Source organism: uncultured Roseivirga sp., from assembly GCF_963973945.1.
In the GTDB taxonomy this organism is placed as follows: Bacteria; Bacteroidota; Bacteroidia; order Cytophagales; family Cyclobacteriaceae; genus Roseivirga.
In genome coordinates this window covers 1-115,343 of record NZ_CAXBBV010000002.1, presented here as the reverse complement: position 1 = coordinate 115,343, position 115,343 = coordinate 1, and the positions used below count along the sequence as shown (strand labels likewise).

99 protein-coding genes and 1 pseudogene (1 of these 100 running past the window's edge) are annotated in these 115,343 nt (G+C 39.5%); 53 read left to right on the top strand and 47 right to left on the bottom strand.

The window, feature by feature from the left end; genetic code table 11:
• Positions 1 to 414, top strand: partial view of a hypothetical protein gene (locus AAC026_RS04830; protein WP_339695463.1) — the 3' portion only. It extends 90 nt beyond the left edge of the window; 414 of the gene's 504 nt are visible here — the last part of the coding sequence; the start codon falls outside the window, past its left edge; its stop codon occupies positions 412 to 414.
• 81 nt (positions 415 to 495) lie between these two features.
• Here AAC026_RS04830 and AAC026_RS04825 read toward each other — a convergent pair whose 3' ends face one another.
• Positions 496 to 1,947 (bottom strand): NADP-dependent isocitrate dehydrogenase, encoded by a 1,452-nt coding sequence (locus AAC026_RS04825; RefSeq protein WP_339609603.1) that lies wholly within the window; start codon positions 1,945 to 1,947, stop codon positions 496 to 498.
• A 184-nt stretch (positions 1,948 to 2,131) separates the two neighbouring features.
• Between AAC026_RS04825 and AAC026_RS04820 the strand changes: the two genes are divergently transcribed.
• The 17 genes from AAC026_RS04820 (at position 2,132) to AAC026_RS04740 (ending at position 24,323) form a co-directional block, all read left to right on the top strand.
• Positions 2,132 to 2,917, top strand: a complete 786-nt coding sequence (locus tag AAC026_RS04820) for an enoyl-CoA hydratase-related protein (protein ID WP_339609605.1) — start codon at positions 2,132 to 2,134, stop codon at positions 2,915 to 2,917.
• 113 nt (positions 2,918 to 3,030) lie between these two features.
• Complete coding sequence (locus tag AAC026_RS04815; RefSeq protein ID WP_339695461.1) at positions 3,031 to 4,524, top strand: polysaccharide biosynthesis C-terminal domain-containing protein; 1,494 nt, start codon at positions 3,031 to 3,033, stop codon at positions 4,522 to 4,524.
• 78 nt (positions 4,525 to 4,602) lie between these two features.
• The gene (locus AAC026_RS04810; protein ID WP_339695459.1) at positions 4,603 to 6,378 is read left to right on the top strand and encodes a tetratricopeptide repeat protein; all 1,776 of its coding nucleotides are present in this window, start codon (positions 4,603 to 4,605) and stop codon (positions 6,376 to 6,378) included.
• A gap of 7 nt (positions 6,379 to 6,385) precedes the next feature.
• A complete protein-coding gene (locus tag AAC026_RS04805) occupies positions 6,386 to 7,126 on the top strand; it encodes a DUF4292 domain-containing protein (RefSeq protein WP_339695456.1) in 741 nt (246 codons plus the stop codon).
• The gene (locus AAC026_RS04800) at positions 7,113 to 8,300 is read left to right on the top strand and encodes a peptidoglycan DD-metalloendopeptidase family protein (protein ID WP_339695454.1); all 1,188 of its coding nucleotides are present in this window, start codon (positions 7,113 to 7,115) and stop codon (positions 8,298 to 8,300) included. Before AAC026_RS04805 ends, AAC026_RS04800 begins: the two co-directional genes overlap by 14 nt.
• A 147-nt stretch (positions 8,301 to 8,447) precedes the next feature.
• The gene (locus AAC026_RS04795) at positions 8,448 to 8,645 is read left to right on the top strand and encodes a twin-arginine translocase TatA/TatE family subunit (RefSeq protein ID WP_062587448.1); all 198 of its coding nucleotides are present in this window, start codon (positions 8,448 to 8,450) and stop codon (positions 8,643 to 8,645) included.
• A gap of 12 nt (positions 8,646 to 8,657) precedes the next feature.
• Positions 8,658 to 10,082, top strand: a complete 1,425-nt coding sequence (gene gatA, locus AAC026_RS04790; RefSeq protein ID WP_339695452.1) for an Asp-tRNA(Asn)/Glu-tRNA(Gln) amidotransferase subunit GatA — start codon at positions 8,658 to 8,660, stop codon at positions 10,080 to 10,082.
• 14 nt (positions 10,083 to 10,096) lie between these two features.
• The gene (locus AAC026_RS04785; RefSeq protein ID WP_339695450.1) at positions 10,097 to 11,455 is read left to right on the top strand and encodes a LysM peptidoglycan-binding domain-containing protein; all 1,359 of its coding nucleotides are present in this window, start codon (positions 10,097 to 10,099) and stop codon (positions 11,453 to 11,455) included.
• Positions 11,456 to 11,544: 89 nt separating this feature from the next.
• Positions 11,545 to 12,648 (top strand): DUF4837 family protein, encoded by a 1,104-nt coding sequence (locus AAC026_RS04780; protein WP_339607511.1) that lies wholly within the window; start codon positions 11,545 to 11,547, stop codon positions 12,646 to 12,648.
• Positions 12,649 to 12,755: 107 nt separating this feature from the next.
• Positions 12,756 to 13,349: a Holliday junction branch migration protein RuvA gene (gene ruvA / locus AAC026_RS04775; RefSeq protein WP_339607512.1), complete on the top strand. Its 594-nt coding sequence runs from the start codon at positions 12,756 to 12,758 to the stop codon at positions 13,347 to 13,349.
• Positions 13,350 to 13,362: 13 nt separating this feature from the next.
• Positions 13,363 to 20,484, top strand: coding sequence for a cell surface protein SprA (sprA, locus tag AAC026_RS04770; RefSeq protein ID WP_339695447.1), 7,122 nt, complete (start codon positions 13,363 to 13,365; stop codon positions 20,482 to 20,484).
• A gap of 54 nt (positions 20,485 to 20,538) precedes the next feature.
• Positions 20,539 to 20,919, top strand: a complete 381-nt coding sequence (gcvH, locus tag AAC026_RS04765) for a glycine cleavage system protein GcvH (RefSeq protein ID WP_339607514.1) — start codon at positions 20,539 to 20,541, stop codon at positions 20,917 to 20,919.
• A gap of 14 nt (positions 20,920 to 20,933) precedes the next feature.
• Entirely contained in the window at positions 20,934 to 21,302 is a 369-nt protein-coding gene (locus AAC026_RS04760; protein ID WP_339695444.1) for a VanZ family protein, read from the top strand.
• A 53-nt stretch (positions 21,303 to 21,355) separates the two neighbouring features.
• Positions 21,356 to 22,030 carry an energy transducer TonB gene (locus tag AAC026_RS04755; protein ID WP_339607516.1) on the top strand — a complete coding sequence of 225 codons (675 nt, stop codon included), beginning with the start codon at positions 21,356 to 21,358 and terminating at the stop codon, positions 22,028 to 22,030.
• Positions 22,031 to 22,175: 145 nt separating this feature from the next.
• Positions 22,176 to 22,844 (top strand): TonB family protein, encoded by a 669-nt coding sequence (locus tag AAC026_RS04750; RefSeq protein WP_339607517.1) that lies wholly within the window; start codon positions 22,176 to 22,178, stop codon positions 22,842 to 22,844.
• Positions 22,845 to 22,922: 78 nt separating this feature from the next.
• Positions 22,923 to 23,597: a TonB family protein gene (locus AAC026_RS04745; RefSeq protein ID WP_339695441.1), complete on the top strand. Its 675-nt coding sequence runs from the start codon at positions 22,923 to 22,925 to the stop codon at positions 23,595 to 23,597.
• Between the two features lie 60 nt (positions 23,598 to 23,657).
• Positions 23,658 to 24,323 (top strand): TonB family protein, encoded by a 666-nt coding sequence (locus AAC026_RS04740; RefSeq protein ID WP_339695438.1) that lies wholly within the window; start codon positions 23,658 to 23,660, stop codon positions 24,321 to 24,323.
• A gap of 67 nt (positions 24,324 to 24,390) precedes the next feature.
• On the opposite strand, the gene AAC026_RS04735 is transcribed toward AAC026_RS04740, so the two are convergent.
• Genes AAC026_RS04735 through AAC026_RS04725 form a run of 3 tightly spaced genes read right to left on the bottom strand, consistent with a single transcriptional unit; the run spans position 24,391 to position 29,670 of the window.
• The gene (locus AAC026_RS04735) at positions 24,391 to 25,272 is read right to left on the bottom strand and encodes a YicC/YloC family endoribonuclease (RefSeq protein WP_339695435.1); all 882 of its coding nucleotides are present in this window, start codon (positions 25,270 to 25,272) and stop codon (positions 24,391 to 24,393) included.
• A 60-nt stretch (positions 25,273 to 25,332) separates the two neighbouring features.
• Positions 25,333 to 28,599 carry a hypothetical protein gene (locus AAC026_RS04730; RefSeq protein ID WP_339695432.1) on the bottom strand — a complete coding sequence of 1,089 codons (3,267 nt, stop codon included), beginning with the start codon at positions 28,597 to 28,599 and terminating at the stop codon, positions 25,333 to 25,335.
• Positions 28,600 to 28,623: 24 nt separating this feature from the next.
• On the bottom strand, positions 28,624 to 29,670 hold the full coding sequence (locus AAC026_RS04725) for an FAD-binding oxidoreductase (protein ID WP_339695429.1): 1,047 nt from the start codon (positions 29,668 to 29,670) through the stop codon (positions 28,624 to 28,626).
• A 77-nt stretch (positions 29,671 to 29,747) separates the two neighbouring features.
• Here AAC026_RS04725 and AAC026_RS04720 point away from each other — a divergent pair, with 77 nt between their 5' ends.
• From AAC026_RS04720 to AAC026_RS04700, 5 genes are read left to right on the top strand one after another with little or no spacing between them, the layout of a single operon-like run.
• Positions 29,748 to 30,395, top strand: coding sequence for an MBL fold metallo-hydrolase (locus AAC026_RS04720; RefSeq protein WP_339695427.1), 648 nt, complete (start codon positions 29,748 to 29,750; stop codon positions 30,393 to 30,395).
• 3 nt (positions 30,396 to 30,398) lie between these two features.
• The gene (gene pssA, locus AAC026_RS04715) at positions 30,399 to 31,097 is read left to right on the top strand and encodes a CDP-diacylglycerol--serine O-phosphatidyltransferase (RefSeq protein ID WP_339695424.1); all 699 of its coding nucleotides are present in this window, start codon (positions 30,399 to 30,401) and stop codon (positions 31,095 to 31,097) included.
• Positions 31,098 to 31,117: 20 nt separating this feature from the next.
• Entirely contained in the window at positions 31,118 to 34,519 is a 3,402-nt protein-coding gene (porU, locus tag AAC026_RS04710) for a type IX secretion system sortase PorU (RefSeq protein ID WP_339695421.1), read from the top strand.
• 31 nt (positions 34,520 to 34,550) lie between these two features.
• Positions 34,551 to 35,702: a type IX secretion system outer membrane channel protein PorV gene (gene porV / locus AAC026_RS04705; RefSeq protein WP_339609200.1), complete on the top strand. Its 1,152-nt coding sequence runs from the start codon at positions 34,551 to 34,553 to the stop codon at positions 35,700 to 35,702.
• 5 nt (positions 35,703 to 35,707) lie between these two features.
• Positions 35,708 to 36,979, top strand: coding sequence for a pitrilysin family protein (locus AAC026_RS04700; RefSeq protein WP_339695419.1), 1,272 nt, complete (start codon positions 35,708 to 35,710; stop codon positions 36,977 to 36,979).
• 37 nt (positions 36,980 to 37,016) lie between these two features.
• On the opposite strand, the gene AAC026_RS04695 is transcribed toward AAC026_RS04700, so the two are convergent.
• Entirely contained in the window at positions 37,017 to 37,481 is a 465-nt protein-coding gene (locus tag AAC026_RS04695; protein WP_339609204.1) for a nuclear transport factor 2 family protein, read from the bottom strand.
• A gap of 451 nt (positions 37,482 to 37,932) precedes the next feature.
• Positions 37,933 to 40,314, bottom strand: a complete 2,382-nt coding sequence (locus tag AAC026_RS04690) for an ABC transporter permease (RefSeq protein ID WP_339695416.1) — start codon at positions 40,312 to 40,314, stop codon at positions 37,933 to 37,935.
• 166 nt (positions 40,315 to 40,480) lie between these two features.
• On the opposite strand from AAC026_RS04690, the gene gcvT reads away from it, so the two are divergent.
• Together gcvT and AAC026_RS04680 are read left to right on the top strand one after the other, a co-directional pair.
• The gene (gene gcvT, locus AAC026_RS04685; RefSeq protein ID WP_339695414.1) at positions 40,481 to 41,575 is read left to right on the top strand and encodes a glycine cleavage system aminomethyltransferase GcvT; all 1,095 of its coding nucleotides are present in this window, start codon (positions 40,481 to 40,483) and stop codon (positions 41,573 to 41,575) included.
• A gap of 26 nt (positions 41,576 to 41,601) precedes the next feature.
• Positions 41,602 to 42,300, top strand: coding sequence for a 2-phosphosulfolactate phosphatase (locus AAC026_RS04680; protein WP_339695411.1), 699 nt, complete (start codon positions 41,602 to 41,604; stop codon positions 42,298 to 42,300).
• A 6-nt stretch (positions 42,301 to 42,306) separates the two neighbouring features.
• On the opposite strand, the gene AAC026_RS04675 is transcribed toward AAC026_RS04680, so the two are convergent.
• From AAC026_RS04675 to dtd, 3 genes are all read right to left on the bottom strand, one after another.
• Positions 42,307 to 43,107, bottom strand: coding sequence for an aspartyl/asparaginyl beta-hydroxylase domain-containing protein (locus AAC026_RS04675; protein ID WP_339609413.1), 801 nt, complete (start codon positions 43,105 to 43,107; stop codon positions 42,307 to 42,309).
• A gap of 116 nt (positions 43,108 to 43,223) precedes the next feature.
• A complete protein-coding gene (locus AAC026_RS04670) occupies positions 43,224 to 43,568 on the bottom strand; it encodes a nucleotide pyrophosphohydrolase (protein WP_339609415.1) in 345 nt (114 codons plus the stop codon).
• Positions 43,568 to 44,020, bottom strand: coding sequence for a D-aminoacyl-tRNA deacylase (gene dtd, locus AAC026_RS04665; RefSeq protein WP_339695408.1), 453 nt, complete (start codon positions 44,018 to 44,020; stop codon positions 43,568 to 43,570). The genes AAC026_RS04670 and dtd overlap by 1 nt, the downstream gene beginning before the upstream one ends.
• A 61-nt stretch (positions 44,021 to 44,081) precedes the next feature.
• On the opposite strand from dtd, the gene AAC026_RS04660 reads away from it, so the two are divergent.
• Together AAC026_RS04660 and AAC026_RS04655 are read left to right on the top strand one after the other, a co-directional pair.
• Positions 44,082 to 45,245 carry a hypothetical protein gene (locus AAC026_RS04660; RefSeq protein ID WP_339695406.1) on the top strand — a complete coding sequence of 388 codons (1,164 nt, stop codon included), beginning with the start codon at positions 44,082 to 44,084 and terminating at the stop codon, positions 45,243 to 45,245.
• A 1-nt stretch (position 45,246) separates the two neighbouring features.
• Positions 45,247 to 45,531: a hypothetical protein gene (locus tag AAC026_RS04655; RefSeq protein ID WP_339695403.1), complete on the top strand. Its 285-nt coding sequence runs from the start codon at positions 45,247 to 45,249 to the stop codon at positions 45,529 to 45,531.
• A gap of 64 nt (positions 45,532 to 45,595) precedes the next feature.
• Here the strand turns inward: AAC026_RS04655 and AAC026_RS04650 are convergent, their stop codons facing one another.
• The 6 genes and pseudogenes from AAC026_RS04650 to AAC026_RS04625 form a co-directional block, all read right to left on the bottom strand.
• A complete protein-coding gene (locus AAC026_RS04650) occupies positions 45,596 to 46,117 on the bottom strand; it encodes a hypothetical protein (RefSeq protein WP_339695400.1) in 522 nt (173 codons plus the stop codon).
• Position 46,118: 1 nt separating this feature from the next.
• On the bottom strand, positions 46,119 to 46,769 hold the full coding sequence (locus AAC026_RS04645; protein ID WP_339695397.1) for an oxidoreductase: 651 nt from the start codon (positions 46,767 to 46,769) through the stop codon (positions 46,119 to 46,121).
• Positions 46,727 to 47,365, bottom strand: coding sequence for a thioredoxin family protein (locus tag AAC026_RS04640; RefSeq protein WP_339695394.1), 639 nt, complete (start codon positions 47,363 to 47,365; stop codon positions 46,727 to 46,729). Before AAC026_RS04640 ends, AAC026_RS04645 begins: the two co-directional genes overlap by 43 nt.
• A gap of 101 nt (positions 47,366 to 47,466) precedes the next feature.
• A pseudogene (locus AAC026_RS04635) lies at positions 47,467 to 47,631 on the bottom strand (DUF1232 domain-containing protein); the annotation flags it as partial.
• A 198-nt stretch (positions 47,632 to 47,829) separates the two neighbouring features.
• A complete protein-coding gene (locus AAC026_RS04630) occupies positions 47,830 to 48,354 on the bottom strand; it encodes a hypothetical protein (RefSeq protein ID WP_339695392.1) in 525 nt (174 codons plus the stop codon).
• 127 nt (positions 48,355 to 48,481) lie between these two features.
• Positions 48,482 to 49,519 carry a glycosyltransferase family 2 protein gene (locus AAC026_RS04625; RefSeq protein ID WP_339695390.1) on the bottom strand — a complete coding sequence of 346 codons (1,038 nt, stop codon included), beginning with the start codon at positions 49,517 to 49,519 and terminating at the stop codon, positions 48,482 to 48,484.
• Positions 49,520 to 49,732: 213 nt separating this feature from the next.
• On the opposite strand from AAC026_RS04625, the gene AAC026_RS04620 reads away from it, so the two are divergent.
• Complete coding sequence (locus AAC026_RS04620; RefSeq protein ID WP_339696015.1) at positions 49,733 to 50,038, top strand: iron-sulfur cluster assembly accessory protein; 306 nt, start codon at positions 49,733 to 49,735, stop codon at positions 50,036 to 50,038.
• An 11-nt stretch (positions 50,039 to 50,049) separates the two neighbouring features.
• Here AAC026_RS04620 and AAC026_RS04615 read toward each other — a convergent pair whose 3' ends face one another.
• Positions 50,050 to 50,619 carry an aspartyl/asparaginyl beta-hydroxylase domain-containing protein gene (locus tag AAC026_RS04615; RefSeq protein WP_339695388.1) on the bottom strand — a complete coding sequence of 190 codons (570 nt, stop codon included), beginning with the start codon at positions 50,617 to 50,619 and terminating at the stop codon, positions 50,050 to 50,052.
• 71 nt (positions 50,620 to 50,690) lie between these two features.
• Between AAC026_RS04615 and AAC026_RS04610 the strand changes: the two genes are divergently transcribed.
• The 4 genes from AAC026_RS04610 to AAC026_RS04595 all read left to right on the top strand — a co-directional run bounded on the left by AAC026_RS04610 (position 50,691) and on the right by AAC026_RS04595 (position 53,878).
• The gene (locus AAC026_RS04610; protein ID WP_339695387.1) at positions 50,691 to 51,572 is read left to right on the top strand and encodes a hypothetical protein; all 882 of its coding nucleotides are present in this window, start codon (positions 50,691 to 50,693) and stop codon (positions 51,570 to 51,572) included.
• A gap of 82 nt (positions 51,573 to 51,654) precedes the next feature.
• Positions 51,655 to 52,536: an alpha/beta hydrolase-fold protein gene (locus AAC026_RS04605; protein WP_339695384.1), complete on the top strand. Its 882-nt coding sequence runs from the start codon at positions 51,655 to 51,657 to the stop codon at positions 52,534 to 52,536.
• Between the two features lie 122 nt (positions 52,537 to 52,658).
• On the top strand, positions 52,659 to 53,237 hold the full coding sequence (locus AAC026_RS04600) for a peptidylprolyl isomerase (RefSeq protein ID WP_339695382.1): 579 nt from the start codon (positions 52,659 to 52,661) through the stop codon (positions 53,235 to 53,237).
• A gap of 41 nt (positions 53,238 to 53,278) precedes the next feature.
• Positions 53,279 to 53,878 (top strand): hypothetical protein, encoded by a 600-nt coding sequence (locus AAC026_RS04595; RefSeq protein ID WP_339695379.1) that lies wholly within the window; start codon positions 53,279 to 53,281, stop codon positions 53,876 to 53,878.
• Positions 53,879 to 53,965: 87 nt separating this feature from the next.
• Here AAC026_RS04595 and AAC026_RS04590 read toward each other — a convergent pair whose 3' ends face one another.
• Genes AAC026_RS04590 through AAC026_RS04575 form a run of 4 tightly spaced genes read right to left on the bottom strand, consistent with a single transcriptional unit; the run spans position 53,966 to position 60,257 of the window.
• Positions 53,966 to 57,124, bottom strand: a complete 3,159-nt coding sequence (locus tag AAC026_RS04590; protein WP_339695377.1) for a multidrug efflux RND transporter permease subunit — start codon at positions 57,122 to 57,124, stop codon at positions 53,966 to 53,968.
• Between the two features lie 30 nt (positions 57,125 to 57,154).
• Entirely contained in the window at positions 57,155 to 58,276 is a 1,122-nt protein-coding gene (locus tag AAC026_RS04585; protein WP_339695375.1) for an efflux RND transporter periplasmic adaptor subunit, read from the bottom strand.
• Between the two features lie 25 nt (positions 58,277 to 58,301).
• The gene (locus tag AAC026_RS04580) at positions 58,302 to 59,627 is read right to left on the bottom strand and encodes a TolC family protein (protein WP_339606374.1); all 1,326 of its coding nucleotides are present in this window, start codon (positions 59,625 to 59,627) and stop codon (positions 58,302 to 58,304) included.
• Positions 59,628 to 59,678: 51 nt separating this feature from the next.
• On the bottom strand, positions 59,679 to 60,257 hold the full coding sequence (locus AAC026_RS04575) for a TetR/AcrR family transcriptional regulator (protein ID WP_339606375.1): 579 nt from the start codon (positions 60,255 to 60,257) through the stop codon (positions 59,679 to 59,681).
• A 173-nt stretch (positions 60,258 to 60,430) separates the two neighbouring features.
• Here AAC026_RS04575 and AAC026_RS04570 point away from each other — a divergent pair, with 173 nt between their 5' ends.
• From AAC026_RS04570 to AAC026_RS04560, 3 genes are read left to right on the top strand one after another with little or no spacing between them, the layout of a single operon-like run.
• The gene (locus AAC026_RS04570) at positions 60,431 to 62,692 is read left to right on the top strand and encodes an aminotransferase class III-fold pyridoxal phosphate-dependent enzyme (protein WP_339695372.1); all 2,262 of its coding nucleotides are present in this window, start codon (positions 60,431 to 60,433) and stop codon (positions 62,690 to 62,692) included.
• Between the two features lie 39 nt (positions 62,693 to 62,731).
• On the top strand, positions 62,732 to 63,310 hold the full coding sequence (locus AAC026_RS04565; RefSeq protein WP_339695369.1) for a Crp/Fnr family transcriptional regulator: 579 nt from the start codon (positions 62,732 to 62,734) through the stop codon (positions 63,308 to 63,310).
• Positions 63,311 to 63,361: 51 nt separating this feature from the next.
• Positions 63,362 to 64,108 (top strand): SDR family NAD(P)-dependent oxidoreductase, encoded by a 747-nt coding sequence (locus AAC026_RS04560; RefSeq protein ID WP_339695366.1) that lies wholly within the window; start codon positions 63,362 to 63,364, stop codon positions 64,106 to 64,108.
• Between the two features lie 76 nt (positions 64,109 to 64,184).
• Here the strand turns inward: AAC026_RS04560 and AAC026_RS04555 are convergent, their stop codons facing one another.
• From AAC026_RS04555 to AAC026_RS04545, 3 genes are all read right to left on the bottom strand, one after another.
• Positions 64,185 to 65,105, bottom strand: coding sequence for a proline iminopeptidase-family hydrolase (locus AAC026_RS04555; RefSeq protein WP_339695364.1), 921 nt, complete (start codon positions 65,103 to 65,105; stop codon positions 64,185 to 64,187).
• Positions 65,106 to 65,227: 122 nt separating this feature from the next.
• Complete coding sequence (locus tag AAC026_RS04550; RefSeq protein WP_339695363.1) at positions 65,228 to 65,581, bottom strand: translation initiation factor; 354 nt, start codon at positions 65,579 to 65,581, stop codon at positions 65,228 to 65,230.
• A gap of 67 nt (positions 65,582 to 65,648) precedes the next feature.
• Positions 65,649 to 66,497 carry a universal stress protein gene (locus tag AAC026_RS04545; RefSeq protein ID WP_339695361.1) on the bottom strand — a complete coding sequence of 283 codons (849 nt, stop codon included), beginning with the start codon at positions 66,495 to 66,497 and terminating at the stop codon, positions 65,649 to 65,651.
• Positions 66,498 to 66,774: 277 nt separating this feature from the next.
• Here AAC026_RS04545 and AAC026_RS04540 point away from each other — a divergent pair, with 277 nt between their 5' ends.
• On the top strand, positions 66,775 to 67,998 hold the full coding sequence (locus AAC026_RS04540) for an NADP-dependent malic enzyme (protein ID WP_339606383.1): 1,224 nt from the start codon (positions 66,775 to 66,777) through the stop codon (positions 67,996 to 67,998).
• A 141-nt stretch (positions 67,999 to 68,139) separates the two neighbouring features.
• Positions 68,140 to 68,421: a DUF427 domain-containing protein gene (locus AAC026_RS04535; RefSeq protein ID WP_339695360.1), complete on the top strand. Its 282-nt coding sequence runs from the start codon at positions 68,140 to 68,142 to the stop codon at positions 68,419 to 68,421.
• A 69-nt stretch (positions 68,422 to 68,490) separates the two neighbouring features.
• Here AAC026_RS04535 and AAC026_RS04530 read toward each other — a convergent pair whose 3' ends face one another.
• The gene (locus AAC026_RS04530) at positions 68,491 to 69,261 is read right to left on the bottom strand and encodes a LytTR family DNA-binding domain-containing protein (RefSeq protein ID WP_339695358.1); all 771 of its coding nucleotides are present in this window, start codon (positions 69,259 to 69,261) and stop codon (positions 68,491 to 68,493) included.
• A 159-nt stretch (positions 69,262 to 69,420) separates the two neighbouring features.
• On the opposite strand from AAC026_RS04530, the gene AAC026_RS04525 reads away from it, so the two are divergent.
• Both AAC026_RS04525 and AAC026_RS04520 read left to right on the top strand, forming a co-directional pair.
• Positions 69,421 to 69,795, top strand: a complete 375-nt coding sequence (locus AAC026_RS04525; protein ID WP_339695356.1) for a MotA/TolQ/ExbB proton channel family protein — start codon at positions 69,421 to 69,423, stop codon at positions 69,793 to 69,795.
• 102 nt (positions 69,796 to 69,897) lie between these two features.
• On the top strand, positions 69,898 to 71,043 hold the full coding sequence (locus tag AAC026_RS04520) for a 6-bladed beta-propeller (protein WP_339695354.1): 1,146 nt from the start codon (positions 69,898 to 69,900) through the stop codon (positions 71,041 to 71,043).
• A gap of 99 nt (positions 71,044 to 71,142) precedes the next feature.
• On the opposite strand, the gene AAC026_RS04515 is transcribed toward AAC026_RS04520, so the two are convergent.
• The 3 genes from AAC026_RS04515 to AAC026_RS04505 are packed head-to-tail and all read right to left on the bottom strand — an operon-like array spanning position 71,143 to position 74,639.
• Entirely contained in the window at positions 71,143 to 71,895 is a 753-nt protein-coding gene (locus AAC026_RS04515) for a succinate dehydrogenase/fumarate reductase iron-sulfur subunit (RefSeq protein ID WP_339606408.1), read from the bottom strand.
• A gap of 46 nt (positions 71,896 to 71,941) precedes the next feature.
• Positions 71,942 to 73,951 carry a fumarate reductase/succinate dehydrogenase flavoprotein subunit gene (locus AAC026_RS04510; RefSeq protein WP_339695353.1) on the bottom strand — a complete coding sequence of 670 codons (2,010 nt, stop codon included), beginning with the start codon at positions 73,949 to 73,951 and terminating at the stop codon, positions 71,942 to 71,944.
• 13 nt (positions 73,952 to 73,964) lie between these two features.
• A complete protein-coding gene (locus tag AAC026_RS04505; protein WP_339606388.1) occupies positions 73,965 to 74,639 on the bottom strand; it encodes a succinate dehydrogenase cytochrome b subunit in 675 nt (224 codons plus the stop codon).
• A gap of 191 nt (positions 74,640 to 74,830) precedes the next feature.
• Here AAC026_RS04505 and AAC026_RS04500 point away from each other — a divergent pair, with 191 nt between their 5' ends.
• The 4 genes from AAC026_RS04500 to AAC026_RS04485 all read left to right on the top strand — a co-directional run bounded on the left by AAC026_RS04500 (position 74,831) and on the right by AAC026_RS04485 (position 79,957).
• A complete protein-coding gene (locus AAC026_RS04500) occupies positions 74,831 to 77,674 on the top strand; it encodes a gliding motility-associated C-terminal domain-containing protein (protein ID WP_339606389.1) in 2,844 nt (947 codons plus the stop codon).
• Between the two features lie 39 nt (positions 77,675 to 77,713).
• On the top strand, positions 77,714 to 78,130 hold the full coding sequence (locus AAC026_RS04495; protein ID WP_339606390.1) for a thiol-disulfide oxidoreductase DCC family protein: 417 nt from the start codon (positions 77,714 to 77,716) through the stop codon (positions 78,128 to 78,130).
• An 83-nt stretch (positions 78,131 to 78,213) separates the two neighbouring features.
• Positions 78,214 to 79,086, top strand: a complete 873-nt coding sequence (gene fabD, locus AAC026_RS04490) for an ACP S-malonyltransferase (protein ID WP_339606391.1) — start codon at positions 78,214 to 78,216, stop codon at positions 79,084 to 79,086.
• A 145-nt stretch (positions 79,087 to 79,231) separates the two neighbouring features.
• A complete protein-coding gene (locus AAC026_RS04485) occupies positions 79,232 to 79,957 on the top strand; it encodes a hypothetical protein (RefSeq protein ID WP_339606392.1) in 726 nt (241 codons plus the stop codon).
• A gap of 35 nt (positions 79,958 to 79,992) precedes the next feature.
• Here AAC026_RS04485 and folK read toward each other — a convergent pair whose 3' ends face one another.
• The gene (gene folK, locus AAC026_RS04480; RefSeq protein WP_339606393.1) at positions 79,993 to 80,484 is read right to left on the bottom strand and encodes a 2-amino-4-hydroxy-6-hydroxymethyldihydropteridine diphosphokinase; all 492 of its coding nucleotides are present in this window, start codon (positions 80,482 to 80,484) and stop codon (positions 79,993 to 79,995) included.
• A gap of 75 nt (positions 80,485 to 80,559) precedes the next feature.
• On the opposite strand from folK, the gene bioB reads away from it, so the two are divergent.
• Entirely contained in the window at positions 80,560 to 81,663 is a 1,104-nt protein-coding gene (bioB, locus tag AAC026_RS04475; protein ID WP_339606394.1) for a biotin synthase BioB, read from the top strand.
• Positions 81,664 to 81,729: 66 nt separating this feature from the next.
• Here bioB and AAC026_RS04470 read toward each other — a convergent pair whose 3' ends face one another.
• From AAC026_RS04470 to AAC026_RS04440, 7 genes are all read right to left on the bottom strand, one after another.
• Positions 81,730 to 82,314, bottom strand: coding sequence for an outer membrane beta-barrel protein (locus AAC026_RS04470; RefSeq protein ID WP_339606395.1), 585 nt, complete (start codon positions 82,312 to 82,314; stop codon positions 81,730 to 81,732).
• A gap of 31 nt (positions 82,315 to 82,345) precedes the next feature.
• On the bottom strand, positions 82,346 to 83,236 hold the full coding sequence (locus AAC026_RS04465) for a flavin reductase family protein (protein WP_339695351.1): 891 nt from the start codon (positions 83,234 to 83,236) through the stop codon (positions 82,346 to 82,348).
• Between the two features lie 59 nt (positions 83,237 to 83,295).
• Positions 83,296 to 83,694, bottom strand: a complete 399-nt coding sequence (locus tag AAC026_RS04460; RefSeq protein WP_339695350.1) for a DoxX family protein — start codon at positions 83,692 to 83,694, stop codon at positions 83,296 to 83,298.
• Positions 83,695 to 83,757: 63 nt separating this feature from the next.
• A complete protein-coding gene (gene fahA, locus AAC026_RS04455) occupies positions 83,758 to 85,029 on the bottom strand; it encodes a fumarylacetoacetase (protein WP_339695348.1) in 1,272 nt (423 codons plus the stop codon).
• Positions 85,030 to 85,042: 13 nt separating this feature from the next.
• Positions 85,043 to 86,182 (bottom strand): 4-hydroxyphenylpyruvate dioxygenase, encoded by a 1,140-nt coding sequence (gene hppD / locus AAC026_RS04450; protein ID WP_339695347.1) that lies wholly within the window; start codon positions 86,180 to 86,182, stop codon positions 85,043 to 85,045.
• Positions 86,183 to 86,189: 7 nt separating this feature from the next.
• Complete coding sequence (locus AAC026_RS04445) at positions 86,190 to 87,350, bottom strand: homogentisate 1,2-dioxygenase (RefSeq protein WP_339695346.1); 1,161 nt, start codon at positions 87,348 to 87,350, stop codon at positions 86,190 to 86,192.
• An 82-nt stretch (positions 87,351 to 87,432) separates the two neighbouring features.
• Positions 87,433 to 88,659: a Glu/Leu/Phe/Val dehydrogenase dimerization domain-containing protein gene (locus tag AAC026_RS04440; protein ID WP_339695344.1), complete on the bottom strand. Its 1,227-nt coding sequence runs from the start codon at positions 88,657 to 88,659 to the stop codon at positions 87,433 to 87,435.
• Positions 88,660 to 88,834: 175 nt separating this feature from the next.
• Between AAC026_RS04440 and AAC026_RS04435 the strand changes: the two genes are divergently transcribed.
• The 8 genes from AAC026_RS04435 (at position 88,835) to AAC026_RS04400 (ending at position 101,467) form a co-directional block, all read left to right on the top strand.
• Positions 88,835 to 89,293, top strand: coding sequence for an Lrp/AsnC family transcriptional regulator (locus AAC026_RS04435; RefSeq protein WP_053223766.1), 459 nt, complete (start codon positions 88,835 to 88,837; stop codon positions 89,291 to 89,293).
• A gap of 135 nt (positions 89,294 to 89,428) precedes the next feature.
• Positions 89,429 to 92,113 carry a valine--tRNA ligase gene (locus AAC026_RS04430; protein ID WP_339695342.1) on the top strand — a complete coding sequence of 895 codons (2,685 nt, stop codon included), beginning with the start codon at positions 89,429 to 89,431 and terminating at the stop codon, positions 92,111 to 92,113.
• 390 nt (positions 92,114 to 92,503) lie between these two features.
• Entirely contained in the window at positions 92,504 to 94,096 is a 1,593-nt protein-coding gene (locus tag AAC026_RS04425) for a T9SS type A sorting domain-containing protein (RefSeq protein ID WP_339695341.1), read from the top strand.
• Between the two features lie 168 nt (positions 94,097 to 94,264).
• A protein-coding gene (prfB, locus tag AAC026_RS04420; RefSeq protein ID WP_339695339.1) for a peptide chain release factor 2 occupies positions 94,265 to 95,342 on the top strand; the annotation gives its coding sequence in 2 pieces (ribosomal slippage) (positions 94,265 to 94,324 and positions 94,326 to 95,342; 1,077 coding nt in all).
• A 38-nt stretch (positions 95,343 to 95,380) separates the two neighbouring features.
• Positions 95,381 to 96,583 (top strand): MFS transporter, encoded by a 1,203-nt coding sequence (locus AAC026_RS04415; protein ID WP_339695337.1) that lies wholly within the window; start codon positions 95,381 to 95,383, stop codon positions 96,581 to 96,583.
• A 108-nt stretch (positions 96,584 to 96,691) separates the two neighbouring features.
• A complete protein-coding gene (locus AAC026_RS04410) occupies positions 96,692 to 97,369 on the top strand; it encodes a lysoplasmalogenase (RefSeq protein ID WP_339607613.1) in 678 nt (225 codons plus the stop codon).
• A gap of 268 nt (positions 97,370 to 97,637) precedes the next feature.
• On the top strand, positions 97,638 to 100,391 hold the full coding sequence (locus AAC026_RS04405; RefSeq protein ID WP_339695335.1) for a hypothetical protein: 2,754 nt from the start codon (positions 97,638 to 97,640) through the stop codon (positions 100,389 to 100,391).
• Between the two features lie 83 nt (positions 100,392 to 100,474).
• The gene (locus tag AAC026_RS04400; protein ID WP_339607615.1) at positions 100,475 to 101,467 is read left to right on the top strand and encodes a hypothetical protein; all 993 of its coding nucleotides are present in this window, start codon (positions 100,475 to 100,477) and stop codon (positions 101,465 to 101,467) included.
• Positions 101,468 to 101,613: 146 nt separating this feature from the next.
• Here AAC026_RS04400 and AAC026_RS04395 read toward each other — a convergent pair whose 3' ends face one another.
• The 3 genes from AAC026_RS04395 to AAC026_RS04385 all read right to left on the bottom strand — a co-directional run bounded on the left by AAC026_RS04395 (position 101,614) and on the right by AAC026_RS04385 (position 104,696).
• Positions 101,614 to 102,672, bottom strand: a complete 1,059-nt coding sequence (locus AAC026_RS04395) for a BF3164 family lipoprotein (protein ID WP_339695334.1) — start codon at positions 102,670 to 102,672, stop codon at positions 101,614 to 101,616.
• 111 nt (positions 102,673 to 102,783) lie between these two features.
• Positions 102,784 to 104,148, bottom strand: coding sequence for an MATE family efflux transporter (locus AAC026_RS04390; protein WP_339695333.1), 1,365 nt, complete (start codon positions 104,146 to 104,148; stop codon positions 102,784 to 102,786).
• Entirely contained in the window at positions 104,148 to 104,696 is a 549-nt protein-coding gene (locus AAC026_RS04385; protein ID WP_339695332.1) for an NUDIX hydrolase, read from the bottom strand. The genes AAC026_RS04390 and AAC026_RS04385 overlap by 1 nt, the downstream gene beginning before the upstream one ends.
• Positions 104,697 to 104,750: 54 nt before the next feature.
• On the opposite strand from AAC026_RS04385, the gene AAC026_RS04380 reads away from it, so the two are divergent.
• Positions 104,751 to 105,347 (top strand): ribonuclease HII, encoded by a 597-nt coding sequence (locus AAC026_RS04380; protein WP_339695330.1) that lies wholly within the window; start codon positions 104,751 to 104,753, stop codon positions 105,345 to 105,347.
• Positions 105,348 to 105,662: 315 nt separating this feature from the next.
• Here the strand turns inward: AAC026_RS04380 and ftsZ are convergent, their stop codons facing one another.
• From ftsZ to murD, 9 genes are all read right to left on the bottom strand, one after another.
• Positions 105,663 to 107,231, bottom strand: a complete 1,569-nt coding sequence (ftsZ, locus tag AAC026_RS04375; RefSeq protein ID WP_339695328.1) for a cell division protein FtsZ — start codon at positions 107,229 to 107,231, stop codon at positions 105,663 to 105,665.
• A 61-nt stretch (positions 107,232 to 107,292) separates the two neighbouring features.
• Positions 107,293 to 107,646, bottom strand: coding sequence for a four helix bundle protein (locus AAC026_RS04370; RefSeq protein ID WP_339695327.1), 354 nt, complete (start codon positions 107,644 to 107,646; stop codon positions 107,293 to 107,295).
• 57 nt (positions 107,647 to 107,703) lie between these two features.
• Positions 107,704 to 109,008, bottom strand: a complete 1,305-nt coding sequence (gene ftsA, locus AAC026_RS04365) for a cell division protein FtsA (protein WP_339607622.1) — start codon at positions 109,006 to 109,008, stop codon at positions 107,704 to 107,706.
• A gap of 90 nt (positions 109,009 to 109,098) precedes the next feature.
• Positions 109,099 to 109,866 (bottom strand): cell division protein FtsQ, encoded by a 768-nt coding sequence (locus AAC026_RS04360; protein WP_339695325.1) that lies wholly within the window; start codon positions 109,864 to 109,866, stop codon positions 109,099 to 109,101.
• Positions 109,863 to 111,239: a UDP-N-acetylmuramate--L-alanine ligase gene (gene murC / locus AAC026_RS04355; RefSeq protein WP_339695324.1), complete on the bottom strand. Its 1,377-nt coding sequence runs from the start codon at positions 111,237 to 111,239 to the stop codon at positions 109,863 to 109,865. The genes AAC026_RS04360 and murC overlap by 4 nt, the downstream gene beginning before the upstream one ends.
• Complete coding sequence (gene murG / locus AAC026_RS04350; RefSeq protein WP_339696012.1) at positions 111,236 to 112,348, bottom strand: undecaprenyldiphospho-muramoylpentapeptide beta-N-acetylglucosaminyltransferase; 1,113 nt, start codon at positions 112,346 to 112,348, stop codon at positions 111,236 to 111,238. The genes murC and murG overlap by 4 nt, the downstream gene beginning before the upstream one ends.
• The gene (locus AAC026_RS04345) at positions 112,348 to 113,505 is read right to left on the bottom strand and encodes an FtsW/RodA/SpoVE family cell cycle protein (RefSeq protein ID WP_339695322.1); all 1,158 of its coding nucleotides are present in this window, start codon (positions 113,503 to 113,505) and stop codon (positions 112,348 to 112,350) included. Before AAC026_RS04345 ends, murG begins: the two co-directional genes overlap by 1 nt.
• A gap of 51 nt (positions 113,506 to 113,556) precedes the next feature.
• On the bottom strand, positions 113,557 to 113,925 hold the full coding sequence (locus AAC026_RS04340) for a four helix bundle protein (protein ID WP_339695320.1): 369 nt from the start codon (positions 113,923 to 113,925) through the stop codon (positions 113,557 to 113,559).
• A gap of 25 nt (positions 113,926 to 113,950) precedes the next feature.
• Positions 113,951 to 115,285, bottom strand: a complete 1,335-nt coding sequence (gene murD, locus AAC026_RS04335) for a UDP-N-acetylmuramoyl-L-alanine--D-glutamate ligase (RefSeq protein ID WP_339695318.1) — start codon at positions 115,283 to 115,285, stop codon at positions 113,951 to 113,953.
• Positions 115,286 to 115,343: the final 58 nt, after the last annotated feature.

Here is a 115,343-nt window from a genome sequence, read left to right as displayed (position 1 = left end):
ACTGAGCGTGAACTGGAGTTTATAGCACATCAACCCGGTGACCCTCAGATACCCGTAGTTTCGGAAGGTGAAAACTTGGTGTTTAAATACACTTACGCTCACGAAGAAGACAAAGACATTGCGGATGATGAACTGTCGGAAATTTTCTACTTAGAAATACCAAAGGGCAGTACTTCATTTATCTATGACAGTACCAAGGCAGAAGAAAACGGGACAGTCAATGTGGCTTATCATAGATCTTGCTTTTGCGGGTTTAGCGAATATGGTGTGCAAAAGGCTATTATATCTGCTTCAAAAATCAATGATAATCAGTGGCAAATTTCTTTTGATGTCGCCTTCAAAAATCAACATGATCAAGTATATCCGTTAAAAGATAGTGGTAAGTACAACCTCAATACAGATGAGTATTTTTAATAGAGTAAGAGTTCAAAAAAAATGTCCTGAGCCAAAAGTAGGCCCAAGACATTCGTGAAAATTAATCAAGATAAAATCTTCCTATTCTCCTTGACTTAAAGAGTAACCTCTTTCGCCATCGAAATGATATAAATGTTCTGTTTTAATAAAGTCAAAACCTTCTTTTTGAACACGTTTAAGGATTTCGATAATATCTGCATTATCTAACGTTGCTCCTTCTGGGTGTGTAAATCTACATCTCCAATGGTCAGACTTAAAAATCTCGTCCATGCCATTCGGGTAAACTACCACACCTCTGTTCGACACTTGGTCTAGTTTCAACTTATCGGTAGAAACGTTTTTCAGCAATCGATCTCCAATTTCATTGGCATCTCGGCTTTCGCCCCTCCAATCAATGAATACATCAACACCAACCAATTCTTTCTTTTTAGCAGGTTTTTCAGGTACAACCACTTCAATTTTCACATTTGGGTTATACTTTACCGCTTTCAACTTTTCAGGCACTTGACCTAATCTTTCAATTACCGCATCGGCAAATTCTTTGGTACCTACTTTCTTCACACTTCTGTTCAGTCTATAAACATCGCCTGTGTGGATTCCGTCTTCCAAAGTTTTCAACCAAGCATTTTGGATCAACTCAGCCTTATCTGCTTTGCCTAATTGCACGAGCATCATAAATGCACCATTCAACAAGCCCGATGGATTGGCCATATCTTGACCAGCGATATCTGGTGCTGAACCATGAATGGCTTCGAACATGGCATAATTTGTTCCAATATTGGCCGAACCTGCCATTCCTACTGAACCAGCTACTTCCGCAGCAATATCAGAAATAATATCTCCGTACAAGTTCAAGGTTACTACAACATCCAAAGATTCTGGACGAGCTGCTACCACAGCCGACCCAATATCGATAATCCAGTGATCGGACTGAATTTCTGGGTATTCAAGCCTTACTTCATTAAATATTCTGTGGAACATACCATCGGTATGCTTCATAATATTGTCTTTGGTCATACAGGTCACTTTCTTTCTACCGTATGCCTTAGCGTACTCAAAAGCGTATCTGATAATTTTTTCAGAACCAGGCTCAGAAATCAATTTCAATGTTTGAACCACTTCGCTTGTTTGCTGGTGTTCAATTCCAGCATAAAGATCTTCTTCATTCTCACGAACAATTACAACATCCATATGCGGAAAATGTGATGGCACAAATGGAGGATAGGCTCTGAATGGTCTTACGTTTGCAAATAAACCCAGTGATTTCCTGATGGTTACGTTCAAACTTTTGTAACCTCCACCTTGAGGTGTAGTAATTGGCGCCTTAAGTAAAACTTTATTTTGGCGTAAAGTTTCCCAAGATTCAGGGCTAATGCCAGATTTATGGCCAGATTTATAAACTTTCTCACCGATTTCAATCACATCGTATTCTAACCCCACATTGGCTGCATCCATAATACGGATAGTAGCATCCATGATTTCTGGACCAATTCCATCTCCGTAAGCGACTGTAATTCTATTTTGTGTTCCCATAAGTGCTTGAATGAATTTTTCTTGAATGGCTGCAAAGGTATCAAAGGCAGGCTTTAAAAGGAATTAAAAGCTAAATTTCTCGAACTCATTTCTTTAAATACCCAAAATCAAACGCTTAACCTTGGTGTAGTCTTTTTAGTTTTCTCACATTGCTGCTATCTTTGCACCTTACTCAACTTAAGCAATGGACTCATACCAGAATATAAAATTCGAAAATAAAGACGGAGTCGTTCACCTCACCATCAATAGGCCCGACAAATTAAACGCACTCAACACCCAGACTGTTGAAGAGATTGGAGAGGCCTTTCAAGAAATTTACGATTCGGCCGAAGTAAAGGCGGTAATCATTACTGGGGAAGGCGAAAAGGCATTTGTGGCTGGCGCAGATATTTCTGAAATAGCGCAACTTTCTGAATTAAATTCAAGAAAATTCTCTGAACAAGGACAGGAAGTTTTTGCCAGTATAGAAAACTGTCATAAACCCGTAATCGCTCTAGTTAACGGTTTCGCTTTGGGCGGTGGCTGCGAATTAGCAATGGCTTGTCATATCCGTATCGCCACAGAAAATGCAAAATTCGGGCTTCCAGAAGTAAATCTCGGCATCATCCCTGGTTTTGGAGGAACGCAAAGACTCACTCAGTTAGTTGGCAAAGGAAAAGCATTCGAGCTAGCCATGTCTGGCGATATGGTAAAAGCTGACGAAGCAAAAGCTTTAGGTCTTGTAAACCATGTAGCTGAAAACAAAGCTGCTGGCCTTCAAAAAGCAGAAGAGCTTCTTGGCAGAATCACAAGCAAAGCACCTTTAGCTGTAGGTATGGTAATAGAATGCATTAACGCAGTATATACCAATGACATTGATGGCTATCAGACTGAAGCCAATAGTTTTGCCAACTGTGTTAAAACTGAAGATTTTAATGAAGGCACTAAGGCATTTTTAGATAAAAGAAAGCCAGATTTTAAGGGAGAATAAAAAGGCAGTTCTACATGCAAGATTTAACTAAAAGCCATAACATTGTTCTTGCTTTGGCGTTAAATCGTAAATTCATTTATGGCTCAAAGCATAAATCCATGTAGTCTCGCTTTATGAGTCAAATCAGAAAATTGGCAAGCCAAACGGCTTATTACGGCATCAGCAGCATTTTGGGCAGAGTGCTCAATTTTGCTTTGGTGCCGTTCTATACCCGAATACTTCCAGAAGAAGAGTATGGCGTGGTTATCCATCTGTATGGCATTGCTGCTTTTCTGAATATTATTTACACCTATGGTTTAGAGACTTCGTTTTTCAGGTTTACCACAAAAAACAAGTCCATTGATGCCTACCATTATACCGCAACTGCAATTCTCTTTACCAGTATACTTTTCTCTGGCTTTATCTATTTCGATGCTGCTTCATTGGCCAATTTCACTGCCGCAACTGAGCATCCTGAGTATTTACAATATTTGGCTGTCATTGTGTTTATTGATGCCATCGTTTCTATTCCTTTTGCAAAACTAAGGCTAGACGATCGCCCGATAAAATTTGCACTGATTCGGCTTACCGTAATCGCTGTCACTATAGGCTTAAACTTGTTGTTCTTACTTGCCTTCCCTGCCATTGCCAATGGAGAATACTTAAGCATACTTCAACCTTGGGTTCAAAAAGTTTATAATCCAGAACTGGGCGTTGGTTATATTTTTATCGCCAACCTAATAGCCAATAGTCTATATATACCAATGCTGTTCAAGGAGTTGGCGCAAATCAGAATCCGATTCAAATGGTCGGCATTCAAACCTATTTTGGCTTACTCCTTCCCTATTTTCTTAATGGGTTTAGCAGCCATGTTCAACGATCAAGGCTATACCATTTTATTTAACTTCCTTTTCGATGATCCTGAAAAAGAGCTTGGTGTATATGGCAGTGCATTTAAATTAAGTGTGCTGATGATGCTCGGAATTCAGGCCTTCCGCTATGCGGGCGAACCTTTCTTTTTCTCTCATGCTGAAAACAAAGAAGCACCGTCTCTATTCGCCAAAGTAATGCACTACTTCGTGGTATTCAATATTGCCATTATGGTCGCCATTGCGGTAAATATTGAATTGATAGCCGATGTATTCTTAGGTCGCCCGGGCTATAAGGCCGCGCTCTATGTATTGCCAGTATTGCTAATAGGAAAGCTGTTTTTTGGTGTATATGTAAACCTCAGTGTATGGTTTAAAATAAAAGACAAAACCATTTATGGTACCTATTTCACTGCCATTGGAGCACTAATTACACTTGTAGGTCATTTGTGGCTCGTGCGAATCCCGTCCATTGGCTATTTTGGTTCTGCCATTTCAGCCTTAGTTTGTTATGCTGTAATGTGTGCCCTGTGTTACTATAAAGGAAGAAAAGTGTTTCCCGTTCCTTATAATTTCAAGAAGTTGTTTCTGTATTTAATTATTGCAGTTGGGGTAATTTACGGATCAAACCTAATTTCAATTTCCAACGCTTGGGGTCAATATGGTATCGATATATTTGTTACTGTAGTCTTTTTTGTTGCTATTTATCTTTTGGAAGGACGTGGTTTTAAGTATAAAACAGTTGAAAAACGCCAATAACATCACTGTTCTTACATTCATCAGAAAGCTTAAACATAGCCCACTTAAAATGCGTTTCTTGAATAATTGAAGAATCCCGTGAAGAAATATCTACAGTTTTCTGCTTTCATTTTCACCATTATGCTGTTTTGCAGCAGCACAGTAGCCTTTGCCCAAAAGAAAACAGAAAAGAAAGAAGAGGAAAGCAAAGGGATTTCTAAATACGACAGGGCAAATGCTGAATATTTAATGATCGATGCTCAGAAATTCTACCTGTTAGAAGATTATGAAAGGGCCATTGCCTTTTTAGAGCAGTCATTAGAAATCGACAAAGATAACCATGCTGCCTATTTTAAATTGGGCGAAATCTATTTGATTGAAAGAAAGTATGACAAGGGTTTAAAATCGATCAAGAAGGCGCAGGAAATTAAGCCCAACAATAAATTCTACTATATTCTTGCTGCTCAACTTCACAAATCGCAAAACAACTTACAGGCAGCTGCTTCGGAGTATGAGTTGATGCTAAAAAACTCTACTGACTATCGTGAGTATTTATTAGATATTGCTGACGTATATGTAGGCCTAGGCAATTACGATGGGGCAATCAAAATGCTTGAGTTAACGGAAGAAAAATACAACACTCCAAATAAATTCACCACTCAGAAAAAGGAATTGCTCCTTCAGGCTGGAAAGAAAAAGGAAGCCTTAGACATGCTAAAAAAGCTTACGGAGGATTTCCCTACAAATGAAAACTACAAACTAGAGTACGCTGATTTATTGGCCTCAACAGGTAATAAGTCAGAAGCTGCAGATATTCTAAAATCAACTAGCACTTCCACATCCTCTAACTTCCTATTGATTAACTTAAAATTAGAAGAGGGTGACTTTGAAGCTGCCAAGCCTATGATTTCCGAAATCATGACGAACAAAGAAGCAGACCTTAGTTCAAAGCTTTTGTTAATGTCAAATTTATCTGCAACAGGGTCGGATAAAATCTCACTCTCCTTTTTAGATCAGCAGCAAAAAACGCTGTATTCGATTTACCCCAATGATGTTGAAGTGATTAAAACCGGAGAAAAAGTATATAGTGCTTTGGCCGAAAAGGCAAGTCCTCAAGAAAAGGCAGCTTACGAAACCCAAGCACTCACCGCTTTAAACCAGCTCAAAAACCTCAATCCATCTGACTACCAAGTTTGGAATCAACTGCTCACCAAAGCTTACAATCAAAAATCTTGGGAAACACTGCTCACTAACAGTGAAGATGCTTTGAGCTACTTCCCAAACCAAGGCCTATTCTATTACTATTATGGAAATGCCCAGCTTTACAGTACCAAAGGCGATAAAGAAGAGGCGAATACGGCTTTTGATCAGGCTTTAAAATTGGCCAGAAATGATGAGGCTTTGACGAGCAAGATTCGAACGAAGAAATTGGAATTTGCTTTAGAGGAAGGAAATACGGAGGAAGTTGAGACATACGTCTCTTCTGTTATAACATTCGGCAAAGCAGATGGCGATGCCGCTCAAGTATTTTTACACTACCTAAGTGCTAATAGCGACCAAGAAATGATAGAAAAGCTAGATGTAGCATTAAATCGTTTGATCAATGAAAACCCATCCGATGGTTATTTATTCCATGTAAAAGCAAAGGTTTTGTTTCAATTAGGTAGATTTGCAGACGCAAAGCAGCTGATAGAGAATTTCTTAAAGCAAAACCCATCCAATATTACAGGAGGGCTTTTAGAAGTTTATGGTGATAACCTTTTTAAGTTAAACCAAATTGATGCGGCTGTTGAGCAATGGAAAAAAGCGAAACAAACTGGAAATACTTCCGATAAAATCGATCAAAAAATTGCAGACAAAAAGTACTACCAATAGAGCGCTCTTGCTCCTACTCATTGTTTTTTCGGCTTTCTTTCTGGAGTCTTGTAAAAGCACTTTTTTAGGCACCAACACTCGAGTTAAAGAAGAGTTTCAAGTTGCCGATATCCCTTTTGAATATTTCTCTACCAAAACTAAGTTTAAGTTTAAAGACGGTGAATCTAAAACCAAAGCGACTGCCGACATTAGAGTAAAAAAAGATAGTTTAATCTGGTTCAGGCTTACTCCAGGCTTGGGCATTGAAGGTGCTAGAGGAATAATTACCCAAGACTCGCTTTTGATGATTGATAGAGTTAATAAAGCGTATTATGCTTATAGCTTTCAAGAACTTAGTGAAAAATTCAACTTCGAACTAAACTATGACCTCTTCCAATCTGTACTTATTGGAGACATGCCAATTGCCCAAAGTGCAGAAGATGATATTGTAGCTCAGGCAAACCAGTTTACCATTGTGCAAAGAGTTGGAGACCTCACTTTAATGAACCAAATTGGTAACAAAACCAAAAAATTAGAAAAACTCACGGCCAACACCACCAAAAACAAAAACACTCTTGAACTGAAATATTCAGACTTCAATATGTTGGAACAGTTTGTATTCGCATTTAAAGCAGACATGATATTGCAATACTTTAAAGACAATAAAAAAGGAGAAATTACGATAGATATTGAGCACAACAGGGCCAGAATTGAAGACGAACCACTTACATTTCCTTTTAGTATACCCGACAACTATGAACATAAATAGGGCATTTTTAGTCCTTTCAATATTTTTTCTACTTACAGGTTTTGACAGCATGGCTCAAGACCAGAGGAAGACTTTGGAAAATCAGAAAAACGAAATTCTAAAGAAAATTCAGGAAACAGAACGCATACTTTCTCAAACATCCTCCAAGAAGAATAGTAGCATTGGCCGTTTGAGGGCCCTTAATGAGCAAATCCAAACCCGTTCATCCTTAATTAGTGCTATAAAAGGCGAGGTGAATTTATTGGATAGCGAAATCTCTGAGAACCTTTCTATCATTCAAGCCATGGAAAATGATCTTACTCAGCTTAAAAAGGAGTATGCTGAAATGATTTATACTACTCAAAAAACTAGTAAGGGATTTAATGAAATGACCTTCCTTTTTGCTTCTTCTACTTTCAATCAGCTGTTTATGCGAATGAAGTACATTAAACAATATTCCGAAGCAAGAAAGAAGCAAGCCGAGCAAATTCAGATTGTACAAAGCAGTATAGGCTTACAAATTGCTGAAATTGAAGACCAAAGAAAAAGCAAGCAATCGTTACTTAACGATGAGCTAACAGAAAGCAACAAACTAGAAGAGCTTAGGGGAGATCAGAAAGACTTGATTACCAAACTTACTCAAGACGAACAAAGAATAAAGAAAGAACTGGAAGAACAAAGAAAAGCCGAAAAGCAACTTTCTGAACGTATTGAAGCCATAATTGAGGAAGAAAGAAAAGCAGCTTTGTTAGGTTCTGTTGACATGACCAAGCTTACAGAAGCCTTTGCCAAAGAAAAAGGCAAGCTACCTTGGCCTGTTGAAGAAGGGTTTATTTCGTCCAAATTTGGCCAACATAGACACCCAACAATTAAAACCATTACCATCAACAATTTGGGAGTAGACATTCAAACTTCTGAAAACGCAGCCGTAAAGGCCGTTTTCCCAGGAAAAGTAAGTCAAGTGTTATCCATACCAGGTTTAGGAAACAGCGTACTGGTTCAACATGGCGAATATTTTACGGTATACTCCAAGTTAAAAACTGTGGTAGTTAAAAAAGGAGATCAAGTTCAAATTGGGCAAACGCTAGGGCAAGTGCTTACAGATAAAGACAATATTTCGCAAGTAAAATTTAGAGTTCATGACCCTAAGGGCACTGTAAACCCCGAAACATGGCTTCAAAAGCGATCGAAATAAAGTGAGAATAGACTTTACTCTATAAAAATAAGTCTGATAGATTTTAACCCTAGCTTACAAATTCCGTTGACAGAACAAAATCGAATCAATTGACTTCGTGGTTAGATTTTAGTTATCTTTGAAGTCTAAATTTAAATTTAAGAAATCATGCAGACAATATTTGCAATAGGAATGCCAGGGGGGATGGAACTGTTTGTGATTGTTTTTATAGTTCTTCTTCTTTTTGGTGCCAAGAAAATACCTGATCTAGCAAGAGGCATGGGAAAAGGTATCAGAGAATTTAAAGACGCTACCAAAGAAATTAAGAAAGAGGTAGACGATGCAGGTAAAGAAATTGACAAATAAGCTAATTAATCATTGAGGTCTTATCACACACTTGATGAGATTCAAAAAGACATTAGACTTGGAGTAACTTCTTGCAGAGCGCTTGTAGAGTACTACTTAAGTAATATTGAAGCTCATTCTGAGCTAAATGCATTTGTCGAAGTCTACAATTCTGAAGCTTTACAAAAAGCAGATATTATAGATGCTAAAATCAAGGAAAACAAAGCCGGCAAACTTGCCGGCTTAATTTTTGGCATCAAAGACTTAATCTGCTATCAAGACCACAAAATCAGTGGAGCAAGTAAAATCCTTCAAAATTTTGAATCTCAATTTTCAGCAACAGCCGTTGAAAAACTCCTTCAGGAAGATGCCATTTTAATTGGTAGGCAGAACTGTGATGAATTCGGTATGGGTTCATCTAATGAAAACTCTTTCTATGGACCTGCAAAAAATGCCTTAGATCAAGACAAGGTAGCAGGTGGCTCATCTGGAGGTTCAGCAGTAGCGGTTCAAGCCGACATGTGTCAAATTTCTCTTGGTACAGATACGGGAGGATCAGTAAGACAACCCGCTGCTTTTTGCGGAATTGTTGGGCTTAAACCCACTTATTCTCGGGTTTCGCGATGGGGACTACTGGCTTACGCCTCCTCTTTTGATAGCATAGGTATTTTCTCAAAAAGCATTGAGGACAACGCACGAGTTTTAGAAGTGATTGCTGGAAAGGATGAAAAAGACGCCACCTCTTCTTCTAGAGAAGTTCCAGCTTACAGCAAAGTCCTAGAAAAGAAACAAAAATTTAAAGTAGCCTATTTACAAGAAGCGCTTGAGACTAAAGCCCTTCAACCCGAAATAAAGGCTACGCTTGAAAGTCAGATTTCAAATTTAAAAGAAGAAGGACATACAGTAGAGCCAGTACAATTCCCTCTATTAGATTACATTTTACCTACCTATTATATTCTAACCACGGCAGAAGTAAGCTCTAACCTAAGCCGTTACGATGGCGTTCGGTACGGACATAGAAGCTTAGCCATTTCTGATTTAGAATCGCTCTATAAAAACTCCAGAACAGAGGGCTTTGGAGATGAAGCCAGAAGAAGAATTATGCTAGGCACTTTTGTACTTAGTGCCGATTATTACGATGCCTATTTTACAAAAGCACAAAAGGCACGAAAACTAATAAAAGAAGCAACCGAAAAAATTCTTTCAGAATATGATTTCATCATCATACCAACAACTCCAACCACAGCGTTCAAACTAGGAGAACACTCAAAAAGTCCGATTGAAGTCTATATGGCCGATTTATTCACCGTGCAAGCCTCTATTTCGGGGCTTCCAGCTTTATCAATTCCAGTTGGAAAAGATGATGACGGAATGCCAATTGGGTTACAAATTATATCCGCGGCTTTTCAAGAAGCCAAACTTTTTGCATTTTCGAGAAACTTGATTCAAAACATTTGAACAGACGCTATACAATGAAGCGATTACACTGGGCATTATTACTGCTAATTACCTCATTTGCTTTTACGCAAACGAGCTACGCTACCAACGATACTATACCAGAAGAAATTAAACCTAGCTACGACTATGCACCTGATTTTTCTTATGAAGAATTACAAAGTCGTTACGACATTCTAGACCTCGAAATCGACATTGCTTTCAATGATCAGGTCAAAGCCTTTATTAATTACTTCACGGTTAGAAATAGAGAGTACACCCGCGAAATGTTAAGGCGACAAGAAATATACTTCCCGATTTTCGAAAAGTACCTTAAAAAATATGACCTGCCTGAAGAACTAAAGTACTTGCCTATTATTGAGTCTGGTTTAAACCCAGTAGCGGTTTCGGGCCCTAAAGCTGTCGGTCTATGGCAGTTCATGTCGCCCACAGCAAAACAGCAAGGCTTACAAATCGATTGGTACATTGATGAGCGGATGGATCCAGAAAAATCAACCGAGGCCGCATGTCAGTACCTTAAATGGTTGTATGGGATTTTAGGAGATTGGAAAATGACCTTAGCAGCTTACAATAGTGGAATAGGCAATGTTCAAAGAGCAATGAGACGATCTAAAAAAGATGACTTCTGGGAAGTATATAGATATTTACCAAGAGAAACGCGATCATATGTACCTCAGTTTGCGGCCATTCTTTATGCTATGGAATATGCCGATGAGCATAATTTATTTGTTGACGACATTCAGTACCCTATTGATTTTGAAGAAGTTGAAGTAAATCAGTTTGTGTATTTAAAGGCCTTTGCAGATGAAAGTGGGATAGACCTAGACCTCTTACAGAAGCTCAACCCGGCTATTAAAAAAGGCGCATTGCCAGCCAACTCAAAAGGCTTTAAACTAAAAATTCCGAGAGATGGGATGGCCTTGTACGAAACAAACCGCGAGAATATTTTAGCCAAAGCTGAAGAAGGTAGAACAGAATTCGAAAAAATGGCGACCAACATGCCAGGCAGCACTTTTGGAAAAGAAAAGGTAAGCTATAGAGTGGTAAGCGGAGATGTTTTGGGCACCATTGCCAGAAAACACCAAGTGCGAATTGAAGACTTAAGAGCATGGAACAACATAAAAGGATCAATGATCAGAGTTGGCCAACGTTTAAATATCTACACAGGTCCTGATTTTCTTTCAGACAATACCGTTTCTGCACAAAAGGTGTTAAACCAGCCTATTCCTAGCTCAAAGCAATACACGGTTGAACCGGGTGATACATTGTGGGACATATCCAGAATGTATGAAGGCTTAACAATTGAGCGCATTAAAGAGTTAAATGATCTGAGCTCAAACAGTCTAAAGCCTGGTATGAAGTTAAAAATAGGATAACTAAACGAACAACTAATTATTTAGTAGATATTGTTTGCAAATCCATTTCATATTACCTTTCTTGACACAACCAACTAAAACAGTAGTTTATGAAAAAGCTTTTATTTCTAGTTCTTATTCTCTTTTCCATATCAAGCTGCGGCAGCAAATCAGATCAAGAAGGTAAGGAATCGAACAAAACAAATCCCAACCTTCTACCCGATGCTACTGGGCAATCTGGAGAACTGGTAATTGTGATGAACAAAGAAAAGTGGGATGGCCCACTCGGTGAAGCCCTGAAAGAAGTTTTTCATTCACCTGTAGCAGGTTTAAACCGAACAGAACCATCATTCACTACTCGTGTTATAGAGCCATTTCAGTACAATCGAATTTTTCAACTTTCAAGAAATGTGGTGTATATAACCACACTAGATGGCACCACCCCTGCCGACAAATACCTTAAAGGCATTCTTCCCGACTCTTTTAAAGATCGAATTGCAAATGAGCCAGACTTATTTATGAACACTTCTGAAAACCAGTATGCAAAAGGGCAAAAAATACTTAACCTCTTTGGCAAAACTGATCAAGATTTGATCAATCACTTAAAAGAGAATGGAGGTATTATCAGAAATTACTTCAACATGGCCGAAAGAGAGAGGCTGGCTACCGACATTCGTTCTTCCGTAGACTCAAGAGGAATTTCCGATAGAATTAGAGATGAATTCGGTTACTACATCAAAATTCCAGTAGGTTTCGAATTAGCCACCACTGCAGATGACTTTATGTGGTCGCGTTATTTACCCTCTACAGGCCCGAGTAAAAACATCTTCGTGTATTTTAAAGACTATAAATCTCAAGATGAATTCACTCATGAAAATGTAATAAAGCTCAGAAATGAAATTGGAAAGAAGTATATCTATGGCGATCCTGAAAACAAGCAGTCGTTCATGATTACGGAAACAGAGTTTATGCGACCAGTTTTTAGAGACATTACTTTTGACGGAAAATATACCGTAGAAATGCGTGGCGCATGGAAAACTAACAACTATTCTGTTGGAGGTACTTTTATCAGCTACACTTTTGTAGACGAGAAAACAAACAGGTTATACTACATCGAAGGCTTTATTATTCACCCGAACGAAGCACATCGTGAGTTGATCCGTCAAATGGAATCAATATTAACTACTTTCAAGGCAGTAGATAATCCATCTTAAACAGGCTATTTTAAGATTTCCGACATTGATTTTACTTGAATATTCTTAAATTTAAGCGAAGGCAGGTTCAACTTGCCTTTTTTTATACTCAAGTACAATCAGAATCTATGTTTGCATACATAAATGGCAAGCTTGCCCATAAAGACCCAACTTTTGTAATCATTGATATTCAAGGTGTTGGTTATGAAATTAAAATATCACTCAACACCTACTCCAAAATTAAAGAACAAGAGCAATGTAAACTCTTCACTTACTTCCATGTAAAGGAAGACATTCAAGTACTTTACGGATTTGCCGATGAGGCTGAAAAAAAACTTTTCACTTTATTGATTTCTATTTCAGGAATTGGCCCATCCATTGGTCTAATGTTTTTATCATCGCTAAGCCCCTCCGAAATTGTAAATGCAATCGCATCGGGTAACGTAGCAACCATTCAAGGAGTGAAAGGTGTTGGTGCCAAGACTGCTCAACGCGTTATTCTAGAGCTAAAAGACAAAGTAACGAAAGAGCAAAATCACCTAGGAGAAGTAAATATTACCTCTTCTTCCATTAACACTATAAGAAACGAAGCTTTAGCTGCGTTAGTAACTCTAGGCATCAACAAGGTGGCTGCACAAAAAAGTATTGACAAAATTTTGAAAAATTCTGAAGGCCAAATTTCTCTTGAAGAATTGATCAAATTGGCATTGAAAGCTGCCTGATTTTTAGGGACACTTGATCAACCAAATCATCAAAATATTACTCCTGCTTGTCATTGGATTCACCCTTTTGGGCGGAACTACAGAAGTCTATGGCTATCAAGATACTACCAGAACTACTTCAGACACCTCGCAATATCAAAAAACATCATATCCAAATTTTGGATTAAGGAATCGCATTGGCGACCCATTGAACAATCGCAGGCTAAAGTCTCCATTGCTTTTCAACAACCTGAATTTCTTTAATCAACAATATCAATTAGACACAGGTAAGTCACTGGTGTACAGTGAAAAATTCGGAAATCAATTTCTTGGGCCTCCTACTCTAATTCCTTTCAACGTTGCCTTACAGCAAAGAGAAGAACAAGGAGTGAGAGAGTTTTTAGCAGAAAAAGCCAAAGCCCAAGATGGAGAAAGTGCCGTAAGTAACCGTAGACAACTCATACCCCCCATTGCCTTGAGTCCTTTTTTTGATCGATTGTTTGGTGGAGATGAAATCAATATTCAGACCAGTGGCTTTGTTCAATTAGACTTTGGTGGCCAATTTCAGAGGGTAGATAACCCAGCAATCCCGATTCGGCAACAACGAACGGGTGGTTTTGAATTTGATCAAAATATTGAAATGAGCCTACAAGGTACAATTGGCTCTAAACTGAAAATAGGAGCTAAATTTGATAATAATAACTCTTTCGATTTTGAAAATCAGCTCAAAGTAGAGTTCGCTGGGTTAGAGTCAGACATCATCAAAACCATCGAGCTGGGAGACGTAAGTTTACCTGTGGCAAACAGCCTTATCAGTGGTGCTCAAAACCTTTTTGGTTTTAAAACTCAATTACAATTCGGTAGACTTTACGTTACTGCCCTAGCGGCCACCCAACGCGGTCAATCTCAATCCATTGAAGTTGAAGGTGGAATTCAACGAAATGAATTTGAAATAAGAGCATCGGACTATGACGAAAACAGACACTTCTTTTTAGGTCAGTTCTTTAGAGATAATTATGAAAACTGGCTGCGAAGCATTCCTTCAGTAATCTCAGGTTTGCAAGTAACAAGGGTAGAAGTATATGTACTCAACAGAACCAACAATACGCAAACGCTTAGAAATTTTGCTGCCTTTATGGATTTGGGCGAAGGCGATAGAATTTACAGAGAAAACAATGCTTTTGTAGGAACTGGAACTCCAAACTCCCCTACTGCCAATGGTGCAAACAGCTTATATCAAAATTTAATTGCCGATCCTCGCTTGCGACAGGCCGACCAGCTGAGTTCAGTTTTGGAAGGTGAAAAAGGCTTAGAAAAAGCACTAGACTTTGAAAGAGTAACAGGAGCCAGAAAACTTGACCCTTCTGAATATTATTTCAATAGTCAGCTAGGTTTTATTTCATTAAGCAGACAGTTACAAAGCGATGAAGTACTCGCGGTTTCTTATGAATATAATTACCAAGGCAGAAGATTTAAGGTTGGTGAGCTAACAGAAGACTACCAAAACAGACCTGAAAGCGAAGCCATATTTCTGAAACTTCTCAGACCAAGTAAAATCAATACACGAGTACCTACTTGGGATTTAATGATGAAGAACATCTATAATTTGAACGCTTCAAACATTAGCAAAGAAGCTTTTCAACTTCGGGTGATCTATAGAGACGACAAAACAGGAATTGACAACCCTAGTCTTCACGAAGGAGCAAACACCAAAGATGTTCCTCTCATCAGAACTTTCGGGCTGGACAAGCTGAATCAAAATGGAGACCCTCAGCCAGATGCTAATTTTGATTTTGTAGAAGACCTCACAATCAATACCCAACGAGGGTATATGCTTTTCCCAGTACTTGAACCTTTTGGTCGAACACTGGAAAGTAAATTTGCTCCAGATGAACAGTTTTTGGTAGATAAATATGTGTTTGACACCCTCTATCGTACCACAAAAGCCGATGCCGAGTTGGTTTCTCGCCTCAACAAATTCTACATTAAAGGAAGTTTACAGTCTGGTTCTTCAAACGAAATCAACCTCAATGCCTTTCAAATAGCACCTGGTAGTGTACAAGTTATGGCAGGAAACACTCCTTTACAGGAAGGCTCTGACTTTACGGTGGACTACAACTTAGGGAAAGTCAATATCATTAATCCTTCCATTTTAAACTCAGGAAAGAAAATTAGGGTGAATTATGAAAAAGCAGACTTATTCAATTTTCAGTCGCGCACTTTGGTAGGAACAAGATTGGATTATGTTTTAAACCCAAAAACCAATTTCGGTTTCACTTTCCTTAACCTAAACGAGCGTCCGCAACTCACACGGGTAGGAATTGGCAATGAGCCTGTTAACAATACCGTTTGGGGCTTTGATGTAAACTATAGTGACGAATCTCGCTTTCTTACCAGAATGGTAGACGCACTGCCTTTTATTGATACCAAAGCACCATCCACCGTTACTTTCAGTGGCGAAATGGCCCAACTTATCCCCGGCACCTCCAATAAAGTAGATGGAGTAGGTACTTCGTACATAGACGACTTTGAATCCACGGTCACGCCATTCAGCCTAAACAATCCCATCAGTTGGAAATATGGGGCTACACCAAAAACAGATGACAACCGATTCGACAAAAGCAATGAAACTGCAGATCGGCTTGGAGCGAACTACAAAAGAGCCAAAGTAGCTTGGTATACCATCGACAATGTGATTTATAGAAATACAGGCAGATCGAGGCCTCAGAATATTACCGCCATAGATTTAGAAAATCATTATGTACGCTCTATTGGGCAGAATGAAGTAATTAAAAGAGATGCACAACAAATTATTGTAAATGAGCCTTCCTTCGATTTGGCTTATTACCCATCAGAAAGAGGCATTTACAACTACAACCCCAACTTAACTCCAGAAGGATTTCTACCAAACCCTAAATCAAACTTTGGTGCCATTACCCGAGCCATTTCAAATGAGGTTGATTTCGATAAAACCAATATAGAATACATAGAATTCTGGATGATGGATCCGTTTATCAATTCAACTAACGGAACTCCAAACAATCCCAGAGGACTTATTGACGATGGGATTAATACCCCAAAAGCAAACACTACAGGTGGTAAATTCATTCTAAACCTTGGAAGTATTTCTGAAGATTTAATGAAAGATGAGCGACACGCATTTGAGCAAGGCCTTCCTGCCAATGGCGATCCGAGTATGGAAAATGTGGTAGAAAATGAATGGGGACGTGTAACTCGGCAACCTTATTTAAATCCAGCGTTCGACAATTCAGGAGAAGCAAGGGCCAACCAAGATGTAGGTTTAGATGGATTAAAATCATCTGACGAACTAACCTTCTTCGCCAACTACCTTAGCTCTCTGAATGTAAATAGCGATGTGCGACAACAGATTGAGGCAGATCCTTCAGCCGATAACTTTCAATATTATTTAGGTGATGATTTGGATGTGAAAGACGCAAAAGTATTGGAACGCTACAAAAACTATAATGGACTAGAAGGCAATAGCCCAGTAAATAACGGAAACCAGCTTTACACACCATCTTCAACCAATTTACCAGACAATGAAGACCTCAATCGTGACAATACCCTAAACGACCTTGAAGAATATTACGAGTATCAACTGGATCTAAAGCCAGGCCAGCTAGAAGTTGGAAGAAATAACATTGTTGATATGGTTTCCAATTCAGTTGGCGACAATGGAGATGTGGTGAATTGGTACCTTTTCAGGATTCCTGTAAGAAAGCCCGATCGTGTTCAAGGAAACATCAATGGCTTCAAGTCCATTCGTTACATGCGTACTTACTTTACCGATTTCGAAGAACCAGTAGTCCTTAGGTTTGTAAACTTTAGATTGGTAGGTAGCCAATGGAGAACTTTTCAAGAAAGTTTATTCGAAAAAGGCTTGAATGAAATTCCAGAACCTTCAGACCCTAATTTTACTGTTTCTGTAGTTGGAATTGAAGAAAACAGCCAAGGAAGCCAAGGCAGACCTCCTTATGTTTTACCTCCGGGTATTCAGCGCGATAGAGACAATACCTCTGCTGTAGAAAGAAGACGTAATGAACAATCGTTACAGCTTTGTGTAGAAGATTTGCGCGATAAAGATGCACGTGCCGTATTCAAAAACGTGAGTCAGGACATGGTGAATTATGGCCGTATAAAAATGTTCCTTCATGGAGATAGTCAAGACAATCTTGCCCCAGGTGAAGTCACCGCATTCTTAAGAATAGGTACCGATTTCACCGAAAACTATTACGAGATTGAAGTGCCATTAACCATGACTCCTTCAGGAATGTTCTCTCCGCGAGATATTTGGCCAGAAGAAAACGAAATTGATTTGGCATTCAGCAGTCTATATGAAGTTAAATCCAGACGAAACGCCAGCAATGCTAACCTCAGCTTACCATATACCGAAACCGTTGACCGCTATAATATTACAGTGGTAGGCCGGCCAGACTTAAGCACCGTACAAACCCTTATGATTGGGGTTAGAAACCCAAGCTCGCCAGACCTAGAACCTAAAAGTTTCTGCATTTGGGCCAACGAACTGCGAGTAACCGATTTCGATTCCAAATCAGGTATAGCAGCAAATGCAAGGCTCGATGCCCAGTTGGCCGATTTAGGCAATGTTTCAGCATCAATAAGACATTCCGGAATTGGTTTTGGAGGAATTGCTGACAAAATTTCTGACAGAAATAGAGAAAAAACTACGCAGTACGATATTTCAACCAGCCTAAAACTTGGCAAATTCTTCCCTGAAAATTGGGGCATTGAGCTTCCGGCCTATTTCAGTTTAGAAAACTCCAGATCTATACCTCAATACGATCCCCTTGACCCTGACTTACCATTAGAAGATGTTCTCAACTCCTTTGAAACCAAAGAAGAACGAGACAGCTATTATGATAAAGTAGTCGATCAGTCGAAACGAAGAAGTTTCAATTTCTCTAATGTGAGAAAGCGAAGGGTAAACGCAGACGCCCCAAAACGCATTTACGACATAGAAAATTTAAGCTTTACCTATGCGTACAATGAAATAACCAGAAGTAACATTAACACCGCATCATACGATTACAAAAACTACAGAGGAGCAGTTACCTACAGTTATCAACCCAAAGAATGGTTTATTGAACCTTTTAAAAACATAGGATTCCTAAGCTCCAAATGGCTTCAGATCATTAAGGAGATCAACTTTAATCTGGTCCCTAACTCCATTACTGTCAATGGTAATGTAAACCGAAGCTTCTTAAAAACCCAACTTAGAAATTCAGACCTTGGCACCGAAGGAATAGACCCTTACTTTGAAAAGTCATTTACATTTGATAGAAGTTATGCTGTAAACTGGAATCTGACCAAAGCACTTACACTCGATTACTTTGCCAATGTAAACGCCATCATTGATGAGCCAGAAGGTGATATCAACACAGATGTAAAAAGAGACTCTGTATGGACGAATTTTAAAAACTTTGGACGAATAAAAAACTATACGCACACAATCAATTCAAGCTATACCCTACCCTTTGAGAAAATACCAGTCACCAATTGGCTCAACTCATCTGTAAGTTATGCTTCCACTTACAATTGGAAAGCAGGCGCCATTGGACAAGCCGATACTTTGGGGAATTACGCAGGCAACACACGCGTAATCAAAGTAAATGGTAAAATCGATATGCAGAAGATTTACAACAACATTGGACTGCTCAAAAAAATAAACTCACCTACCCGAAGTAGGGCTCGACCAACTGGTATAGCAGCAAACGATTCTACCAAACAGAAAAAGACCATTGATCAAATGCCAGCTTTAAAGGCATTACTCAGAGCTATTATGATGGTAAGGAGCGCTACTTTTGATTACTCCATAGCACAGGGAACCGTTTTACCAGGCTATATGCCAGATGTTTTCCTTTTCGGGTTAGACCGAGATATGACAAACCCGAGCCTTGGTTTTATTGTCGGTAGTCAAGATGCCTCCATACGAACGCAATTGGCAAGAGATGGGCTGTATGCCCAAAGCACATTCTTAACAGCACCCTTTACCCAAGACAAAAATGTAAGTTTCAACTACTCTACGGTTTTAGAGCCCTTTGGCGACTTTAGAGTAACCCTTACAGGAAGAAAAACACATTCAGAAAACTATCAAGAGATATTTAGACGAGATGATACTTCGAGCGACTTCCTAAGCATCAATCCAAATCGAACAGGTACTTACATTGTGTCTTACAACATGATAAAAACAGCTTTTCAAAAAGACGATAGCAATGATGATTCGCCCCTATTTGCCAACTTTGAAACCTATAGAAACATTCTGAAATCGCGCTTAGATCAATCTAACGATGTAGGAAATTATGACATCAATTCGCAAGATGTAGTTATCCCGGCATTCTTGGCCGCCTATTCAGGGCAAAGCCCAGATGAAATAAAAACATCGGCCTTCCCTAGACTTCCAGTTCCAGGCTGGGCTCTGAATTACCGAGGACTCACAAAAATTGAAGCTATTAAAGAATTGTTCAGCTCTGTAAGCATTACCCATTCCTACAATAGTCAGTACAGTGTAAGCAATTATATAAATTCTGCGCTATACACTACCAATCTCACTTTAGACAATCAAATAAACGACTATGGTTTAGCAGATCAGTTTAATGAAGACGGCAACTTAGTGCCAATATTCACATCACAACAAGTAGTACTTTCAGAAAAATTCTCTCCTTTGGTTGGAATAAACCTTAAAACCACAAATAGCTGGAATCTCGATGTCAATTATTCCAAAGAAAGAAATGTTGCCCTCAACCTCTCCAATATTCAAGTTACAGAACGCTCCGCAAGTGATATCAGTGTAACATTAGGATATACCAAAGCGGGCGTACAAATTCCTTTCAGAATAAGAGGAAGAAAAGAAACCCTCCCTAACGAATTACGCTTTAACATGACCTTTAGCTTACGCGACAACAAAACCGTACAAAGAAGAATTGACGAATCGAGCATTGTTACTGAAGGCATAAAAATCTTCCAATTAAACCCAACAATTGAGTATAATGTGAGCGATGCACTGCAAGTAGCATTCTATTTTGAAAAGAATGTGAACGAGCCAAGAGTGACAACCAGCTTCTTAAATGCTAGAACTGCCTTTGGTGGAAGAATTAGATTCAGTTTGTCTCAATAAACGCTTACTTTTCACAATATTCCGTTTATTTTTGGTCGAATTTATTTAAGAGAAATGAACATACCAGAAAACTTATTGTATACCGAAGACCACGAGTGGATAAAGGTTGAAGGAGATGAAGCAACAGTTGGAATTACTGATTTTGCGCAAAGCGAACTAGGCGATATCGTCTATGTTGAAATTGAAACAGAAGGAGATTCGCTTGACAAAGAAGAGGTATTCGGTACAGTGGAAGCTGTAAAAACTGTTTCTGATTTATTCATGCCGCTCTCGGGTGAAGTAAAAGAATTTAACAGTCAGCTTGAAGATGCTCCTGAAACAGTAAACTCTGATCCTTATGGAGAAGGTTGGATGATCAAAATCACATTAAGTGATCCTTCTGAATTGGAAGGCCTCATGAATGCTGCTGCGTACAGAGCATTGATTGGTCAATAGATCCAACTTACCTGATGCGCTCGTTTATTAAACAGTATTGGGCCAGCGTATCTTGGGCCATAGTTTTGGCAGTATTAATGTTACTGCCACAGGATTCTTTTCCAGAGTCTAAATTACTTTCGTATGATAAGGTAGCCCATTTGGGTGTCTTCGCAATTCTAAGTTTTTTAGTTCTTTGGGGCAAAAGAAAAAAAGAAGGCAACGTACCGCTTAAAAACAAATACCGTTTGATTTCGTTAACTATATGCGTAGTTTACGGATTGGTATTGGAATCATTGCAGTCCGTTGTACCTGGTAGAATGACAGATATATACGATTTGCTCGTAAATACAATTGGAGCTATTGTAGGTGTCGTAGTTTTTTCTACTTTTATAAGATATTAGTTTGCGAATATCAAACTAATGCTATAGTTTTAAAAGTGTAACTAAAAGAGATTATGGAAGCTAAAAAGACTCCGTCAGCAGACTTGAACAAAAAGTCTAGCCTATTCTTAGCAATAGGTCTGCTAGTGAGCCTTGGTATTACATTCGCTGCCTTTGAATGGAAGAAAACAGAAAAAGGTGAGTTGATGGACCTAGGTATGGCAACTGACGATTTTGAAGATTTAATTGAAATACCGCCAACCGAGCAACCACCACCACCACCACCACCAAAACAACAACCTCAAATCATTGAGATTCCTGATGAAGAAGAGATCGAAGAAGAAATCGAGATCAACTTGGATGTGGAAATCACTGAAGAAACTGAGGTTGAAGAAATTGTTTTTGAAGAAGAGCCTGAAGAGGAAGTAGGAGATGAAATTTTCCTAATTGTTGAAGACAATGCTGAATTCCCTGGTGGCGATGCCGAATGGAACAAATTCTTACAGAAAAACCTAAAGTACCCTCGTTCGGCCTCAAGAATGGGGATTGAAGGATCAGTATTCTTATCCTTTGTTGTAGACAAGGAAGGTAAACTATCTGACATTACTGTAACAAGAGGTATTGGTGGAGGCTGTGATGCTGAAGCGATTAGAGTATTAGAGTCATCTCCAAGATGGACTCCTGGAAAGCAAAGAGGACGAGCTGTTAAGTCAAGAATGGCAATCCGAATTCTTTTCAAACTTAAATAATTAAAAAAGCCCAATCAACTTGGGCTTTTTTAGTTTTAATATAACTAGTTTTTTAGTTTTGAATTGAGTATCTTTAGTTATGTTTCTGAGAAGCACTTAACTTAAAGAAACAGATAAAGCATTTTCAACCTTAAACTTCAAAACTATGGAAGCTAAAAAATCCCCTTCGGCAGACTTAAATAAAAAGTCGAGCTTATTCCTTGCCATTGGCCTATTAGCAAGCCTTAGTATCACTTTTGTTGCCTTTGAATGGAAGCAATATGAAAAAGGTGATCTAATGGACTTAGGTATGATTACAGATGATTTTGATGATCTCATTGAAATCCCCCCTACTGAGCAACCACCGCCAAAAGCTCCTCCTATACAACAACCAGAAATTGTTGCGATACCAGACGAAGAAGAAATCGATGAACTAATTGAAATCAACATAGACGTAGATATTACCGAGCAGACAGAGATTGAAGAAATCATTTACGAACCTGTACCTGACGAAGAGGTTTCAGATGAGCCTTTTCTAATAGTGGAAGATCCGGCTAAATTCCCTAATAACGGATGGGCAAAGTTTCTAAACGACAATTTGAAGTATCCTCGCCAAGCTCAACGAATGGGAATTGAAGGAGCGGTAGACCTCTCCTTTGTAGTTGATGCCAATGGTGCGATCTCCAATATAGAGGTTACTCGGAGTATTGGAGGAGGATGTGATGAAGAGGCCATCCGTGTACTCAAAGCTTCACCCAAATGGATTCCTGGTAAACAAAGAGGAGTAGCAGTAAAGTCAAAAATGGCTATCAGAATCAAATTCAGATTAAAATAAGTTGAAGCCCAATGAACATGGGCTTTTTCAGAACTTTAATAACTAAAAAATTAGTTTAAATTATAAAACAGCACTGTTATGGAAACTAAAAAAGTACCTTCTGCAGATATAAACAAAAAATCTACTCTATTCTTAGCAATAGGTCTGCTCGCGAGTCTTAGTCTCACTTTTGTTGCCTTTGAATGGAAGCAATACAACAGAGGTGACTTAATGGATTTAGGGGTAATTATGGATGACTTTGATGATATAATAGAAGTTCCTCTTACGGAACAACCGCCACCAAAAGCTCCTCCACTTCAGCAGCCAGAAATAGTCCCCATTCCCGATGATGAAGAAATTAATGAAGTAGTTGAAATCAACCTAGATGTAGACATAACGGAAACTACAGAAATCGAAAACCTTGTTTTTGAACCTGCCCCCACAGAAGAAGTTGCTGAGGAAGTACACTTGGTTGTAGAAGAATATGCCAAGTTCCCAGGCGGTTGGGATGAATGGGCTAAATTCTTAAACAAAAATTTTGAATACCCACGTCAAGCCCAACGAAGTGGGATTGAAGGTACAGTGCACTTATCGTTTGTTGTAGATGCAAAAGGAATTATTTCCGACATAGAGGTAACGCGAGGGATTGGAGGCGGCTGTAATGAAGAAGCAATCAGGGTTCTAAAGCTATCGCCAAAATGGACTCCAGGAAAACAAAGGGGAGTTGCTGTGAAGTCAAGAATGGCTATTCAAATCAAGTTTGGTTTAAGGTAAGCCTCAAGTTTATATACCTCATGCCCAACCAAAACCCATTTCACTCTAAAAAACCGAATTATGGAAACTAAAAAAAATGACCGAGTTTGTATTGAGAGTAAAAGATCACTCTTCCTCTTCATTGGTTTATGCATTAGTCTAGGACTTAGCTTAGTTGCTTTTGAGCACAAAACCGTTCCAACTACACCTCCAGTATTACCATATGATAATGGCGACTATGAGAGCTTTGATGAGCCTCCTGTTACTATTTTTGAACCACCAAAACCTGTAATTCAGCAACCTGTACTTGTGGAGATACCGAACGATGAAACTCCAGCAATTGTTATAGACTATACTTTTGAGGCTGACCCTACTAATATAAAGTTACCTGCTTTAACAGAAGTGATTACAGAAAAGCCTGAAAAGGCCAGAGATGAGTTCATCATTGTAGAGAAAGAAGCTTCTTTTCCGGGTGGAAATGAAGCTTGGGCTAAATTTCTAAACAAGAACTTTAAGTACCCAAAGAATGCTCAAAGAATGGGCATAGAAGGAAGGGTTATTCTAACCTTCTATGTGGCCGCAAATGGTGAAATTTCTGACCTAAAAGTATTGAGAGGCATCAGTAAAGACTGCGATACAGAGGCCATTCGCGTACTTAGTAAATCACCACGATGGAATCCGGGACTGCAACGAGGGGTTCCAGTAAAATCGCCTAGGATGGTAACTATTAATTTCAAACTCAATTAAGGCTTGTGTAAAACAATGAGACCAGTTTTAAAACTGGCCTCATTGTTATTCTCCTTTTGGCAACCTCCTAGATCACGTTTAAGAGCTGCTCTTTGATTTTCTCAAGCTCGTCTTTCATGCACACCACAAAGCGCTGCATAGGCGCGTAATTGGCCTTAGAACCAATCGTATTAATTTCTCTCCCAATCTCCTGAGAAATAAAATTCAATTTCTTTCCTTGAGAGTTTGCTTCCTTTAGAATTTCTAAGAAATAATCAAGATGGGCGTTCAAACGAACAAACTCTTCGCTTACATCTAGCTTCTCAATAAAGTAGATCATTTCTTGCTCAAATCTGTTTACATCGAATTGATCAGATCCAACTAAATCTTTTTGATGGCCTTCAATTCGTTCCTTAATTGAGATTAACCTCTCTCCTTCTATGCCCTTAATTTCATTTAAATAACCTCCAATGTTTTGAATATAGGACTCAAGTTCTGATTGAAGTTTAGCACCTTCTTGCTCTCTAAATTCATTACAATGAACAATAGCTGCGATCAAATTTTCTTTCGTGAAATCCCATTGCTGCGCAATTAGCTCTTCATTAACTCCCGAACCAGACATTACTTCTGGGCTATGTAGGGCTAATCTAAAGAGGTCTCTTTTTTCGGCTCCCACTTCAGCGGCCAAGAGGTCGTATTCTTTGTAGTAAGATTTAAACAATGCATGGTTTACCTCTTGCTTTGAGGCATCGGCATCGTCTGAACTCATTTCAATACTCACGGCTACTTTACCTCTTACTAGTTCTGAATTCAGTATATTCCTGATTTCAAGCTCTTTGTCTTGCAAATGTCTAGGCAGACGAATTTGGGCATCAAGAAATTTTGAATTGAGTGAGCGAATTTCGACTGAAACTTGCATAGCGCCTTTTTGCGCCTTAGATAGGCCATAGCCTGTCATTGATTTAAGCATGGAAATTTGTTTTAAACAACCTGCGAAGTTAAACCTATTCGGCCAATCTCAAAAAAGGAATCAGAAATCGTAACCTATTGATATTTGAAGCTTAGGATTTCCCACTTGGAAATCTTGAATTGGCCAAGCCAAATCTAGCCTTGAGAAAAAGCCAAAAAGCATGGTTCTCATTCCAAACCCAGCACTCTGCAGCCATGGGTTACTAAAGTCATTGATAACTCCTGAGAACGGAGAACCTGGCACAACGATCTCTTCAGTATTCACATCATTTCGTGCTTTAAAGGCTGAAATTTCATACCAAGCAGAGCCAATGTCATAAAAACCAAGAAATTGAAGATTTCTGATAAAGCTTGATTTGGTATCGGCAGTTGCTAAAAATTGGTTCACTGGTAATCTAAGTTCTCCAGACAAAGTTAGTACCGTGCTTCCTTGAAACGTATTATAGGAATACCCTCTTAGGTTAGTGAATTGGTTAAAGAGAATATCGCTGTTATCATTCAAAGTCTGCAAAATAAACGGATCAGGTTCTGTTCCTTCTACACCATCTCGCTTGTTGAATGCCCAGTTATCTACACCACCAAGTAAATAAGCCTTTGGTGCGTCCCCTCCATAGTGTCCAAAGAAGAATCTTCCAGCCAAATAAACTCCTTTAGTAATTCTTTGATAGTGGCGAACATCGGCCTCTATTTTATTGAAACCAACCGCGTTCTTATTCAGTTTTGAATGAGATTCAAAGGTAACCTTTGCTCTTGTTCCCTCATGTATATTAACTCCGCCTGTTAAGCTGTTATCAAAAACAACACTGGCATTGAGCCCCAAATAGTTTGCTGTTTTTTCAGCTTCTACTCCTGCAGGCGCATTAAGTAATAATAAATAGTCTAAGTCAATATATCTGGTTTGTTCAAAAAATGGCGTTACCTCTAACCTAAGGTAAGGACTATATGGCAAAGCGGCTCCGAGCTCAAATCTATTAAGATTATACCGTTGTGACTGAGGTGTCGAGTTATCTCTAAGAAAAATCGATTTTCTATAGTATTTAGCCTTTAAATCAATGGCTTCTTTTAAGTACTCATACTCTAAGAAAACATCGTATCCACTATTGAAATTATAAGGAATCAATGCGCCTCCATGAAATCTATGATTTTCCAAGTAGTCATTCATTTGTATTTCTAATAGTTGAGAGAATGACCTCAATTCATCAATCACAAAAGATGTGACCACGTTATTGGTTTGAAAACGGGATTCATATCTATTTGGGCCTTCTATTTTATTCTGTGCTCCTCTATTTTGGTAAAGGCTTAAAAAAGATCTACCTGAATTTCCATTATCAGACACGGGGGTCTCGAACTTATAATTCTTAGAATCTACTTTGGACTCGTTCTTAAACACGTAGTTCTCTGTATCAATTGCTCCCGTTTTTAACGAGTCTATCTTAGGTTGTTTCGGTAGTTCTGCAGCTTTTAAAGTTTTTGCAAGGCTATCGCTAGTTGTTGTATTTAGCAATCTCTTCCGCCTCATTTCGCTTAGAATCCGAACGGTTTCTAATTCCCTTCTTGGTGTTACAGGAGTAAACACGTGTTGAATATTGCTTAGGCTTTCCAAGTACACAACATCCTTAGAATCAAGAGTTGATATAAAGGCAATCTGGTTGTTATTGGTATCGATAGAAAAATCCTTTATGCCAAAACTATAATTACTCATCTGCTTACTGATTGTATCGCTGACAGTATGTAAGTAAAGGTTATTGATTCCTTGCTGATCACTCAAGTAATACACCTCGTTTAGGCTTTTAGCAACGGGTTTCGATTCAATAGAAAGAGAATTGGTTAGTTTACCATACACGCTATCTACCAAATCTAGATCGTAAGTAAACACATTGAATTGATTGGAATTAACATCTTTTAGAGCATCTGGCCCCGCTACATAAACGCTATCCGAAGGTCGGTTTGAGGTAAATAACACCACATTAGATTCGGGCAAAAAGCTAATATCACGATCATCATAACCATCATTAGAAATTCTTCTGATTGTGCCTCTGTTCACTAAAAACAAATAAGCGTCACTCTTACCATTTACCACCCCTGTTAACGCGGCCAGTCTTCCTCCTTGTTTAAATTCAAAGCTCTGGATTTGCCCTACAGTAGGAATGGCCAATACTTGTTCACCTCTTGCACCAACTCTTTTAATCGTCACAGTATTTCTTCCTTCAGAATTGGCCACAATGCCCAAAGTAAATTCATCTACCCAACTTAAAAGTGGGTAGTTATCATTCACTTCTTGTGTCAGAATTTTCATTCCTCCTTTATAAATCACCATCTCATCTTTTGAGGCCATGTTGATTACTCTGACTTCGTACTTTCCATTATCAAACACAGAATAGGCTAATAATGAGCCTTCAGCATTAAATTTCAAATGATTAATGACTGCTGTTTTAGACCGGTTGCTTGATATAATTTTAGAGTCGGGTAGTCTTTTGTAGCCCTCTGAAATTCTGGTATTCATTTGAGAGTAATAGTCTCTCCACTCTTTCATGAAATCTCCGTAGGGAACTCCTAGCGTTTTGGAAATGCTACTCTCTTCATCTTTAACAATTCTGGCCAAGTTTAGGATATTCGAGATATCTCTTTTACCGTAGGTTTGGGCTATAAAACTCCAAATGGACTGACCCAATAGCATGTTGGTTTCCTTGCTTAATTTCGAAAACTTAACTGGTTCAGCTTGCGAAACATAATCTCTTGCCATGTCATCAGATTCTTTGGTCCAACCATAGGCTACATAAGCTGAAATACCATCAATAAACCAATTGGGAATTGGTGATGAAAATGTAGATTGGAACATTTCTGCAATGTTTCCTCCAAACCACATTTCCTCTACTAACATTTTGGTGAAATTGAAGATCAGTTCCTCTCTAAAAGAAGTGTAGTCGCCTGAAAAAGCAACTTCCACCTGAGATTTAACAAAGTCTGTTTGGCCTCCAATGGTAAAATCATCTCCTTTTACGCCTACATTGCTCTGCTGTTTTTCGGCAACGGAGTTATATAGAAAAATCCTTGTCTTTGAATACGGAAAAAAGCCTATCGTTTCGGTAACTCTGCTAAACTCTGATTCTAAATAGGCAATGGATTTCTTTGCCAAGTCTTCGCCACCATCATAAAAATAGACTTCAAAATTGTTCGATTTCAGATATTGCCAATCGAAGTATTTGTATTGAATTCTGTTCTGCCCAAACTCTTCACGATATACCTGCGCCTCAGAAGAAAAGGGGATCGATAAAAAGCCAATGACTAAAAAGGCTAATATGAATGGGTAACGTAGAGATTTAAGCATATATCTTCTTTACAGAAAAGACTTTTAATATAACGAAAAAAATCGCTCAATATTGACCTCATCATCTATACTGCTAGCTTCTGTTAAAAGCTGCGTTAATTGCATAGCGTAGTAAGGTATAAGAGAAACCCCTTTTGTGCCAAATCCATTAAAAGAAATTAGGCTTTTAAATTCTGGATGTTGGCCAATTATTGGCTTTCTATCTTTTGTCGCAGGCCTGACACCTGCTAGCTGATACTCAATTTCATAAGGAAATTTAATCAGCTCATTTAACTTATGTACTAACACGTTTTTGGCTTCAATGGTTGGATTTTCATCCAAGTTTTGATGGTCATAAGTAGAACCCACCTTACAAATTCCATTCCCCAAAGGAATTACGAAAACACCTCTGTTATGGATTACCCTTAAATCCTCATCAGTCTTAATCATTAAGAGTTCTCCTTTCACAGGCCTTAACGGAATCCATCCGAAATATTGTTGCCCTAGCGACTTATGCCCATTGCAAAAGATTACTGACTTACATTTTATACCCTTGTATTCAGCATAACCCTCTTCTAACCTTAAATCGGATGGATCGAAATATTCATGCTTGAGGCTATTCTTTCCATTCAAAAAAGCTGCAGAAGCAAACAGTAATTTAGCCGTATTCACAAAACCAGATTGATTCAAAAGAATTCCTCCAAAGTCATCTTTTACTTGATTTCCATAAGCCGAATTATTATGAACCTTCTGTACATACGAAGAATAATCAATGTCAGCACTTTTACCCATCCATTCATTTAATTCTTCTGCAGAAATAAATGGCCTATAAATAGGAATATCATTCAAAAAATCAGAATCTAACTGACTTTCTAGCTTAGGGTAATATGCTGTTAAGTAGTTAAATAAATTATCTGCATTCCATGTCTTTACCATTTTTCGGCCAGTAACAGGGTTGTATAAGCCTCCTGCTATTTTGGATGAATTGGAAAGCGAAGGATCATCGAAAACCATGACCGAACAACCAGCATTTATTAAGTGATTTGCCAAGATGCTCCCGGCCAAACCCTGACCCACTAGAATATAATCCACTAACATTGGCCGAATTTAAACCAACATTTTTTGAATAATGGCTATTATTAAATGAAATTTGAGCAAAACGGTATTTTATGATTAAGATCAAACCATTCACCTTCAACCCTTTTATGGAAAACACCTACGTTTTGTTTGATGAAACGAAGGAAGCTGTGATTATAGACCCCGGCTGCTATGAGGAGGAAGAAAAGAATGAATTGGTGAAGTTTATTGAAAGCGAAGGACTTAATGTAAAGATGCTCCTGAATACTCACGGCCATATTGATCATGTTTTGGGTAATGATTTCGTTAAAAACCAATTTAGTGTCGATTTGATTATTGGAGAGCACGATGAAGCAACACTACGGTCTGTTGAAGCTTATGCCTCTAATTATGGGTTTCAAAGTTATGTTTCGGCAAAACCAGATAAGTTTTTAAAAGAGGGCGATACTGTCAACTTTGGAAAAAGTAGTCTAAAAGTATATTTCACACCGGGTCATGCTCCTGGGCATATCGTTTTTGTAAACGAAGAACAAAATATTTGTATTGGAGGCGATGTGCTTTTTGAAGGTAGCATTGGAAGAACAGATTTGCCGGGTGGCGATTTTGACACCCTAATCCAAAGCATTCATTTTAAACTTTTTAAGTTTGATGATAATATGGTGGTTTACCCTGGGCATGGCGGCCCAACAACCATTAGAGACGAAAAAGCCACCAATCCTTTTTGCGCTATTAAAAAATAATCTTTGGAACCTATAAAAAAAGCCATCCCCAACCTCTTTACCCTAGCCAATTTAAGCTGTGGAACGATAGGTATTATTTTGTCTTTTCAAGGTGAAATAGAAACGGCTTGCTACCTTATTTGGCTAGCTGCTGGTTTCGATTTCTTAGATGGCTTTTTAGCGAGAATCCTTAAAGCGCAATCGGAAATAGGCAAGCAACTCGATTCTCTGGCCGACTTAATTACCTTTGGTTTGCTGCCATCCATTTTATATTACCACATGCTTGTTGGTAAAATAGATTCACCACTTGAGTATGTAGGAGTGCTCATTGCTGTTTTTTCCGCTTTGCGATTGGCTAAATTCAATATTGATGAAAACCAGACCACAAGCTTTACTGGTTTAACCACCACCGCCAATGGAATTTTCACCAGTACGCTTCCTTTAATCATTGTTGGAAACACCTTTATGAGTAGCTTTTTGGCGAACGAATGGATGCTTTTCACTTGTGCTGTTGTTTTTTCACTGTTGATGGTAGCTCCTGTTACTTTGCTATCATTCAAGTTTTCGAACTTTTCGGTGAAAGATAACTGGCAACGGTTTCTACTTATTTTATTGAGCATTGTGCTCATTGTAATTTTCAAAACGGCTGCAGTACCATTAATCATCGTTGTCTATTTATTACTTTCCGTAGTTAGCCAGCCCGTACATAAGAAAGTCCCATAATTCACGTTGAGCTTCAAGAAATGGCCAGTCGATTACGATCAAAACATATCTTGCTCATTGCCTTTTTCATTCAGGTATTTGCGTGGAATACAACTGCCCAAACATCAAGCGTTTTAGCGACTGGTAAATGGGTTAAAACGAGTTTTGAAAAAGAAGGTGTGTACCGTATCGACAGGAACACATTAAGCCAAATGGGTTTTGATGTAGCCGCGTTAAACCCTCAGAACATCGCCATTTATGGTAATCGGGGAGGAATGCTGCCTCAAGCCATTTCAAACCAAAAGGAAAAAGGACTTGTTGAAAATTACATTTTAGTGAAGGGCGAAGAAGACGGCATCTTTAATTCTGAAGACTATGTTTTATTTTATGTTGATCGGGTAAACGAACTGAAATTCGACACACCTTCTAGAAATTTTGAACCCGTACAAAATCTTTATTCAGACGAAATTAACTACTTCATTACCATTAAAAACTCTAAGGGGTTGCGTATTCAGGCCAATCCTAATTTAGGGACAAACTTTGCTGAGGTAAATACTTATAATAGAATCATTCGGCACGAAGTTGACGTTAAGAACATTCTAGGCTCTGGCCGTAAATGGTATGGAGAAAGCTTCAGCTCAGCCAATGAATTAACATTCAATTTTCCGCTGTCTAACTTGGCGTCAAATGACCAAATAAAGTTTAGCATTGAGGCACTAAGTCAAGCATTCAATGCAACCTCCATCAAAGCCACTGCAAACGACCAATCCATCGGTCAACTGAATTTCTCGGCAATTCCAAATACTCGGTATGGTGTAAAAGGAAATGAAGCGGCTGATGTATTCAACATCAGTACTTCAAGTTTTTCTGCTTCCGATCAATTCAATCTCAAATTGGCATATGATCCAGCAGGCGCTAATAATGCAGTAGCCTACCTCAATCATTTTCTTATCGACATCCCTACAGTTCTTCAATATGCAGGTGAATCTTTGCCTTTCAGAAGTGTTAAATCTTTGAATCAAGCCACCTCAACTTTCAAGGTTTCTGGAGCAAACCAAAATGTCATAGTATGGAACGTAACCAACCCACTTGCCCCAAAGAATCAAGCTTACAGTTTAAGTGGAAGTGAATTACGCTTTGGTGCCTTTTCAGACGAACTTCACGAATATGTGATGTTTGAAGCTGCACTACAGCCTCTTCCCACAAAATATGAAGCCCTTTCCAATCAAGATTTACAGGGAAGTTCAACTCCAGACATGGTCATTATTTCTGCTCCAGAGTTTTTGAGTGAAGCTGAACGGCTAGCTTCTTTTAGAAGAAGCGAAGATGGACTTTCTGTTTTGGTGGCCACACCCCAGCAAGTATACAATGAGTTTTCTGCTGGCAGACAAGACCTTACCGCTATCCGTGATTTCATGTATCATTTAAAATCACAAAGCAACCAACTCAAATATTTACTGCTTTTTGGTAAAGGCTCTTACGACTACAAAGACAGAATTGAAAACAACTCCAACTTTGTTCCTACTTATGAGTCACGAAGTTCCATACATCCCCTCACCTCCTACTCTTCCGATGATTTTTTTGGCTTTTTGGAAGATACCGAAGGTGAATGGGAAGAAAACACCGCAGGCGATCATACGCTAGATATTGGTATTGGGCGAATTCCAAGTACGACTTTGGAACAAGCCAAAACTACCGTGGATAAAATCATTAATTATCAAACTTCAACGGAAAGTATTGGCGACTGGAGGAGAAGGTTGGTTTTTGTTGCCGATGATGGTGATAACAATTTACATCAGCGTGATGCAGATCAGCTAGCCACTTTGGTAGATACTACCTATGCAGGCTTCAATGTGAGAAAAATTTATCTCGATGCTTACGAGCAAATCAGGTCTCCTAATGGAGAATCATCGCCAAAGGCTGAAAAAGCCTTATTAGATGCCGTTGAACAAGGGGTTTTGATCATGAATTTCACTGGGCATGGAGCAGAAACAGGTTGGATGCAAGAGCGTATTCTTACTACCGAGTCCATTGACGATTGGAAAAACATAAACCGACTCCCCCTATTGGTTACCGCTACCTGCGAGTTTGCTAGAAACGATGACCCAACTATTTTTTCGGGAGCGGAAAAAATGATTTTTAAATCTGATGGCGGGGCCATTGCCTTAGTGGCTACGGCCAGGCCCGTGTTTTCATCCTCCAACTATGCTCTAAATTTGGCCCTTTATAAAACCATTTTAGAGCAGCCCAACGGTAATTTTCAGCGTCTTGGCGATATCATACGCTTCACCAAAAACAATGCGCTGAATGGTGCAAACAATAGAAACTTCATTCTCTTGGGCGACCCAAGCATGCGTTTGTCCTACCCCAAAAAACAAATCAGTATCACAAGTATTAATGGGCTCGCGCCTGTACCTCAGGCCGATACACTCAGTGCCTTAGAAAGGGTGCGGATTGAAGGCCAAATAGAGTCGAATGGACAGCGAATTGATACTTTTAATGGCGAACTCACCTTCAGCCTTTTCGATAAGCGAAGCACCTTGCAAACTATCGGTACTGAGAGTGATAAATTTGAGTATTTAGAACGTAACAGTCAGCTTTTTAATGGCCAAGTTTCGGTAGTGAATGGTCAATTCTTTGTTGAATTTGTGGTGCCTAAAAACATTAACTATCAATACGGAAGTGGCAAAATGAGCATGTATGCATTGAATAACAGTAACCCAGAAGATGCGTTTGGTGCCAAAATAGATTTCGTATTGGGTGGTACTGCTCAAAATATTACGGAAGATAATACCCCGCCAGAGATTAGGCTCTTTCTTAATGATTCAACCAAAGTCACCCTTCCCATTATAAAAAGAGATGCTAGTCTAATTTTAAAATTATTCGATGAAAGCGGTATTAATATTTCAGAAAATGGGATTGGCCAAAATCTTTCAGCCACGCTAAACGATTCGGTAACTTATAATTTAAATGGCTTCTATAATGCTGAAAAAGATAATTTCAGAAAAGGAGGAGCCCAATTTCCATTAAGAGATTTACCCCTAGGAATAAACACCTTAGAAATAAAAGCATGGGACAACTACAATAACTTAGCAAAGAAAACGATTGAGTTTACGGTGACAGATGAAAATTCTACGATCATCACAGAAATAAACAGCTACCCTAACCCGTTGGTAGAGAATACTACTTTTAATATTTCGCATAATAGCGCAGGCGAACCGTTAGAGTTGAGGATTGATATCATAAACGCGCAAGGCGAAAATGTAATTTCATTATATTCAGAAATTGAAAGAGGTTCAAATACCGAAAGCATAGCATGGAACGGTTTAGACAATTCAGGAGTTAAATTGGGCAAGGGAATTTATGTTTACAACGTGGTTTTGATATCTAAAAACAACGGTAAAACGTACACCAAACGCAAGAAACTTATTATTTCATATTAGTTTTATAATAGTATCTTTGAAAAAAAATTACATGAAAATTAACATTAGGATCGCAACAATCCTGGTATTAGCCGTCATTTTTTCGTTTCCTTCCGTGGCCCAAAATTCTGGCACCATCTCAGGACAGGACACCGACAAGAACGTAATCACTACTGCGGTTCCATTTCTTACTATTGCGCCAGACCCGATTTCGGGAGCGATGGGAGATGTTGGAGCTGCTACAGCACCTAATGCCAACAGTATTTATTGGAACCCAGCTAAGCTTGCTTTCATTAATAATGATTACGGTTTTGCGTTTTCATACACGCCTTGGTTGAGCAAGTTTGTAGACGACATGTCTATTTCTTACTTGTCTGGCTATAAAAAAATTGACGATAATCAGGCGTTTGGAATGGCGCTTACTTATTTTGATTTGGGAGACATTCAACTTACCGATGGAGTAGGTAACAACCTTCAAGTAATTAACCCAAGAGAGTTTTCCATTGCAGCCACTTACTCAAGAAAATTAAGTAACGATTTAAGCCTTGGTGTAACAGGTAAATTTATTCACTCCAATCTTTCTGGAAACATTACCACCAGCCCTGTAATGGATCCAAAACCAGGCACCAGTATTGCTGCCGACATTGGGGTATATTACAAAACGGAACTAGATGTTTTCGCCAAGCAAAGCCAGCTTTCTTTCGGTGGAATTATATCTAATATTGGTGCGAAAATATCGTACAATACTGCCGATGAAGAAGACTTTATTCCAACTAACTTAAAGTTAGGAACTGCTTTGGCCAGCTTTCTTGACCCCTACAATAAAATCACTTTTGCACTAGATTTTAATAAGCTCATGGTACCTACCCCTCAAGAAGATGGTAGCCACAGAGACAAATCCTTGATTGCAGGCATGTTTGGTTCTTTTGGCGATGCTCCAAACGGGTTTAAAGAAGAGCTCCAAGAGGTTATGATTTCTTTCGGAACAGAATATGAGTACAAAGAAACTTTTGCCATAAGAGCAGGATATTTTTACGAGCACATAAACAAAGGAAACCGTAAGTACTTTACTATGGGAGTAGGCTTTAAAGTTAAAAAATTAGGAGTCGATTTTGCCTACCTAGTGCCTACACTTCAAGAGCATCCGCTTGCCGAAACCTTAAGATTTGGACTTACTTACAACCTTGACAAAAAAGCCAAGTAACACGAATGCTTGACAGAACAATCGCTCCGGGCTTTAAGCCCATCAAAAAAGTTACAATTCCTCAAGTCGATTCATCTTCACTTTCTAACGGAAGGAAGGTTTTCTTTTTGAATGACTCTGCAGTAGAAGTATTTAAAATTGATTTAGTAATTCCTTGTGGAAGTTGGTTTGCCGAAAATTACAACTTGATTTCGTTGGCACTTAAAATCCTCAATGAGGGCACTACACATCGAAATGCTCATCAACTGGCAGAGTCTATCGATTTTATTGGAAGTTTTGCTGAATTCTCTCCGGGCTTCGACCAAAGTACCATTTCGTTCTATGGTCTTTCTAGGTTCTTCGATAAAAATTTAGCCCTGCTTTCCGAAGTAATAAGTAGTCCTAGTTTCGATGAACAACAGTTTGAAACGTTAAAGAAAAAAGAGGTTCAGCGCTTAAAGCTAAATCTTGAAAAAAGCAGCTATTTATCATCAGTAGCCTTAAGAAGTTCACTTTTTGGACTAGATCATCCTTACGGAAAAAATAACAGCGTAGATAAAATTGAGGCAGTTCGATTAACAGAAGTTCAAGCGTTTTTCGCTTCTAATTTTAGCGACTTTGATATAATGCTGTCTGGTAAATTGCCAAATGATTTTATTGAAATTCTTGAACTGAATTTTGGCAAAAACCCTATCAAGCGAGTGGCTTTGCCTGAGCACCAAGTTACCAACACGGTAGGACGATTAAATGAAATTCGAAAGCCAGCTTTTGTTCAGTCTTCAATAAAAATCGGGAAAGTGCTTTTCAACCGTACGCACCCTGATTATATGAAGTTCACCGTAACCAACGAGCTTTTTGGAGGTTTCTTTGGATCACGATTAATGAAGAATATTCGTGAAGAAAAAGGCTTTACTTATGGCATTCATTCACATCTCTATTCCCTTAATCAAGAGGGCTACTTCAATATTGGTACAGATGTAAATGGCGAAAATGAACAAGCCACCATTGACGAGATTTTCAAAGAAATTGTAAAGCTACAGCAAGAACTTGTTGGTGAAAATGAGTTAGAAACGGTAAAGAACTACATGGCCGGTTCATTTGCTGGTTCCGTAAATTCTCCTTTTGCCATCATGGAGAAATTTAAAGCCGTGTATTTTCAGGGTATGGATATGAGTTTTTACGAGCAGTACTTAAACTCGGTATACAAAGTAACCAGTGAAGACATCATGCAAATGGTAAACACTCACCTTCAACCCGACAGCTTTTATACTTGTATTGCTGGACCAGAGAAGTCATAAAAAACCCGAAACTTTTCAGATTCGGGCTTTACATTTCCTAATGTTGGTTGTACACCTTGGCAACAATTCGCCAACCACTGTCGAACTTTAATAGACTGAGGTAATCGGTATACACTTGTTTTCCTTGATTAAAAAGCTCGATTTTGACTTGAGCCGCTCCACCCGTAACATCAACCGAAGCAAATTTATGCTCCCATTTGTTCTTTGGATCTTTAGCATCATAGTCATTGGCTTTCCTTTTTGCTACACCATCAGTCCATGCAGCAATAGGGTATTTGCTTATGGCCTCTCCCTTTGCTGAGTAGATAGCAAAGTCTTCGTGAAACCCTTTTTTCATGGCTTCCGCATTCAATTCATTGAACGCTCCATGAACATAAGATTTGAGTATCAAATCTTTAATTGCCTCTTCTTCTGCCTTGCTCTTTGCTTCGTGTTTAACAAAAGCAAAAGACGAAAGACCCAAGAGGCAAACGATAACCAGTAAGTAATGACCTTTTTTCATAGTTTAAATTTTCGTTAGTGATTACCTAACTAAAACTGATTTTTTAGTTTTAAGTTACATAATTATTCAAGCAAACCCCTTATACAGGAGGCAAAACGACATGTACCAAACATAAAAACGCAATCAACTGATTATTAATTGATTAAAAAACAAACTGAAAAACGAGATGTACCAAAACGCCATAGTCGATCAATTAATGAGTAGCTTCTTTACAGAAGCTTTAAATGGATTTAAAACCTGTTGAATACATTTAAAAGCTGATTTTGGCTATCTCTGGGCTCAGAATTAGTATCATAATTTACAAGTATTAATTACACATATTTTGAGTTGGTCAGAGTTTGGGCTGACAAAAGTACAGATCTATAATTGTCCTAGGATAACTTCAATATATATTTAGGGTAAAAAATGGTACATCTCGTTTTTAATTAGGGTACATCTCGTTTTAGCGATCTTACTCGTACCTTAATGATTCTACGGGGTTCCTTTTTGCCATTTTAATCACCTTGCCCGAAATAGAAAGAAGGGCAATCAATTGAATAGTCAGAATAGGTATTAATGCACTTGTTAAACCTGGAGTTACATGATAAGTCCAGATGCTGCCCATGAGTATGCCTGCAAAATAAACACTTACTGCCCCACCCAACACTGAAGCAATGCCTACAATGATCAGGAATGGCCTATTAATTAAGGTGGTAATTCTAGCAATGGACGCTCCTAATACTTTTCTGATGCCTATCTCCTTGGTTCTACTTTGAATATTGATAGAGACGAGGGTAAAGAGCCCAATAGCAGAAAGCACAACGGCTATCACAGCCAGAAACAAGAACATGGTTACAATATTCTTGTTTACATCTCTGGCTTCGCCAAGTACGTTGATTTCATGACTATAAACTCTCGCAGGCCTATCTTTGATCACTTCACTCCATGTAGATTCTAGATAGTCCATTGTTGCGCCAGCCTGCTTAGGGTCTACCTTAGCTATAAGCATAGATAAATCCTTATCATCTTTGAGCTTCAATATCATCGGTTCAATGGGTGCCCACAGACCAAAAGTATAAAAGTCCTTCACCATCCCTACCACAGTAAGTCTAATGCTATCGTTCATCGTAATTTGCTGACCAATAGGCTCTTCCCAACCAAAACGAGAGGCCATTTTTTGATTAATCACAACCCCATTTTGCTTGTCAACTTCTTGATTTTCAGCAGTAAAAGAACGCCCTTCAAGCACTTTAAACCCCAACGTTTCCATATAATTGAGTCCAATATCCAGAATCGTTACTTCTCCTTCATTATCTTCTGTTTTCACAGCCCTTCGGTAAGAACTCCACCCTACATGGCCGTTTGTAAGGGCAGCACCTTCAATTAAAGGGTTGGTTTGAACTACTGCTCTAAACCTCTCTGCTTCGCTTGAATTATTGAGAGGAACCATCAAAATTCCTTCTCTATTATAACCTAAGTCTAACCCTTCTTGGAAGTTAGAATTCTGAACAAAAGCAAAACCAAAAACTAGTGCCATTACCGAAATCAGCATTTGAAATCCAAGTAAAATCTTAGACAGAATACTGGACGAACCTACCTTTAGATTTCCTCTAAGAATCGCCACTGGACGAAATCGGCTAACAAAAATGGCTGGATAACCTCCTGCTAAAACCGCAGTTAAAACAAGGCTGGAGATCAAGAAAACTATCATAGATGGATTGTTTCGAAGGCTTAAGAAAACATCCATATTGGGCCACATATCACTATATTTTGGCACAAGCCACAAAGAGAATAACAAACCTAATAGAAGTGCTAAAAAGCACAGTACCAGATTTTCTCCTAGAAACTGAACTACTAACTGAGCTCTAGACCCTCCGACTGTTTTTCTTATTCCTATTTCTTTCAACCTTCTATTGGACATTGCAATAGCAGTGTTTGTGAAGTTGAAACAAGCCAAAAGCAGAATGAGCACAGCCATAATATTAGGAACCAAAATATGTGCAGGGTGAAGCGTTTCATTTCCTAGATTTGTTCCATTCAAATCTCTTGAATTGAATGCTAGCTCATCCATAGTTTGCACCCAAAATCCGCTGGCAGGTAAGTCTTTTTTCACCTCTGCTTGAACAGCCGCATATTTTTGCAGAAGTGCTGGGGCTGTTTCCACAATTGAAGGGTCTTTACTTTGAATAAACAGGCCATCTGTAAATTGACTCCAGTCATCCTTTTTTATATTAAAATTGCGATAGAAGTTTTCGAAGTCAGCTATCAATTGAAACTGAAGTGTGCTTTTGAGCCCTGGTTCTTCAAAAACAGCTCCCACAGTAAGAAGAATATTAGGCTTTCCAGTAAGTACCAATTCAATGGTTTCACCAACCGCATTTTTTTTACCAAATAGTGAAATAGCAGTTCGGTCAGAAATCAAGACAGTAGAAAGTTCATGATAGCTTTCAGCATTTCCATATAATACGGGGAAAGTGAACATGGCCATAAAGTCCTGATCCACAAAAGCCATGGTTCGGTTAAAAACATTGTTATCTCTTTTGATGGTAACTCCTGCCCTTTCAAACCTACTTGCGCGTTCAATACTGGGAATTTCTGATTTGATGACTGTACCCAAAGGCATGGGAACGATTCCGAAAGGCACCTGACTACCATTCTGGTCTATTCGTACAGAGACCTGATAAAGCTCGTCATAATTGGCGTGTTGCTTATCGAATGTGGTAGCAAACTCATAATTGAGAAATGCCACAATACAGCAGGCTAGTGCCAATCCTAATCCCACAATATTAATGAATACAAAGAGCTTACTCTTAAGTAAGCTCCGGATAGTGACCTTGAAAAAATTTTTGAACATAACCTTATTGTTTTGATTTGAGTGACCGAAAGATGCAGAAACATAGCCGAAGGTTGCTTTCATCTAGGTAATCATTCCAGCATCTGAACGAGAGGTTCGATCCTTTTGTAAGTGGTGTTGTTTTTATGATCTAATTGTTACTTTTGCCAACAAATTAAATCACCCTATGGAAATGGAATTGAAAAAAGTTGCCCTAAACGATCTCCACGAAAAGCTTGGAGCTAAAATGGTACCCTTTGCAGGTTATAACATGCCTGTTCGCTATTCATCTGATTTAGAAGAACACAATACTGTGAGAAATGGTGTTGGTGTTTTTGACGTTTCGCATATGGGTGAATTTGTTTTGGAAGGCCCTGAAGCCCTTGACCTTATTCAGCGCGTAACGAGTAACGATGCATCTAAATTAGTAGATGGTCAAGCTCAATACTCTTACTTACCAAATGAAGATGGTGGTGTCGTAGACGATCTTTTGGTTTACAAATTCAAAGACGAGAAGTACATGCTCGTAGTGAATGCTTCTAATATTGAAAAAGACTGGAACTGGATTAGCAAGTACAATACGAAAGGCGCGACAATGAAAAACGTGTCGGACAGCCATTCTCTTTTTGCTGTTCAAGGCCCTAAAGCTGTTGAAGCACTTCAATCACTTACATCAGTAAACCTTTCAGACATTAAGTTTTACAACTTTGTGGTAGGTCCTTTTGCGGGTGTAGAATACGTAATTATTTCTGCCACTGGTTATACTGGTGCTGGAGGTTTTGAAATCTATGTAAGTAACGAGCATGCTGAACAGGTTTGGAATGCCATTTTCGAAGCAGGCGCGGCTTTTGATATTAAGCCCATTGGCTTAGGTGCTAGAGATACACTACGCTTAGAAATGGGCTATTGCCTTTACGGAAACGACATTACGGACGAGACTTCGCCATTAGAGGCAGGCCTAGGCTGGGTAACCAAATTCACTAAAGAGTTTACAAATTCTAAAAACCTTCAAGCTCAAAAAGAGGCTGGTATCACGCGTAAACTTGTTGCTTTCAAAATGATCGACAAAGGTATTCCAAGAGGTCATTATGCACTTGAGGACGCCAATGAAAACATTATTGGAGAGGTAACTTCAGGCACTATGTCTCCCTCTTTAGGCTATGGAATTGGATTGGGTTATGTAACCCTTGAAAACTCAAAAGTGGGGTCTGAAATTTTTGTAGCTGTTAGAAATAGAAAACTTAAAGCAGAAGTAGTAAAACTTCCATTTTATAAAGCCTAATTACGGCTTCATTTATTCCCCAAAACATGAAAATAGACGTTTGTTATACCCCCGACCTTATCCATCAGTTTGAGGTTGAAAATAAAACCGTAGTAGTGATTGATATTCTCAGGGCTACTTCGTGTATGGTGGCCGGATTGGGTTCGGGTATACAATCGATCACTCCTGTTGCTTCCATTGAAGAGTGTGAGGCGCTGGGCGAGCAAGGCTATATCATGGCTGGAGAGCGCGGTGGAGAAAAAGTAGAACAATTCCATATGGGTAATTCTCCTTTTGATTACATGAAGCCTGAGCTAAAGGGAAAAAAAGTAGCTACTACTACCACCAACGGCACACAAGCCATTGAACTTTCTAAAAATGCGAAAGAGGTAATTATTGGTTCTTTTCTTAACCTCAATGCTGTAGTAAATCATCTGATGAAATGTAACAATGATGTGCTGCTATTTTGTGCAGGTTGGAAAGGGCGTTACAATTTAGAGGATAGCCTTTTTGCGGGAGCCGTTTGTAATGCATTAAAGCAAAATGCTGAATTCGAAAGCGATTCAGCATTATGTGCTTTTTTCTTATACCAGTCTATGGCTACGGATCTTGCTTATTACATCAATCGAAGTAACCACGCTGCAAGGTTATCAAAATTCAACGTAAGAGAAGATATTGAATACTGCGCAAGGTTGAATGAATTCAATATTGTACCGAAGCTAAAGGGCACTGAATTAACAGTATAAACCAAGTTAGGCTTGCTTAGCTAAAGGTTTCTCAAATTCTTCAGGATCAAGGTCAACTTGAACCTCTGCATTCTTTAGCACTTTCTTTAACCTATTACTTCTTTCTCTAAGCCCATACACCCAACGATTGATAGGCTGGAAAATCTTTGGTAGATCATTTCGGAACACATCACAAAACAGTACCACTCTGGTTTCATTGGTTTTGTTCCAAACCGCATGCTGGAAAGTGTCATCGAAAAGTACGTCTTCGCCTTCTTTCCAGTCATAGCGCTGACCGCCATCTATAATATAGCATTCACCTTCTTTAGGAATCACTAATCCCAAATGGTAACGCCAAACTCCTTTATAAAATCCGTTATGTGGAGGAATGTGCTTTCTTGGTCCAATAATGGAAAACATGGCTGTTGTAATTCCAGGTATTTGCTTCAATAGCGCAGCCGTTTTTGGGGCTTTTTCGCAATTCCCTGCTTGCCAATTATCATAAGCCTTGAACATAAAAACCCTCCAAGCCGCTTTGTCTTTATCAGAAACAAAACGTTGAATTTTGTCTACTTCATGAAACTTAGGAATGTTATTTTCATTCTTCAGTACCTCTATAAGTTCTTCTTGAATTACCTTCCAGTTGTCCTTTAAAAGTTGATGATCGGGAAAAAATTCATCTACATCAACAATAGGCGGATTCCTTTTAAAAAGGCGTAGTACCAAAGAGAATGTAATTGCAATAAGACTGGGCTCTACAAAATAGAGTATCACATTCAGCAAAATAAAGGCTAGCAGAATTACACCTAAAATCTGTAAAATGATCATAACTCAATAGTGGATTTAATTAAAAAAAGGTATTTAAAACTGTTAAAAATTTAACCTATTGACACCTACAACTCACAAAAAGTTCAACCCCATTCTCGCAATAATTGTTCAAAGCATTACGAATTTAATTTCTCGTTGTTTTTATGTCTGTCCTTATCTCTTTGAGTCTTTTTGGCCATCTTCATATCCCAAGCAGCTTGTAAATCAACCCCCGTTTGATTAGCCAAACACACCACTACAAACATTACATCAGCAAGTTCTTCACCCAAGTCTTTATTCTTATCCGACTCTTTTTCAGACTGTTCCCCGTATCTTCTAGCGATAATTCGAGCAACCTCCCCTACCTCTTCTGTCAACTGCGCCATGTTGGTAAGTTCATTGAAATAGCGAACCCCAAACTCCTTGATCCAATTGTCAACTTCCTTTTGAACGGCCGTTATTCCCTTTGATTGCTCACTCATTATTTTTTGTCTTTAGTATCAATTATTATGGTTACTGGGCCATCGTTTACCAAGGCCACTTTCATATCTGCACCAAACTCTCCAGAACCAATGGCCTTACCCAAATCTGAGGTCAACTGTGTTTTAAAAGCTTCGTAAAGCGGAATGGCCACATCAGGCTTTGCCGCTTTTATATACGAAGGTCTATTGCCCTTTTTAGTACTGGCTTGCAATGTGAATTGACTAATCACCAAGATTTCGCCATCTACATCAATCACACTTTTGTTCATTACGCCCTCTTCATCTTCGAAAATGCGCATGTTAACAATCTTACGGCTTAGCCATTCAATATCTTCATGATTATCGGCTTCCTCTATACCTACTAAAATCATTAAACCTCTACCAATAGCAGCTTTTATTTGGCCGTCTATGGTTACCGATGACTCGGAAACATGTTGTATTACTGCGATCATATCAATGCAAAAAACCTGATTAATAAAATAGGATTCAAGTAATTTGGCTAAATTTCAACCTATGCGCATCAGGTTATATTGGCTACCCATTTTTTTGACGATTACCATAGCCGCATTCCTTTTCTATAAAAATGTACAAGAGCCTGTTACTTATGGTTTAGCACCTGCTTTTGACGGAAACGACTACACTCATATTTACCATTATTTTGTGGGTTTGGAAGATAGTTACCAAGTTCCTTTTCCTTTTAACGGACGAATTTTAGCGCCCTGGTTAGCCGCCCAAATCGACTCTGGGGATATAATTCGAGACTTCCAATGGGTAAACTTATTTTTCACTTTAGTTTCTATAGTCGCCCTATTTGCTCTTTGGCGACAGGTGGGTTTCGAGCTAAAATGGTTTATCGCTGGCTTCTTCTGGTTGCTCTTCCATTGGACGGGCATCATTCGCCTGAATGCCTTCGATCCGGTTACGGTTGATCTTCCGCTCTACCTTTTTCAGACTTTGCTATTACTCATTATTCTGAAAAGGAAGTTTGTTTGGTTGCTGATTCTGGCTCCGTTGGCCACCGCTCAAAAAGAGTCGTTTTTGGCACTAGTGGTTATACTCACTGCTTACGGCATTTGGCACAACAGAAAAACAGAAGAAGGCTATTATCCAATTCCAATATTGATTTCAGCTGTTGCTCTTTCATTGATCGTCAAATTCTCTATTGCCTACTATCTCCCTCCTATTGAAGAAGGAAAGGGAGTCATCATTACCTTACTATACCACGGAAAAGAAGCCATCCTCCACCCTTTTGAAATTGTGCGCTGGTTGGTAGCTATGTTTGTGGCTTTTGGCCCTGCACTGTTCTTGGCTGGAAGAAAATACATATTGACCAATCGTTATGATAATACCCGAAATGTGCTTCTAATTTTTACGCTTACCTATCTGGCTTTCGGTATTTTGGCGGGTGGCGATATGACCCGCATTATCTATCTCGGTTTTCCTTTCATTGCCACTTGGATCATGTATGAGCTGCGCGAAATGAGAACCAAGCCATTGTTGATTCTTGGGCTTTTATCTCTTCCGCTTATGATGCTTCATCAGCACATTCCAGACCCCGCTTTTCAAATGGAATTATGGAAAAGTTGGTATCCTGAATTCGCTAGTACAACAACTGTTTTAGTACTTGTGGCGTTCATACCTGTATCTCTAAGTATTCTTCTTATTAAAAGAAATTGATATGCCATTAGGTGGATTAGGTAGTGAAATGTTCAACAACTACAGAGGCAATAGGTCTCTCCTAGGTAAGAGAAAGGGGCTTGGAGAGCTATTAAAAGAAAATGGCGCTTTCACCCCGAACAAAGAAATCACATTAAAGGAACCCACTGATGCGGAATTAGCGGAATTCAGAGAGAAGCTTTACAGAACACTAAGAAAAGAAAAACGCAGGAGAATTATATCAAGAACACTTACCGTTCTGATTATTTCAACATTGCTCTATTTCATCATGAAAGACCATTATTGATCGAGTTACTTCTATGAAGTTCTAACTAATACTTCAATCTTTCTACAAGTAGAGCGTTTCGCGTCTACTCCATATTCTTGTTCCAAACAAGCCAAAGTACTCTCCAAAAAAGCCCGATGAAGGAAATAATCAATCCGAAATAAAGCCAAACCACCCAAACGCCTTGAACAAACATATCACCCAAAACACTCAGTTTGTCTTGAAAACTTAGACTCGAAAAAGGTGCGTAAATAATCCATCCTCCTTCATTCTCTAACCCATTATTCATATCACTTAGTAAAGCTTGATGAAGCAAATAAATTGAAAGTCCGATAAACAGCGTAAGGAAAATAACTTGGACTGTGTTTTTGAAATTACTGGCCGATGCACGCACAATAAAAGTCCAACTGCCAATAGCCGCATAAACTAGAAAAAAGAAGGTTGAGGTTTCTGCAATAAAATAAGTGTCACCAATACCGAAGGTGGTGTCGCCAAAAACTGATGTTACTTTGAAAAAAGTAAAGAGAAGCAATAATGAAAAAATTGCGCTCAGCAGTAACCAAAGCAATTCAGAGCACCAGCGTTTCGGTGTAAGTAAATCCTTCATTTCACATCTTCTGCATAATTTCCGACTGATAATAATAGCAGCCTTTATCGTGCTGCTGGGCTACTTTCATCATGGCGTCCGCTACTTTATCGGCATGGATGGGGCGGTACTTTTTCCATGGGCCAATAAACGGAATGATACGGGTAATGATTTGCGCAAACTTTTCTCCTGGTCGACTTTCACTGCGGTTGCCACGCAGTAAACTTGGTTTAAAAATATAAATGGTTCGGTAAGCGAGAAACGAGAGTTTGTCTTCTAACTCTCCTTTTACCCTGTTGTAAAAATACCTTGAGTTTTTATCTGAACCCATGGCTGACACCAAGAAAAATCTTTCGGCTCCAGACTTCAGCGCCCTTTCTGCCAAATTGTAAGGGTAGGTAAAATCCACCTTATAAAAAGCATCCTTCGAACCCGCTTTCTTGATGGTAGTTCCCAAACAGCAGAAAATGTCATCTATTTTTGGGAAGTCTTCCATGCTTTCTAGCTGATCGAAATCAATGTTGAGTTCGGCATATTTCTCATGCGAAATACCTAAGGGCTTTCTTACCAGCGCTATGACCTTAGCATACTGGTTGCTGTTTAATAAATTTTGAGTGAGTGACCGACCAATCAGTCCGCTTGCACCGGCAACGATTGCTGTTTTTTGTTCCATAACTCTAATTTAGCCAAAAAATCATTCTGTAGAGTTATGCCTTCATCTTGGGCGTACCACAAGTGCAAATACACTGAAAACTCGATCGCACTGCGCTCTTGTGTCTTTCTGTTTTCTAAAAATTCATTCTGAATTACAGTTGGTCTTGGCCCCCAGTCACCCAAAACCGTTAAGTCTTCGGGGTTTAAGCTAATAATTTTAGGAATAGAGCGTCCTCCATTGGTTAAGAACTGATCTATTACTTCTGGATGCTCATCGCGCAAAATCAGCTTCATTTCTAAGAGCGGATTCAGCTGAGTCATTTTGTAGATGAAGGGCAAATTTTGAGCGGCATCGCCACACCAGCCTTCGGTAATTACCAACAAAGTAAGCGGAGAAGTGATATTGAGCAGACGTTCTTGGATTTCGGAGCTTAACTTTCCAATTTTCGTCCATTTTTTCATGCGCTTATCATTCATTCGCGCATAATTAAGCATGTCGTCTGATTGGTTCTCTCCAGTGGTTTTTTCTTCCATTAACAAATTACTCAGCAGGCTTAAATACTGCTCGTAACTCATTGCATTATCCAGTAATTCTTTGGTAATAACAGGTTTCATATGCCATGATTTTTGAATGACAAGATGGAAACCGAAGTCTATTCAGAATCGTTCGCTTCTTCCCATTTTTTAAAGCGAGAAACGTCATCTCTAAAACTTTTCCCTAGCCAAACCAATACAGTGGCATCATCTATTAATCCTGCTACAGGAATAAAGTCAGGAATGGCATCGATTGGGGTAATAAAGTAAATGAGACCAGCGACAAACATGAGAATAGTTTGCCATGGAGTTTCGGTATAAACGCCCTTAATATAGCTTGAAATCATACGCATGATCAAGGATAGAAACTCTACGATTTTACTTTTCAGCGAATCATCGCTACTACTGGCTTCCATCTTTTTTTGTGTGTCGGCCAATAGCTCTTTGAGCTTTACCCGATCATTCACAATCTTACCAGCCTTGGCCTTCATTTTGCCAAAAAATCGTTCTTCTCTTTCGTTTAAATCCTTCTTTTTACTCATACATTATAAAAAAACCTGTCTTATTTCATTTTTTACAAAAGTGAGCGTATCGCCCACTGGATCACTTTCCAACTTGATCATCTTATCAAAAATAGCCTGCGACAAATCAATTGCATTATTTTCGGCCTTCATTTCCTGCGAAGCGTCTTGAATTACGGCTATGATGATATTTACAGTGGCTCTCACTTGCTTCCAAGCTTCATCGCTCATGTAAACTTGCTGCGAGAGGTTATGGTTTAGTTCTTCTCCAATTTCATTTAAAAGCAACTGCTGAAATTCAAAAGCACTAATTGCAGGATTACTTAAGCGAAGCAAGATGTTATTGGGTGAAATTCGCTCTAATAATAAACAGGTACGCTCATAAGCTTGTAGTCGAACAGGCAAAACCGTATCTGTAGTCTTCATTTTCAACCCAATCAGCTGAGCATCAAACTGCTTTTGAAGAAAGTTTCTGACAATTAAGTACACGGCATAAAGTACCAAACCTGCCGGAACTAAAATTTGAATTAAATCGGTAAAATATTCCATATTCATTTAAAGCAACTTTCTGTTGGTTGTCAGAAATTGTGAGTGAAAATAATGAGATTATTGGCCAAAGCCATTGATCTAACTAGATTTTCATTTTTTCATTGCCCGAAACTAAGGCACAATCCTGTCAAAGAAAAAACCAGAAGTCGGTAACAGGCTGTTTTTCATATTCTGTTAATCGCTTTTTGATCTGAATTTTACCCTTTGGCGATGCCACAACCACCATAATTTGTGGATTTTTCAATTCTTGTATAAAACTTACATGCCTCATTTCTACATCATAGACTTCTAAACCAATTTTCTTTTGATTATTACAAACCCAATAAAACGACTGACTTCTTTCCTGAAGAAGTTTTGCCATTTCCTTTCCGTTGGTACCAGCTCCCCAAAGCACTAAAGGTCTGGATTCATCACGGTCGAGCTCGAAAAAATAGCGCAACTTTAAATCGAAGTAGCGATTATCTTCATACACTTTAAGCGTTCTTGAAATCCTGTCTGGCCTGTCTCGCCAATGGTTAAGCACTTTATTTAAGCCCACGATTTTTAACCCATGTTTGTAAAACCGAAAGCAGAGATCGTAATCTTCAGGATAAACTTCAGGATTGAAAGCGTCCACCCCATCAAAATCGTCTTTGTGCATTAGCCAGCATTGTGAAGGAATAGAGCATTCTTTGTAAATCTCCTGGTAATGATTGTCATCTGTCGCGATTTCATTTAGCCAGCGGTCGTAACGTAAAAAACCTTCACCCACTTCACCTTCATCTACAAAATGGGCTGTACCTCCTGCTACCACCGTTCCCTTTCCATGCTTCTGCCATTCCTCCACCAGCACTTGTAGTTTATCTGGCGGCATAATATCATCTGAATCCATCCGATTTATTAATTCGCCTTGGGCAAAAGCATAACCATGTTTTAAAGTAGGAATCAGAAAATTGCGTTCGCTATGATACAGCTTAATGCGTTTATCTTTTTGAGCATAAGCCTCCAAAATCTTAGGAGTGTCATCTGTAGAATGGTCATTCACGGCAATCAATTCCCAGTGGCGGTAAGACTGACCAATGATAGAGTCTATGCATTCGTGCAAATAGGGCGCAGTATCTTTGGCAGCCATAATAATGGACACCAATGGCGATGCGCCAGAGCTATTTGAGTTCTTAGAATGCATGTTTATTTTCAGCGGGTTTTATAAGTGCCGAATTCAAGAAATTTGAAATTACCGAAATAAAGGGGCAAAAGCACTGATATTCACATATTCCGAACTCAATCAATAGAGAAAGCTCTCAAGTTCAAAAGATATTCAACAACTTAAGCGGAAGGAATGGAACATTCTCAATTCTGACTAAGTTTACAACTCAAACAAAGTAGTGATATGTCGCAAGTGTTAGAACCCGTAACCATTACACCCAAAGCCTTGGAAGAGGTGAAAAGCATAATGTCCAATAAAAGTATTCCTGAAGGATATGGGCTGAGGATTGGTGTTAAAGGTGGTTCTGGCTGCGGTGGAATGGGCTACCTATTGGGTTTCGATAAGCCCAAAGAAGGTGACATTACTTATGAGGTAGACGGAGTAAACGTGCATGTTGAAAAGCGACAAACCATGTATTTACTGGGCTTAGAAGTCGATTTCTATGAAGGAGCCGATGCTAGAGGTTTTACATTCGTGAATCCTGAAAAAGAAGGGTAATACTTAGATATTTACATAACCGCTTCCAATAACAGGTTTTTAAGCCAGCTATTCAGTTCCATATCTAACACCATATGGATGCGATCTTCTGTGCCACGATTATGAACAGAATGAGGATCAGAAAGTCGGCAATACCAACATTCACCTGCCTTCATAACCACTCGCTTTTTGTTTAGGTAGAACTCTACGTTGTCATTCGTCACTACAGGAACATGGAGTCTTACAATTCCATTTTCTTCATCCAAATCATAATCCCGATGCTCCTTAATTTCAGAACCTGCGCCAAGCTTCATCAGTCTAACACTTGTTATTTTTGTCTGAAAAGCATCGATCACTTCCTTAAAATAATCGCAGTTCTTTAAGAAGGGAGTATCCTCAAACTCGACAACACCAGGAGCAGAAAAAATCATCTGAATAGGGTGAACAGCTCCTTTTGGACCTCTGAGCGGAATCACACTCCAATCTCCCGAATAATTATCTTTGACGAAATGCTCGGTCCAATCTCCATAAATTTTATCCAAATCATCTATTAATAACTTCTTATCAAACTTGAAAGGCAGTAAAGTTTTTTCGGGCAACATAGATCACAATTTACATCAGAAAAAACATTCAGCACAGACATAAGAAATTATATTTGCCTCAAATAATCACCATGGCTCAATTCGATGTTGTTATTGCTACCTGCGATAAGTATGTAGCTCCAGAGAAGATCACTCCCTATGTGCAAAATGTACTTACTGAAGATCAAATCGTACTTTCAGCTTTGGAAAAGAAAGGGCTTAAGGCAGTCCGTAAATCATGGGCTGACCCTGATTTTGATTGGAGCAGCACGGATAAAGTATTGATCAGAACTACATGGGATTACTTTGAACGCTTTGAAGAATGGCAGCAGTGGCTTGATTTAGTTTCAGAGAAAAGCACCCTTATCAACCCCGTAGACTTGGTGCGCTGGAATATGGACAAGCATTATTTGGGCGATTTACAAAAGCGCAGCATTAATATTCCCGAAACGCACTACATCGAAAAAGGCACTACCACTTCTTTGAAAGAATTACATGCATTAACAGGTTGGGAAGAAACCATTTTAAAACCTTGTGTATCGGGTGCATCGCGCCACACTTATAAGTTGAATGCAGATAACCTTGAAGCACACGAGGACATTTTTCAAAAATTAATTCAGAATGAAGCATTTATGCTTCAGCCTTTTCAGAAGAATATTTTTAAAGGTGAAATATCCTTAATGGTGATTGGAGGCCAATTTACCCATGCAGTGCTGAAAGTGGCCAAACCGGGCGACTTCCGTGTACAGGATGATTTTGGTGGTAGCGTCCACGACTATCAGCCTACGCAAGCAGAAATGAATTTCGCTGAAAAGACAGTATCAGTTTGTAGCCCAAGCCCTTCTTTAGCGCGTGTAGATATTATTCGCGATAACAATGATGAGCTGGCCATTATCGAAATCGAAATGATTGAGCCAGAGCTTTGGTTTAGGTTGAACCCAAAGGCTGCCGATATTTTAGCAGAGGCCATCTAAAGACACCTTATAGAATTAAGATTTGGTAAACGATGAAGCTTTGAGCAACTTAGGTAGTTCGAACCAACACTTCTTCCCCAAAATGATTATCAAACATACCAAGTTCATACTTTGCTCATTTTTACTGTTTACATGCGTTCAACTTTATGGGCAAAAAACAGGGTATGGCAGCTCAACAACTGAGCACACTATAATTTCAAATGAAGGAAATCAATACAAATTAAAGGTCACTTTTCCAGCAGAGTATAACTTGAGCGAATCATATAAGACCCTATATTACTTAGATGCTTGGTGGTTATCTGAGCTTGTTCTTGGGTCTTATGCTATTTTAAACCTTACCAACAGTGTTGAAGATGTAGTTTTAGTTGGTATTTCTTTGGAAGGGAGCGAGTTAGATTGGAACACCCAGAGAAATCGTGATTTTACACCTTCAGCCTATGACATAAATAAAATGGGTTTCCAGTTAAAGGGAGGATCGGGAGAAAATGGGGTAGACTTAACTCCAGAAACGACAGGAAAAGCCAATGCCTTCAGCGAATTTCTAAATAATAAGGTTTTCAAGTTTGTAGAGAATAAGTACTCAAACATCACTGAAAGTAGAGGTTTAATTGGACATTCTTTTGGGGGATTATTTGGTATCTATTCGATGCAAAACCATCTGGAAATGTTTAATGATTTGATTTTAATATCTCCATCAGCATGGTGGAATAAGTCTGAACTCTTAGATGAAACTCGGTTTTCTAGTTTTAACAACTTGAATCGAGATACAAAAATCCATTTATCTTATGGTGGGGCAGAGTCAAGGCTGATCACAGCGTCTAACCAATCCTTAAATTTGATCTTAAATGGGCTCAAAAATGAAAATTTCAATTTTAAATTCGAAGCCTACGAGAATAAAAATCATCATTCAGTCCTCTCCAGAGCAATTTATGATGGACTTTTCTTCCTGTATGGAAAAGATTAAAGAATCGAGCAATTCATTTGATGATCATATACCGTTCAAATATCCAAGAGAATGTTTGAGCACATTCCCATACTAGTGCAATAGTTTAAAGCTTACCTTGAATGTTATCATACGCTTATATTATGAAAAGAACATTCCTCTTCGCATTTCTAATGCTGACTTCATTTTTCAGTATTAAAGCCCAAATGGTGAATATTGAAATCAAAACCGAGTTGGGTTCTATTATGGCAGAGCTTTACCCCGACAAGGCGCCTATTACTGTAGCGAATTTCATTAAGTACATTGAGAACCATAAGTTTGATAGCGCCAGTTTCTACCGCACAGTAAGGATGGACAATCAACCCAATAATGAGGTGAAGATTGAAGTGATTCAAGGTGGCATTTCCTATAACCGTTCGGTGTCTTCTTATCCGCCTATTGAACATGAAACCACTGAGAAAACTGGAATTTTACACAAAGACGGAGTTTTATCTATGGCGCGCGTTGGGCCTGGCACGGCTACTGCCGAGTTTTTCATCTGTATTGGAGACCAACCTTCACTGGATTTCCGAGGAAAAAGAAACCCTGATGGGCAAGGTTTCGCCACCTTTGGCAAGGTGACCAAAGGAATAGATATCGTCAAGAAAATTCAGCAGCGAGAAGGCAAAAATCAATACCTAGTAGAGAAGGTTAAGATTTACTCGATTAGTATTTTGAAATAAAAACTTAAGTCACTTAGTTGATTACTATTTATTAAGATACCATGGAAAACTCATTCTCTCATAAAATGGCAATCAAGTCCACCGAAGAACTTGAAACCATATTAAAAAACAAAAGTGACTACCAGGAAGATGCCATTTTAGCAGCAATTTGGGAACTCGAAAATAGAGGAGCAGAAACTTCCCAAAAAATAGGCAAAGAAATTATCACTCAAATTGCTGAGAAGACAGAACAGAAGAAGAAAAAATCTAACTATACCAGCGATCCAAGTGCACCTAAACTTTACCCATGGTGGTCTATTGGAGTAATTTCAGCCTTCTTCACCCCCCTCATTGGAGGAGTCATGATGGCCATGAATTTCAAACAAACCAACAACAAGAAGCAAATCCCAATCGTCTTAGCCTTCTCTGTATTGTTTACCGTCATGGTCGTTTTCTTAGTAAACTATCTAAGGGTTAAATATGACTCAACTACAAATTTAACATACATTCTAAACCTAATAAGCGCTGTCATATTAAGTGAATATTTTTGGAAGAAGGGAATCGGAAATGACTTTGTATACCGAAAGAGATCGCCATTGATTCCATTTATAATTTCCTTTGCAATAACCGCATTCTTCATTTGGGTATCTACTCTAGGTTAGAGTGATAACTTTAAATATTCCCATAAAAAAAACCGACTTGAATAAATCAAGCCGGCTTCCATACATCAACAACTAACAACTATCTTTCTATTCCTCTTCAGGAACATAACTGGCTTCTAATGCCGCTAATTCTTTTTTACCGTAAGCAATTCTTGTGATCACTACATACAATACAGGCACAAAGAAAATGGCCAAGAATGTAGCGGCAAGCATACCTCCAATCACTGTCCAGCCAATGGTTTGACGTGCTACAGCTCCTGCGCCATGCGCCATAGCCAAAGGCACAACGCCCAAAATAAAGGCTAGCGATGTCATGATAATCGGACGTAATCTCAGTTTCACAGCATCTAAAGTAGCCGCTATTAATGGTACCCCTCTATCCACACGCTCTTTGGCAAACTCCACAATTAGAATGGCGTTTTTGGCGGCCAAACCAATCAGCGTAATCAAACCAATTTGAGCATAAACGTTATTGTCTAGTTTTGGCAAGAAAGTAAGTGCTACAATGGCTCCAAAAGCACCCAATGGCAAAGCCAAAAGCACTGAGAAAGGCACCGACCAGCTTTCGTAAAGAGCAGCCAATAACAATGACACCAAGACAATCGCCAAAGCGAAAATCATAATCGTGCTATTGCCAGACGACAATTCTTCCTTACTCAAGCCAGAGAAATCATAACCATATCCGGCAGGAAGTACTTCCGCAGCCACTTCTTCCAAAGCCGCTAAAGCTTGACCAGAACTATAGCCTGGCGCAGCGTTACCGTTAATTTCTAAAGAGCGGAAAAGGTTGTAGTGAGAAATCACTGGTGCGTTTTCTACCACTTTGTAACTGATTAAAGCACTCAACGGTACCGCTCCTCCTTGTCGGCTTTGCACATAAAACTGATTTAAATCCTCAATTCTAGTTCGGTACGAAGTATCTGCTTGGGCTACTACCCTAAAGTTTCTTCCGTAGCGGGTGAAATCATTGATGTAGCTACTTCCCATGTAATTCGACATGGTGGCAAATACATCCGAAATATTCACCCCAAGTTTCTTCGCTTTTTCACGGTCTACTTCAACATTATAACCTGGAGTTTTTGCGGTAAAGAAACTATAGGCCATAGCAATTTCAGGCCTTTGGTTGGCCGCCATTAAGAACTGTCCCATCACTTGTTCCAATTCTTTGATGTCGCCACCAGCTTTTTGTTCTAGCATAAAACTAAACCCACCAGTCTGACCTAAACCAGGAATGGCTGGCGGTGGAATTACCACAATATTGGCTTCTTTAATTACTCCAAACTTCTGTGTCAGTTGACCGATAAGGCCGAATAACTGCTGCGAAGGCTCTTTTCTTTGCTCCCAAGGATCCATTTGAAGGAAGAAAGTACCCGAGTTTGGTTTGAATGAGAAGTTAATGGCATTCAAGCCACCAATACCTGTGGCATTGTTGATGCCTTCAGTATCACTTATGATTTGGGCCATTTCATCCATAACCGCTCTTGTTCTGGCGCTAGACGCACCTTCGGGCAATTCCAATGAAATGAACAAACGCCCTTCGTCTTCAGTAGGAATAAAACCTGTTGGCTTAGATTGGAATAAACCGATGGTTCCTGCGAAAATACAGGCCAATAAAATCAATACCAGTGGAGCTCCTTTAATACTTCTTTTCACTCTATTTGAGTAAGAAGAAGTTACTCTTTCGAACCAATTATTGAATTTAAAGAAGAACTTATTAATGCCTTTTCCATTTTCATTCACCTTAGACGGACGCAACAATAAGCTACACAATGCCGGAGTAAGTGTTAAAGCCACAAAGGCCGAAATCAATACTGAAATAGCAATAGTGATGGCAAATTGCTGGTACATTCTACCTACAATACCCGGAATAAAACCTACTGGTATAAATACCGCAGCCAAAATTAAAGCAATGGCAATTACTGGGGCTGTAATGTCTTTCATGGCGCGCATGGTCGCCTCTTTGGCTGAAAGCTTATAACGATCGATGTAATGCTGAGCAGCTTCCACCACCACAATGGCATCATCTACCACAATACCAATGGCCAATACGAAACCAAACATGGTCAGTGTGTTGATGGTAAAACCTAGCGGCACAAAGAAAATAAAGGTTCCAATAATAGAAACTGGAATCGCCAAGATTGGTACTAAAGTAGCCCTCCAACTTTGCAAGAAGAGGAACACAACGATAATTACCAAAAGCAATGCTTCAGCAAAAGTGGTCAATACTTCGTTGACGGATACCTGTACCACAGAAACCGCCTCGAATGGCACGATATAATCCATATCTGCAGGGAAAGCTGTTTTCAGCTCATCCATGGCTTCATAAATTCCTTCAGCAGTATCTATAGCGTTACTGCCCGGTGCTTGGTACACCAACAAAATTGTAGCGTCTTTCTGATTAATAATCGACTGACGACCATAACTGAACTGACCTAGTTCTACCCGGGCTACATCTTTCAAATACACTAAAGAACCATCAACATCAGTTCTCAGAACAATATCTTCGAATTCAGCCTCATTTTCCAATCTACCATTCACGGTAATTGGGTATTCAAAAGCCTGCGACTGATACTGCGGCATTCCGCCTACAGTTCCGGCAGCTACTTGTAAGTTTTGCTCTCTAATGGCAGCAGTTACTTCTGCAGAAGAAATTCCATATTGGGCAAGTTTGTCTGGTTTCAACCAAACCCTCATACTGAAATCTTGACCTATAGAAACAATGTCTCCTACCCCTTTTACTCTCAAAAGGGCATCGCGCACATAGATGTTGGCGTAATTGGAAAGAAACTTAGTATCGTGAGAACCTTCTGGCGAATACAAGCCAATTACCATCATGATACTTGGATTACGTTTTCTTACTGTTACACCCAAACGCTGAACAGCCTCTGGCAAAGTAGGCTCAGCAATACTCACACGGTTTTGCACGTCCAAAGTGGCAATATCAATGTCGGTACCTACTTCAAAGGTTACGTTCATTTGCATCTGGCCAGTACTCGTGTTGTTCGAGCTAATGTAAGCCATGCCCGGAGTACCGTTAATCTGCGTTTCGATAGGTGTGGCTACCGTTTGCTCCACCGTTTTAGCATCTGCGCCAGTATAATTGGCCGAAACAGAAACCACTGGTGGTGTAATATCTGGGTATTGCGTAACCGGCAAGTTGAGTGCCGCCAATGCCCCTACCAGCACAATCACAATGGAAATTACCATTGCCATGACTGGTCGTTTTATAAAAGTTTGTGATATCATTCTTTTTAATTTTTGAAGATGGAATTGATATTACAATTGAGAAGGAAGCATTTCAGGTGCTACTTTGGCGCCCTGTCTCAGTTTCTGAATTCCTTCAAAAACAATTTTCTCACCTGGCTTTAATCCGCTGCGCACCGCTATGTTCGCCCCAAGCAAACTTCCCAATTCTAATTTGCGCTGGCCTACCGTATTTTCATTATCGATTACATAGACAAAGTATTCGCCCATTTGCTCGGTTACGGCTTTGTAAGGAATGATTACTTGCTGACCATAATCTTGATTGATTACGCGCATAGAAACCGTCATTCCTGAAATAAGGTCACGATTTGGATTGTCGAATTTCACTCTCAAACTGATCGTTCCTGTTTGCCTTCCTACAGCGCGGTCTATTGTTACTAATTCACCTGTAAAGGGGTAAATGGATCCATCGTGAAAAGAAATGGTGAAAAGTGAATCTGGGTTATCCTTCCCTTTCATCAAGCGATTGAATCTTGGAATTTCACGTTCACTGATCGAGAAGTTTACCAAAATTGGGTTGTCTGAAGACAGGGTGTTCAACAATGGCTGACCTGGAGAAACTTGAGCTCCTAAACGCACTTGAGAAATACCGATGGTACCATCGAACGGAGCCGTTACTACCGTATAGCTCAAATCGGTTTTGCTACTCTCTAATTGCGCTTTGGCCGCAGTAAGTTGCGACTGTGCTGTAAGCAAATCTGCATTAGCATAATCCACTTGCTGCTTTGCAATCGCATCCTTTTCAATCAATCGCTCATAGCGCTCTACGTCTTTTGTGATTCGAGATAAATTGGATTCAGCAATGGCAACAGCCGCTTCTGCTTGCTGTTTTGCTGCTACATATTTACTTCTATCAATCTCATAAAGCTTCTGCCCTTTCTTAACCGTTTGGCCATCTTGAATAAAAATATTAGTGATGGTACCACTGATTTGAGGTCTTAATTCTACCTCATTCTTCGGAACCAAAGTAGCAGGGTATTCATCAATAGCCGTCACTTGTTTACTTTCCACGGTAATGGCCTTCACTGGCACAGCCGCTGGTGCTTGTTGTTGTACCGTTGCCTCTGATTTACTGCACGATGAAATGCCAAATAGCATAACAGCCAAGGTCAATATTGTAGCTTGTGTTCTCATTCTTTTGAAATAGTTATTTGCTTGATCAATTGATTTCTATGTTTCCTAAAGCCTTTTTCAGGTCTAGCTTGCTAGCTAAAACCATGTAAAGGGCATTGTAATGATTGAGTTGTGAAGTTCTCAGCTCGGTTTCAGCAACAATAAGATCTACATAGGCCTTAATACCTTCGTCATATTGTAGCTTAATGATGTTGTACACCTCTTCGGCCAACTCCATATTTTCTTTTACCGCTTTCCACTCGTATAGATTACTCTTATAATCTGCCATAGCGGCTTCATATTCGGTGTTGATTTGGTTCTTCAGATTGGTTTTATCTAGCTGAATACGTTCCTCTTTGAGTTCAGCTATTCTTATTTTCTGAGTTCTTTTTCCGCCTTGAAAAATTGGAACCCCTACTGAAAGCCCAACCACTGAGGTAGGGTAATTCTTTCTGTATAAGTCAGAAAACTCATTATTGAAAAACAGCATGTTGTAATTGTAGTAGGCAGAAACCTCAGGAATGAATGACCATTTTTCGTAGCGAGTTTGCAGTCCGAACAACGAAACCTGAGTTTCCATTTGTTGGTATTCAATTCTATTTCCCACCATTAACTGCTCAGTGGTATCCATTTCAGTTTCTGCTTCCATAGTAGCGTAATCATAGTCGAGATCTAAATTACTCTCCGTAGGAAAACCCATCAGCTGTTTTAAATAGGCAAACTTGGCATCTAAAGAAGTGGCTACTCGGTTTCTATCGCTTTTAAGGTTAGAAAGTGATATGCCGGCTCTTTGATAATCGGTTTTATCTACCAAACCTGATTCGTATCGGCTTTTTGCATCTTGATACTGTTTTTGTAAACGGCCTAAGTTTTCGTCTAGAATATCCAGTTGCTCATAAGTCAATAGAATGTCGTAATAGGCTTTACTCACCATTACCACAGCATTCACTTTGTTGCCTTCTGTGTTCTGATCTAAGTCTGATCGAACCAAACCCTTTGTTTTTGAAGCGAAGAATTGATCGCGGCTAAACAGGTTCTGATTCACCTGAAAAAGCAAGTTCGAATTGTAGTTCTGACCAAAAGTGATCAATTGATCTCCAATGACTTGTGTTTGGCGTTTGATGTTATGCGAAGCACCAAAATTGGCCGATACTTGCGGCAGCCAGCCTGATAAATTTGATTTAATTTGATGTTCCCCAATTTCTTCATCCAGCAACGACTGCTGAATCATGGGGCTATTTTCTAAGGCATAATCCAAAATCTGGTCTAAGCTCAGTTTGGTATTCATTGGTTGATTCTGCTGTCCAATTGTCAGTTTGGGCACTAGAAAAACCAATAGGCCATAAAGCAAGAAATGCTTAATTCCTCTCATAATAATCTGCTTGTTTTAAAGGTTTGTGTTTATTCTTTTGTGGGGGAAATCTTATTGTTTCTTAATCGCGTCCCAGGTCATTTCTGCGAGTTGATTGATATCAATTCCTTTTTCTATTATTTGTGCACTCATGCCTTGCCTCACCCTTACCGTTACATTTACAGTTCCGATTACCATAAAAAACAGAACATCTGGAGAGAGGTTTTTCAAGTAGCCTTTGCGAATTCCCTCTTCGAAAAATCCGGTGTTCCACTCATGCCAAAGAGAATGTTGGCTCTGTATTTCTGAAGTGTTAAAAGGTGAAATAATAAACTGTTCGAAAAATCGCTGTATTTCTGGGCGGTCTAAATAAAGTTGGGTCAAACATTTCCAGTAATTGTAAAACCTTTCCTTAAAGTCCAATGACCTATCCTCACACTCGGTCATATGAGTATGAACTATGCCTATAGTATAGAAGTACAGTTCTCTAATCAACTCATCCTTGCTATCGAAGTAAGTGTATATGGTACCTGCAGCTACTCCTGCATTTTTTGCCATTGTACTCATTGGGCAACCATGAAAACCATGATCTTTAATAAGCCCTAGAGCACTTTCTAATATGAGTTTTTTCTTTTCTGCTATGGGTTCCATAAAGCTTTTCTCGACACTGAATGAACGTTCAATCAGTATTACGATTGATTAGTTCCAACGTTGCGAAAAAAACTAAAACTTTTTTCTGTGAGAATATGGATAAGGGAATTTGGGTCGGAATTGTTCCTTAAAGCACCAATCCTTTTCTTAAATTCAAGCCGAATTATAAACCGATGGAAGAACTTCTACTTAACCACTACAACCTAAATAATGTAAGCCTCCAAAAAATGGAAGGCTATATAAGCACCAACTATAAAGTAGATGCCCAACAAGGCACTTTCGTACTCAAAGTTTACCCAGCAGAAGCAAAAGAAGATGTTCTGGCAGAAACTGAGATGATTGAGCATTTGACGCACTTAAATGCCTCTTCCCTGTCCAAACCCATCCCCAATACTAAAGCTGAATTGATCACGCTTGTCAATATTAATGGTGAAGCCAAATTGCTTAGGCTGCTCACTTTTGTGGAAGGTGATTTTTTGGCTGAGGTAAATCAAACTCCAGATTTACTTTATTCATTAGGCCAGTTTATGGCGGAGATCGATAAATCATTACTTCACTTTAGAAACAAAGGAATTGAAGCAAGAAAGTTAGACTGGGATCTTCAACATATTAATCAATGCAGGGCTTTAAGAACCGACATTTCGGACCCTGCAGAAAGGAAATTAGTAGACTACTTTTTCCTTCAATGGGATCAGCAGGTATACCCTCAACTGGCCGGCTTAAGAAAAGCTATCATTCATAACGATGCTAATGACTGGAACATCTTGGTGAAAGAGAATCAAGTTTCAGGCATAATAGATTTTGGAGATTCAGTTTACACGCCACTCATTAATGAATTGGCCATTGCCATTACTTACTCGGTTTTTGGAAAGGACGACCCAATCGCTTCAGCCCTTCCTATTATTGAAGGATACACCTCAATCCTAAAGCTTTTCGAAGAAGAAATCGACCTTCTTTATTACCTGATTGCTGGCCGCTTAATTATGAGTGTATGTAAATCGGCACATGAAAAAAAACTAAAACCAGAAAGCGAGTACATTACCATTAGTGAAAAACCTGCTTGGGACTTATTACGAAAGTGGGTTACCATCAACCCATTACATGCGAAAAACGAGTTTCGAAAAGCCGCTGGTCTTTCCTTACAAGAAATTCCAGAAATAGATGAGGTATTAGAACGAAGATATACTTCGCTCAGTCCAATTCTGTCTGTTTCTTACAAGAAGCCCATTTATATGGAATCTGCTGCTTTTCAGTTTATGTTCGATCGATATGGCAACAGCTACTTAGACGCCTATAATAATATTCCGCATGTTGGGCATCAACATCCCCGCGTGGTAGAAAGTGGCCAAAGGCAAATGGCAAAACTGAATACAAACACGCGCTATTTGTATGACCCTTTACAGGAATATGCCGAAAAACTACTTTCTAAATTCCCATCTACTTTAAACAAAGTTTACTTCGTTAATTCGGGTTCAGCCGCGAGTGACTTGGCCGTTCGCTTAGCACAAACTTATTCGCAAAAGCAAGGCATGGTGGTAATGGAACACGGCTACCACGGTAATACCAGAATGGGTATTGACATTAGTCCATACAAATACCAAAGCAAGGGCGGAAAGGGGAAGGCCCATCATATTATTGAAGCGGTCATTCCTGACACTTACAGAGGTGCCTACCGAAATAACAATGGTGAAGCAGGCATGGCATACGCCAACGACCTACTTGAAAAAATCAGAAGCCATGAAGGTGGAATAGCGGACTTTATTGCCGAACCTATCATCGGCTGTGGTGGTCAGGTACCTTTGGCTAAAGGTTATTTGCAAGCAGTCTATCCCGCCATTCGTGCCCAAGGTGGTGTTTGCATTAGCGATGAAGTACAAACTGGTTTTGGTAGAATGGGCAATCACTTTTGGGGTTACGAGATGCAAGGCGTAGTGCCTGACATTGTAATATTGGGAAAACCAATGGGCAACGGGCATCCTATGGGTGCGGTAGTAACTACCGAGGCTATTGCAGAAGCCTTCAACAATGGAATGGAGTTCTTTAGCTCTTTTGGTGGCAATCCCGTTTCATGTGCTATTGGTTCGGCTGTGTTGGATGTAATTGAAGAAGAACAACTTCAGCAGAATGCTTCAATGGTTGGTGACTATTTTATGGATCAACTAAGGCAACTTCAAAATGAGTTTACCACCATTGGTGATGTCCGTGGTTCAGGACTTTTTATTGGTGTGGAGTTCATCAAAGATGATCAACTAACCCCGAACACTGAGCTTGCACAACGAATCAAAAATGAGCTTCGAAACCGACATATTTTAGTTAGCACAGATGGGCCATACGACAGCGTTATCAAATCAAAACCTCCGTTGTGTTTTACAAAATCGAATGTAGATCAGGTGATTGAAGAAATGAGGCAAGTGCTTTCAACCAACTCAAACTAATTGAATTCAAGAATTTACAGTACCTGAAAACTAAAACTTGTGAGTCCGATAGAAAAAGTAATTCAAAGCCAATGGTTCAGTGGAGTATCAACTGCTGAGATTCATCGTTTTTTAGACTTAACAAGGTTAGTTGAAGTAAAAAAAGGCGTTCGCTTTATAGAAGCTGGAGAAACACCAAAAACTTTTGGTTTTGTTACTCAAGGCTTGTTTCGCTTTTTATATACCGACCAAGATGGGAAGGAATACACCAAGGTTTTTATGCCAGAACATAGCTTTGTAAGTTCTTATTCGGCCATGGTGCTAAACCAAGCGTCTCACTTTTCTATTGAAGCACTTGAAGATTCGGAGGTACTGACAATCAGCTATTCAAACTGGCTAGAATTAAAAGAAAGCCATCCTTGCTGGAATGCGCTATTGATTAAAGTATTAGAAAAGGCTTTTATTATGAAAGAAGCCCGCGAACGTGAATTTTTGTTCTTGGATGCTGAAAGTCGCTATCAGATTTTTCTAGAGCGTTTTCCAAACCTTGAACATAGACTTAAGCAGCACATGGTAGCTTCTTACTTAGGTATAGCGCCCGAATCCTTAAGTCGCTTAAAGAAAAAAGAACAGCCTTAACCTAGGTCAATGTTTTGAGTTTTTACGGAGTCTAGTTTTGTCAGAAAAAAGATGAAACTTAAAAACAACACCGTATTAATTACTGGGGGAAGTTCAGGCGTTGGTTTAGAACTGGCCCAAAGATTAATTCAGCTCAACAATAAAGTATTGATCTGTGGCAGCTCACTTGAAAAATTAGAGCGCGCAAAAGCACAAATGCCTTCTATCGATTACTTGGCTTGCGACTTATCTGAAGAAGATAGCCCTTCGCAACTCTTCAAGTGGGTAAAGGAAAACCACCCGACTTGTAATGTTCTAGTAAATAACGCAGCCATTACTCATACACTAGACTTTTATGATACACCCAACATTCTAGAAGTAGCGAAAAAGGAAATTCAGGTGAACCTAATGGCTCCAATTGCACTCACAAAACTCTTCACTCCGCTGTTAGAACAAAATCCGAATCCCGCAGTGATTAACATCACTTCTGGTTTGGTCTATTCGCCTCGTGCGATTTACCCCTTTTACAATGCAACCAAAGCTGCTTTACATTCCTTTACTCAAGTACTGAGAATTCAGTCTTCGAAACGAAATCTTGATGTAATTGAAATATTATTGCCAGCAGTAAACACGCCATGGCATAAAGGTAACCCTCCTAAAATTGCCATTCCAGTAGAAAAAGCGGTAGACGGAATGCTTAAAGGCCTGAGAAAAGGTGAAACTGAAATTAGGGTGGCAGGAGTGAAAATTCTTTATGCGCTATTCAGAATAGCCCCGAGTTTCGCATTGAAGAAAATCAACAATTTAAATTCGAAGTAACCCCTCCAAAAGTTTACACCGTAGGTTCAGCTTCCATTTAAACATAGAAACACCATCTTTTGGGGGCTTCTTAATCTTACTTTTTTAAAAAGGATTGAACGGCAGCGAAAAACTGTTTTTGGTTTTCTACAAAAGGAAAGTGACCAGATTTTTGAATGATGGACAGTTGACCATTAGAGAAGCTATCTGTCATTTTTTGAGCATGTAAACTTGTGGCCGGTTCTTCACTGCCGTAAACAACTAGCGTAGGGCAAGTGACCTTCTTCAAATCAGAGTAAAGATTAAAATTGGCTAAATCCGGCCCAAGCAAACCAAAAACCTGACTGCGCTGCATGTAATCTTGTGGCACATAGAGGTTGAGTTTACTCAAGTTCGTAGTATCGTACATTTGCGGACGGAATGATATGCGCAAGAGTTTTTCAATCGCTTTAGAGGGATTTTCACTTTGCAATGCCCCAGACTCCATAATGGCTTGGCGGTCTTGGCGATCTTTATTCGTAGCCCTTTCCGAAACACGACCACCTTCTAATTGCCAATCGGCCACGCTGGGTGCAATAGAGTTGGAGAGTATAAGGTGATTTAAATTTTCGGGGTACTTAATTCCGTATTTCATGGCCAGCAAACCACCCCAAGAATGCCCAAGCAAGTTAATCTTCTCAAGTTTTAGTGCTTGTCTGATCTGCTCTATGTCCTCCACAAAACCATCCAGATTCATTGTTGCTACTTGCACCTCTACAGAAGACCGACCACAGGCCCTTTGATCATAAAGTATAAGTTGATAGTCTTTGGCGAGTTCTTCTAAGTGAGGGAGTAGATACGAATGGTCCATCACAGGGCCACCATGTACAATCACCAATGGCTCGCCCTCTCCTATGGTTTTATAATACACTTGAGAACCGTTGATTTCTAGAAAACCTGAGGTAGTAGAGATTTCCTTTTTACTGAACTGGCAACCAAGTAATACGGAACAAATGGTGAGTAAAAGAAGCTGTCTCATAAGCTCAAGTTATTGATTAAAACTTTCCGTTTCTAGATCCTTCGTTCCTCAGGATGAAAAACGGTGTACGCAAACCTCCTTTATCACATTTAACCATTAGATGATTAAAGAAAAATGCTTCTTTACCCTCCTACTCTTTTAGCATTATAACCTTCCGATTGGAGCAACTGAAGTATTTTATCTCTAAAGTCTCCTTGAATTAGAATCTCTCCGTCTTTGGCAGATCCACCTACGCCACATTTCTGCTTGAGTAATTTACCCAGTTCTTTCAAGTCGTCATCCGTACCCACAAAGCCTTCTACAAGCGTTACCTGCTTACCTCCACGACTTTTTTTATCGAGCATTACTTTTAACTTTTGAGCGCTTGGCTCCAATGTTTCTTGAGTGAAATCATTTTCATATTCGTATTGAAAATCATCGCTGGTAGAATAGACTACACCAGAACGTCCCTTATCTCGATTACTTTTCTTGGCCATTTTCAAAAATAAGAAAGCCCGAGCAATTTCGGGCTTTTCAAATCAATAAACCTTAAGAACAGAGTTTCTATCCCTTCCTAGACAGTGTCCAAACTGGAATTTGAGAGTGGTTCACCAAATCTTCCGCAATACTTCCGCTCAATAAATGAAGTAAGCCTGTTCTGCCATGGGTACCAATGGCTATTAAATCGGCCTTTACATCTTCGGCATAGAACAGAATCCCATCTTCTTCTGATGATTCATTATAGATGGCAGTTTGTATATTACCTAGCCCATGCTCTTTAATATATTTTGCAAATTCTTCTTCCATTTGTCGTTGTGTGTGAAAACTATTTGGGGTATTAATTTTCACCAAATGAAGTTTAGCTCCCGTTATCTTTTGCATTTCCTTTAGCTTCTGAATCAGCTTAGTTTGGTCTTCTTCTAAATTAGTAGCCAAAACAATGTTCTTAATTCCTATCAGGTTTACTTCTGACTTAATGGTAACCACCGGACATTTGGCAAATCGCACTACTTTCTCGGTATTCGACCCAATTAAAACTTCATCTATTCCGCTTGCACCCTTAGAGCCCATCACAACCAAATCAGCCTCGTGGTCGGCAATGGCCTTTGAAATACTCTGATACGGATTACCTACTTCCACACTTCCAATAACATCAATGCCAGAATACGCCTTACTTTGGAGCAAAGCGTTCATGTTCTCCTTCGTTTTATCTATCAGTTGCTTTAGAAAAAAATAATCTTCCGACTCATTTGCAAAACCATCACCCATGGTATTAAACGTATGGTTTTGGGGGCCTTCAATAATATTTATTGCATGAACTTGAAGGTTTCCCTTTTTGGCCAGTTGAGCTGCAAAATTGAGCGCGTATTTAGATTGTTCTGAAAAATCTATTGGTACCAGTATGGTTTTCATGGCTTTAGCTTTTTAGTGATTACTATTTACAACCATGAATTACCGCAAATGGTTAGATTAAATTACTGATGTACGTCATGTTTTGAACTGATACTCTCCCTAAGATGTAATGTACTCATCAAAACACAAAACTATAATATGGTCTAATTACAGCAGACATAAGTAGATATTTAACAATTAGAAGAAGAATATTTGGCTGCTAATAACAATGATATACCTAACTTTACGCCCGTTTACCCAATGGGGGTAAAAAATAGAAAAAGCGGAAAGTACGAACATGAAAGAAGTCTATAGAAAATCCATCACACTGCATAACGACCTTAAAGGCAAAATTGAAATCACCAATAAAATGGACGTAAACAGCAAGGAAGACCTTTCTTTGCTTTACTCTCCAGGAGTAGCGCAGCCTTGTTTGGAAATAGAAAAAGACCCCGAATTGGCCTACGATATGACCATTAAGGGCAACACCATTGCTGTAGTTACCAATGGAACAGCTGTTTTAGGTTTAGGCAACATTGGCCCTTTGGCATCGCTTCCTGTAATGGAAGGAAAAGCCATGCTCTTTAAGAAATTTGCTGGTGTAAACGCATTCCCAATTTGCCTAGACTGTAACGATACAGACGAAATTATAGAAACCATCAGAAGAATTGCTCCAGTTTTTGGAGGCATTAACCTTGAAGATATTAAGGCGCCTGAAAGCTTTATTATTGAAGAGAAACTACAAGACCTTGGCATTCCTGTTTTTCATGACGACCAACACGGAACGGCCATAGTAACCCTTGCGGCTTTGATTAATGCAGCAAAAGTAGTTGGCAAAAAAGTAGAAGATATGAAAGTGGTGATCAATGGGGCTGGTGCTGCAGGAATAGCCATTGCTAAACTTCTGCGTTGCTACAATGTAGAATCCGAACTTTGTGTTTCAATTAAACAATTGATTGTTGCCGATAGCCAAGGTGCTATTCATAGAAGAAGGTACGACTTGAACTCTGCTAAAACTGAGCTTTTAAAGTACTCAAACTTCCAGGATGTTGAAGGTGATATCCATGAGATTATTAAGGGAGCCGATGTTTTTATTGGTGTGAGTAAGGGTGATGTGCTTACTAAAGCAGATATTCAAAACATGGCCAATGACCCAATCATTTTTGCCATGGCCAACCCAGAGCCTGAAATTCATCCTGAAGAAGCTTTTGAAGGCGGAGCCGCCATTGTAGGTACAGGTAGAAGTGATTACCCTAATCAGATCAATAATGTTTTGGCCTTCCCTGGTATTTTCAAAGGTGCTTTGAAAGCCCGTGCAAAAACCATTAGTACTGAAATGAAGCTAGCCGCTGCCTTTGCTATTGCAAAGAGCGTTGAGCACCCAACTAAGGATCAGGTGATCCCTTCGGCATTAGACACCTCTTTGGCTGACATTGTAGCCAATGCAGTAGAACAAGCTGTATATCATGAAAGAGAATTGGAAGCGGAAATCGAAAGAGAAGAAGCCAAACTGAAAGGCTAAACCCACATAACGGGGTTGTTCAACTGTTCATCTCCCCGACATTTGATAAATAAACTTTGAACCAGCAGCCTGTATGCTCGGTTAAATTGAGGTAAGCTTCCTAAAAAAGGAATAGCTTACCTCAATTTTAATTTTAAGCCTATGAAAGCCATTTGGAACGAAGAAGTAATTGCAGAAAGTAACGATACTGTTGTGATTGAAGGAAACCATTATTTTCCTCACGATTCAATCAAAAAGGAATACTTCACAAAAACAGATACCCACACCACCTGCCCATGGAAAGGAGTTGCTAGTTATTATACCATTGAAGTAAACGGTAGCGAAAACCCAGATGCAGCTTGGTTCTACCCAGAAACCAAAGAAATGGCCAAAGGCATCAAAAACTATGTGGCTTTTTGGAGAGGAGTGAAAGTTGAAGAGTAAACTTTAACACCTCGTTCTAAAAAAGACAGTTAAGCAAAAAACGTGTCAGGTTTTGAAAACCTGACACGTTTAAGTCGTCAATTCCTTGTCGTTATTTATTTTTTCTAAGGCTTCTTTCTTGTATTTCCTTCCAATAGGAATTTGTTGAGCTTGAACTTTAACATAATCATGGCCGAAGGCTTCTATTTTATTTTTATTCACCAAGTAAGATCGATGAACTCGAATAAACCACTCTGGAAGCATTTTCTCTAAACCACTTATCTTTTCCTTGGTAATTATTACTCCTGTACCGATGTTGATCTTAACGTAGTCGGCAAGGCTTTCGACATAGAGAATATCATCAACTGAAATTGAAACAGCTTCACGATTCGACCTTACTGTGATGGTCTGTAATAGGTTTTTCTGATTTGCTTCTTCCAAAGCAGCAATCCTAGCTTCACGTTCGAGGTTTGATCGGTATACCCGAATGAAAGAGAATAAAGTCGCAACAAAATAGATAATGACACCCAACTGCAATACATCACCAGCAATAGGGCTCATTCGATTCCAATTGAAGTCGGTGAGAAAAACAAATGCCGCCATGGTGATTAGCCCAGATAAAAAAACCGAAACCACCATCGTGTAAAAAGTATAAAGCGCAAACCAGAAATGTCTATTCGTTTCTAGATATCGTGGAACCAGAAAAAGATTGAAGAAGTATGAAGTGGCCACCGCCACTGGCATAAGCATGGAGGTGAAATAAAAGGAATCGAGATAATTACTCCATTTCAAACCAAACAATATGTTTAAAAAAGCAAATACAAATACCCAGAATATGACTTGACGATAATGTTTGATCATTATCCAAGATTAAGTAAAACGTTAACTAATTCCGCTCCTTTCTTACTATTTTAACACAAATATCGACTAACGACAGGTATACGAATGGATATGACTTACACATTGCAAAGCTTCCTTAATAGCTTTGAAAGAAAGTTTTAACCCTTAAATATTCAAATTATGCTAGAGTTATTTTTTTCAGGAAGTAAGTTGTTCATGGGCATACAAACGACCGTTGTCGTAATCATGATCGTTTTGTCGGTTTATAGTGCTAAAAACGTTTTGGCCAATCAGGTGAATGAGAATTCACAACGAAAGATAAGCCTTATAAAAGAGGTGGGATTGTTTGCCCTTATTATAGGTATATTCGCCAGCGCTCTTGATTTAACAAGTGCATTCCAAGCCATTGAAATGGCAGGAGATGTTTCTCCTAGCTTATTAGCCGCGGGTTTGAAGCTCACCTTTATCCCTACTATCTACGGACTGATGATCTACTCTTTGTCATTACTCATTTATTTTGTTCTAAGGACACAGGCCAATAAAACGGCTGAATAACACATCAGACTCCCTGTTTATTGACCCGCTCTCGGGCTTTTCAAAAACAATCAATCCGATATGATTTTTTCTCACTTATTTTTTAATCAAAATTATAAAGCTATGAAGTACACCATATATATTTTCATTACATCTGTCTTATTGAGTTCCTGCTCAGGAGGACAAGAAAGCCAATCGTCAAAAGAAAAAAACATTCCTTCTGACGATTTTAAATCAATTCCCATCAACCTTGAAGCGGAAGAGGTAAAATTAGCTTCGGCCATTGAAGCTGTAGAGATAATGCAGCTTGAAGAGGGAAGTGATGGCTTCGTAAGCATCATCTATAAATTAAATGAATCTGCTGAGCACTTTGTAATTGTAGATTCAAAGGAGCTCAATATTTTCATTTATAATAAGCAAGGCAAGTTTGAAGGAACATTTAACCGCAATGGCAATGGACCTGAAGAATATCAGGGCATTACAGATGTATGGCAAGAAGGGGAATATATTATGGTTTACAGCTCTAGGCACAGAGTATTGAAGTACAACCATGAAGGCAACTTTGTTGCTGCCTACAAAATGGAATATCCCTACACCAATGTCTTCCCTCAAAAGAATGGCTATGTCGCGAACCTCAATACGGATGACCTAAATGACAGGCTCGTATTTCTGGATAAAAATTTCAAAAGGAGATCCACTGCCCTTCCGCATTTTGCGAGACAAGATTTTATGCAAATGACTTTCAATACTTTCAACGAATATAAAGAGGGTGCTGATTACAGAACGGCAATGAGTGATACCATCTTTTTTATAGAAGGGAATCAAGCAACACCTCTAATTAAATTGGATTATGGCGAGAATTGGCTTTGGAAAGATACAGACATATTCAGTGACCCCAATAAGGCCATGGGGCTAATTAGCTCATCGGAAAAGGTATGGGACCTTATGTCTCATTTAGTGGGTAATAGGTACTTATACCTTTCATCAAATCTTGGTTTTACAGGTCAGCTTATGAGTGTAATCGACCGTGAAACTGGGGCTCAATTTGCTTTGAATATTTCTAAATCCGAAAAAGAACCCTATACGTTCACACCTATAAAATGGGAAGGTGACAGGCTATTGGTCTCTATGGCCTCTTATGATGCCGTTGAGATCATTGGGAAGTTAACACCAGGGCAAGTTGAGTATAGAACAGGAACAACACTTGAAGCGGTGGAGTCAAACGAAAACCCAGTTTTAATGTGGGTGAAATTTAAGAATTTCAACTAAAGTGCGATAAATTCAACATAGACTCCATTGGGAATACAACAAAAACCCCCAGCCTATTACTAGACTGGGGATTAATGATTCAATCAAATTATCTTTTTATTATTTGTCTGCTGTAAAACTAGCACTCATGTATTCACGGTTCATACGAGCTATATTGTCTAGGCTAATGCCTTTAGGACATTCCACTTCGCAGGCACCTGTATTTGAGCAGTTACCAAAACCTTCATCGTCCATTTGTTGTACCATGTTGAGTACACGCTCTTTTGCCTCTACTTTACCCTGAGGTAGTAGTGCAAACTGCGATACTTTGGCAGATACAAACAGCATGGCCGAAGAGTTTTTACAAGAAGCGACACAAGCTCCACAACCGATACAAGTAGCTGCATCGAATGCTTTGTCTGCATCGGCTTTTGGAATTGGGATAGCGTTGGCATCTTGTGTGTTTCCAGAAGTGTTAACACTCACAAATCCACCAGCAGCCATAATTCGGTCAAAAGCACCTCTGTCTACAACCAAATCTTTGATCACAGGGAATGCCTTTGCTCTCCATGGTTCAATATAAATCGTTTCGCCATTCTTGAATTCACGCATGTGTAATTGGCAAGTAGTAATCTCTCTACCTGGCCCATGAGCTTCTCCATTGATAAACATTGAACAGCTACCACAAATACCTTCTCTACAATCATGATCAAAAGCAACTGGATCTCCCCCATCGTTGATCAATTTTTCATTGAGAATATCCATCATTTCGAGGAAAGAGCTATCTGGAGAAATATCAGATACCTGATAGGTTTCCATCTGGCCTTTTGTTTTATCGTTCTTTTGTCTCCAAACTTTCAGTGTAAGATTCAATCCGTTTGCTGTTGACATATTTTCTGATTCTTAAATTCTCAATTATTTATTTGTATGAACGGGTTTTGAGCTCGATGTTCTCATAGTTTAAAGACTCTTTATGCAACACAGCATCTGCTGGTTCTCCTTTAAACTCCCAAGCCGAAACATGAGTGAAATGTTCGTCATCACGCATCGCTTCACCTTCTTCCGTGCTAAACTCTTCTCTATAATGGCCTCCACAAGACTCTTCTCTCAAAAGCGCATCTCTAGCGAAAAGCTCTCCCAATTCAAGAAAATCAGCCACGCGGCCTGCTTTCTCCAATTCAGGATTCATACTATCGGCACTACCTGGCACTTTTACTTCTTTCCAGAACTCCTCACGGATTTCTTTGATTTCAGCAATAGCCTCAGTTAAGCCTTTGGCATTTCTGGCCATTCCTACTTTGTTCCACATTACTTTACCCAAGCGTTTGTGGAAGTAATCAACCGACTTTGTTCCTTTGTTATTAATAAAGAAATCAATTCTGTCAGTCACTTCTTTTTCCGCGGCAGCAAATTCTGGTAAGTCCGTAGAAATTTCACCTGTTCTAATATCGTTGGCCAAATAATCACCAATTGTGTAAGGCAATACAAAATAACCATCGGCCAAACCTTGCATTAGAGCCGAAGCTCCAAGACGGTTGGCACCATGATCTGAGAAGTTTGCTTCACCAATGGCGTAACAACCTTCAATCGTGGTCATTAAGTTATAATCAACCCAAACACCGCCCATCGTATAGTGTACTGCTGGGTAAATTTTCATCGGTGTTTTGTATGGATCATCGGCAGTAATCTTCTCATACATTTGGAAAAGGTTACCGTATTTTTTTTCAATTACATCAACGCCAAGCTCTTTGATTTTTGCATCAGAAGCATTGTGGATATGTTGAATATTGGCTTGTTCTTGTCCGTAACGCATAATGGCTGAAGAGAAGTCCAAGTAAACTGCCTCGCCTGTTTCGTTTGTACCAACTCCATAACCGGCATCACAACGTTCTTTCGCTGCTCTTGAGGCTACATCTCTTGGCACTAAGTTACCGAAAGAAGGATACCTTCTTTCTAAATAATAATCTCTATCTGCCTCTGCAATCTGAGTTGGTTTTAATTTACCAGCCCGAATGGCTTCCGCATCTTCTTTCTTTTTCGGCACCCAAATTCTTCCATCATTTCTCAACGACTCAGACATCAAAGTCAACTTAGACTGTTGATCTCCGTGCTGAGGAATACATGTTGGGTGGATTTGAGTATAGCAAGGGTTAGCGAAAAACGCTCCTTTCTTGTGTACTTTCCAGCCTGCTGAAACGTTTGAGCCCATTGCATTGGTAGAAAGGAAGAATACGTTTCCGTAACCACCAGATGCAATTACCACTGCGTGAGCAGAATGTCTTTCAATTTCCCCTGTCACTAAATTTCTTGCAATAATACCCCTGGCTTTTCCATCAACTTTCACAATGTCCAACATCTCATGACGGTTGTACATTTTAATTTTACCTTTACCAATTTGGCGTGACATGGCAGAATAACAGCCTAATAGCAATTGCTGACCTGTTTGGCCTTTGGCATAGAATGTTCTTGAAACTTGAACACCTCCAAAAGACCTGTTATCTAGCAACCCTCCGTAATCTCTTGCAAAAGGAACACCTTGCGCTACGCATTGGTCAATAATATTGGCAGAAACTTCTGCTAAACGATAAACATTGGCCTCTCTAGATCGATAATCTCCCCCTTTAACGGTATCGTAAAACAATCGGTAAGTCGAGTCACCATCGCCCTGATAATTTTTTGCTGCGTTAATACCACCTTGAGCTGCAATAGAGTGTGCTCTTCTAGGTGAATCTTGGTAGCAGAATGCTTTTACGTTGTAACCCAATTCGGCCAAACTTGCAGCAGCAGAACCACCTGCAAGTCCAGTTCCAACCACTATTACATCAATAGCACGTTTGTTGGCTGGGTTTACAAGCTTAATATGATTTTTATAGTTTGTCCATTTGTCTTGAATAGGACCTTCTGGAATCTTAGAATCTAATTTCGTCATGGCTACTTATGAATTAAAGAGCAGTTAGATGATGATACAGCGCAATGAAAATAAAACCCGCAGGAATTACAATAGCGTATATAGTACCCAATTTTTTAATGGCAGGCGTATACTTGCTATGCCTTGCTCCCACTGACTGAAATGCCGATTGGAAACCGTGCATTAAATGAAGAGATAGAAATACAAAGCTCAAAACGTAGAACCCTACCCTTAATGGATCATGAAATTTTTCTACCATTTCACCAAAGTATCTAGTAGCATCTTCAGGCAACACCTCTATATATTTGTGCGAAATTTCTGGAATCCAGAAATCATAGAAATGCACACATAAAAAGCCAAGGATCACAAGGCCTGAGTAAATCATATTTCTCGAAAACCACGTAGAATTTTCGCTTCCTTTGTTCATTGCGTACTTAATGGCTCTTGCATTTCGGTTTTTAGCCTCAAGAATAAATCCCATCACAAAGTGGTACACCACCCCAATAATGAGAACAGGCTGTAAAGCGAATTGCACCAACACGTTTGTTCCCATAAAATGAGAGATTTCATTAAAAGTTTCTTCACTCAAAACTGAGGTGAAATTGATAATGAAGTGTTGAAGTAAGAAGATAACTAGAAAAAGGGCTGAGAGTGCCATGGCATATTTTCTACCTATGGAACTCGTAAAGGTTTGTTTTAACCAGCTCATTAATTTATTAAAGATTAAATTTGGTAGTCAAAGTTAAGTTTGCAATCGTTAGTAATCAAATGGCTCTTTTATTTGAATACATTCTAAATTAGAAAACCATCAATCAAACAGATTGTAAAGTTTTTTTGTTCGTAAGTATAAGTTATTCGTGATATTGCGTTAAAGCAAAAACCAAGGTTTGCATGGGGTTAATGAGAAAATCACTTTTTATCATTTCTTTTTTGTTGTTGGCGGCAGTTCAAGCATGGGCCACACACATTAGAGCTGGCGAAATTACGGCTGTTAGAATTTCACAAACAAGCCTAAAATTTAGGTTTACATTGGTAATTTATTCCGATACCGGTTCGGGGGTGCAAGTGGCCGCTGGTGGAGTTTTTAATTTTGGACAAGGCCGAACCATTAGCTCACTGGATGGAGGCAGTCGTCAAACATTTATTGACGCGGCCGTTTTTTTTGAGGAAAGGGTTATTGGAAATGAAACAGCTGTAACCATTTTTCAGTTTGAACATACTTTTGATGGCCCAGGAGTCTATGTAGTCAGTTATACAGAGCAGAATAGGAATAATGAAATTTTGAATATTAATGGAGGCAGCTCACAAGAGGTCCCTTTTCATATTGAAACAGTATTGAGAATAGATCCAGGACTAGATGTCAATGCTACCCCTCAATTAACAATTCCTCCAATTGATCGCGGGTGTGTAGGAGCAAGATTTGTTCACAACCCTGGAGCATATGACCCAGATGGAGATAGTCTTGCCTATAGAATGGTTCCTTTATTGCAAGACAGGGGAGTGGAAGTAAATGGCTACGTTCCTTTGAACAACCCTTCAGTTTCTACAATAAGAGAAGACGGAGGAAGTCCTGCTAAATTTGAGATTGACCCAATCACTGGAACCTTTACTTGGGATGCACCTATGACGGCAGGAGAGTACAATGCAGCCTTCATAATAGAAGAGTGGCGTTACTCCGAAATCACTGAGAAATATGAATTACTTGGTTATGTCACGCGAGACATGCAAATACTCGTAGAAGATTGCGACAACGAAAGACCAGAGCTAGAAATACCAGCCGACACATGTATAGAAGCAGGCACTCTTTTAGAAGCAATAGTAAAAGGAACAGATCCTGACAATAATAAAGTTTTATTAGAAGCTTTTGGTGGTATTTTTAGCTTAAACCCTAATGCTGCAACATTTACTCCAGAGCCAACATTCAGACCCCAGCCCGTAGAGCAATCATTTAGTTGGCAAACCGATCTTTCTCATGTAAGAGAAAGACCATATGAGGTTCAGTTTAAAATATCGGACAAGCCTACTGACCCTGACGCACCTTCTTTAACAGATTTCGCCACTTGGTACATTACCGTTGTAGCACCTGCTCCTACAGGGTTAAATTCTGCTATTGCAGATGCTCGATCGATTCAACTTACTTGGGATAACTATGTGGGAAGAAACTTCAATCCAGTAATGAAAATTTACAGGAGGGTGGATAGCTTCGATTTTGATCCAGAGAACTGTAATCTGGGAATTCCAAATGGTTCGGGCTATGAATTAATTGATCAAGTCCCAATCAACCAAACAAATTATGTTGACACCAATAATGTAAGGCCTGGTGTAAACTACTGCTATAGAATTGTGGCAGAGTTTCCTCTCCCAAAAGGAGGTACAAGCTATGCTTCAATAGAAACCTGTACACTAATCCCGCTAGATGTCCCTGCTATCACCAATGTTTCGGTTGAAAACACAGACTTAACAAATGGAGAAATGTTTGTGAAGTGGATTTCTCCTTTAGAAATTGATGAAGCTTTATTCCCTCCGCCTTTCAGGTACGAACTGATCCGTTACGATGGTTTTTCAGGGAATGGAAATAGAACTGTGGTAACGTCTACTACTGACACAACCTATAATGACACCGGGTTAAACACGCGAGATAAGTCATACCACTACCAAGTAAGGTTTTACGATTCTGGCAACAATCTAATTGACAGTTCTGCTGTAGCATCATCGGTTTGGCTTAGTGCTTTAGGCTTAGTTCAGGCTGTTGAATTAAAGTGGGAAGCCAATGTACCTTGGACAAATAAAGTACAAGAGTATCCTTATCATTATATCATGAGAAACCGTACCGATGCGGCTGCAGATGATGAAATTAACTTCGAATTAATTGATAGCGTAAAAGTTACTGATAAGGGCTTTATATATTTTGATGATGGACGCTTCAATAGTACTCCATTACGGGACGACAGAGAGTATTGCTATATAGTGACCACACAAGGAAGCTATGGAAATGATCTTATTCCCGCTCCGCTAATTAATCAATCTCAGAAATTGTGCATTCAACCTAACGATAGTATACCACCAGAAGAGCCAGAAATAGAAGTGCCAGAAGGCTCTGAAGAAATTGATGGTTTAATCGTGCTAGAAAGCCCTAATTGTGGTGACCTAGAAAACCTAGGTTGTGCATTTAGTAACTTCTCGAATACACTCAGTTGGTCAGCTAATGATGTTGATGGAGACATAGCCAGCTATAATATTTATTTCTCTCCAACTGGTGCCGAAGGTTCATATACTTTGGTAGGAAATTCGAGAGATGCAACATTTACACACACTGGTCTTAGTTCGTTTAAAGGATGTTATAGAGTTAGTTCTGTAGATCGCTCTAATAACGAAAGTACTTTAAGTGCTCCTGTTTGCTTCGATAACTGCCCTAATTATGAGTTGCCAAATACATTCACACCAAATGGAGATGGAATAAATGACACATTCAAAGCTTTTGATAGACCAAACGGAAAATGTCCACGCTTTGTGGAAGCTATTGAGTTTAAGGTATTCAATCGCTGGGGAGGTAAAGAAATTTACAGCTATAGCACACGAAATACTACCGAACCAAATTATTACATTGATTGGAACGGGAAAGATAATAGTGGAAAAGAATTACCAGAAGGCACTTATTACTACCAAGCCATTGTCACTTTCAATGTTTTCAATCCGAGAAAAAAAACTATGGAATTCAAGAATTGGGTAAAGATTGTGAGGTAATCGCTGAAACTTTTTCTTCCCATAAAGTGTCTGGTTAGTATGCAAAAAACATCTGTAAATCAAGAACACGACATCCTGCTCTTCGATGGTGTTTGTAACCTTTGCAATAACTCTGTCAATTTCATTATTGACAGAGACCCTAAAAAGCACTTTAAATTTGCAGCTCTCCAATCTGAATTTGGTCAATCAAAACTTAAAGAGTTGGGTTTTAATCAAGAAGAATTCGACAGTTTAGTATTATTGAGCAATGGCAAAGTTTATAGAAAAAGCTCAGCTGCGTTGCGAATCGCAAAAAAACTAAGTGGGCTTTGGCCATTACTTTACGTTTTTATCATCATCCCTCCTTTTATCCGTCACGGAATCTATGACATCATTGGGAAAAACCGCTATAAATGGTTTGGAAAGCAAGATTCTTGTAGAATGCCTACCCCTGAGTTAAAACAAAGGTTTATTTAACAACGTAGGCTTAATTCATCCATTTTTTGTTTGACAAGCAAAGTAGAATTAGCTTTACCTTCTTAAAAAAAATCAGACTATCAATGAACGCATATGTTTTCCCTGGTCAAGGAGCTCAATTTCCGGGAATGGCCAAAGACCTATACTCTTCTTCAGAAAAAGCAAAAGCACTTTTAGAATCCGCCAATGATATACTTGGCTTTAGGATTACCGATATTATGTTTGATGGCACTGCCGAAGAGCTTAAAGAAACTAAAGTAACACAGCCAGCCATCTTTTTACATTCTGTTGTATTAGCACTAACTTCTGAAAACTTCAACCCTGATATGGTAGCTGGTCACTCTTTAGGAGAGTTTTCTGCTTTGGTTGCAAATGGAGTTTTATCTTTTGAAGATGGTTTAAAACTCGTTTCTCAAAGAGCCTTGGCTATGCAGAAAGCTTGTGAGATAAACCCTTCTACTATGGCTGCTATTCTTGGTTTGGAAGATGAGAAAGTAGAAGAAATATGTGCATCAATTGATGAGGTGGTAGTAGCTGCCAATTATAATTGCCCTGGCCAACTAGTAATCTCAGGCTCGCAGAAAGGAATTGAGTTGGCTTGTGCCGCAGCATTAGAAGCAGGAGCAAAAAGAGCGCTTCCTCTCCCTGTAGGTGGAGCATTCCACTCTCCATTAATGGAACCAGCACGTGAAGAGTTAGAGAAAGCGATTGACACTACACAGTTCAATGAGGCAAAATGCCCTGTATATCAAAATGTAACAGCAAAGGCTTCTACTGACATTAACGAAATCAAAGAAAATTTAAAGATTCAGCTAACAGCTCCTGTTCGTTGGACACAATCTGTTCAAGCAATGGTCGCTGATGGAGCCACTAACTTTATAGAATCTGGGCCAGGAAAAGTACTTCAAGGATTGGTCAAAAAAATCCATAGAGAAGCTGAGGTGTCAAGCATCTAACGTAAAAGCTCTCAACAACAAGACGGAAGTCCTTCAATAACTATTGAAGGACTTCTTTCGTTTATAACTAACTCTAAACCAAGCCTTTTCTTGAGTCAAAGCTTTTGCTTAGCTTAAGGTAATATATTATCCAAAAGTCGCAGCTATGTTAAAACATACTTTAACCCTCGCAGTTTTATGTCTATCATTTAGCTCTCTTGCCCAATCAATATCAGACATTCAGGCTTTACAGCGCGAAAACAATTTAATTTCTCAACAAAACGCTGCATTTAAAGACATAAAGTTAACAAGGGTAGCAGAGTATAATACAGGCTTTGAGAAAAACCCATTGGTATATGAAAACTGGATGCCAGGTGCTATTCTTTTTAAAACAGACCAAAAAGCCGACTCTATATTAGTAAACATCGATGCTCATTTACTTACTTTGGTTTTCAAGCTCAGTGCAGAATACAATCCATTTAAAGTTGAAAATGACGAAATATCAGGCTTTATAATCTATGGGCTGGAAAATAGATTGTTTGTCAGAAAATATAAAAGCGATTTTAAAGAGTTAAGAAACGAACTTCCTTTTTTTGAAATACTATTCGAGAATGACAACTATACTGTTCTAAAACAAGAAACAAAGCGCTTAGCATCAGGAAATAGTGAGATAAGCTACACTACCAAATCAGAAGACAAATACAAAGTAGATATAGATTATTTTTTTAGTAATAGGGCAAGCCTGTTTGAAGATGTTTTCTTGAATAAAAGAGGCTTTAAAGCAATGTCTTCAGAAAGCCAGTATGATGAAATTCAAGATTTTGTAAAAGAAAATAAACTTAAATGGGGAGATGAAGCTGACATGATTAAAGTGTTTAAGAAGTTCTTTTAAACTCTCCTTAGTTATTATAACTACTGAAAAGCGTTTTAAAATTCAGCCTGAAAAATATCTGCTTTTAATTTATCCTGACATTCCTCCAGCATTTCCAATTGCGTTTTACCACTAATAGGATGCTTGAAATTTGGAGCTAATTCTACCAATGGGGCCAATGTAAACCTCCTGTTCTGAATCTCAGGATGTGGAACTTTCAGTTTTGGTTTATCAATCACTGAATTTCCGTAATAGAGTATATCAATATCTATTAAGCGTTGCGCCCATTTCAGGTTTCGAATTCGCCCCATTAAACCTTCAATGATATTGATGATAATCAATACGCGTTCCGGGTTTTTATCGCTATCTACAGTCACCACTTGATTTAAAAAACTAGGTTGGTTTTCAACCCCCCAAGCAGCAGTTTCGTAAATCGAAGATTCTTTCTTAATAGTCAGTTGATGAGCAGTAAGTTGCTCCTTGGCTATTTGCAAATTCTTTTCTCTATCGCCCAAATTAGTCCCCAACAACAAGTAGATATCACTCATAGCTCGCAAATATACTATTTGCTTATTGGAGTTGATAGTGAACCTCTTTAATTTGCCAACTGATAAAATTAGCTAATGAGGGAGATTAGAAACGACTGGACGAAAGAGGAGATTATTGAAATATACAACAAGCCTTTGCTTGAATTGGTATATGAGGCCGCAACAGTTCATAGAAAATTCCATAATTCAAGAGAAGTACAAATCAGTACGTTATTATCTATTAAAACAGGTGGTTGCCCAGAGGATTGCGCTTATTGCCCTCAAGCCGCTCGTTATCATACCGATATCGAAACTAATGATTTGATGACCGTTAGTCAAGTAAAAGCGCAAGCTTTGAGAGCTAAATCAACAGGCTCATCAAGAGTTTGTATGGGTGCGGCATGGAGAAATGTGGAAGACGGACCAGAGTTTGAGCAAGTACTTGATATGGTGCGCACCATTAACACATTGGACATGGAGGTGTGCTGTACCTTGGGAATGCTTACCGAAAACCAAGCACAACGTTTGGCAGAAGCAGGACTATACGCCTACAATCATAATCTAGATTCTTCTGAAGAATATTATAAAGAAATTATATCGTCTAGAGGTTATGACGATCGTCTTCAAACCTTGAAGAACGTAAGAAAAACCAACGTTACCGTTTGTTCTGGTGGAATTATCGGAATGGGCGAATCTATTGAGGATAGGGCAGGAATGCTGATTGCGCTAGCTTCATTAAGTCCTCAGCCAGAATCTGTACCCATCAACGCATTAGTAGCAGTTGAGGGCACTCCACTAGAAGAGCAGCAAGTAATTCCTATTTGGGATATGATTAGAATGGTAGCTACCACCCGAATTGTACTACCATCTACCACAGTTCGTCTTTCTGCTGGAAGAACTGAAATGAGTAAAGAAGGTCAGGCTTTCTGTTTCTTGGCAGGAGCTGGTTCTATATTCGCTGGGGACAAATTGTTAACTACTCCTAACCCCGATGTAAATGAGGACATGGAACTGTTCAATATTCTAGGTTTAACTCCAATGAAACCTTATGCCAAAGGCGCTAAACCAACCCCTGTGAACCCTGATGAAATGACTCCTTCAGAAGCCGAAAAAGTAAAATGGTCGCGCCCAGGACACAGAATTGAAAAGAATGTTGAAGCCACTAAAAAGGCCAACAAAAAAAGGAAGGAAGCTTCATAGCCTCCTTCCTTTTTACTTCTACAGCCTCGCCAAATGAGGTTACATCTTATATTATCTTATCTGCTCTTAGAATAATTTGAATCCAACAGCCAATACCCACTGATTCATGCGTTGATCAACATTGAAGCCTTGGTTTTCTTCAGCAAAACTATCTAGACTACCTTCATACTTTAAGTCAAAAACAAATTTCAATAAATCAATACCCAAGCCTGCTTGATAACCTACAGTAGAATCTTTGTAATTGTTTTTTACATCAGTAGTTACACCATTTAAGTCAGATTCTGCACTGGTCAAGAATCGAAAAGAAGGGCCAGCATTAATTCTTAAAGGCCCAATTTTGCCCCCAACCATAACAGGTACATCAATTCTATTAAATGAAAAATCAACATCATCCGTACCATCATTCAATGTTGCGCTTGAATTACTAAAAAGTAATTCTGGTTGTACATAAATACCAACTACTGGCACCTTTACTCTTAAAAAAGCTCCAAACTGATAACCAAAGTCACCGTCTCCTTCTTTAACAGCAGTAGCATTATCTTTAAGAGATATTTTCGTTGAGGTAACCGCCACTCTAGGGCCAAAATTAACTTGCGCGGACACGCTGTATACCGTAAACAGCATTAATCCCATTATTAAGAACTTTTTCATTTTTCAGTTATTTAGGTTTTAGTTTATAGATTCAAATACTCTGCAATAGGGTTAGCCATGCGTTTTCTAATTCATCATTCCTTAAAAATTCTTGGGCCATGGTGTGCATATGGTACTCCAAGGACTCTGGATCATTCTTGAAACGTAATTTTATTTCTTCTATTTCAGGACGAGTTCCAAAAACCGAAACGGCCTCAGCGTCAGGAAGTTTTTCAATATTCCCTAAACGTCCCAAATTATTACCCGAAAGTACCACACTATTCCGAATTATTTGAGGGATTTGATCATATCCAATCCCTAAATTTTTATTTGGTTTTGGCAATTCGAAAAGAGCATCTCCATTAGCGCGGCAATACCAATCTCCGCCCATTCTACCTACCAAATCAGCTTTAATGGGGTCAGGCATTCCTTGTTCATTAAGAATTTCTTCTTTCAAATGCATCAAAACCACCTCACATATAATGAGATTTCCTGCTCCACCTTCATCTCCCAGAGAGATCACTTCATTTACCTTGCATTCATAGGCAGCAATCGACTCACCTACCCTTGGTGGTTTTACTATTTCGGAAGTCACCTCAGTCAAGCCCGATTTTATAAACTCATTCACTCCTTGGGCATACTCTGTGCTCGCCAACGACATTTGCTCTACAATATCGTAACTCACAATATTGATCACTACTTCCTTTGTTTCAAGAGCGTTTTCAAGCGTATGCTTTGTAGTATTGTCACGTACCCTCCTTGCTGGAGAAAAGACTAAAATTGGAGGATTGGCGCTAAACACATTAAAAAAACTAAAGGGGCTTAAATTCACATTTCCAGCTTGATCCACCGTACTCGCAAAAGCAATAGGTCGCGGACCAATGGTACCCAACATCAAACCATGCAATTTCCCCGTTGGAATTTCTTTAGGGTCGATTCTCATTATTCTTGAATTCTAAAAGTTTTAAACATTCAGTAGCCCCCTACTAACAGGCGCTGCCTCTATTTGTTTGGTAAATACTTGGTCTTGATTTCTGGAAAATTGATTAGGAGTGTAGTCATACAACTCACAAAAACCACAATAGCTAGCGCAAATAAGTAACCTCCATCACCTTGCACTTCTATACCCAGTTTGGTTAAATGGAAAAAGATTGCACCTGAGATTGTTCCCAATCCTAACAGTGCCCCCCATTCATAGCGATTTGTCAGTAAAAGGACACTAGCGATCAATTCCACAATCCCCGTCATGTACCTACCCCAAGGCTCCATACCTACTTGCGTAAAGATATAAATGGATTCTTCAGCTCCAGTAAATTTAAAAAATAGCGTCTGGAGCATAATTAAAGCAGCCAAAAGCCTAAGGATCCACGATACAATCTTCTTTGATTTCTTGTTTTTCATGTTGTCTAATTTCGTTAAAATTAACCGAATTCGACTTCCTTACGCTTATGGCGGCTATTAGTTCTATTTAGCTGGCAGCACCAAAGCACTCACTTCGCCAAAACCAACACGAACTCCATCCTTTTCAGCATGACCGCGCATGATTACGGTGTCGCCATCATTGATGAATTTGCGCTGTGTTCCATCCTTCAGAGTAACTGGTTTTTCACCTCGCCAAGTAATTTCCAACATTGATCCAAACTCTTCTGGTTTTGGACCAGAAATAGTACCCGAACCGTACATATCTCCTACTTGAAGGTTACAGCCATTGCCCGTATGGTGCGCTACTTGCTGACTAACATTCCAATACATGTATTTATAATTGGAATTACTCACTACAGTTTCTTCTGCACCTTCTGGCTTTAAGGCTACTTGCAATTTCACATCGTAATGTAAATCACCTTCGGTTTTAAGATATGGCAAAACTTCAGGATCCTGTTTTGGACCAGCTACTCTAAATGGCTCTAGCGCATCCATCGTAACGATCCATGGTGAAACGTGCGATACGAAATTCTTAGCCAAGAAAGGCCCTAATGGCACGTACTCCCATTTCTGAATATCCCTTGCCGACCAATCATTCAACAATACGAAACCGAAAATATGGTCTGGCGCAGCTTTGGTTGAAACTGGATCGCCAAGTGCATTTTCTTTACAAGTAATGAAAGCCATTTCCAATTCGAAATCGAGCAAACGACAAGGGCCGAAAGATGGCATTTCAGCATCATCGGCTTTAGTTTGCCCTTTAGGTCTATGGAATTCGGTACCTGAAACCACAATGCTCGATGCTCTTCCATGATAAGCCACTGGTAAATGTTTCCAGTTAGGCATTAAGGCATTATCTGCTCCTCTGAACATAGTACCCACATTGCGGGCATGGTCTTCAGAAGAATAAAAATCGGTGTAATTGGGTACCCGAACCGGCATCAGCATTTCTACTTCTTCCTTTGGAATTAGTGCCAATTCCCGGGCGGCTACATTATCTCGAAGTTCTTCATTGCTTTGCTCTAAAAGCTCAGAAATTCGGTTACGCACCTCACTCGTTTTCTTTTTTCCTAAGGCAATAAAAGCATTTAAAAAAGTTTGATTGAAAACGCCAGCAGGAAGACCAAGACCATCGAAATAGCCGTTTTCGTGTAAATAAGTTAAATCCAAAACGTAATTGCCAATGGCCACTCCAGCGCCTGGCTGTAAGTACTCCGTTTTGAAAATACCGAAAGGTAAATTTTGTATTGGGAAGTCTGAATCTTTGGCCACTTCTACCCAAGATTGAAGTGACGGATTATTAGCTTTAATCATATTTTCTCAAAAATTATAGCGTTCCTCTTAATGCTTGCTCGTGCTCAATAGATTCGAATAAGGCTTTAAAATTACCTTTACCGAAAGATTGTGCTCCTTTTCTCTGAATAATCTCGAAGAACATAGTTGGTCTGTCCAACACTGGTTTTGTGAAAATCTGAAGCAGATAACCTTCATCATCTCTGTCAATCAGGATATTCATTTCCTTCAATGGCTCTAAATCCTCGTCAATTTCTCCCACACGCTCTAAAATATTATCGTAATATACTTCAGGCACATAGAGGAACTCAACGCCACGGCTTCTCAAATCGCGAACTGTTTCGATAATGTTGTTGGTGGCCACAGCGATGTGCTGTACTCCTGCCCCATTATAAAAGTCGATGTATTCCTCGATCTGAGATTTTTTCCTTCCTTCGGCTGGCTCGTTAATTGGAAATTTGATTCTACCCGTACCATTGCTCATCACCTTACTCATTAAGGCCGTGTATTCGGTAGAAATATCTTTATCATCGAAAGAAACCAATTGTGCAAAGCCCATTACTTTGGCGTAGAACTCACACCATTTGTTCATTTCGCCCCAACCTACATTACCCACCATGTGGTCGATGTATTTAAGGCCAGTTGGTGCTGGGTTAAAGTCCGTTTTCCACGCTTTGAAGCCAGGCATAAACACACCATTGTAGTTACTTCTTTCCACAAAAATATGGATGGTTTCACCGTAAGTATGAATTCCAGAACGAACCACATAACCATGCTCATCTTCGGTTTTTTCAGGCTTCATAAAAGATTCCGCTCCGCGAGAAGTCGTTTCTTCCCAAGCCTTCGTAGCATCTTCCACCCAAAGGGCAATTACTTTTACGCCATCGCCATGCTTGTTGATGTGTTCGTTAATTGGGCCGTCTTTCTTTAAAGGCGAAGTAAGTACCAATCTAATTTTGTCTTGCTGAAGGACATAAGAAACACTTTCCTTATTGCCTGTTTCCAGACCAGAATAAGCTACTGATTCGAAACCAAATGCGGTTTTATAATAGTGCGCTGACTGTTTAGCGTTGCCTACGTAAAGCTCTACATAGTCGGTTCCGTTGATCGGAAGGAAGTCTTTTGCTTCCTTAAATATTTTTTCTCCAGGATAATTTGCGTTCTCTGTTGCCATGATTTCGTTATTCTTCTAACCAAGATTTATGATAATCTTTTACTAATAATTTCATTGCGGCTTCGGTTACCTTTAATGGTTTAAAAGTATCGACCATGACCGCCAATTCTTGGGTTTCTGTTTTACCCAAGCTTCTTTCCATCGCTCCCGGGTGCGGACCGTGAGGGATTCCCGCTGGATGCAATGTGATTTGCCCTTTCTCTATGTTGTTACGACTCATAAAGTCGCCATCAACATAATAAAGCACTTCGTCCGAATCGATATTACTGTGATTATAAGGCGCAGGCACCGAATCTGGATGGTAATCGTAGAGCCTTGGCACAAACGAGCACACCACAAAAGCATCCGTTTCGAAAGTTTGGTGTACGGGAGGCGGCTGATGCACACGCCCTGTTATTGGCTCGAAATCGTGAATTGAAAAGGCATAGGGGAAATTGTAACCATCCCAGCCCACTACATCAAAAGGATGTGTAGCGTACACATATTCGTGGATCATGCCCTGCTTCTTCACCTTAATAATAAAGTCGCCCTTCTCATCGTGTGTCTCTAAATTCTGTGGTCTTCTAATGTCCCGTTCGCAATAAGGCGAATGTTCTAAAAGCTGACCAAACCAGTTGCGGTAACGTTTTGGTGTATAAATCGGCCTGTGTGATTCTACAATGAACAAGCGGTTTTTCTCATCGTCAAATTCAATTTGATAGATCATTCCGCGCGGTACCATCAGGTAATCACCATAGCCAAATTCTAAAGTACCAAGCAAAGTGCGAAGCCTGCCTGTCCCTTGATGGATGAAAATCAATTCATCACAATCCGAGTTTTTATAGAAATAGTCAGTTTGAGATTTTGTTGGCGAAGCCAGAATAATCTCACAATCGCTATTCACCAAGACTGGTGTTCGACTTTCAAGGTAATCTGCTTTTGGTGGCACCGAAAAGCCCTTCAACCCAAGCGAAAGCATATTCTTCTCCACCGCAATTTTGGGAGAAACATCGTATGAACGAAGTACCTCTTTGACCTGTGTAGGCCTATGAACATGGTAGAGCAATGACGACATTCCGTCAAAGCCTACAGTTCCGAAAAGCTGCTCGTAATAGTAGCCACCGTCTTCCTTTTTAAAAGTAGTGTGGCGTTTATGTGGGATTTTTCCCAATTGATGATAAAACGGCATATTGCTTTGTTTTAATTATTCCGCTCCCGTAAACCTAAGAGCTTACTATAAACAGCCCCTGAAACAAGTTCAGGGTGACTTACTATATTAATTGCTTCAGAGAATTTTCCAATGCTCTTTTCGAGATGCCTGTTTTTTCTGGAGAAAGGTCATATACTTTCTGCAATGCATTTCGAATAATATTGGCTGTATCCTCAAAAATCGCCTCATCTGTCAAGGCAATTCCACCCTGCATAAGATACGCAAAAACACGCGCCATTCCACAGTTGGCAATAAAATCTGGTAGCACTGAAAGGTTCTCGTCTGCAAATAAACCAGTAGGCCCAAAGAAAATTTCAGGATCATTGAACGGTACATTCGCACCACAAGAAATCACTTCCAACTTCGATTCGATCATACGATCTACCTGTGGCCTTGTGATCAATCTTGAAGCCGCAGCAGGAACAAATACTTCGAAGTCTAAGCCCCAAATTTCTTCATTGATTTGATCGAAAGGGATCATATCTTTAGCAACAAGTTGGTTGCCCTTTCTGTTTAAAAAGTAGTTTTTGATTTCTTCTAAAGAGAATCCTTCTTGTTTCATTACCCCACCTTCACGGTCGATAATACCCACCACTTTCATTCCCATTTGAGCCAAATAGTAACCCGCAGCAGCGCCTACATTTCCCCAGCCTTGAATAACAGCTCTTTTCTCTTTGTAGTTACCACCCCAGATTTGATAATAGCTGCCAATGGCTTCTGCTACGCCATAGCCAGTAATCATATCGGCTACTTTGTATTTTCTGTTCAAATCAGGCGTGTACTCTATATTCTCAATTACTTTGACTACACCATTTCTAAGCTGCCCGATACGATTAATTTTCTCGGCTTCGGTAGGTTTAAAGTGACCGTTGAAAACACCTTCTTGTGGATGCCAGATTCCAGCTTCTTCGGTCATGGCAATTACTTCGTGAATTTCGTCCACATTTAAATCACCACCTGTTCCATAATAGAATTTCAACAGCGGGCTTACAGCCGCAAACCATCTTTTCAATACGCCTTCTTTTCTTGGATCTTGTGGGTCGAAGTTGATACCAGATTTGGCACCACCAATGGCTGGACCAGAAATGGTGAATTTCACTTCCATGGTTTTGGCAAGCGATTCCACTTCTCTTTTATTCAAACCAACACGCATTCGAGTACCGCCACCAGCAGCTCCTCCACGCAATGAGTTTATTACTACCCAACCTTCGGCCTCGGTTTCAGAATCTTTCCACTCAAAAACGATTTCAGGTCTCTTATTTTCAAATTTCGCTAATAGCGCTTCCATATCTCTTTTTACTAAGGTCAAATACTAACAAATATACTTTTTACATTTTGGTCAAAATACCTTTCACCCAAAATGATTTTTATATTCAGACGATTCGAATTAATTAACACCAGACAACAGTACATTCCACTTTAAAACAGCCCAAAAACACGTATCTTTAGAAAATTCCACTTCTATGAAATTAGACGCCACCGACATTCGCATTTTAGAGATTCTGCAAGAAGATGCACGCATCACCACAAAAGCCCTTGCCGATCAGCTCAACCTTTCTACTACACCAGTCTTCGAGCGGATTAAACGTTTGGAAAGAGAAGGAGTTATTAGAAAATATGCGGCATTGCTCGATGGTAAAAAACTAGACTTAATGCTCACGGCATTTATCTCTATTTCGCTTACGAAACACAGCCGTATGTACTTAGAAAAATTCGTGAATGAAATAAAGGCTTATCCTGAAGTAATGGAATGCTACCACATTGCTGGCAACTTCGATTTTCTTTTAAAAGTGGTGGTTAAAAGCATGGAATCATACGAAACCTTTATACTTACCAAACTCTCTACCACAGCAAATTTGGGACAGGTACAAAGTTCATTTGTGCTCTCGAAGAACATTCATACTACGGCATTTAGTTTTTAAGAAGAGGTAAGACAACAGTGACCATTGAGGAATTAACAAGCACTTTATGTGCTAAACTTCATTCTTCTGGCTTCTAACTTCCGTGTTCCGACTATTCCACCTATTTTTGCAGCCTAATTTTATTCAAACAATTACATGTCGCTTTCAACGAAGTATAACCCGAACGAGATAGAAGATAAATGGTATGCCCACTGGATGGAAAAAGGATATTTCCATGGCAAGGTAAACCCACAAAAAGAGCCTTACTCTATTGTCATTCCTCCGCCAAACGTAACGGGCGTACTCCACATGGGTCACATGTTGAATAACACAATCCAAGATGTGCTGATCAGAAAAGCCCGAATGGAAGGTAAAGAGGCTTGCTGGGTACCTGGTACCGACCACGCTTCGATTGCTACCGAAGCCAAAGTAGTGAAGATGCTTCGCGAAAAAGGCATCAAAAAATCAGACCTCAGCCGAGAAGAATTCCTTACCCATGCTTGGGAATGGAAAGAAAAATACGGGGGAATCATTCTTGAGCAACTAAAGAAACTTGGTGCTTCATGCGACTGGGAGCGTACAGCGTTCACCATGGATGAAGGTTACCACAAGGCGGTGCTTCGTGTTTTTGTTGACCTATATAATAAAGGTTACATCTACCGTGATCTACGCATGGTCAACTGGGATGTGGAAGCCCAAACTACAGTTTCGAATGAAGAGGTGATATATGCCGATCAAGATGAAATTTCGAAACTTTACAAGTTTCAATACAGCATTAAAGATTCTGACGAAAAGGTAATTATTGCTACGCAGCGTCCTGAAACTATTTTGGGCGATGCGGCCATTGCCGTAAACCCAAAAGATGAGCGTTTCCAACATTTGATTGGTAAAACGGCACTTGTGCCTTTCGTTAATCGCGAAATCCCAATCATTGCGGATGATTATGTTGAAATCGAATTCGGAACAGGCTGCTTGAAAGTAACGCCTGCTCACGACCCGAATGACTATGAAATTGGTTTGCGTCACAATTTAGAAGTGATTGACACCATCGGCTTTGATGGTAATTTGAACGAAAACTGTGGTGTACCAAAATATGTGGGCATGGAGCGCTTTAAAGCCCGCAAAGTAATGGTTAAAGACTTGGAAGAAGCTGGTTACTACATCGGTTTCGAAGAGTTCACTACCCGAATCGGTCGTTCAGAAAGAACAAACACAGTGATAGAGCCAAAGCTTTCTTTACAGTGGTTCATCAAAATGAAAGAAATTTCGCGCACCGCACATCAAGTGGTAATGAATGACGAGGTAGAACTTCTTCCTTCAAAATTCAAAAACACCTACAACCACTGGATGGAAAATGTACGCGACTGGTGTATTTCGCGTCAGCTTTGGTGGGGACAACAAATTCCAGCCTATTTCTATGGAGAAGGAGAAAACGATTTTGTAGTAGCTGAAACAGAAGAAGAAGCTTTAGCATTGGCGAAAGAGAAATCGAGCAATGCTCAACTGACTGCCAATGACCTAAAGCAAGATGAAGATGTGCTCGATACTTGGGCATCTTCATGGTTATTCCCTATGGCGGTTTTCAACGGTTTTGATGATTCTTGTTTTGATAGAGAGACAGGTAAAATAATCAAAGGCAAGAATGCTGAGTTAGACTACTTCTACCCTACTTCTACTTTGGTGACTGCTCCTGAAATTCTGTTTTTCTGGGTGGCCAGAATGATAATTGCAGGTTATGAATACACTGATGAAAAACCATTCAAGCACGTATACCTTACTGGTATCGTTCGCGATAAGCAACGTAGAAAAATGTCCAAATCATTGGGCAACTCACCTGATCCGCTGGATTTGATTAAAGAACTAGGGGCTGATGCTGTCCGTACTGGAATGCTTTTCTCTTCACCAGCAGGTAACGATTTGCTTTACGATGAAAAACTCGTAGAGCAAGGAAGAAACTTTGCCAACAAGATTTGGAATGCCTTCCGTCTAGTAAAAGGTTGGGAAGTTGGTGGCAAATCTAACGGTGAAGAAAACCAAACCGCAGTGCGTTGGTTCGATTCTAGATTCAATGCAGCACTTGCTGAAATCGAGGATCATTTCAGCAAATTTAGAATTTCTGATGCCCTCATGACCACTTATAAGCTCATTTGGAATGACTTCTGTTCTTGGTACTTAGAAATGATCAAGCCTCCGTTTGGCGAACCTATCGACAGACCTACTTATGAGGTAACGCTGAATTTCTTCGAGAAAATCATGAAGATACTTCATCCGTTTATGCCTTTTATTACTGAAGAAATTTGGAGTGAGTTAAGAGAAAGAGCCGAAGGACAGGACATCATTGTTTCTACTTGGCCAATCATTGGCGGAGCAGACGAAGCACTAAACAAACAATCTGAAATCGTATTTGAATTGGTTTCTAACCTTAGAAATCTACGTTCATCAAAAGGAATTTCTCCAAAAAAGGCGTTGGATTTAGCAATTAAATCAGAGCACCCTGAAGCCTATGAGCCTTTTGTAAATATCATCAAGAAGTTGGCCAACATCGATCAGCTTACATTTACAAACGAAAAGGTAGCTGGCACTTTGGGCTTCGTCATCAAATCCGATGAATTCTTTATTCCTATGGAGGAAGGAGCGATTGATGTTGAAGCGGAAAAAGTCGAAATACTGAAGGAACTTGAATACACGAAAGGCTTTTTAAATTCTGTAATGAAGAAGCTGAGCAACGAACGTTTTGTAGCTGGCGCACCAGAACAAGTGGTTGCAATGGAGAAAGCCAAACAAGCAGACGCGGAAGCAAAAATCAAAGTACTGGAAGAGAAACTAGCCGGACTGAGTTAAGGGTTATCAGTTTACAATTAAACATGGAAACAGCCTCTAAAGGGCTGTTTTTTTTTACACCTTAAAAAAAACCCTTATACACTTTTCATCATCACACCCATTGATGATTGATGTCAACCTAAATTGAAAGCCAACAATACACTTCTGTTTACAGAAAGCAACTTTAGCCCCAACAGAGGACATTCTTTCAAAGGGAATAGCCTCCAAAAAGTTCTCTGTAAAAAGCTATAGTTATCAGAAAGCATCATAAAAACTGATTCAAAGAAAAGGCTTCCACATTGACTAATTATAAATAAAACTAAAATTCCAATTCAAAAAACAGCTCATGCATTTATTATTTTTGAATATTATATATATTTTTATGAATTATAAACTCTTAACAGCAATATTATGAATTATAAGTTAAAAGGATTTAAATATTCAAAAATGTATTTCATGGTGATTTTAATGCTTTTTATCTCAAGCAAAAGCATTTTTTCTCAGTCTGGCGTATCAATTTCATTAACCATGAAAAACATGGACACAGGAGTAACTGCAAACAATTGTTCAACCATCGACTTAGATTTGGGTTATATAGTTGAATACAGTGCGAAGGTAAAGCTCACAAAACTAGGGGGAGGTGTAATTGGGCAAGGTTACATTGACATATACACCTTTAAAGACCAATACGAAACCCCCTATCCTCTCACCGCTTCTTATACTATTAACAGTGGAAACACCTCAGAAGAGGTAAATATTACCGTTCTTTTGCACAGTACAGCCTACAATGCTATGGGAGGAAAGTTGTACGCCAAATTTCAAAGCTATGAATCTTGCAAGTATGATGTAATAAAAACCGTACCCCCAACTTTTAATATAAATAATGCTACTATTGAATGTGGCTCAACTGATATTAAAACATTTACAGTGGGAAAAACTGGTGGTAGCTCAGGTGCAATTTCATATCAATGGGATCTGGGTAGTGGGTGGAGCCACAATGGAGTGCCAAAATCATCACTAACAACAACTCAGCCCTCTATTCAACTAGTACCACTAAGTTACCCTCCAAGTAACGTCAAAGTCACTCCCATTTTTAAAGGGGTAAATCAACCACAACTTACCTCAAATGTTACCATGAAAAGCATTTCCACCTATGGTTATTCCATTTCCTCTCCTCTTGGTGTACTCTGTGGCTCTTCTGTTTTTTCTGTTGATAACCTACCCCTTAATACTAGTGTTGTATCATGGAGTATTGTCAATAACAGTTGGTTTACGATTGCTCCAAATGGTAACCAAGCCACTGTCTCTCCAACCTTTAGTAATGCATATGGATTTGTTACTGTAAATGCCACTATTCAAGACTCTTGTGGTCAACAAGCCGTGTTATCTACAACCAGACATTTTGGTAAAGCAGAAATTGAGAGTGTTCTTTTTTCAAATGGCATAGGTGAAACAGACTATTTTTGCACGAGCCATGCTGGGAATGATTATGAGTTTTTTCCAAAGCTTACGGGAACGACACATCAGGTTCGACTTTCCAAATTTATTCCTACTACACAGGTTCTTTATACCTCTAACTGGAGCAATGGAGATAGTGGCACATTAAATTACACGCCACAACCTGGCTATTATTTATTTGAAATGAGAAGGACCAATGATTGTGGAACTACTGACTGGTGGGGCACTGAAGTTGAATTTGTGAATTGTGCTTTATTTGCAAGGTCCTTTTCCTATTCTTTATATCCAAACCCCGCGACTGATGAGTTAATCATCGAAAAAAAGAACTCTGAGTCTAAAAACTCTAACCAGAACCTTAATCTTAAATCAAATGAGTTAATTCAATATGAAGTTTATAATCAAGAGTTAACTAAAGTTCTAGAGGGTGAATTTCAATCGAATAAATTCAGGTTAGACTTAACTAGCTTAACTAAAGGAAAATACATTATTAAGATATACAATAATTCAACAAAAAGGATAAGCACACAACAGTTTCTAGTTAAGTAAAATGATGAAGATGTTAAAACTTCATCTTAATAAGTTAAATTATAGAAGCCCAATTGATACAATTGGGCTTCTTCTTTTTTAATACTACCAAAGTATCATTCATACCTAATTCAACCTTGAAATATCCCCTACATTTCACCACCTTTGCGCTTCAAAAAATTACAAACTATGACTTCAGATCAGCTGAAAGATTTAAAAGCCAGAGTAGCGGCTTTGAGGGGGTATCTTTGACTACGATGTCAAGAAACGTGAAGTAGAAGAGGAAGAGCTAGTTACAGCCCAACCAGACTTTTGGAATGACCCAAAAGAGGCCGAAAAAGTATTAAAACAGATCCGTTTAAAGAAGGTTTGGACCACAAGCTTTGAAAACGTTATTACCGCTTTAGAAGACGTTGACACCTTAAGCGAATTCCTTGAAATGGGAGAAGTGTCAGAAGAAGAAGTGGAAAAAGAATATCAAAAAGCAATTGAAATCTTAGAGGAAATTGAATTCAAAAAGATGCTCAGTGGTGAAGAAGATCAGCTGAGTGCAATGATTGAAATCAACCCAGGCGCAGGCGGTACCGAAAGTAACGATTGGGCTGAAATACTCATGCGCATGTACATCATGTGGGGGGAAAGCAAGGGCTATAAAGTCAAACAAATTCATTACCAACCAGGCGATGTAGCAGGATGTAAATCTTGTACCCTTGAATTCGATGGTGAATTTGCTTTTGGCCTATTGAAGGCCGAATCTGGAGTACATCGATTGGTGCGTATTTCTCCTTTCGATTCTGGTGGACGAAGACACACCTCATTTGCCTCTGTATTTGCCTACCCTGTAGTTGATGATACTATTGAAATTGAAATTAACCCTGCTGATATCAGTTGGGATACTTTCCGATCGGGAGGAGCTGGTGGACAAAACGTAAACAAAGTGGAAACTGGGGTACGCCTAAAACACGCACCTACTGGAATTACGATTGAAAATACAGAAGGTAGGTCGCAGCTTGGTAACAAAGAAAAAGCGCTTTCGATGCTTAAATCGAGACTCTATCAAATTGAGATGGACAAACGAAACGCAGCTCGAGATATAGTAGAAGGCGAAAAAAAGAGAGTTGATTTTGGTTCTCAAATTCGGAACTATGTGTTGCACCCCTATAAATTAATCAAAGATGCCCGAACAGGTTTTGAACGAACTGATGTACAAAACGTGTTAGATGGTGACTTAGACGATTACATAAAAGCCTATTTAATGCAACAATAAATTAAATGGAGTTTCGGCTCCATTTTTTGTTTACCACTATGCCCAAAAGAAAGACAGGAACGCCCAGCATTTACACTTTACAGTTCTTTTTACTCTGCTTAAGCTCCTTCCTGTTCTTTGGTAGCTTTAATATGATCGTACCCGATTTGTATGACTACATCAGTTCATTGGGTGGTGGCGAATACAAAGGTTTAATCATTTCTCTATTTACTGTAACGGCAGGGCTTTCAAGACCCTTTAGCGGAAGGTTATCCGACACCATTGGCCGAATACCCGTAATGATCTTTGGTGCTGGTGTTTGCTTTGTAATGGGTTTTCTCTATCCAATGGTTAGCACGGTATGGGCGCTTTTACTCCTCCGGTTTTTACATGGATTTTCAACGGGCTTTAAACCCACAGGTACCTCGGCCTATATTGCTGACATAGTGCCTTCTACAAGGCGTGGTGAGGCTATGGGGCTTTCTGGTTTTTTCGGAAGCTTAGGCATGGCAGCGGGACCTTCCATTGGCCCTAAAATTACGGAGGCTTATGGCTTAGACATGACCTTCTATACCTCTTCTGTAGCTGCAATACTCTCCGTAATCATATTAGCAGGCATGAAAGAGACCTTACAAGAAAAGGTCAAATTCCACCCGAGATTACTCAAAATCAAATGGAATGAGGTTATTGAGCCAAGAGTATTCAACCCTTCTCTCCTCTTTTTATTAACCGCATTTTCTTTTGGGGCGGTACTCACTTTAGTGCCAGACTTAACAATGCAACTCGGTTATGATCAAGGCCAAAAAGGAATTTTCTTTACTGTGTTCGTAATTTCATCATTAGCCATTCGGCTTTTGGCAGGAAAAGCTTCTGATAAATATGGGCGAATAATCGTATTAAAAATAGCGGCATTGGCCATAGTCGTTTCTGATATTCTTATCGCCTATACGCACACTCAAACCATGTTGATGATCAGCGCTGTAATGTTTGGAGTTGCAGTAGGTATGAATACCCCAACCATTTACGCATGGACGATTGATTTAAGTTTAGATCATTTGCGCGGCAAAGGCTTGGCCACCATGTACATTGCTCTAGAAATTGGCATTGGCTCAGGAGCACTTATTGCTGGATGGATTTACTCCAATCATATTGAAAACCTTCGTGAAGCCTTCTTGCTTTGTGCTGCGCTATCTTTTATTGGCTTTCTATTTCTTACTTTTGGTTTAAATTGGTCGAAGCGGTTTGTGAAAAGTACGGTTTAATTGAGTCAAACCCACCAAAAGTTGAGACCAAATTGATCACTCAATTCAGTAACCTATAACCATTTAATATACAGAATTTTTGGAGGGTTATTCCTAGATTTAAAAATCATGAAAACACCAAAGACGCTGCTTCCGTTTTTTGCATTTGCCTTTCTCCATTTGTTGGCCAGGCTAATGGATTTTCCTACCATGGCCGATTTCACCAAACCACTTTTAATGGTGGGTTTGATGATTTATTTCAATAATGAAGTACCGAAAACGGTACTGAGCAAATTTGTGAATGCAGCCCTCTTTCTCTCTTTACTGGGAGATGTTTTCTTGATTTTCTCCGATGCTCAACCCATCTTCTTTCTGCTGGGTTTGGCTTCATTTTTACTCGCTCACCTAGTCTATATTTTCCTTAACCTCAATTTGGTAGATACGGAAGACCGAAAACTAAAATTCAGGTGGCACGATTTACTCTTTGGTATTTACGGCCTTGTGATATTTCAGCAAATCAAACCAGGTTTGGGGGATATGATGATTCCTGCCCTACTCTACACCATCGTGATTTGCATTATGGGCATTACCGCCAGCAAGCGCTGGGGCAAAACAGACAAAACCAGTTTTTGGTGGATTATGATTGGCGCCTTTTTCTTCATCATCAGCGATAGCATTTTGGCCATCAATCAATTTGGAACACCCTTCCCGCAAGCTGGTTTCCTAATTATGCTTACTTATATTATCGCCCAATTTATGATTGTTAAAGGGATTGTTGGGTTTATTAAGGGGCTTAGTATTAACTAAATAAGCGGAATTCAAATCACCCTTCAGTATAAATGCCAATTCATAATATTCACTAGAGTTAGTCTACTCTACTTTATCCTTCATTAATAAAAACTTACTCCCTTAAGCTATTTCTTTAAGGCTAGGAAATCCCATTCCATAAAATTCTTGGTGGCATGAAGTTTGTTATTAACATAATTTTAAATATTGCTTTTCAATGAAGAGTTAAGTTCATTTTTTTTTAAGGCGATATGCACTAGCAAACGCCATCTAACCAAAACGACTTAAAATGCAAAAACCGAGTACCACTGCCTACCATCTTTCGGTTCTACTTCTGTTATTTGTAAGCTCCAATCTATTCTCCCACCAAAATCATTTAACATCCGATGCAGCACTAGCCGATAAAATCTATATCCAAACAGACGGCCAGGTATACACCCAAGGTCAGACCATCTGGTTTAAGGCGATTGTTGTCAACACTGACCACTTGCCCTCTGCCAATAGTGGAGTGTTATACGTTGACCTCATTAGCCCAACTGAGGAGATCGTGCAGTCAAAAATAATCGATGTTATTGGAGGTAATGGCACGGGTTTTTTTGAGCTTTTTAAAAACACGCCCCCAGGCCTGTATTTGATCAGGGGCTATACCGAATGGAACAAGAATTTTGGTGAAGGCCACTTTTATAAAGAATACATTCGCATATACCCAAAAAACCAAGAGTCAATTAAAAAACAGCTTATACAGAATGTAGTGCTGGAGAAAAATACTGACACCGATATTTTCAAAGCCCAACTTGTGCCTTTGCAACTCGACAGCCTTCACAAAGGGAGCCTTGCTGTGCATCTTACTGTAGATGGGATCAAGGACTCTACCACACTAAAGCCCACAAGAGACGATACTTACCAGCTGGAATATGAAATGCCCAAAGAGTCTGGATTACTGTCCGTTAAACTCACTACCGAAAACGGAAAGATTTATTCCCAAACTTTTCAAGTAGGAGAAGGCGACATAGACTTACAATTCTTTCCTGAAAGTGGCGACCTTGTCGATGGTTTAAGCAGTAAAGTAGGCTTTAAAGCAATTGGGCCAGATGGAAAAGGGGTTGAAGTTGAAGGGCAAATAATGGATGAGGAGCGAAATGTCATCACTGAGTTCAAGAGCAATGCCTTGGGCATGGGCTACTTCTTAATCATGGCAAGCAAAAACCAGAAGTATTATGGCAAAATCTCTAAACTCATAAACAACAAGTTTGTAGACGCTTTGTATCCATTATCAGCGGTCAAGGACAACGGAGCAGTCATGTCGGTGAGAAAAAAAGAGACGAACATCGAACTGAGGATAAACACGGTGGGCATGAAAAGTGATTCGGTAGCATTGGACATTGAAAGCAGAGGTATTAACTACATAAATACTAAGGTAAAGCTCAATGAAGATGGTCAGCTTTTTTTAACTATACCAGAAGTCGAATTGCCAGATGGCATCGTAAGCATTGTTTTAAAAGATAATAATAGGGTTCCAATGGCCCAGCGATTGTTGTTCAACGAAGCATTAAACGGGCGTCTAAAGATTACGGTATCCACCGACAAACAAACATACGCCCAACGAGACCGCTCAAGGCTAAAGGCTAAAATAGAAGATAACAGTGGAGGTTTGATGGAAGCCAATGTGTCTGTAATGGTGATCAACAAAAATGAAATGGGTCAGATTCAACAAAACCGCCATAACCTGCTCTCCTATATGTTGGTAGGTTCAGAACTCACAGGGCATATTGAAAACCCAGCAGCGTATTTCAATGCTGACAATAACGATAGATTTTCTGACCTAGACGTACTTATGCTCACCCAGGGCTGGAGCACATACAACTATAAGCCTATGCAACTGCCCCCCCTTAAGTTTCAACCCGAGAACAGTCTAAAAATAAGTGGCACCATAACCGGAGGTTTGGGCCGAAACAAACCTTTAGAAGGTATTCAGTTAACCTTAACAACTTTGTCTGATTCTCCATTTTTTGACATGGTAGAGTCTGACAGCTTGGGCAGGTTTTCTACCTCCTTACCCAATACATACGATGGTGCCACCATGGTAATAATGAAGACTGGGAAAAAGGATAAGGCGAAGACCTTTAATCTCGATTTAGATCAGAATACAATCCCAAGCGTAAGGTTCGAACATAAAAGAGAAATTGAAAAAGTGGACAGTGTGGTGTATCAATTGTTGGTAAAGCATCAAGAGAGAACAATGATAGAGTACGCCTTCGATTCTACTTTAAGAGATTTGGGAGAGTTTGTGATTGAGGACTATTATATGAGTCCTTTAAGAGAAGAGGTAATAAAAAAACACGGAAAGCCTGATGTGTTTGTGGACGGTGATGAGCTTAGGCAGAAAAAGTTAAAATGGAGTGACAGATTCGGTAGTGTAATAAAATATCGGTACTCACCAGAAATGTTTCATACAGAATTTCATATTACACCAGCTGAATCACCATATAAAGGAAAAGCGCTTGACTTTATAAGGACTGCTGGAGAAGAAGCCACGCTATATTTAGTAGATGGAATACTCGTATTACCAATAGACTATGATTTAGTACCTAACATTCCCATTAGTGAAGTAAAGAGTTTTGAAATTATAAGGCAGCCAGGGAGTTTCACTAAAAGCCTACTTGAGCTTTTTCCTTATGTCTTTAAAAACCCCTATAAGATTTACAGCTATTTATCCATTTACACTTATGCAGGGTTGGGGATTAACGGTGTTACAAAGGCAAAAGGCATTTATAAAGAAGAGGTACCCACCTTTTCACCACAGAGAGAGTTTTATGTGCCAAAGTATGAGGTACTGACAAACGAAGACTGGATTAGACCTGATTACAGGGCGCTGGTTCACTGGGTACCAAGCCAAAACACGGATGTTCTTGGAGAAGTAGAAACTGCCTTTTACAATGCCGATAAGCTCGGAGAAATGATGGTAGTGGTTGAAGCAATTTCACTAGATGGAAGAATTGGCTATCAGGAATATACTTACGAGGTTGAAAAAAGGAATCGCTAACAATTATGCTCATTATGTTGGGTACTATGAGTGAACCCCAGAGTACACACAGATTAAATATAGTAATTTTAAAACCACCAAGTATGATAAAGCCCATAAAACTGTTACTTATCGCCTTCATCCTAACCTTTTTGAGTGCCCATAAAACCTTTAGCCAAGAAGTATCCATTTCTAACGTTTTTACCTTTGGCGGAAATGGATCAGATGGAGGACTAAACATTTTCAATAAGAACAACGACTTAACGATCTATCTAGGGCCAAGACAACTTGTAAAGGATGGAGCAATATCTAACCCTACCCTGTGGTGGAACAATACCTCTGGAAAACAAGCTACTGCTGTTTTTCTAGTTAACGGAACCAGGACTTCTTTTGGTCGAGCTCAACCAATTATTCGGCCAGTGCCACTTGGACGGAGAAAGACAGGTATCGATGCAGTGTCAAATTTTCAGTTCTATTATTGTTACTGCACGGCTAACCCTGATGTGAAAAATGTAAATTATGCCCTGCCTGTAAGCCCCAATAAAACAGTAACTGTAGAAAAGGGATCGAAAGAATTCGTGCAAGGTGATAATAATCGACTAAGTCGATTTTTCGGCACCCTATTTAAACTACAGAAGGGTGACACCATTCGTGCGGCACGTGGAGGTTTAATCGAAGAGGTAGTGTTGTATGCAGAAAAAGAGTTTGAGCAGATCAACCGTTTAAAAGTGAGGCATGCCGATGGCACAATATCGGACTACTTTGGTTTCGAAGCACACTCCGTCACCGTTAAAAAGGGTGACGAGGTCTTTACTGGAATGCCTTTAGCGAGAGCAAGTGGTACTGAAGTGCCTAATTCATCTGATTTGCTTTTTACTGTATCTTATCTAAAGTTAGATGTTCAAAAGGAATTTGACGATTGGACTTCAATAGTTTTTATGGACCCTACATTTAAAACCAGAGACTATGAAGGACCTTTGATGGACAACAAAAGCTATGTCGGTTTCATCAATACTGACCTTATCATTCAAGAGATGTCAGGGAGGGTGAAAAGGGAATTCAGGCGAAATTCAGGAAGAAACTCAAACTATGACTAATATTCAAGTGTCCTTCTTTAGGTTAAATAGGATTTTGAGAATTGAAAGTTCGCCTTTCCAATACCAGCTTACTTATATTCTTGCCCAGTTTACGATTGAGGGGAGTTGTGGAGTTTATTAAAGGCCTTAAGGCGAGCGAGTAGTTACTACTTCAAATCGAACTTATAAACCTTTTTCACGCCTAAGCTATCGTCTTCGGCTATACCGTAAATGGAGTTATTCTTATCAAGATCAAAGCTCCGCAGATACTTATCAAGTTCATAAGCCTTTATTAGTTCACCATCCCAATTCACAATAAATAAGTATGATTTATTAAGCCCAGAATTAGGGTACCCTTCCTCAGTTAAGTACTCGTTTTGACGAAGCCCACTGTACAAACCATAAATGGCCTCACTCGTAACCTTCACATCAAGAAATGCATAAACGACCACATCAGGCACAAACCATTTTGATGGTTGAGAAAAATCAGGGTCTAGGGCATCTCCAAAAATAATATCCTTTTGCAACTCGCCCTCCATATTATAAATGCTCAACTGATTAAAAAACTGATAGGCCTTTACCAGTAATCGCTTTTGAGGTTCAAAAACCAATTTCCCCTCATACAATGTAGGTCGCTTCTTTTCAATAGGTTCATTCGTCACTTTTGGATGAAACGGACTCCAGTCTTTAACTTCTGTTTGTGTATTGAAGAAGAAGAAATTCCCTTTACCTTCTGTATTATTTGCTCCAATAAAAACACTGTCAGCAAATCTTATAAGATTAGAGTCATCAATTAGCCCTGTTGGGATAAGTACTTCCTCAGTAGGATAACCTTCACCCGTGAGTATATTTTCTCGATCGAAATATTTGAAACGACTCTTATTTATATCATGTACCCAAATACCTCCATCTTCTTCATACTTGATACTAGGCAACTTAAATTCATTTGGTCCATCGCCATCTCTTCCGAAAGAATTAATCGGACTCCCGCTTAAAGAATAGAGCTGAAATTGCTCTACCAAACAAGGGTCTAGTAAGACCATAACAGAGTCAATCACCTCAATTTGGCGAAAACAACCTTCTCCAAAAGCCTTTACTTCTTTACCAAGAAGCGGTTTATAGCTTTCAATACTAATGTTGGAAGTAAGACTATTAACTTCGTCTGTCGAATTCTGGCAAGAGAAAACAAGTAACATAGTAAATAAAAAGAGGCACTTCGACTTCATACTTAGGATTTAACAAGTCATAAGGTAAAAAATATATTAGAATGATTACTTAACAACCCACTGGGTTCAGTACTTTCTTTACAATAACATGAAAATAGAGCTATACCAGTCTCATTCTTCGCCATTCCCAAAAGAAAGTGCCTTCCTTTTCGCCAAAACCTTAAAGCGGATAAAGAGCGTAATGGCGGCAATACTCAAGCCGGTTAGCAGGCCGTACCAAACACCTTCAGGGCCAAAGCCCAACACAAAGCCAAAAAGATAACTGACCGGAATACCGAGCACCCAATAGGCCACAAAAGTGATTAGAGTAGGCACTCGAACATCAGACATACCTCTAAGCGAGCCTAGCCCCACCACTTGCACTCCATCTGACAACTGGAAAAAACCTGCCACAATAATCAATGAGCCTGCTATTCTTATTACTTCTGGGTCATCGATATACAGTGTTGGGAAGAAATTATGGAAAACGATGTATACTACGGAACAACAGGCCATAAAAATAAGCGCCATCATAAAACTGGTATTGCCAGCGCGATTTAAATTGAAAGCATCTCTTCTCCCCACTTGGTTACCAATACGCACAGTAGATGCTGCGGCAATACCTGTAGCCATCATATAACTGAGTGAAACCAAACTCAAAGCAATTTGGTGTGCTGCCAAAGGAACTACTCCAAGCCTTCCCATAAGCAATGCTGCTCCAGCAAAAGCACTTACCTCGAATACAAACTGGGTTCCACTCGGCACTCCAATTTTGAGCATGGGTTTAAAGTAGGCAGCAGTAATATTAAAGATTTTGAAAGCAGCGCTGTAATACTGTGTTCTTTTACTCCTTCCTACATACAGCATCATGCCTACGGCCATAAATACCCTAGAAATTAGTGTTCCCCAACCCGCTCCAATTAGGCCCAATTCAGGAAAACCGAACTTTCCATAAATTAGAATGTAATTGAATAACACATTGATCAGGTTGGCACCAATGGTAATAAACATGGTCGGTTTGGTGATAGAAAGCCCTTCGGCAAACTGTCGGAAATTCTGAAAAAGCATCATCGGAATCATCGAAAAAAGGATGACATAGAAGTATGGTTTTCCCAACCTTATTACTTCTTCGGGTTGAGAGAAATTATCGAAACCAAAAGACAAGAGGTAGCCTAGTAATACCAACACTAAACTGGTACTTAAACACAAAACGATTCCATGGCGGAGCAGTCGAGTGATTTTATTGCGGTCGCCTTCACCATCTGCCTGAGCGACTAATGGAGTGATGCCATACGACACACCAATGCCGAACATCAGAAATACCATGAGTACATTATTGGCAAAAGAAGATGCCGCCAAAGCTTCTGGTCCAATTTGGCCTACCATAATACTATCTACAATCCCCACGGTAACATGGCCTACTTGGCTCAACATTACTGGATAGGCAAGGTTAATCGTTTTGCTGAAATGTTGTTTGTACGATAGTTTCTCCAACATCAGATTCCTTTTTTTCTTGCAAACCTCATGATTGCCGCTACGCTTAAACTATCGGTAATGCGGCCATCGAGCACCATTTCTAACACTTCAGTAAAGGGTAATTTTTGGATAGAAATATCTTCGGTATCGTCAAAATTGGTTTCACCCTCAGTAAGGCCAGTTGCTAAATAGGCGAATCCCACTTCGTCTGTAACAGAATTGGAGGTGTGGATTTTACACAGAAATTCAAGTTCTTGGCAATGAAGCCCAGTTTCCTCTTTCAGTTCGCGCTTGGCTCCTATTTCTAAAGTTTCGTTTTCGGGTACTGCGCCCATCGGGATTTCCCAGCTATATTCATTCAAAGTATATCGATACTGCCCAACCAGCCAGGTATTCATTTCTTCATCAATGGGAAGAATACCTACCGCTCGACCTTTGAAAGACACCTTCCCATAAATCCCTTTTCCACCAGAAGGATTGATCACATTAAACTCATCGACTCTAATCCATGGGTTCTCGTAAATCAGTTTTCCATCTAAAGTCTTCCAAGGGTTTTTATGCGATTCCATGCCGCAAAATTAGACATATGTTTCAGCATCCAAATCAAAGTTTTAAGTTTGGGCATGTTATTATCAAATTTTGGCTCTGGAAAGATTGAAGCGGGTTGTGATGAGGCTGGCCGTGGCCCTTTAGCAGGCCCAGTAGTAGCCTCGGCTGTTATTCTTCCTGCGGATTACCGGAATAAACTGCTCAATGATTCTAAGCAACTGAAAAGGGCACACAGAGAGCAGCTTGAAATTGAAATCAAAGCCGAAGCCTTGGCTTGGGCGGTTTGCGAAGTAAGTCCAGAGGAAATTGATGAAATCAATATTTTGAATGCCTCATTTTTGGCCATGCACCGCGCGATTGACCAACTAAAGCTAAAACCCGAGCTACTACTTATTGACGGAAATCGTTTTAAAGTCTATCAGAGTATTCCTCATGAGTGCATTATAAAGGGCGATGGAAAGTATTTATCCATTGCCGCGGCTTCCATTTTAGCTAAGGTAGAACGAGACAGAATTATGAGTGAAGCAGCTCAACAATTCCCTGGTTATGGCTGGGAAAGCAATGCGGGCTACCCTACTAAAAAGCACCGTCAGGCCATAAGAGATTTGGGCATTACACCTTTGCACAGAAAATCTTTCAAGTTGTTGCCAGAACAGATGGAGTTGTTTTGATTTCTATGGGAATACTAAAAAACTGGAAGCTCCTTTAATTTAAAATCAATCAGAAAAAATTCAAAGCTAAGTCATGCTGTAAGTTCCGAAGTCTCGGAATTTCAGTAACACAGGAAAGAGAGTTAAAAACAGCAGACGAATTGTGATTCGTGAAAAGATCCCTACGGGATGACTACATAACGGGCGCACTCAGTTCAATCCTATAGATTGGCTATAATACGACTAGTAAACCCTTGGATAGTTCGCTGGACAGCATCAAAAAAAAGACGACCCATGGCAGCAGGTCGTCTTTTGTATTTAGGTGAAAGATTTTAATCAATCTACATTGTCGTGTAGAAATTTATTGTTGCCCATAATTTCATCATCATCATTCAGGTTATAACGCGACACATTGCTTTCAGATGAAGGCGGTGCATCGTTTAACCTTACTTGTCTACGCTGATAAGCAGGAATTTCAAGCTTTTCCTTGATGTCATCATTTTTCATATAATGACTACCAGAAGTGCGCAATTTTTCTTCTCTTAACCTCGCTTGTTGCTGAAGTTTATTTCTCTTCATTTCCAAGAAATCCTTGTAGCGTTGTTCTTCATGATCTAACTCAATGCGTTCATTACGCATTCTGATATCTGGATCATCATTCGCTTCTGGACCAACTTCTTCAATATCATACTTTTGAGCTAGTTTTGATAAGAAAGTATAACCCGAAATGATATTATCATCATCGCTATCGTCCTTATTTTCTACTTCATCAATTTCATGACGAGGCTCTGGTTTTTCAAAGCCTGCGCTGAACAATGAAGATTGAGTTGGTTTCTGAACAAACGATGGTCTTTCAACATTACGCTCGATTGGTTGATTGCTCTCTAAATCAATCACTGTCTTTTTTGTAGCAGCTGGTCTAGCTTCTACCAATGGCGTTTCGAAACCCGTTGCAATCACAGTTACGCTAATGCTTTGTCCGTGCTCTACATCAATACCGTGACCGAAAATCACCTCAGCATCGTCACCTGCTTTGTCTTGGATGTACTCAGTGATTTCTGTAAGCTCATCCATTTGAAGTTCGGCTTCTTCACCAGAAATAATAGAGAGTAAGATTTTCTTAGCACCCAAAATATCTTGGCTGTTCAATAATGGAGAAGAGATGGCCATTTCAGCAGCTCTTAATGCTCTTCCTTCACCTTCGGCAGAAGCAGAGCCCATAACAGCAGCACCAGCGCCTTTCATTACGGTTTGAACATCCATGAAATCGACATTTACATAACCAGGAACGGTAATGATTTCGGCAATTCCTTTAGCGGCTGTGGTTAAAATATTATCTGCTTCAGCAAATGCTTTACTGATTGGCAGGTTACCATGGATTTCTCTCAACTTATCGTTGAGGATGACCAACACGGTATCACAATTTTCTTTTAATGCAGCAATGCCGTCATTGGCTGCATTCATTTTCTTTCTTCCTTCAAAACCAAAAGGAGCCGTAACAATACCTACAGTTAATAGATCCATGTCGCGGGCAATTTTGGCAATAATTGGAGCCGCACCAGTTCCAGTACCTCCGCCCATTCCAGCAGTGATAAATACCATTTTGGTATCGTCACCTAGCATTTGACGAATGTCTTCTTTGCTTTCTAAGGCGGCATTTTTTCCTACCTCAGGGCTAGCGCCAGCACCAAGGCCTTCAGTAAGACCGATGCCGATTTGCAACCTATTTGGAATAGGACTGCTTTTTAATGCCTGAGCATCGGTGTTACATACTATAAACTCCACATCCTTAATCCCTTGATTATACATGTGGTTTACTGCGTTACTTCCTCCGCCACCAACTCCAATCACTTTAATGATCGATTTGTGATGCTTAGGAATTTCGAACATATAAGATTCTGCCATGATTATTATGTTTAAGCCTGAAGTCCGAAGTCCGAAGACCGAAGACAAAAACAGGCGTTTGTTATTTTATCTTATTTTTAAATGCTGTCATCATGTTCATCAAGTTGAATGATGTGTCATAAACAGCACTGAATTCACTTTTTGTGATATACTTTCTTCTGTCAGCTTTATAAAGACATGTCACGGTTTCGGCCAAAGAACGAATGGCGTATCCCATAAACTTTCTATACTCGGGGCCTGACTGCCCAATTGAGCCCTCTGAAATATTAAGAGCAACAGAATCGGCAGCTCTAGACATTTGAGAAGAGAGGTTGAATTTTTCTCTATCAGGAAATCTCATTGTCATACTATTGACTACTTCTCCCAAATCCATTGCTTTCTGCCAAATCAATAAACTCTCAAATTTGAAACTCATACCTCAAATATTATTACCAAACTAACTTCCAACTTCGGCCTTCCTTCTTCCAACTCCTCAATACTCTCCTTTATCCTGAAAATCATCCATCAACAAACCTTTTGTTTTGTCGATAAGCCCCTTGAAGAAATCTGAGCTTTTCTTTGCGCTCTTCATGGTTTTCTTTCCTGAGGCCACCTGATTTTGCATGTAACGGTTTTCTCTTTCATCAATCGCCCTAAAGCCTGAAAGTACTAAACCAACTGTGGTCGCATACATTGGGCTCTTAATTGCTTCAACTTTACTCTTACCAAGGTGTTCGTTAGGATAACCAATTCTGGCATCCATACCCGTCATGTATTCAAACAATTGTTTTACATAACCCAATTGAGAACCACCTCCTGTAATTACAATTCCGCCTGCCAATCTGCTGGCATACCCTGAGGTGATAATTTCGGCATGAACCAACTCAATGATCTCTTCCATTCTGGCCTCAATAATGTTGGCAAGGTTACGGATCGAAATTTCTTTTGGTGGTCTATTTCTTAAGCCTGGAATTGAAACGATTTCATTTGGATTGGCCTCTTCTGCAATGGCCTTTCCGAATTTCGTTTTTAATAGCTCGGCTTGGTTCTGCATTACTTTGCAGCCTTCCTTAATGTCGGAGGTGATGATATTACCACCAAAAGGAATGACTGCTGTGTGTCGGATGATATTGTCGTGGAAGATTGCGATATCGGTAGTGCCACCACCAATATCTACAAGGCAAACGCCAGCCTCTTTTTCTTCATCACTCAAAACCGACATGCTTGAAGCCAATGGTTCTAAAATCAGATTTTCGATTTCTAAACCGGCTCTTCGCACACACTTATTGATATTTCTGATCGCATTGGTTTGAGCAGTGATCACATGGAAATCTGCTTCAAGCTTAACGCCCGACATACCAACTGGATCTTTAATTCCTTCTTCATAATCCACAATGTAATCTTGCGGCATTACGTGAATAATCTCGCAGCCTGGAGGCATCACGATCTTATGAATGTCGTTCGATAACCGCGTTAAGTCGGTTACTGTAATTTCGTCTTCCACCACATCGCGGGTGATGCTACCGTGGTGTACCGAACTCTTGATGTGTTGGCCTGCAATACCCACATTAACCACATTGATTTCAATACCCGACTGCTCGCTTGCTTCAGCAATTGCCTTTTCGATGGCGATAACGGTTTTATCAATATTGGTTACTATACCACGGATTACTCCATCAGAAACGGCTTTACCCATTCCCAATACTTCGAGCTTTCCATACTCATTCTTCGTCCCCACAATCACACAGATTTTCGTGGTTCCAATGTCTAGTCCGACAACTATTTTATCTTCTTGCATGGCGTTGTTTGTATTTTATATTTCTGAGCTCCAATGCTTATAAACCTGTCACGTTCACTCACATTCTCGCCTTAAATTCACTTTTTCAAATCAGTCGCAAATGAGCTGATCTTTGTACTCTACGTTTACTCTACTGTATGTATTCCAACCTTTTGTTGGCATAATTTCTTTGAAGAAAATTTCGAGTCTTTTAAACTTCGACTTAAAATTTTCTGCATAACCAAATTCAAGTTTTTGATCTCCTACTTGAGGAATCATCACCACTTTTCCATTTTTGCCTACCACCAATTGAGCAATTTGCATGTTCCAAAACTTGTCCTCACTAATGTATTCTATGAGGTCATACAGCTTTTGATCGTACTCATTTCCTTCAATACTTTCTTTGGCAGTCAACCCGTCCATATAGCTACCAGAAAGCACTAAAACTCTTGCTGTATATTTACTTGAAACAGGTAAAATATCGCCTTCTTCGCCCAAATAAGCTTGTTTTCCGTTGTCTGCAATAATTCTTGCTATTGGTTTATTTTGGGTGGCTTTTACTACCAAATGACCGTTTAAGTCTCTAAACACCTGAGCGTCCTTCACAAAACTGTGCGACTCTACTCTTCGCTCAATTTCTTTCAAACTCACTCTTCCGTAGGCATCGCCCAAAACGGTATCTCCTTTGTTTTCCAGAATGAGTGACATCACATCCTCTTCATCAATAAAAAAGTTTTCATAGGTATTTTCTATGTCCACTTCAATATCATCAACCCTGTATCCAACCTCTCTTTTATCGATAAAACTGATCATAGATAGCAGAAGCGCTGAAACTCCTGTAATTCCTACGACCCTCCAAATTGTCTCTTTTACTTTCATAACAATTCAGCTTTTAAAGGTTCTACAAATTTATCAATATCGCCTGCGCCAATGGTCAAAAGCACCTCTGGTTGCCAAGCTTTTATCTGTTCAATTAGTTGCTCTTTTTCGCAAACCATTTTCCTTTCCGCTGTCACGTTTTCCAGTAACATAGTGGAAGAAATCCCTTCAATTGGTTGCTCTCTCGCTGGGTATATATCCAACAGAATCACTTCATCTGCTAAGCTCAAACTCTCAGAAAATTCTGGAGCAAAATCTCTTGTGCGACTGAACAAATGCGGTTGAAAAACAGCCGTGATTCTTTTGTTCGGATAAAGCGCACGCACCGACTTCAGTAATGATTCAATCTCTACAGGGTGGTGTGCGTAATCATCGATATACACTAAGTTTTCAGACTTAATGATGTACTCGAAACGCCTTTTCACTCCTTTGTAGGTACTTACTCCTTCGCGAATAGAGTCATCGTCTGCACCGAAATATTTGGTTACCGAAATGGCAGCCAATGCATTTTCTACATTATGAAAACCAGGTACATTCAAACGAATGCCTGCAATGGTTTTCTTGCTCGTTCTATAATCGAAAACAAAAGTTGCTTCTTCAATTCTCAGGTTCTCAGCAGTAATATCTGCCGACTCTAATGCATAACTGAAATGATGAACATTGTTCTCGCCTCCAAGTATTTGAGTTCCTACTCCTTGCTTCGCGAAGAGTTTACCTTTCTTTTCTATTTTACTTACAAACAGCGCAAACGACTCTTTTAAAGCATCTTTGTCACCGTAAATATCTAAATGATCTGCATCGATAGAGGTAACCACAGCCGCATCTGGACGAAGGGTTAGGAATGACCGATCAAATTCGTCTGCTTCAATCACCGCGATAGAATTTGTTTCCTCATTCATCACCATGTTTGTACCGTAGTTGGTCGCAATTCCTCCCAAAAAGCCCGTACAATCAATGCCCGCGGTTTTCATCAAATGGACAATCATTGAACTGGTGGTGGTTTTACCATGCGTTCCGGCCACCGCCACACTAATCATGCTTTCGGTAATTAAGCCCAATACTTGAGAGCGTTTCATAATATTGAAACCCTCTGCCTTGAGCCAAGCCCACTCCTTATGATCTTTAGGAATTGCTGGGGTATAAATTACCAAGACATCCTCTTTAGAGCTTTTTATGTTATCGCTGATTTTCGCTGGGTCATCTTCAAAATGCACCGCAATACCTTCGCTTTCTAATTGATTTGTTAGGGCAGTTGGTGTTTTATCGTAGCCCGACACAGCTTTTCCATTGTGCTTAAACCATCTGGCCAAAGCACTCATTCCGATCCCTCCGATCCCAAGAAAATATACGTTATGTATGTCTCTCAGCTTCACGCTATCAATTTTAAAATCTCGTCAACTATTTCTTCTGCAGCATTGGGTTTGGCCAATGCTTTTATTTTTTCACTCAGCCTTTCTTGTTTTTCCTGATCGTGGATCAACGCAATAGCTTCATCTATTAATCTTTCTCTGGCTTCTACATCTTTCACCAAAATGGCGGCATCATTATCTACCAAAGCTTTCGCATTTTTGGTTTGATGGTCTTCGGCCACATTAGGCGAAGGCACAAAAATTGTCGGCTTGGCTGCTATGCATAGTTCAGAAACTGATAATGCTCCTGCTCGCGAAATCACTACATCGGCTGCGGCATAAGCCAAATCCATTTCTTTCAAAAACTCGAAAAGAAGAATACCTTTTGCATCTCCAGAAGCTTCTAGTTTCTGTTTCATTTCAGCATGGTAAAACTTGCCACACTGCCAAATCACTTGAATTCCTTCGGCCTTTAATTTCTCTAAGCCTAGCACCATGCTATCATTAAGGGTTCTGGCACCAAGGCTTCCTCCTAAAATCATCAATACAGGTGCCTCACTGAAACCAAAGTGCTTCAAAGCAGCTTCTTTCTTTCCTTCTAAATCGACTATGTCTTTTCGTACAGGGTTTCCTGTAAAAGCAATTTTGTTGGCCGGAAAGAATTGTTCCATGCTAGGATATGCTACGCAAATCTTTTGCACCTTCTTTGCCAATAATTTATTGGTAAGGCCTGCATATGAATTCTGCTCTTGAATCACAGCTGGAATTCCTTTTCGCGAAGCCACCCTTAACAAAGGCCCACTGGCATAACCCCCAACACCTACCACCGCATGTGGCCTAAACCTTCTTATAATCCCAGCACTTTTGCCGAGACTATTCACAAGCTTTACTGGAAAAAGAAGGTTATCAAAAGTGAGTCTTCGCTGCAAACCACTGATCCAAAGACCGATGATTTTATAACCAGCCTCTGGCACTTTCTGCATTTCCATTTTTCCTTCGGCACCCACAAAAAGGATCTCAGCATCATCGAAACGCGCTTTAAAAGCATTGGCAATGGCAATGGCTGGGTAAATATGCCCGCCTGTGCCGCCTCCGCTGATAATGATTCGATATGGTTGTTTCTTTTCTATGATTATGCTTTTGCTGTATTTCTAATATCACCTGTTATAGGCGAAAAACTTTCTTGTTCTCCTCGACTCACGCTCAGGATAATTCCTAAGGCAAGTCCAGTAAATAGTAATGAGGTTCCACCCATACTAATTAATGGCAATGTTTGACCCGTTACAGGCCCTAAACCCACCACAACGCCAATATTTACCAAGGCCTGAATTACAATGGCGAAACTGAGTCCTGCTGAAAGCAGCCCTCCAAATGCTCTGTCACTGTTGGCCATTACTCGCATTCCTCGATAGAGCAGTATTAAATAGAGGAACAAAACGAACACGCCTCCAATCATTCCATACTCTTCGATAATGATGGCATACACAAAATCTGAATAAGGATATGGAAGGAAATTTCTTTGATCACTTTTACCTGGTCCTTTTCCAATTACTCCGCCTGTGGCAATAGCGATATAGGATTGCTGAGCCTGATAAGGAACTTCTTCTTGACTAATAAAGTCAGTTACCCTGCTAATTGCAGTTCCGCCACGCTGACCAAAACTCATGGCTAGTACGCCCACAAAAGCACCTACAACTACCAACATAGCCAAGTATTTAGGCGGTACTCGACCAATAAACAAAAGCAGCATGCAAGTAAGAAACAGTAAAATTGCGGTCGAAATATTGGTCATTGCTATAAGGCCGCAAATGGCGCCACACCATGCCAACATGGGAATTAATGATTCTTTGATATTGGCAATGTTCTGTTGCCTTTTGGCCAACATACTTGCTAAGCCAGCAATCAGGGCCATTTTAGCTAAATCAGAAGGCTGAAACTGCAAACCAATAAATGGCAATTCAATCCAACGAGAGGCTTCATTTACAGTAGAGCCTGCTTGCCATGCATAGAGCAATAATGGCACAGAAACGAAAAGTGCGTATCGGGTAATTTTAGAATAATAGCGGTAGTCGATTTTATGGGCAACCCACATTACCAACATAGCCAAACCCACCATAATGGTATGACGAATGAGATAATACTCCGTATTTCCCCCCATTTGCTTATAGGCCAAAGAGCCCGTAGCACTGTATACGACCAAAATACTAATGAGCGAAAGGCATAGCACCACCGCCCAGATGACTGGGTCGCCCTGAAGGTGTTTATCGGTCCATGCTTTTAGCTTAATCATTTCCTTAATTTTTGATTTAAGATTTTTGATTTATGAATTCACGTCAATCATTCATTTTTTGTCTTTATTATTCTTTGCTGTTTTAATTGAAGCAACTGTTATTGCTAGAATCTCATTAGCTTCTTTCATCAATTCCTTTATAATATTTATGTCCGTATTTTTAACAGCACTCAACAAATCCAAAAAGTACAGACATTCATCTGCCTCTTCCTCAACTATTTTGAGCTTATTAATAAAATCAGCAGTTGATTTCCCTCTACAAGCCGCCCTATAATTTGCTCCTACTGAAGTACTACATCTAATCAACTGTCGAGCGATTGTATCATAAACTAGTCCTTTTGGCAACCCTTCGATCATTCCAATCACCTTCAACACGAAGGCTCTTTGTCGTTGAATCATTTGTTTTTTGTCGAATGCCATAATTGTAAATCAAAAATCTTACTTCCTAAATCGCTAATTCCATTACAATTTTTCTAAACTGATCTCCGCGATCTTCATAGTTCTTGAACAAATCGAAACTTGCACAAGCTGGTGATAACAAAACCGTATCGCCCGGTGCGGCCAAATCTTTAGCCATTCTAATCGCTTTAATCAAATCATCAGTTGCCTGAATGCTGGGTACTATATTTTCGAAAGCCGTAAAGAGTTTCGAATTGTCCTTCCCCAAACAGATCAAGCCTTTTACTTTATTCTGTACTAAAGCCTGAATTAGGCTGTAATCATTTCCTTTATCTACCCCACCTGCAATCCAAACAATAGGTGCATCAACCGCATCCAAAGCGTAGTAAACTGAATCTACATTAGTAGCTTTTGAATCATTGATGTATTTCGCTCCATTGATTTCCCTTACAGGTTCCAATCGGTGCGGTGCATTTTTGAAGTTTTTAAAACCACGAACAATGGCTTCATCACTTACACCTGCCAAACTTGCTGCATAACCTGCGGCTTTGGCGTTGAGCATATTGTGTTGCCCCTTTATTGAGATACCTGCTCTGGGGGCAGATACCTCAACGTTTAAAGGGGTAAAAAACAACCTATCATTGTTTATCTCGGAAGCGTCTCCTCCGAGCGAATAAGGATGAACTTTCAGACCGCGAGCGGCTTTAGAAATGTTCTTCCCGATTTGGTGGTCATCGTTCCAATAAATGGCATGACCGCCCAGGTGTACAAGGTGAAATATGCGCATCTTCGATGCGATATATTTTTCGAAGTTGTGATCATATCTATCCAAATGATCTGGAGTGATATTCAATACAACTGCAATGTTTAATTTCAATTCGTAGCAGTCGTCCAGTTGAAAACTGCTTAATTCTAGCACGTACCAATCGTGTTGATCTTCGATCACCTGACGCGCTAAACTTTTTCCTACATTTCCGCCAAGACCTACGTTAAACCCTCCTTCTTTTAAAAGGTGGTAAGTCAAAAGCGTGGTGGTAGTTTTACCGTTTGTTCCTGTAATACCAATCAACTTTGCGGCCGTATGCCGAGCTGCGAATTCGATTTCGCCAATGATTAAATTCCCTTTGGCTCTGAGTTTCTTAATTAGAGGAGCTGATTCTGGAATTCCAGGGCTTTTAATTACCAAGTCACTTTCTAAAATTCGATCTTCTGAATGTTTTCCGCTTTCAAACTCAATATCATTGGCCTCTAACTCCTGAACATACTGTGCTTTGATTTGCCCCATATCAGACACGAACACGTCATAGCCTTTTGCTTTTCCAAGCAATGCCGCTCCTGTTCCGCTTTCGCCTGCGCCTAGTATGGTTAGTTTTCTTTTCAAGTGCTCAGTTATCAGTTATCAGTTATCAGTTATCAGTTATCAGTTATCAGTTATCAGT

Bases quoted from the DNA above. Each gene is read 5' to 3' on its own strand.
- AAC026_RS04745 (WP_339695441.1), top strand. From the start codon at position 22,923: ATGGAAACTAAAAAAGTACCTTCTGCAGATATAAACAAAAAATCTACT.
- AAC026_RS04535 (WP_339695360.1), top strand. From the start codon at position 68,140: ATGAAAGCCATTTGGAACGAAGAAGTAATTGCAGAAAGTAACGATACT.
- AAC026_RS04430 (WP_339695342.1), top strand. From the start codon at position 89,429: ATGTCGCTTTCAACGAAGTATAACCCGAACGAGATAGAAGATAAATGG.
- gcvT (WP_339695414.1), top strand. From the start codon at position 40,481: ATGGAAATGGAATTGAAAAAAGTTGCCCTAAACGATCTCCACGAAAAG.
- AAC026_RS04605 (WP_339695384.1), top strand. From the start codon at position 51,655: ATGATTATCAAACATACCAAGTTCATACTTTGCTCATTTTTACTGTTT.
- AAC026_RS04520 (WP_339695354.1), top strand. From the start codon at position 69,898: ATGAAGTACACCATATATATTTTCATTACATCTGTCTTATTGAGTTCC.
- AAC026_RS04645 (WP_339695397.1), bottom strand. From the start codon at position 46,769: ATGGAACAAAAAACAGCAATCGTTGCCGGTGCAAGCGGACTGATTGGT.
- AAC026_RS04735 (WP_339695435.1), bottom strand. From the start codon at position 25,272: ATGCTTAAATCAATGACAGGCTATGGCCTATCTAAGGCGCAAAAAGGC.
- AAC026_RS04405 (WP_339695335.1), top strand. From the start codon at position 97,638: ATGCAAAAACCGAGTACCACTGCCTACCATCTTTCGGTTCTACTTCTG.
- porU (WP_339695421.1), top strand. From the start codon at position 31,118: ATGGCCAGTCGATTACGATCAAAACATATCTTGCTCATTGCCTTTTTC.
- AAC026_RS04650 (WP_339695400.1), bottom strand. From the start codon at position 46,117: ATGAAGGATTTACTTACACCGAAACGCTGGTGCTCTGAATTGCTTTGG.
- AAC026_RS04760 (WP_339695444.1), top strand. From the start codon at position 20,934: ATGCGCTCGTTTATTAAACAGTATTGGGCCAGCGTATCTTGGGCCATA.
- AAC026_RS04580 (WP_339606374.1), bottom strand. From the start codon at position 59,627: ATGAGAGGAATTAAGCATTTCTTGCTTTATGGCCTATTGGTTTTTCTA.
- AAC026_RS04590 (WP_339695377.1), bottom strand. From the start codon at position 57,124: ATGATATCACAAACTTTTATAAAACGACCAGTCATGGCAATGGTAATT.
- AAC026_RS04440 (WP_339695344.1), bottom strand. From the start codon at position 88,659: ATGGAAGCGCTATTAGCGAAATTTGAAAATAAGAGACCTGAAATCGTT.
- AAC026_RS04670 (WP_339609415.1), bottom strand. From the start codon at position 43,568: ATGAGTGAGCAATCAAAGGGAATAACGGCCGTTCAAAAGGAAGTTGAC.
- bioB (WP_339606394.1), top strand. From the start codon at position 80,560: ATGAGGGAGATTAGAAACGACTGGACGAAAGAGGAGATTATTGAAATA.
- AAC026_RS04695 (WP_339609204.1), bottom strand. From the start codon at position 37,481: ATGAAAAAAGGTCATTACTTACTGGTTATCGTTTGCCTCTTGGGTCTT.
- AAC026_RS04465 (WP_339695351.1), bottom strand. From the start codon at position 83,236: ATGAGAATCGACCCTAAAGAAATTCCAACGGGGAAATTGCATGGTTTG.
- AAC026_RS04555 (WP_339695364.1), bottom strand. From the start codon at position 65,105: ATGAGACAGCTTCTTTTACTCACCATTTGTTCCGTATTACTTGGTTGC.
- AAC026_RS04435 (WP_053223766.1), top strand. From the start codon at position 88,835: ATGAAATTAGACGCCACCGACATTCGCATTTTAGAGATTCTGCAAGAA.
- AAC026_RS04540 (WP_339606383.1), top strand. From the start codon at position 66,775: ATGAAAGAAGTCTATAGAAAATCCATCACACTGCATAACGACCTTAAA.
- AAC026_RS04615 (WP_339695388.1), bottom strand. From the start codon at position 50,619: ATGTTGCCCGAAAAAACTTTACTGCCTTTCAAGTTTGATAAGAAGTTA.
- AAC026_RS04680 (WP_339695411.1), top strand. From the start codon at position 41,602: ATGAAAATAGACGTTTGTTATACCCCCGACCTTATCCATCAGTTTGAG.
- AAC026_RS04485 (WP_339606392.1), top strand. From the start codon at position 79,232: ATGTTAAAACATACTTTAACCCTCGCAGTTTTATGTCTATCATTTAGC.
- AAC026_RS04445 (WP_339695346.1), bottom strand. From the start codon at position 87,350: ATGCCGTTTTATCATCAATTGGGAAAAATCCCACATAAACGCCACACT.
- ftsZ (WP_339695328.1), bottom strand. From the start codon at position 107,231: ATGGCAGAATCTTATATGTTCGAAATTCCTAAGCATCACAAATCGATC.
- AAC026_RS04530 (WP_339695358.1), bottom strand. From the start codon at position 69,261: ATGATCAAACATTATCGTCAAGTCATATTCTGGGTATTTGTATTTGCT.
- AAC026_RS04655 (WP_339695403.1), top strand. From the start codon at position 45,247: ATGCCATTAGGTGGATTAGGTAGTGAAATGTTCAACAACTACAGAGGC.
- AAC026_RS04525 (WP_339695356.1), top strand. From the start codon at position 69,421: ATGCTAGAGTTATTTTTTTCAGGAAGTAAGTTGTTCATGGGCATACAA.
- AAC026_RS04385 (WP_339695332.1), bottom strand. From the start codon at position 104,696: ATGGAATCGCATAAAAACCCTTGGAAGACTTTAGATGGAAAACTGATT.
- AAC026_RS04470 (WP_339606395.1), bottom strand. From the start codon at position 82,314: ATGAAAAAGTTCTTAATAATGGGATTAATGCTGTTTACGGTATACAGC.
- AAC026_RS04370 (WP_339695327.1), bottom strand. From the start codon at position 107,646: ATGAGTTTCAAATTTGAGAGTTTATTGATTTGGCAGAAAGCAATGGAT.
- AAC026_RS04505 (WP_339606388.1), bottom strand. From the start codon at position 74,639: ATGAGCTGGTTAAAACAAACCTTTACGAGTTCCATAGGTAGAAAATAT.
- AAC026_RS04510 (WP_339695353.1), bottom strand. From the start codon at position 73,951: ATGACGAAATTAGATTCTAAGATTCCAGAAGGTCCTATTCAAGACAAA.
- AAC026_RS04345 (WP_339695322.1), bottom strand. From the start codon at position 113,505: ATGATTAAGCTAAAAGCATGGACCGATAAACACCTTCAGGGCGACCCA.
- AAC026_RS04820 (WP_339609605.1), top strand. From the start codon at position 2,132: ATGGACTCATACCAGAATATAAAATTCGAAAATAAAGACGGAGTCGTT.
- hppD (WP_339695347.1), bottom strand. From the start codon at position 86,182: ATGGCAACAGAGAACGCAAATTATCCTGGAGAAAAAATATTTAAGGAA.
- AAC026_RS04425 (WP_339695341.1), top strand. From the start codon at position 92,504: ATGAATTATAAGTTAAAAGGATTTAAATATTCAAAAATGTATTTCATG.
- AAC026_RS04570 (WP_339695372.1), top strand. From the start codon at position 60,431: ATGGAAGAACTTCTACTTAACCACTACAACCTAAATAATGTAAGCCTC.
- AAC026_RS04380 (WP_339695330.1), top strand. From the start codon at position 104,751: ATGTTATTATCAAATTTTGGCTCTGGAAAGATTGAAGCGGGTTGTGAT.
- AAC026_RS04460 (WP_339695350.1), bottom strand. From the start codon at position 83,694: ATGAAAAACAAGAAATCAAAGAAGATTGTATCGTGGATCCTTAGGCTT.
- ruvA (WP_339607512.1), top strand. From the start codon at position 12,756: ATGTTTGCATACATAAATGGCAAGCTTGCCCATAAAGACCCAACTTTT.
- AAC026_RS04780 (WP_339607511.1), top strand. From the start codon at position 11,545: ATGAAAAAGCTTTTATTTCTAGTTCTTATTCTCTTTTCCATATCAAGC.
- AAC026_RS04395 (WP_339695334.1), bottom strand. From the start codon at position 102,672: ATGAAGTCGAAGTGCCTCTTTTTATTTACTATGTTACTTGTTTTCTCT.
- AAC026_RS04795 (WP_062587448.1), top strand. From the start codon at position 8,448: ATGCAGACAATATTTGCAATAGGAATGCCAGGGGGGATGGAACTGTTT.
- fahA (WP_339695348.1), bottom strand. From the start codon at position 85,029: ATGATTAAAGCTAATAATCCGTCACTTCAATCTTGGGTAGAAGTGGCC.
- AAC026_RS04785 (WP_339695450.1), top strand. From the start codon at position 10,097: ATGAAGCGATTACACTGGGCATTATTACTGCTAATTACCTCATTTGCT.
- fabD (WP_339606391.1), top strand. From the start codon at position 78,214: ATGAACGCATATGTTTTCCCTGGTCAAGGAGCTCAATTTCCGGGAATG.
- AAC026_RS04495 (WP_339606390.1), top strand. From the start codon at position 77,714: ATGCAAAAAACATCTGTAAATCAAGAACACGACATCCTGCTCTTCGAT.
- AAC026_RS04825 (WP_339609603.1), bottom strand. From the start codon at position 1,947: ATGGGAACACAAAATAGAATTACAGTCGCTTACGGAGATGGAATTGGT.
- AAC026_RS04410 (WP_339607613.1), top strand. From the start codon at position 96,692: ATGAAAACACCAAAGACGCTGCTTCCGTTTTTTGCATTTGCCTTTCTC.
- AAC026_RS04575 (WP_339606375.1), bottom strand. From the start codon at position 60,257: ATGGAACCCATAGCAGAAAAGAAAAAACTCATATTAGAAAGTGCTCTA.
- AAC026_RS04800 (WP_339695454.1), top strand. From the start codon at position 7,113: ATGAACATAAATAGGGCATTTTTAGTCCTTTCAATATTTTTTCTACTT.
- AAC026_RS04690 (WP_339695416.1), bottom strand. From the start codon at position 40,314: ATGTTCAAAAATTTTTTCAAGGTCACTATCCGGAGCTTACTTAAGAGT.
- AAC026_RS04390 (WP_339695333.1), bottom strand. From the start codon at position 104,148: ATGTTGGAGAAACTATCGTACAAACAACATTTCAGCAAAACGATTAAC.
- AAC026_RS04625 (WP_339695390.1), bottom strand. From the start codon at position 49,519: ATGCATTCTAAGAACTCAAATAGCTCTGGCGCATCGCCATTGGTGTCC.
- AAC026_RS04610 (WP_339695387.1), top strand. From the start codon at position 50,691: ATGGCTCAATTCGATGTTGTTATTGCTACCTGCGATAAGTATGTAGCT.
- AAC026_RS04545 (WP_339695361.1), bottom strand. From the start codon at position 66,497: ATGAAAACCATACTGGTACCAATAGATTTTTCAGAACAATCTAAATAC.
- AAC026_RS04360 (WP_339695325.1), bottom strand. From the start codon at position 109,866: ATGAAAGTAAAAGAGACAATTTGGAGGGTCGTAGGAATTACAGGAGTT.
- AAC026_RS04740 (WP_339695438.1), top strand. From the start codon at position 23,658: ATGGAAACTAAAAAAAATGACCGAGTTTGTATTGAGAGTAAAAGATCA.
- AAC026_RS04500 (WP_339606389.1), top strand. From the start codon at position 74,831: ATGAGAAAATCACTTTTTATCATTTCTTTTTTGTTGTTGGCGGCAGTT.
- AAC026_RS04340 (WP_339695320.1), bottom strand. From the start codon at position 113,925: ATGGCATTCGACAAAAAACAAATGATTCAACGACAAAGAGCCTTCGTG.
- gcvH (WP_339607514.1), top strand. From the start codon at position 20,539: ATGAACATACCAGAAAACTTATTGTATACCGAAGACCACGAGTGGATA.
- AAC026_RS04415 (WP_339695337.1), top strand. From the start codon at position 95,381: ATGCCCAAAAGAAAGACAGGAACGCCCAGCATTTACACTTTACAGTTC.
- dtd (WP_339695408.1), bottom strand. From the start codon at position 44,020: ATGATCGCAGTAATACAACATGTTTCCGAGTCATCGGTAACCATAGAC.
- ftsA (WP_339607622.1), bottom strand. From the start codon at position 109,008: ATGCAAGAAGATAAAATAGTTGTCGGACTAGACATTGGAACCACGAAA.
- AAC026_RS04400 (WP_339607615.1), top strand. From the start codon at position 100,475: ATGATAAAGCCCATAAAACTGTTACTTATCGCCTTCATCCTAACCTTT.
- AAC026_RS04675 (WP_339609413.1), bottom strand. From the start codon at position 43,107: ATGATCATTTTACAGATTTTAGGTGTAATTCTGCTAGCCTTTATTTTG.
- AAC026_RS04585 (WP_339695375.1), bottom strand. From the start codon at position 58,276: ATGAGAACACAAGCTACAATATTGACCTTGGCTGTTATGCTATTTGGC.
- AAC026_RS04600 (WP_339695382.1), top strand. From the start codon at position 52,659: ATGAAAAGAACATTCCTCTTCGCATTTCTAATGCTGACTTCATTTTTC.
- AAC026_RS04630 (WP_339695392.1), bottom strand. From the start codon at position 48,354: ATGGAATATTTTACCGATTTAATTCAAATTTTAGTTCCGGCAGGTTTG.
- AAC026_RS04700 (WP_339695419.1), top strand. From the start codon at position 35,708: ATGCTTGACAGAACAATCGCTCCGGGCTTTAAGCCCATCAAAAAAGTT.
- AAC026_RS04560 (WP_339695366.1), top strand. From the start codon at position 63,362: ATGAAACTTAAAAACAACACCGTATTAATTACTGGGGGAAGTTCAGGC.
- AAC026_RS04815 (WP_339695461.1), top strand. From the start codon at position 3,031: ATGAGTCAAATCAGAAAATTGGCAAGCCAAACGGCTTATTACGGCATC.
- AAC026_RS04730 (WP_339695432.1), bottom strand. From the start codon at position 28,599: ATGCTTAAATCTCTACGTTACCCATTCATATTAGCCTTTTTAGTCATT.
- AAC026_RS04660 (WP_339695406.1), top strand. From the start codon at position 44,082: ATGCGCATCAGGTTATATTGGCTACCCATTTTTTTGACGATTACCATA.
- AAC026_RS04750 (WP_339607517.1), top strand. From the start codon at position 22,176: ATGGAAGCTAAAAAATCCCCTTCGGCAGACTTAAATAAAAAGTCGAGC.
- AAC026_RS04595 (WP_339695379.1), top strand. From the start codon at position 53,279: ATGGAAAACTCATTCTCTCATAAAATGGCAATCAAGTCCACCGAAGAA.
- AAC026_RS04755 (WP_339607516.1), top strand. From the start codon at position 21,356: ATGGAAGCTAAAAAGACTCCGTCAGCAGACTTGAACAAAAAGTCTAGC.
- AAC026_RS04720 (WP_339695427.1), top strand. From the start codon at position 29,748: ATGATTAAGATCAAACCATTCACCTTCAACCCTTTTATGGAAAACACC.
- AAC026_RS04640 (WP_339695394.1), bottom strand. From the start codon at position 47,365: ATGAAACCTGTTATTACCAAAGAATTACTGGATAATGCAATGAGTTAC.
- AAC026_RS04550 (WP_339695363.1), bottom strand. From the start codon at position 65,581: ATGGCCAAGAAAAGTAATCGAGATAAGGGACGTTCTGGTGTAGTCTAT.
- folK (WP_339606393.1), bottom strand. From the start codon at position 80,484: ATGAGTGATATCTACTTGTTGTTGGGGACTAATTTGGGCGATAGAGAA.
- porV (WP_339609200.1), top strand. From the start codon at position 34,551: ATGAAAATTAACATTAGGATCGCAACAATCCTGGTATTAGCCGTCATT.